Genomic DNA, 115,343 nt, shown 5'->3' with positions numbered 1-115,343 from the left:
AAGATTGTACAATAATCTGTAGCGGTACTGAATAAAATGCTGCAAATCCTATTAATATAATAGGATAAAACATATTAAATATTTTTTGATATAATATTATTTGCATTCCTAGAGCAACAATAATACTCGCAAATAAAGCAAATATAATCTGTCTTAAAGGATTTATTTTATCGGCAAGCAGACCTGAAAAAACAGCTGATATTCCATAGGTAGTAGTCAAAGCTATATTCATAAACCTTATTTCAGTATGATTTATACAAGCTATTTTTGTTAAAAAAACTCCTAAGAAAATTATCAAAAAATGATACACTCCTCCAATAGCACCGTTGATTAATAATGCTATTATAAAAAATAGTTTATTATCTTTTATAATTTGTTGTATCGTACTTTTTGAGGCAGGTTTATTTTTATAATATAAAAATTCACTACTTTCTTTAAAAAAATTTCTCATAAAAATAGCACATAAACCAAATATTGTCCCAATAAAGAAATTTAAACGCCATAAATACCAAATATTAGAATGAGTAGCATAATAATAAGCTATGGACGCAAGTAATGCACCTATTTGGCTACAACATGAAACGATTCCTAGATTTAAATTTTTCCGATGATCTCCTGTTTTTTCAGCTACATAAACCTTTATTCCATCAACTTCTCCAGCAAGACTTGCTAAAAAAAACATTCGACATAATGTGAGGATTACGGTAGCAAAAATACCTATTATCTCAAAGGAAGGAGTAATAGCAATTAATCCAGTAGAAATACTACTTATGAACATTGATATTTTAATAGATTTAATACGCCCATATTTATCTCCGATAAATCCAAAAATTAAAGATCCTAAAGGTCGTACTATAACAGCTGCACTAAAAATTGCAAAAAAAACGAGTAATTGTTTATCCTGATCTATACTAGGTAAGAAATTTTGCGCAAGTATATTAGCTGATAAACCGAATAAAGCATAATCATAATAGCGGATAATAGTTGTAAAAAATGCAACTAAAAAAGCTGAATTAGGCATATAATATTTTCTTTTTGTTACAACATCATATGATACTAACTCTTTAATCTGAGTAAAAGCAAATTAATTTAATATATTGTATAGTTGCCCAAATTTTATATTTGGTATATATTCAATGATTTAAATTGATGTTAGTTAAATATATGAAAATGACAAAATAAATATTCACGTAAAACATCGTGATCAATTACATATTTCTTCCGATAATACTGATACTTAATACAGCATTAACATTGATTAATCTAAAAAATAGATTAAAGAACTTAAGTAAAATCTAAAAATAAGATCTCATCTAATTTTATAATTAGAAGCAAACATTTTAATAATGAATATTATTCGGTTTCGTTGTAATATAACTTAACCATTCTTAAGTTTTTTTTGTAAAAATTCTCTTTACTGATTTTACTTAGTACCTTAATCATTAAATCAAATTTACAATACTAATAATTATTAGTATTGTAAGCTATGTTTAATTATACTACTCTCCCTGAATTTTGCTTGTCTATTTTTTTTCTTTGTACCTCCAGAACTTTTGAAAGTTCTTCTTTATGATTATCTCTTTCTTGAGGTATTTGTTTACTAATATCCTTCGCCGCTTTTTTTACAACATTTGGAATTGATTTAGGAAGTGGTAATGGTGGGGGATTAATATGAATATCATCCTTAGACATTGGCGACACAACTGATATAGTACTAACAGCTACAGAATTTTTTACTGGTTGATTTATTTGATATACAACTTCTGTTTTAATATTTTTATGTCCTTCTGCAATAGTGCTAATTCTTTCTAATTCTTGTTTAGCATTTCTAATATTATCATACTTGCTCTTTAAATCTTCCTTTAAATAATCATAAGTTGCCTTAATAGATGTTACTTCAGTTTCAAAGCTTGCAGTAATTTGAGCAGCTAATTCCAATGATTGTTCTGAAGGTTGTTTCCCGTCTTCACGTAAAGGCTGAATTATGATTTTAGACTTTTCACCTAAAAACCATCTTGAAAATATACTTGGTTTATATACTTGTATTTCTGCTTTACCGCATTGCTCATCCTGAATGATTACATTTCCTTTGTAACCGGTAAACTTATTAAGAAATGTTTTAGCATTTTTAAATTCTATCGTTAAATTATTATTTTGTAATTTAGGAAAGATGTTTTGAATATTTCTCTTTTCTTCTAAAAATTGATTTAATTGTTTAAAAACTTTATCATTTTGCGAACTTATATTATTTATCTGATAACCAGGACTACTATCAACAAAATTTAATTTAAAAGGTTTCGCCTCTATTTCGTCATATATCTTTTTTAAAAAATTATCATTAAAATTTTTATTTTCATTAGTACCTTTTAAATTATTCTTTAATTGCTCAAAGGTCATTTTTTTCGATTTTGCAATACTCGGATTATGTAAATCGGTATTAAGCATAATTGCTTGGTAAGCTAATATATATGCAGCATCTTTACTGTTTATGTCAATGTTTAAATTTTGTTCATAATAATGTGTTCCAAAACTTTCAACTAACCTATCGATTTTTTGAGCTTCGCCCGGTAATTTAAATGATTGTAAAAACCTACGTAAACTTTCTAAATAATCTTTGTCTTTAAAATCAAATTTCTTAGTAAAACTTTCTAATACTTTTTGATTATCAACCCCATCTGTACCAAGATAATCGCCTACAAATTCTAAATTCAAATTACTTTTTTCTTCATAAAAAAATTTAGCAGTTTCTTCTATAAAATCTTTATTATTATCAGCACACCATTTTTTAATTCTTGTGATTCCACTTTTTTGCTTATCATTAAACAGTTTAATTACTTCGTTTTTTAGTAATGAATCCATTTTACCTCCACAAATTAATTAAATATCTAGTAATTAAAGATCTTTTATAAACTTAACACAAGCAAAAATCGCTATTTAAATATTTTCTAGCTTTTACTGTGTCTTATAAGATTTTATTTGAAAAATATGATTTTGACAAATAATATCATTATAAATGACTAATTGATAAGATTTTTACAAAAATAATTATTATTAATTTTTTTAAAAACTCCAAATTTAGATTGGAAAAACATTATCGGTTAGAATTGATTTATAAATAATCGCTTACACTTCTTTTATAGCTTCAACACAAGCAAAAGTAGCTATTTTTAGTATTTCATTAGCTGTCGCTGTAGTTTGCAGTATTTGAACAGGTTTTTCAAAACCGTTTGTTATAGGACCTATAAAGCTATTTGATGAAAATTTTTGCAATAATTCAGTAGCAATCGCAGCTGAATTTAAACCTGGCATAATTAATACATTTGCAGATCCTGATAACCTGCAAAAGTTATATAATTTACGTAAATCATGGTCTAAAGCTACCTTAATAGACATCTCTCCATCATATTCAAAATCTACTTTCATATCGTTTAACTGTTTTTTATCTTTACTAAAATTATCAAGTATATTTACTGCTTCACGAATACGAGTTGTTTTTTCCTGAGAAGAATTACCGAACGTTGCAAAAGAAATAAGAGCGACACGAGGAGTGATACCCATATTTTTAGCAATCTCTGCAGTTTGTGTTGCTATTTGTGCAAGTTCTAAACTGTTTGGATACTCTGTAATACAATTATCGGCAATAATAATATTATGATCTTTAGCAATCATAATGGAATAGCCAAGAATTCTACGATTTTGTTTTGGGGAAATTACTTTCATAATATCTTCTAAACTATCTATATAACTTTTTGTAACACCTGTTAAAAGAGCATCACCATCACCACATGCTACCATACAAGCGGCAAAAATATTCTTATCAGTTTTAACAAGTTTGGCACAATCACGATATAAATAACCTTTTCTCTGAAGTCTTTTATATAAATAATCAGTATATTGCTCTAGCCTATCACTTAAAGCAGCGTTCATTATTTGAATTCCATCTAAGCTAATATCTTTACCTATCTTTTTTAATATAACCTCAATCCGTTCAACACGACCAATTATAATTGGATTTCCATATTTTTCGTCTCGCATCATCAGAGCAGCAGAAATTACTTCTTCTTCTTCTCCTTCAGCAAAAACAATCCGTTTAAGCGGTACATTATGAATTTTTTCAGCTAAGAAATTCATATAGTTAGCAGTAGGATTTAATCGACTACCTAATTGTTGCTTATATTTACCTATACTAAAATCTTTAACCCTAGCAACGCCAGTTTCTATTGCAGCAACAGCAACCGCTGCGGCTACTACAGTAATTAAACGAGGATCAAATGGTACTGGAATAATATATTCATTACCAAAAACCAGTTTACGACCTGAATAAGCTTTATACACCTCTTCCGGTACAGGTCTACGCGCTAAATCTGCAATAGCTCTTGCTGCAGCTATTTTCATTTCAGTATTAATGGTACTCGCTCTCACATCCAAAGCTCCTCTAAAAATATAAGGAAAACCCATCACATTGTTAATTTGATTATTATAATCAGATCGCCCTGTTGCTATAATCGCATCATCTCGCACAAATTTTATATCTTCCGGAGTAATTTCTGGATCAGGGTTAGCCATAGCAAAAATAATTGGTTTATGTGCCATTTGACTTATCATATCTTTAGTTACTGCACCTTTTACCGATAACCCTATAAAAACATCTGCATTATTTAAACTTTCCGTTAAAGTCCTAATCTTAGTATCACTTGCATAACGCTCTTTCCATTTATTCATACCACTTGTGCGACCTTTATAAATAACACCTTTAGTATCACATAAAATAATCTTTGATTTATCTACTCCAAGAGCAATTAATAAATCAATACAAGCAATAGCTGCTGCACCTGCGCCGTTAATTACAATTTTTAAATCCTCAAGCGTACGGTTAGTAAGATATGCAGCATTTATTAGCCCAGCAGCGGTAATAATCGCAGTGCCATGCTGATCGTCATGGAATACTGGTATATCCATTAAAGATTTTAATTTTTCTTCTATAAGAAAACATTCCGGAGCTTTAATATCTTCAAGATTAATACCACCGAAACTATAACTAAGATATTTTACTGCATTAATAAATTCTATAGGATCTTCGGTATTTATTTCCAAGTCAATTGCATCAATATCAGCAAATTTTTTAAATAATACAGCTTTACCTTCCATAACAGGTTTTGAAGCAGCTGCGCCTAAATTGCCAAGACCAAGTACTGCAGTACCGTTAGAGATTACTGCGACTAAATTACTACGAGATGTATATTTATATACAGCATCTAAATTTTTGGAAATTTCAAGGCATGGAGCAGCTACACCAGGAGAATAAGCAAGTGATAAATCTTGCTGAGTAACTAAAGACTTTGTTGCAGTAATAGCAATTTTACCAGGTTTATCTTTTTCATGATATTCAAGCGCTTCAGCATAATTTATTTTATTCATTTCATTCATTTTCAATTCCTGTTTTGTTTTTTGTTGTGTTATATATGACTGACAATATTATCTTCAATCTTTGTCATTAGGTACAGCAATCAAGCCATAGTATAACCTTGAAACCCCCTACCCCATCAAATACATAATAATTGATATAGTAATTACCGAAAAAAAAGTAGTAAATGTTATAATTGATGCCATAGAATCAGGATCACCATCAAGCTGACGAGATAAAACATAAGCAGTACTAGCACATGGAAGACAACTATATAATATTCCAACCGATCTATTTATCCCTTCAATTGACATTAACCATAATACTATTACGCTAACTAAAGGAAATGCAACTAATTTAATAAAGCTTGTAAGAACTACATTATGTAAAAGCTCTTGTCTAATAGTAAAATTAAGCCCTGCTCCAACATTTAACATACCAATAGCTAAAGCAGCATTAGAAAGACTATCTAAGGTTTTCTTAAGCCCTAAATATAATTCAAGATTTGAATAATTAAAAATGAACCCTACTAAACTTGCAATAATTAATGGATTACGTACAATTAATTTCATCATTAAAATAAAGCTAGTTCTAATAGTATTAGTAACTGATTTATTAGGGATATAATAAGCGAAAATCATTGCCGATAAAATGTTAGTAAAAATAATCATATAAGAGGAAATAACGGCAACAATAGAAAGTCCACTCGGGCCAAGCAAAGGGCTACTCACTCCAAAAAAAATGTAACTATTATAACGAATTGATCCTTGAAAAATAGAAGTAAATTGAACTTTATCAATATTACATTTTTTTTGATAAATTATAAGACCGAGTGATACAAGAATAGTAGATATAATAAGAGCAACTACTAGCTTAATTATAGATGTAACGCTTAAATCAGCAGTAGACACGTAATTAAAAAGCATTGCAGGGAATAGGATAAAATATGATAATTTTTCAATACCACGCCATACTTCTTCTGAAGTTAACCATTTATTTTTGATAATACTACCAAGTAGTGTAATTAAAAAAATAGGTAACGTACTACAAAAAATTTCATTCATGTGTTTGTTAATAGCTTTTACTGTGAATCCATAATTCATTCAGTCTTATTTTTTGCTAAATATTGTTGTCAAGCTACGGGATATAATTTTTCTTCAACTAACTTCTTTGTTGCTTCCACTCCATAAAGCTTGATAAAAGTCCCAAATCTTGGCCCTTCATTTTGCCCAAGTAATATTTGATATAGATCTTTGAAGTAATAACGCAGATTTTTATATCCTGCTTTCATTCCAATATCATACATTGCTTTCTGAATGTTTTCCTCTTCTGTTTGATCAGTTATATTAGATAACATATCTAATATATCATACAAAATAATCTTATGCTTTTCAGAAACAACTAAATATGACTTATGTATTTGAACGAAGTCATGATAATATCTTATAGCAAATTCTGCTAAATGGTCAAGATAAGTACTAGTATTTGGAGTCGCTTTAGGTTCATATTTAGTAATAAAACCCCAAAGTACTGATTTATCTGAAGGATTACATACAGCAGTAAGATTTAAAAGCAACGAATATGTAAGACCAAAAGTCTCAATTTTTGGAACATTCCCGTGATGAATATGATAAACGGGATTTGCAAAACGTGTTACCATATCCTCTTCCAAATGATATTTTTGATTCAAAGTAATATATTCATCAACATTTTTAGGAATTACATCAAAAAACAAACGCTTAGCTCTAGCTGGATTTTTATACATAAATAATGCTATACTTTCAACAGAAGCATATTTAAGCCAGTCATCAACACTAATACTATTACCTCTTGATTTAGAGATTTTTTCGCCGTTTTCATCTAAGAATAACTCATAACAGAATTGCACAGGTGGCTTACCTCCTAAGATTTGGCAAATCTTAGAATAAAGTCTACTATTTGCTAAATGGTCTTTACCGTACATTTCATAATCAACGTTAAGTGCAGCCCAACGCATACCAAAATCTGGCTTCCACTGTAATTTACAATGCCCTCCAGTTACCGGTACTTCTACATCATTACCGTCCTCGTCTTTATAAGATACTGTACCTGCTCTAGCATCCCACTTTTCTATAGGAACTTGCAACACTTTACCTGTTTTTGGGCAGATAGGCATAAAAGGTGCATAGGTAGTTTTCCGCTCCTCTCTAAAAGTAGGTAGCATTAGAGCCATTATCTCGTCATATTTCTCTAAAACTCTTATCAACATGTCATCAAACAGACCAGCTTTATAACAGTTAGTACTGCTATAAAATTCATACTGAAAACCGAATTTATCAAGAAATGTACAAAGCTTTGCATTCATATAATGCCCATAACTTTTACATTCACCGAATGGATCAGGTATAGATGTAAGAGGCATATCCATATATTGCGCTACCATTTCAGGATTTGGTATATTGCTAGGGACTTTACGAAGTCCATCCATATCATCAGAAAAGCAAATGAGTTTAGTCGGAATATCAGATAATTGTTCAAATGCTTTCTGTACCATCACAACACGAGCATTCTCAGCAAAAGTACCTATATGAGGTAAACCTGAAGGACCATACCCCGTTTCAAATAATACATAACCTTTTTCAGGAACTTTACCATTTAAGCTATCTAATATCTTCTTAGCTTCAATAAAAGGCCACGCATTTGACCTAATAGCATCTTTCCAAATTACTGACATTTATTTTTCTTGCACTTTAATTAATAATCAGTGACAATATACTAAATTTATTTATTTGTAAAATATCAAATTAAACTCCGTCATTGTCAGAAGCATTACATAATAATTAGATTAAGCAATCCAGTAAAAAATTCTATAAATCATAATTTATGTTTTATTTTTTAAATTGCAAGAACGCCGATGACTTAATTACTTCTTGTAATGACGGTTCGAGAAACCATACCAATAAGATATACATTACGCTCACAATAAAAATAAAAACATATGATACTTAACATTATAAACTACATTAAAAAAGACAGATATAAAGTTCTAAATTTAGTACTGATTATAATGTCTATAATAGCACTTTCTACAGCTTATATTGCTGAATATATATTCTATTATACACCATGCCCTTTATGCGTTTATGAAAGATTTCCATATTTAATGCTAATTAAAATTAGCTTAACTGCTTTAATTATCAGACAATTAAACAAATATACGCTCATATGTATACTCATAACTATCCTTAGCTCGTGCATATTATCAACCTATCATAGCTTTGTAGAAAGAGGAATAGTACAACCAAGCGCTCTTTGCTCTTCCATGATCCGTATTCCACAAGGTTTGTCTATACAACACATAAAACAGATGTTCTACTCACAGCCAATTACTTCATGTACAAAACCCGCAATCAAAATATTAGGTATTTCTATGACTGAGTATAATCTACTTTTAAATATTGCTCTTCTAATCTTTTTAGGCCTAATTTTGTTTTATCCAAGATCGAATAAATAGTTTTTTATACACAAAGTGCATTTGCTTAGATTATAAGAATATGTTGTTACTGTGTTAATATTTATCGCAAACAACTAATAATAATAAAATACTAAGATTGATTAGATGAAACTTATAGTGTTCCTACGATACTAATTTAGTATCTAAATAGGCAATATATATACAAAGATGATATAACTAAATATACTTAATCCATTAACATTTAAAAGTTAACTACTATAACACAAACACAAAATTAAATATTAATAATACTTAGCTCAACAAAATAAATACAATATTTTTTTAAAAAGAGATTTGATGTTGAAATAACAAACAAATAATACTAATACCTACGTGAAACTGTATGATAATTTTACATCGATACATAATATGGAATATAAAGATTATACTTTCTATGTATATGTTTATCCTGTCTAAAGGATAAAACATATTAGATTGTTTATATACAAATAACGTCAAAGAACTCTTAACTTAAGATAATGATACACTGAATTATGAAGCACATAATATAAAAAATGGAAAATGAAGAAAAACAACTCAAAACTACAATAGATGCTGAGTATTATGTACGTGTACCAATTTTATAAATAGTCAACACATAAATACAGAAGATAATAGTAAATTTCTAAGTAGAATCCGTAAATTCAGATATTAATTAAAAAATTAATTTAGCAAGATTATTACCAAATGAAATAGATGCAATTTTAATACATCAAAAAATCAATTTTTCAATCTATATATTGCAATCAAAAAATAGAAAATAAGATACTTAGATACTAAGTATAATCTTGCATAAGTCATTTCTTTTATTCACTTAACAATCATATTGTAACTGTAGAAGCAAATAATAACAGCAGTAATTCTAATACTGATACTAATACTAAGTTAAAGCAGATTGAGCATCAATCATTTGATATACTTTACTAGTGTACTATCACAAAATTCATAGTGAATTAAGAAAATTATAATTAAAACATAAATGCAAAATGTATAATTATACTATACGGTATGACAGTATCTTCTAACTTAGAAAAAGAATTCTTCTCTTCTTAAATAAAATCCAATGTAAGTTGATACATGAATACTACATTTATGTATCCCAAATTCAAATAGAAGAGTACAATTTACTGTGAATTTGACACCACTAAGTTACCACCCTGCGATCTTAGATGATAATATAGCTCTAAGTTCTCTTAAAGAAAAATTTTGTGGTTTTAGGTAGTCTAGCACTACCTTACCACTATCAAGTACTATAAGCCTTTTGCCATAATGTGCTGCCGCTTCCAAATTATGCGTAATCATAACGGCAGTTATCTTATGATGCTCTATAATCTCTGCTGTTTTTTTTATCACTTCCAAAGAAGCTTTCGGATCTAAATTAGCCGTATGCTCATCTAGAAATAATATTTTAGGTGGATGAGCTATACTAAGTGCAAGCAATATAACCTGCTTTTCTCCACCTGAGAATTTACCTAGTTGCTGCGAAAGTAAAGGTAAAAAGCGTTTAGGCGAACCTGTAAGCTCTAATACATCACTACTTGTTAACCGTTCATTACTATGGTATCTACTTTCCCAAAGCATAATATTTTCCTCAAGAGTTAACTCAGTAAATAGCCTATCTTCAAGCTTTTGTGTTATTGTAACAAGCATAAGTGCTTTGTGTTTTTGAGATATTTTATCAACTTTAACTTGATCTAAGAATACTTGTCCGCTTGTCGGTGTTAAATAACCGGCAAGTATTTTAGCTAAAGTAGATTTACCACTACCGTTATGACCTAATATTACCACAAACTCTTCTTGTGCAATATTTAAAGTAGTCTCGAAAATTATAGGATCACTTCTTTCACTAACTTTGAACTGTATTTTTTCTGCATATAAATAAGGTTTCATAAATCTTCTCTTTTTACAGAACTTAGAGAAATAAATAATACTATCCCTAATATAAGCTTAAGGTTTATGGGATCGACACCAATCCGTAGTAAAATACTAAGAGAAATAAAGTAAAATAATATACCTATAAAACAGGAAAACATCTCCTTAAAAGCGTTAAAATTATTAATATTACTTAAAAAAATCTGCCGCCCTATAATAATCGCACCTATACCTACTAGTGCAACACCATAACCCATATTAATATCCGCAAAACCATTTACTTGTGCAGACAAAGTACCGGTTAAAGCAGCAAGACCATTACTTATACTCAGCCCAAGCATACGGTACAGCTCAGCAGGTTTCCCTAAATCAATCAATAAATCTTTATTAAAACCAAAAGCACGTAGAAATAAACCAAGATTACCTTTTAATAAAATTAAAACAATAAATATAATAAAACAATTTATTATTATTAAAGGTACTAACCAATTTTCTAGATGTAATATAGATAGCAGAGTCGGCATACCAAGAATCGATATATTAGGACGCTGCATAATTTGTAAGTTAACAGAATAAAGCATGAAATTTGCAAGTATTCCTGCTATAAGTCCATTAATACGTTTATTCTTCTGCATAAAACTCACTATACTTCCATTAATTCCACCTGCTATTACGGCAAATATTAATGCGTAAAATAACCCAAAGTGGATAGTACGTGCAAATACAGCAGCTCCTAAGACATAAGTACCATCTACTGTAAGATCAGTAATTTTGAGAATACGATAACTTATATACATTCCTAAAATAAGCGGTAGCATTATTAAGGATTGTTCAAGAGCAGTAACTAAAATATTCATGTGACTACTCTGTAAATTCTTTATGTGTGAAGGGCAGTACAGATAAATTTTCTTTAGTAAGAATATCTTGTTTTACAAATGATTTAATATTAATAAATAGAGTAAAATCTTTCATATCACTAAATGGAATATCTTGCGGTGCTATTCCTTGTAAGATCTTTTTTGCCATTAAACCTGCTTCTATGCCTATTTGTTTCTCTTGTACTCCTACAGCAATAGTTGCACCATTAATTACCGAGCCTTCATCAGAGGCAATTATCGGGATACGGCGTACAAATGCTTCTTGTTTTAAAATATTAATACCACTGACTATTAGATGATCTTTCAAAATTATAAAACTCTGCGTATTTTTAGGTGCATTTTTGACAGCAATTGGCATATCATTTAAATTTTGTATCATTGCTGTGTACAGAGAAATATTGTTATTTTTAGCATATAATTTTAACATTTCTACTTCAGGTATGACCTTCTCGCTACTACTATAAATTAAAGTGATATTCTCTAAAAAAGCTAATTTACTAATAGTATCAGTTATTTTAATTTCATCATTAACACCTGTAACTAAAGGTAAGTTTTTACCATTAATTATAGCAGCTGCACAAACAATCGGTTTATTGATTATATGAGAAATAGCAGTTTGGCTAACTGTAGTACCGATTGGAATTATTAAATCAATATCCTGATCTTTTATTTGCTTAATAATTGCAAGCAATATATTAGAATCAGCATGAGCATTTTTAACTAAAATCTCTACATCTATATCTTTTAACGACTCTTTAATGCCTGATACTATTTTGTGCATTGAATCATGCTCAAGCGGTACAATTACTGCAACCTTTTTTTGATTTGCATAAACTAAAGTTGTGATCAATAAAACAAAAAGAAAAGAAAAGAATTTTTGAATTTGCAAAACATTAGAAATAAACATTTTAATATCCTGTTATAAATAATTTAATAAAAAATTATGCATATAGCAAAGCAAACAAATCAACGCAAAAATTATCTACGCCAACACAAATTTGTTATTAAACTATTAACCTTTAAAGATATCATAAATATTTTTAACTGAAGTAATATAAAGTAAGCACAACATCTTTCTTTGACCTAAAGCTAAATAGCCAAGAAAGAAATATCTAAGAGGCTATCTGTAAATAAATTTCAAAGCTATTGAAATTTTTGTTGTATGATTTTTAAAAATCCTACAAATGTAACTCAATAGTTCTTAAATTTGCAAAATATTTTCAGATAACTTCTTATTTTAAGAAAAGCACTATTTTAAGATAATGTCAATAAATAATAATAATTATCCTAAATAGGAGGACTTGTGTATACAAAATCTTGCAACACTTTATTCGTATTAAGATATTTTGCTATATAAATTCAATGTTTTGCGTACATGGAATGTACAATACGTTTCATTGTTATACAATAATACTACATCATTGAAGGAGTCTCATTTATTTATATATTTTACAAATGCATTATAAGTTGTGACGTAGTAATACACAGTTCAAAATTCTGATTTCAAGATTTTTAAAATCTTGTGATTGATTACTGCATTGCTTCTTACAATAACAATTGTTTAGATCTATAAATATACATACCACATAATGATAGTACTTAATACAGCAAAATTTGCAAAATGAAATAAAAATTCATACCTTAAACTATACATTATCTGTTTATTCCAGTATTGCTGTATATCGGTAATTACGAAGCACATCATGATATGCTTTTAGTACAACTTATAGGATGCTCTTCAGCTGTTAAATAAATAGATATCATAAATACCATAAACTACTTTCTGAGTTAGTTGACACATTTAGCAAATCCACTCCATAGCCATCTTAATTTAACATAAAATATTAACAGTACTATATATTTATCATTTTAATTTACGTACTCACTCTCTTGTTTTTTCAAAACCTATTACAGCTAATTCTTTTCTTGAATCCAGAAGCCATATAAAAATTTCCTTGTCAGGTTATAGTTACTTCACCACGACCTACTAAATCATGTTTTAAATCTTAATGTGTATACATCTTACTGCTACATCCTTAAGCAATCCTATTAATATCACTAATGACTCTTCAGTCAAATTATTTTTTGCATTATTAGTAAACAGACCAAATTTATTAATACATACTTCTCATGTCTCAATACTCTATCGTCATAAAAGACTTGATCTATTAATAATATTCTTTTCATCCTTATCAAAGATGTGATGTAATTAATACTACTCACTAGTAGCCCTTACTATTTTTGCTTACAAAAAAGTAATTATTACACAGTAGATTTTACAGTCTTTAGTCTGACTTTAATAAGTGTTAATGTTAATGAAATAATACTTTTAAATAACTATTATAGTGCAAAAATACAAGCTCTCATTCCTTAGTCTGTAATAATTCTTTATAATCATAAAGATATATCATTTTCATAATGTACACTTCTTCAACATTTCAGAAATTACTTTCTATTTCTTGACATAGATCTTCAATTTTATTATTAGGATTATTTGTAACTTTGCTTTTTCTTATTAAAACAATATTTAAAAAGCATAGAAACTTTTAAACAAATATTAATCTCCTTATAGGAATATTATTAAAACCTGCTGCATATCTATGACACTTGAAGAATGCTAATATACTAAATCTTGTCCTAATGCATTTTAGGCTAATATCTACAGTAAAGCGTAACGCAATCTGAGAATAATGTTTCATTAAATTATTTATTGAATAATAAACTTAAATTATTTTAAGTTTTTAATGAACTTTAAATGTTGAATATTACTTTAATCAAATAATTTTAATACTCAACCCCTTTAGTCATCAAAAATCAAAGATAATAAATAATGAATTAAAAGTATAAAAACAATTGGCAATAACATGGCAAAATTACCAAATTGCGAGAATATCGTAGGAGTGGTTAATTTTTGAGGAATTAGACCTTGTATATAATTTATTTCATTTAGATTTAGTTTTTTTACTATCCTACCAACAGGATCTACTATGGCGGAAATACCATTATTCGCGACTCTAATCATAGGTAAACCGTTCTCTACGGCTCTACTTCTACTAATATGAAAATGCTGATATGGACCGCTTGATTTACCATACCATGAATCATTTGTAATATTAATTATTACATCTGCTATTTCATTATTCGTCTGTACAAAATTAGGAAAAATAGATTCATAACAAATTAATGGTTTAATTTTAAGATGATATTTTTTAATATAAACAAGACCTCCATTTCCTTCTTTATAATCAATTAAACCGTGAGTTAATTTTTTAAATGGCAATATCTTTTTAAGCGGCATATACTCACCGAAAGGTACTAAATGTGATTTATGATATTCAAATAATTTATGATTATTTTTATCAAGAGCATACATAGCGGAATATAGTTCAAACTTATCACCGTGTTTTTTATTATCCGAGATACCTCCTGTTATCAGGATAGCATTTGTAGAATTTAGCATGTTTAATAATTCTAATTTAACTTGCGGTATATCATCCGGTACTACTAATGCTGCTTCAGACCAAATAATTAAATCTGTAGGCTCTAATTTTTCTGATAAATTAATATGTAGCATTAAATTATGCCAAAATTCTTCTTCATCCCATTTTGCAGTTTGAGGAATTGAAGGCTGAACTAATCGCACTTTTATATCAGTAAAATGTGTAGGGTTAGTACTTACTCTCATTGCTCCATAAATTACCATTACAGTTAATATTAGCATTGAACTCGCTAGTAATATTTTTAACTTAGTAAAATTTTTGCTAAATACAGGATAAGCAGATGTAGCAATATATATAACTATAAAACTAAGCCCATATATCCCTGTTATACTTAAAGGTTGTATTAAAATCTCTGAAAACGAAAAAGCATAACCTATTAAATTCCAAGGAAGACCAGTACAAATCCACGAACGTATCCATTCAAATAATACCCACAATAAACAGAATATCAATTGGTAATATTTATTATTTTTAGCAAAAAAACTAAGAGTACAATTTGTAGATATAAAGAATGCTAAAATTATAGGTAGACCAAATAAAGCAAAAGGAATCGCCCACCAAAAATCTGCGATATAAACACTAACGCCGATACTGATCCAATACATTCCACTTAAAAAGTGTCCAAAACCAAATAAATAACCAAATTTTGCAGCTGCTTGCCAATTTTGAGATTTTTGCACTATATAACATAGGTACGAGAATGTGAACAATGCTGGTATAAAAAAAGTCGGAGCAAAAACTAAACCGCTTAATATCCCTAGCAAGAAACATATGATTTTAGTTTTATACATTTTTATCGATTATTTGTTTACAAAATAATACATCATGCTATCATTTCAGCAAGTTTTAATATTAATGAGTAAATAAATGACTACAAGGTTACTACAAGGAAAAAAAGGTTTAATTACAGGTATTGCAAATAACATGTCAATATCATGGGCGATTGCACAGCTTGCCAAAAAACACGGAGCAGAATTATGGTTTACTTATCAATCAGAAGCACTCGAAAAACGAGTTAAACCGCTTGCTGAGGAAATAGGTTGTAATTTTATTAGTGAACTTGATGTAACGGATCAAAAATCAATTAGTAATTTATTTAATGATATAAAAGAAAAATGGAATAGTTTTGATTTTTTACTCCATGGTATGGCTTTCGCAAATAAAAATGAATTAAAAGGGCGTTATGTCGATACTAGCTTAGAAAATTTTTATAATTCTTTACATATATCATGTTACTCGCTTTTAGAACTCTCAAGGTCTGCAGAAACCTTAATGCATGACGGTGGTAGCATTTTAACATTAACGTACTACGGCGCTGAAAAAGTTATACCTAATTATAACATTATGGGAGTAGCAAAAGCAGCACTTGAGGCTAGTGTCAAATATCTAGCAAACGATATGGGAGAAAATAATATTAGAGTCAATGCTATTTCGGCAGGCCCTATCAAAACTTTAGCATCTAGTGCAATAAGCGATTTTAGTACTATGCTTAAATTTCACGCTTCAACTGCACCATTAAAACGTAATATTACTCAAGAAGATGTAGGAGGAGCAGCTGTATATTTATTTAGTGAATTATCTAAAGGTGTTACAGGCGAAATTCATTATGTAGATTGCGGTTATAATATTATAGGGAGTAGTAAATTATTGTAGAGAGTGCAATGATGCAATGTCTTTAAAAAACTTATTTGTGTACTAATAAATACACATTTTGCTGTTTAACAACTTAGTTAATCAAAACAATTGAAATTGTATAAAATAAAAATTATTTACTAAATTACTTTATCAACGTACTTTATAATTGCATGACAAAAATACAAACACTAAACCATAAAACAAAATTAACACAATCTATGATCTCTTTTTTTGAGATGTCCAGGTTTTGGAGCAATAGGTGGTTTTTTCGATTTTACCTGAACTTTTTGAGCTTCTGACGGTAATACTGGGTTATTTAATCTATTTAACTCTTTTGAGATTTGTTTTAACTTATCGTGTACTTCTATCTTTAAAGGAGTATGATAGCTTTTAATTTTATTATTGATTATTTGTGCTACCACCTTAATATTTTCTTTAGAAATGGAATATGATTTTATACCTATATGATTAACAAGCTTGGACCACAAAGTTTGTCCTTTATCTAATCCTTGATATATTACATCTACTAAATCATTTTTTTTGAATGTTAATACATAATCAGAAGCACCTTCTAATGATTTAGATAAATACTTTGTTATTTCATCTCGCCTCTTACCTTCAAGACTAATTTTTTTGTCTTGCTCAAATTTTAGCATTACTTTCTCAATTATTGAAGCTATCTCAATTTCTTTTCCTGCATGTACATTATTTTCTTTCACTTCCATATACAAATGTGTATAGGATCCTATTTTTGCATCTAATAATTGTTTAACATACTTACCATTAGGATCTTGTATTTCTCGCTCAATCTCAGCAGATTTTAAACCTAATTTTTTATATATATCTGATTCACGAAAAAGTGGAGCATATAATAAAAAATTAATACTTTGTGCTATTCTACTATCTATCGAATCTTTAGAATTTCTTTTAGAATAAAATTTTTCTTGTAAAACACGATAGTGATCTAATATTTCTGGTGTTATATCTTTTATATCAAGAGATTGTAATGATCCTGTATCTGAAAATCGTGCTTGCATACCTGAGCGTTTTGCTTCCAATAATAATATTTCTTGAAAAACTTTATTATTAGTGGTTCTACAAACGAAATTAGGATCGTTATCTGGCATTAACTCATCTGCATTTTGCATTATTGTTTGATTGAGCTGATGTAATTGCTCTTTATTAAGCTTTGTATCTAAAATATTTATAAAAGCTTCTCTTTGTTTCTGTTTACTTGCAGTGCTAAAAGCCTGCTGCATTTTTTTTAAAATACCAAAATCAAAATTTTCTTTACCTATTTCTTTGATAATTAAATTTGCTAAATTTTTTGTTTCATTATTCACTATTTCTTTTTTATTTTTTGTAGCCATATTTAGTATTAACCTCAATTATAATATTTATTATAATAAAAATAATAATGGTAGATTAAATTAATTTCTAGATATTTTTACTATGTTTAGTATCAAAACTTTAACACGCATCTCGAAAGTCATACTAGAACTCCACTATTACCCAAAATTTCTATTGATACTATTTCACAATCTGGTTGACTATGATTTACTAGTTCTAATATTGAAGATGCTAGATTGCTAATATAAGCACCTTTTACATCATTCAATATACAATTAAATACATAATTATCTACTTCATCACACTTATTAATATCATAGTATGGTTTAAATTTTTCTAATTCACTTACTTTTTTAAAACTCTCTGACTTAAATAATGCTTTTGCTACATCATGTTCTTCAATATATTTACTAACAAGTAAAAACATAATGCTTTGTGCTAAACTATTTTTAATGTAAAATTCTTTTAAACATTCAATAAAATTTTCAAAAAAACTTACTTCTTCAATTAATTGTTCAAAAGGAATTTTGAAATCAGGAAACAATTCTGTGTATAATTTTTTCTGCAATTCCTCTTTTGCAAAATTTTGCAAATAAAAATTATTTATTAATAACTTGTAAAGTTCAAGTATCTTGCTAGGGAAGTTAATTTTTAACGTCCATTCCTCATTAATTTCTACAGAAAAACTATTTCTTTTTGCCTCTGAATAAAATAATTTACGTAAAATATCTTCATTATCTACACGCAGAAAAAAAATTAAATCTTGAGAGTTCACTAAATCTGCTGCATGTTGCATTATTTTTTGGTTAAGTTCATGTAGTGAATCATTACATACCAACAATTGTAAATATTCAAGAAAAATTTCTTTATTTCCTTTTTTTAATTCTTTTAAATGATTTAAATCATCTAATGTAATTTTTTTTTGTAAAATATTGTTAATTATTCTAGTTATAAAGATTTTATCTTCATGCTCGACATTTTGCATTACAGTTAAATTAACGTCTCTTTCTAAGTTTTTGTGACTTAACTTAGTATAAATATTGAAATAGCCTGCCAACTCTTGCTCAGATCTAAGATATTTTTTAGTTGTACTAGGTTGACCAATACAAGAGAATATCATTTCTTTTAACTTCATACAATTTACTCACTTAAATTAAAATGGCACAATTATATTTAGTTCAAAAATATTAACAAGTATTTTTATGAAAAAATAAATTAATTTTTATTAAGAGGATGATGCAATAATGCTTGTTTTAAATGATTAGTGTGAAGATGAGTATATATTTGAGTTGTAGATATATCGGCATGACCAAGTAGCTCTTGAATAACTCTTAAGTCTGCTCCACCTTCAAGAAGATGGCTTGCAAAGCTATGGCGTAATATATGCGGCGAAACATTTTTAGGGTTAAGCCCAATATCAAGTGCAACAGATTTTAACAAAATAGCAAAGTTTTGTCTAGTCATATAACCAGCTACCGCTGATGAAGGAAATAAATAAATTAGATTTTTTGATTTAGCTTTATTAACAAAAATATCTCTAATTTTAAGGTATTTAGTAATACTAAGAACTGCTTGATCATTGATTACTATAACTCTTTCCTTATTACCTTTACCAAGTACCGAAAATATTTTTCTTACTATTCCTTTAGACGTGTTATTAGTTAGAATGTCAGCAAGCTTAAGACTTACAAGTTCTGAAACTCTAAGACCACTAGCATAAAGTAAATGAATCATCGCATTCAGCCGAATACCTTCTGGCGTATGATCTTTGGAGCAATATTCTAGTATTAATTTAATTTGATCTATAGACAATATTACAGGCAGTTTATTTTGATATTTAGGTAAATCTACGTTAAGAACTGGATTAAATGCAGTATGATTTTCACTAATTAAAAATGTATAATAGCTTTTTATAGTTGAAATTTTTCGATTTATAGACCGAGCATGTAAATTATTACTGGCTAGATACTCAATCCACTTCCTAATATTTCGCGTTGTAATATTTAATTCTGATATTTTTTGTTTAGTAAGATAATTGTGAAAATCCAATAGATCACGCTTATAGCTAAGTATAGAATTTTTTGATAATGCTCGCTCTGCTAAGAGCATTTCTAGGAATTGCTCAATAAACTCCATAAGTTGTATAAAATATTATATAATGTAGGAATGGAGGCCAGGGTCGGAATCGAACCGACGAATAGAGGATTTGCAGTCCACGGCATTACCACTTTGCTACCCAGCCTAATCAATACCACAACCCTACTGCATTCGAGTGAAAGCATAAATTCTACATAACGTTGGTATCACACAGATACTACAAAAATACATTACAAAAAACAACTACTTTTTACTATGCATATAATTCTTGCAAGATGATATTTAACAATTTATCCTAAAATTCATAAATTGACTAACTAAATCCAATATATAACATTTTTAATTGAAAATTCAATAATTACTTTAAAATACGTTTAATTGTTGGTTATTATATCTCGGTTTATATTCGTTTCCTATTTTTCTTATCAAATTCTTAAGTATAAACTAAGTAAAATAGAATTTAAAATTCTTTATTGTGAAGACTGTTACTAATGTAATACCGTTAATTAATTCAGTTTACTACGTATTTAAAAAAATTAAAGACTGGACATAGTTGTTAAGCTACGGTATGGCATAATACTGTAAATTATTATTGTCATTAATGGCCTATAGTATATAATACTGAAAATATATTTTGATCTATGAAACTATTACAAATTATTTTTATTATTACTATATACATTAATTTAAATATATTTGTATTAGCAGAAAATTTAGAATCAGTTGAAGATATTGAAAATGACGTATTTATTCCTCTTGATAAAAATCATCCTATTTTAAATCAAAAAGATAATATTTATAATGCTGAATTTAAGAATTATACCAACGGTAAAATTATTGCTCTAAATAAAATTACTGCTACTTCTGAGGAAATAGACTTGAAAACGGGGGAAGAAAAATATTTTGGTAATATAAAAATCAAATTACATAAATGTATAAAAAACCTTGATCCATATAATCAAGATAATTATTTGTTGATGACTATAACGGAATATAAGATTGATGAAGACCCAAGCCTACTCTTTCAAGGATGGATGGTTTCTTCAAGTATTTCACTTTCAACTTTTGAACATTCAATCTATGAAATTTTTGCTAAAGATTGTTTTTAGATGCAATATTTGATTTTAAGTTTAATATTTTTAATTCCAAGCCTTGGTATGCTTACAGGCTTATCGATTGCAGCTACTGTATTATTTTTTTTGCTTATTATTGTAATAACAGAACTTATATCATTCATACGAAAGCAAGAATTCAGTAAAAAATTTCTTATTAAATTGTATCCACGCTTTGGCTTTGATGATATATTTTGCGTCAAAAATAGAATAAAAACAGAACTATTATTCATTGCTTGGTGCTTTATCTCTTGTTTATTTACAATTCATCCTATTAATAGTCTAGTGACTTTCACTAAAGTGTTTGCACTTTTATTTCTTAGATTTGTTAATAATGTTGTTACTTTTCAAAATATACTATATCTTAAAAATTCGTTAATACTAGGCATTATCACCGCAATATTACTATTCTTCATCGAATATTCTTCTCATGGGTTTTTAACAAGAATGTTCAAAACTCATTTCGGCTTATATATGTTAGATCGTGGTTGTGCTTTACTTTCCATTACTACTTGGGTAGTAATTATCATTTTGTTCTCTAACGGTAAAAATATAAACGCCTTTATACTATATATAGTAGTGCTCTATTTATTAAGTATTTCCGACAGTTTAGCAAGTTTTGTAGGCTTCAGTATAGGCGGAATAATATTTATTTTAGCAAGACTGATAAAAAAGATATTTTTTAAATTAATTACAATAAGTTTAATTACCGGATCGTTACTATTTCCTATTATAGCTAAACAAATAGACCCACACAATTTATCTGAAAAATATTTAGCTACAAAACCTTCTGCTGCTCATCGTTTATTTATTTGGCATTTCGTTGCAAACAAAATCATCATAAAGCCGATCTTAGGCTATGGTTTTGCTTCTTCTAAATATATCAAAACCAGTGATAATGAAATGATTGATTATAGAGGTGAAAAATTGCATCCTTTACCGCTTCATCCTCATAATAATATATTACAAATTACTCTTGAACTTGGTATATTAGGATTAGCATTATTTTTATGCTTAGTGTATAAATACTTAAAAGAAATCGATAATATAAAGATTTCTAATTTTAGAGCAGCTTCATATTCATGTTTTATAAATTATTATATTATCGGTATGATTTCATATAATATTTGGCAAACATGGTGGATATTAAGCGGTATTTGGATACTAGTTTTAATGAAGTTACTAGTTAAACCTGATATTATCATTGATAATTAATGTTAATTGGTATAGATATAGATATAAGGCCAATTCTCAAATATCATAATGCGATTTGAACTCGTTATCTAATGGTGGTTCCTCTTAAACAAGAAGCTACGTGGTAACATTACATAATAAAAACATATGCTACAAAATTCAGAACTTTTACATGAATATTTACCAATTGCTATATTTTTTGGTATTGCAGTATTGGTTTCAGGTTTAATAATGATGTTACCAAACTTATTATCAACAAAGAAGTATAATAAAGATAAGTTAGAACCATATGAATGCGGATTTGCGCCTTTTAGCGATGCAAGATCAAAATTTGATATACGTTTCTACTTAGTTGCAATTTTATTTATTATATTTGATCTTGAAATTACCTTTTTAGTGCCTTGGGCTATTAGCCTTAATACAATAGGTAAAATAGGTTTTTTTTCGATGATGTTTTTCTTATTTGTGCTTATTATTGGGTTCATATATGAATGGACAAAAGGAGCTTTAGACTGGTAGTAATATGAAAAATGACTTTTATCAAGAAGATGAATTATTAAATAGTTGTCTTACTAATAGAGGATTTTTACTCAGTAAAATTGACGAAGTGATAAGCTGGGCAAGAGCTAATTCGTTATGGCCTATGACTTTTGGACTTGCTTGTTGTGCTGTTGAGATGATGCAAGCTGCAGCAAGTAGATATGATATGGATCGCTTCGGTATGTTATTTAGACCAAGTCCAAGACAGTCTGACCTGATGATAGTTGCAGGAACACTTACTAATAAAATGGCACCAGCGCTTCGTAAAGTATATGATCAGATGACTGAACCTAAATGGGTGCTTTCAATGGGTAGCTGTGCCAATGGCGGCGGCTATTACCACTTTTCATATTCGGTAGTACGTGGCTGTGATAGAATCGTACCAGTTGATGTATATGTACCAGGTTGTCCTCCTACCGCTGAAGCATTGATTTATGGACTTATGCAACTACAGAAAAAAATTAAACGCACTACAGGTTTTAAGTATGACTCTAGATGAATTAATTGACAAACTTGCAGCTAAATCTAGAATTTTAATAACGAAGGTCACAGTTAAAGATCATTTAGCTTATAAAATTGAGCCACATTTTTTATTGCCGTTTTTAAAAGCTTTAAAAGAATCGGAAGAATTACGTTTTACCGTCTTAACTGATTTATTTGGCGTCGATTTTCCAAAACGAGAAAAAAGATTTGAAATCGTATATAACTTATTAAGCCTAAAACTAAATAAAAACCTTATAATTAAAACAAATATATCTGAAAAAGAGAGCATCCCTTCAGCAATGAAGATATTGAGCGCTGCTTGTTGGTATGAGCTTGAAGTTTATGATATGTATGGTGTAAATTTCAATGGCAATAACGATAAAAGACGAATACTCACCGATTATGATTTTGAGGGGCATCCTTTGCGGAAGGATTTTCCATTAACAGGCTACACGCAAGTAAAATATGATAAGAAGCTAAAAAAAATAGCTTATGAACCAGTTAATTTAGATATAGAATATCGTGAGTTTGATTTTAGTTCTCACTGGCACAGCCCAAGTTACATTTTGCCAGGTGATGAGAAAGCTGAGAAGTAATACAATTATTTAGTATGGCACTTACTTGCATAAAGACCAAACAGTCATACCAAACAGTCATTATTAGTAAGTATATTATAACTTACGCAATCTACTGAGTGTCATAGCACGGCCTACATATAGCATTTAGAGAAAAATATCAATAATATTTATATTTTTAACTAAAATATGTGATGAAATATAAGTATAGAAATCGAGAAATCAACAATAAAAATACTATGACTAACAAAACTATAACTCTAAATCTTGGTCCACAACATCCAGCGACTCACGGTGTTTTAAGGTTAATCCTTGAAATGGATGGTGAGGTCGTTAACAATGCCGATCCTCATATTGGATTACTTCATCGTGGTACGGAAAAACTTATTGAACATAAAACATATTTACAAGCTATACCATATTTTGATCGACTTGATTATGTTTCACCAATGTGCCAAGAACATGCATTCGCTTTAGCAGTAGAATCATTACTAGAATGCAGCGTACCACGTAGAGCTCAATTTATAAGGGTGTTATTCTCAGAACTAACAAGGATCCTTAATCATACATTAAATATAGGAAGCCAAGCTTTAGATATTGGTGCTACTACTCCTTTATTATGGCTTTTTGAAGAGCGAGAAAAAATTATGGAATTTTATGAGCGTGTTTCTGGATCGCGTATGCATGCAAATTACTTTAGACCAGGCGGTGTTGCAGAAGATTTACCCGAAAAATTACTTGAGGATATAAATAAGTTTATAGAGCAGTTTCCTTCAAAACTTAACGATATTGAAAATCTCCTAAATGAAAATAGATTATGGAAACAACGTTTAGTAGATATAGGTGTTGTGTCTCAAAAAGATGCAATGGACTGGGGGTTTTCAGGACCAATGCTTCGAGGTTCAGGTATAGCTTGGGATTTACGCAAGTCAAACCCTTATGACGTCTACGATGAAATGGACTTTGAAGTACCAGTCGGCAAAAACGGTGATTGTTATGATAGATATTTAGTGCGCATACTTGAAATGTATGAATCTATTAAGATAATCAAACAATGTATAGCAAAAATGCCAAAAGGTCAAGTCAAAACTGATAATCCTAAATTAACACCACCAACAAGAGAAAAAATGAAAGAATCTATGGAAGCAATGATTCATCACTTTAAACTTTATACAGAAGGATATGATGTTCCAATCGGTGAGACATATAAAGCAGTAGAAGCTCCTAAAGGCGAGTTTGGTGTATATTTATACTCGCAAGGAGGTAATAAACCTTATAGATGTCGTATTAAAGCACCAGGCTTCGCTCATTTACAAGGACTAAATTTTATGTCTAAAGGCCATTTAATTTCAGATGTTATTACTATAATTGCAACGCTTGATATAGTATTTGGCGAAATAGATAGGTAAGATCACAATGTATAATTCAATTGATTTACTACAAGATGAAGAAGAAAACTTTTTAATAAATGAGTAAGAGCAAAACTATATTGTACTAAAAATATATGAATACCAAAACTACAAATTTTACATTTGCATTTGATAAAAAAAATTTAAATTTAGCAGAGACTATTATAAAAAAATATCCTCCGAATGGTAAAAGAAGTGCAATACTACCACTACTTGATCTAGCGCAACGTCAAAATGGCGGTTGGCTTCACATATCTGCTATCGAATATGTAGCAAATATGCTAGAAATGCCTTATATGCGTGCTTATGAAGTTGCAACATTTTATAGTATGTTTAATTTAAGCCCTGTAGGTAAATATCATATTCAAGTATGTACTACTACTCCATGCTGGCTACGTGGTAGTGATGATATCATGAAAATTTGTGAAAAGAAATTAGCCATAAAACACAAAGAAACTACTAAAGATCAAAAATTTACTTTAAGCGAAATAGAATGTTTGGGAGCATGTGTTAACGCACCTGTTGTACAAATTAATGATGATTATTATGAAGATCTAAATGAAGCAAAAATGGAAAAACTAATAGAGCAATACTTAAATGATTTATAAGAATAAATTGCAAAATGACTAAAATACTTTTATTGACAATAACCTTCTATAAATATTTTATTTCTCCGCTACTTGGTAATAATTGCATATTTTCCCCTACTTGCTCAGAATATGCTCAAGAAGCTATAATAACACATGGCATCATAAAAGGCTTATGGCTTACCTTTAGAAGAATAATCAAATGCCAACCATTTTGTATTGGTGGATATGATAATGTTCCAACATCTATTAAAAATTCTAAACAACCTACTAAAAAAATATGAATTATGTTTTAATCTTCAATATCAGAAAGCAATATTTATTAATTAAGTATCAGAATTTCTTAACGTTTATTATGGAATATAGAAATTATAAATAATATTGCCTATCCAAGAATTTGCAGTATATTTGAGCTAATATAGAAAAACTAAATCTACTTAATATATTACACATAGAATTCTTTTGATAAAAATATAGCGAAATATGACATGACTAACTTTAGTTATATCAAATCTCATAAAAAACTAAAGATTTTTTCAAAAACATGAATAAATTAATCCCATTACCTCGTGAATTTTTTGCACGAGATACTAATTTAGTAAGTACTGAGTTAATTGGTAAAGTGCTATATTTTCAAGGCACAACAGCTATCATTACTGAAACTGAAAGCTACATAGGGAATGATGATCCTGCATGTCATGCAGCACGAGGACGAACTAAAAGAACTGATGTAATGTTTGGTCCTGCAGGTTTTAGCTATGTCTATTTAATTTATGGAATGTATCATTGTTTAAATTTCGTTACTGAAGATGAAGGCTTCCCTGCTGCAACATTAATAAGAGGTGTATATGTTATTTCACATAATGATTTATATACCATCTATACTGCAAAAGTTAAAAGTCAAATAACTGATGAGAAGACACAGAGTATAATAATAAGTGAAGACAGACGAAGCACGAAATTTGACATACCAAATCTTGAAGAATCGAATCTATATCTCAATGGTCCAGGTAAATTATGTAAATATTTAGGCATTAATACCACGCATAATAAATGTGACCTGATAAATAACAAAGATTTTTTTGTCAGCGATATTGGTTTAAATCTCCCATACTCTACTACTAAACGTATCGGTATTACCAAAGGTACTGATAAATTATGGCGTTATATTGTTACTGATAACAAAAATGCTTTATTAAACATCAATATTTTATGAAATCAATTGAATTGTGATAAGAATATTAAACTAATAAGACGACTTTATAGACATTTAACACTTTTAGTTTAGGAGATTGAGATACACTTGATACTAATAAATCATCTGTTAGCTACAACTTTATCTATCTAACTTTGCATATGAATTATGCATAATATATGAGATGCTTCATTAATATGCAATTTCTTCGTTATCTGAATAGTATATAATTATCATACACTTGCTTTTTTAGCAGTAGTGATAGATGTATCACTTTACTAACATATTTAATATTATAATCTTTATTATATTCTCTTAATAACTCATTTTTAGATACACTATGCAACACTAACTCAAAAATATTTTTTATTCATCTAATGTACTCACTTATATTGTTTTAACGCACTACAACTTATCGTAACATCATCCTTCATAGAAATATTTTTATTAATACAAGCAGTTAGTAACGAGCCAATTAGTATGGTAAATATTTTTTCATAATGCATTCTCAAATATTAGTGTTGATAAACAATTTTCTTACAAGACTTATATAAATTAGTAAATCAAATATGTATCATGACATAATTTACTATGTCTTTATTTTTTGTTGATGCATTGCATCTAATAATAAATATTATTAATTAATTTCAATTCAATTTAACCATTCAATTAATGTACAAATAAGGTCTCATATTGATTTAGTGTTCAAAAACGTATAAAAGTACCAATATAATAGAAAACATTTAAAGTAACAGAAACTCAAAAGCACGATGAAAGCTTATATCAATAAAAGTTGATGCAGAAAATCATGATGATCAGATCAATAAAACATTGATAAGAATTATTATAGATAAAGTTAACTATATGATTACGGAATTAAGTATAATCAGAGTAATTATTCTTACGACGTAAGACAGTTTTTCCGTTATTGTGAAAACATGACGTAGTAATTGCCGAAGTAACCTCATACAATTAATTTACATAATGAAATTACAAACTACACTTCTGTCTCTTCTAAGATCACTGTAGAATCAGCAAGTTTAGTAATTTTCTCAATTTTTAATCGAGCTTCTTTTAATTTTTTTTCACAATAATTCTTAAGTAAAATACCCCTTTCAAAACTATTAACTGCTGTCTCTAGACTCTCTTGTCCATTATCTATTTTTTTAACAATTTCCTCAAGCTCTCTTAAAGCTTCTTCAAAGCTAATATTATCTTCTAAAGTTTTAGTATTACTCATGTATTTTTATTTTTTTAATGGTTATCTATAGTAAGTTTGTTGTAATGTGTTTGCGGTATAAGTATTTTTTTTAGCTCACTACTATCAAAAGTTTTCTTAGGCTCAAAAATACTCCCGTTCATTCTTATATTAAGCTGCGCTAAACTAGCTTTATCAGAATTTGTATGTAAGTTATTTAATTTAACAAGCTTTTCTGGAATATAAAATGATAAAACACTAGAAGAATCTATATCAAAATTATATATGTTAACTGCAAAAGAAGCTGCACCACTACTATATTGTGTTGCAAATTTTATGTTCTTTAAAAGAATAATACCTTTTTGTAATTCAATATCGCCGCTTATATCTTTAATATTGGTTCGCCCTGTGGTTATAGAACTATTTATATCGTTATCTAAATTTCGTACATTATAATCAGATGTATTAATTTTTTCTATAAAAGAATCAATTCCAAAATTATTAACATCTATATTGTTGATCACAAATTGCGATTTTGTAGTAAGGTTATATAGCTGACTTTTAAGGCTATTACCGTTAGTCCATAAACTACCACTTATACTTCCTTTCCCACCACTCCAAGTAAATATGTTATACATAAGAGCCGAAATTTTGTTTAAATCTACTGTATTTAAAGCATATACGAAATTGATAGAATAAGGTTCCAATAAAATATTACCACTACCTTGAAACTTACCACCTAATAATTCTGCTTCAATATTATTAAATTGTAATAGATTATTATGATTTGCTAAATAAAATTTAACATTTCTGAATATAAAATTATTTTGCGATAATGTTGATAATGTACCATAAAATTGCAATATAGCATTATTTAAACTATATTCATTTACTAATTTATTTCTTAAATTAAGCATTGAGCTCAATGAAAATGAATCAGTAGTTAAATAACCATCCTTAATTTCTACAGTCAAAGATGGCAATACACTTGAAGTGTCTAAATGCCATCTAGTCGATAAACAGCTATTAGCAGTTTTAAAATCTAAATTACTAATCTTGATAGTAGCAGGTAAGATTTTAGCAAGCAAATTCATTTTGTCAAATACATGATCATTATACTTAACGCTATCTATCAAAATATCTAAATTAGCTAAATAGCCTATTGTTCTAATAGGAATAAACTTACTCGGATAATCTAAAGATTGCATATCTTTAGTTAAATTCTGTGTAAATCTAATAATAGGCGAAATTATTGGATAGGACTTACCGCTTAAGTCAAGTGAAGATATATTAAGCGTAGCATCTACACGAGGTGTTTGAGCAATAAATTTACTAGAAAAATTTCCTGATAAATTTAAATTATCCGTTTTAAGTAATAAATTTTTAAAAAATAAATCTATTAAAGTAAGTTTTAAATCTGATGACAAGATAAAAGGTACAGATTCTTGAATGGTAAGATTGTTAAATCCTAAAATATTCAGTAATGAATTCATATCATTATGTTTTAAATATAACTTTCCATCGAACATACTTCTAACAGCATTCTGTGTTACATTACCTGTAAGCCTAAACTCTCCACCAGACTTAATATTACCTGAAAGTTCATTTATGTTTAACGTACCATTTGATAAATTAGCAGCAAAGACTATTTTTTCTAGCGCTTCATTATTACTTAAAATTATTTCGTTAATTGCAACATTTGCTTTAAGTAATTTATCCGCAAAAATAAATCTAATATTTGAACCAAAAGTATTAAATTTTACCACTGCGTTTGGTAAAATTAATGACCTTAGATCTATTTTAGGGAAATTTAGTTGCACATTAGTAGTAATATTAGTATTTTTAGCAATGTTAACAAAGCCATTACCTATAATCAAAGATGATTCTATAACTATGTCTTTTAGTTCTATTTCATCTTCATTATTTGCAATATTAAATTTAATGTTCACTGGCTCAGTTTGATTAAATTTATTTAAAAGATGCTTTAAATCTGGTAATATATTATACATTACAGATGCTAAATTTTTAATCTGATATTCACCTGTACCTCTAGTAAACTTAAAATCTTTATAAAGCTGTGATAACTTAGAGCCATAATCATTATTATCAACATTAAGTCTAAAATCTACTATATCATCACGTTTATTAATGGAACCTGAAATTCTACCTATATTGTTACTAGTAGTGTTAAATATGTAATGAGAGGATAAAGCATTTGCTTTTTTTAAAACACAATTATTAAAATTTAAGATAGAATAGTCTTGTTTATTAAAAATACTTAAATTCGTAATATGTAGATTGATATTTTGTAATTTATATTTAAAGAAATTCTTGATTAATTCTTCATGATTATAAATATTGAATACATTAGCATTTGCATAAAACTTAGCATCTAATATGTCTATTTTATTAATTTTAGGATTAAATTTTATAAGTGACCACAATGAAAAATGGATTTTAATCTGCTCTAGATCTAACTTTCCATCTTCCTTTATCGTATCAATACATAAATATGGTAAAGGGAATTTATGGATCTTTATTTTTCTAATATCTTCCCTTGCAATGCCGAAATGATTAATAAAATTATTAGTTACCAAATTATAGTTCATAAATGATAATACACTAAAAATTATAAATAATAATGCAAAACAAATTATAATTCCGACAACTATTTTTTTGATCATGTCTGTAAAAAGTTTTAAATAAATATATTATTATATATAATAATCAAAATTTAAAGGTAAATTAATGAATTCTTTAGAAAATTTAATTTTAATTGGTATAATCAAATCATGTCATGGAATTCAAGGTCATGTAATTTTAAGATCTTTTACCGAACCTGCTACAAAAATACTTGAAAGAAACCTAGTAAATGAGTCAGGAGCTGATATACGTATTAAGCTAATTAGTCAAAATGCCAAAGGAGAATTAATTTGTACATTTAATGACATAACTACTCGTAATGAGGCTGAAAATTTAAAAGGTTACAAAATATTTTGTTTAAGAACAAGTTTACCTGAATTAGAAGAAGATGAATTTTATATAGCTGATTTAAATCATTTACGAATATTAGATCAATATAATAAAGAAATAGGTAAAATTAAAAATATTCTTAACTTTGGTGCCGGTGATATAATTGAAATAGAATTTTTAGATAAAACAACTAAATTATTACCTTTTAATAAAGAATTTTTTCCTACTATAACTAAAGATTATGTGATTTTAAATTATCAAACAAAAGTGTAAGTACTTATTATTTTTGAAAAAAATTTGAATTTTTGTAAATAATACAAATAAATTGCGAGAAATATTCTTATTGTTGTATAACATTATAAAATACTAAAATAAGAAATTACTTCTATCTGTGTAGATTAATATTATATTACACAATAGCTTAATAATCTGAAAGTCAGATAATGCTTACTGTAACTTTTTATCTTAAGATTATAAAATATAAATAAATTTTGATATTAGACGGTAAATGCCTCTAAAAAACTCTCTAAGAATCACATAAATACATTCCCAATCATTTATACTGCTTTAGATACAATTGATATATAGCGCTACAATTATAAACTATATATGTATTTAAATATATGAATTTGAAAATTAAATTGCAGGAGAGATTGCTGTAAAAATTTGAATTTAAAAATAAGATGTGTTCTTGAATATTGTGCATATTTGGAAAAATCTTTTAATTGGCAATAAAAATGGAATACAAAATACTACATATATTAGTGTAAATCTGTTTACAGATAACCTCTTATAAAATATAATCAAAATAACCTATTAAAAGAAAGTGATTTCTATGCCTAAAGCTTTAAAATACTCGCTTATTATATTTATAACTATAATGTTATTATTAATAATAATTCCTTTTTTTATTCCTTTAAATAATTATAAAGGAGTAATAATAGATAAAGTTAAAGAGGCTACAAATAGAAATTTAACCATTAACGGCGATATAAAATTATCTTTACTACCAACTCCTGCAATATCACTATCAGACATTAAATTATCATCAATAAACGGTACAAAAGTACCTCATCTAGTCTCAGTTGAAGCTGTTAAAGCATCATTGAGAATTTTTCCTCTTTTTAGAGGAGCGATTGAAGTAGCTTTGATAGAATTGCAAAAACCTATTATACATCTAGAAGTTTTGGATAATGGACAAAAAAATTGGCAACTTTATACATCTAATAATAACAATACGATAAATAACAATGAAACTGTGCAATCTAATGATACTCAAACTGAATTAGAACTTCCTATTCTAATTAATCATTTTAAAATGATAGACGGTAAAGTAATATATATAGAAAAAAATAATGAGCAAATATTTAATAAAATTAACTTAGAAACTAACATTAAAAGCATTAAAGGTCCTATAGATTTTAATATAGCTTTAAACGCTTTGCAACAGCAAATTCATATAGATGGACATGTTCAAGAAATTGGCCAAATAATTCCATTAAGTACTAATATTAATCTTGTAGGTGCAAAAATTAAAATCGATGGAAAATTTGATAGTAAAAATAATTCTTTTATAGGTAACGTAAATGTTAAAGGTAATACTAAAACTTTAGGTATGCCTTCTGACTTAAATAATGATTACACATTAACTATGTCAATTAGTGCATATAATAAAAACATAAATATCAAGGATGCTAGACTTAATTATCCAAATATAGAATTACTAGCAAATGCCAATTATGGTATTGAGAATAATAATCTAGAATCAAATATCATTGTAAATCCAGGCAACATTATAACAAAGATTCAATCTAATTTAGATAAAACGAATATTCTGTTACATGCTGATAGTTTAAAACCTATATTTGATGCTTTAAAGCTAAAAACAGATAAATTATCACCTATTATTAGCAAAAAACTTATATTCACTGCTAATGTAATTAGAAAGCCTCAAGCAATAAAATTGCAAAATATTAATTTATCAGCTACAAATAGCCATATTACTGGAGAGATTGAGCTTAAGAATTTGATTGGAAATATCATTATATTACATAATCTAAAAATTAATAATTTTGAATCATTGATGTCTCTTATTGGGATAAATAATTTAAATAAAATTGGAATATTGGAGTTAAACGGTAGAGTACAAAAAATTAAAGATACGTTCAATATTAATAATAAAATATCTGCTTTTAATACCAACATATCTATTAAAGGCGATATTAATTTAGCAACTCAAAAACCTAATTTTAATCTTAAATTATACAGTCCATTAGTTAATTTTGATAAAATCCTTGCAAGTAACAGCACTATTAATACTTTAAATAAAACTAATAATCATTCTCATCACAATATAGATACTGATCAAAATAATTTTCCTTGGTCAAATAATCGTATTAATTTAGGATTTTTAAATGAAATTGAAGGTCAATTATCAGCAAATTTTGATAAAGTAACAAATAACTCATTAATAATAAATAATTTAAAAGCAAAATTAAGTATAATCGGCGGTAAGCTAAATATTAATTCAGTTAATGGAAACATTTATGGTGGTGAGTTAAATAGCACAGGTTATGTAAATTCAGGAAAAGAACAAGATGTTGCAATCAAAATCAATTTAAAAAATGCATATCTCAAAAGATTAACAGCACAATCTGGTAAAATAAAAATAATAGATGGGCTATTAAGCTTTAAAACTGATCTCACTTCTCACGGTAATAGCGTTTATACATATGTTAACAATCTAAATGGACAGTTTAATGTAAATAGTGATAACGGGGAAATAAGTGGGTTTGATTTAAACCAAATCGCAGATGCTATTGATAATGCTAAAAATATAGAAGGAGTATTAAGACTTATTAACAGTTCCTTGAGCGGCGGATCGACATCTTTTAAAAATTTAATTGTCAACGGGGATATAAAGCAAGGTAACCTAAATTTAAATAAATGTACTTTAGATGCTGCACCAATTACGGCAAGTGCACACGGACAGATTAACTTACCTCAATATACTATGAATATTAATACAAATATTAATATTACTGAGTTGCCTCCTATAACTGTGAAACTATATGGATCTATAAACAATATGCATTATAAACTAGATACTCATGCTATTCAAAATTATTTAGTTAAAAACGTCTTTAATAGTGTCATGAAAGATCTAAAAAATAGCCAGCAGAAACCTGAAAATATTATTAAAGATGCTTTAGGCCTGAGTAAAACAAAAGATACAGATGTAAAAAACGAAAGTAGCAATATCCAGAAAAGCAAGCAAGTAGATCCTGTAAACAAACTATTACACAAAGGATTAAAAAATTATTTGAAATAAATGCTCTAATCCTAAAAAGAGAAATATCACTATCAGGATCTAATACCAGATATTATAGTTCAACAAGTATGCTTCAGTAATTTTTTATTACTGTGTCAGTATAAGCATCATTACTAAATGAAATAGTACTACATTTTACTTTGATTTAGTACATAGTTTGCTTGCATATTATTTTGTTGTTTTTCCATTACAAATAGAACTTAAGCACACTTTCATATATGAAATTAGATTATAAATTTTTATTATAAGTTGTAATGGTATTTATAAATTCTTCTAGTTTTAACAAATTTTGATAAATTGTCTTTGTCTTCGTAACATAAAACTCTTAAAAATCGAGATCTTGTTACAACGCAAATAATTGTATCTTTAGTTATAATCTATGCTTTATTCATGACTATATTATTATAAGCTAAACTGCATAAAATAAATATTTAACCATATTGTTTTTACTATACTAATGTTGAATATTTTGAATGAGTTTATGAAAACTATAAATAAAATCACTTGTATAGAAATAAATTATTACGTGTTCAATTTTAACTTCCATAAAAGTAATCGAATATTATATTTCTCAGCAAATATATAGTGCTCGTTGTACATAAAAGTACGAATAATAAAACACAAATAAAATATTGAATATTTCAAAAAATCGCTTTGGTTATTTATTATCAGGTGTATCATAGAATCAAGAGAAGGTATTAATATAGGAATACTAGCCCAATTATACAGGCAATTATTAAATATATTCATGCACATTAGAGAAACAATAAATAAAATAATGCTCTAAGTTATAATTTGTTTCTTAGTACCTTTTAATGCATCATCGATATTTTACAGTGTTTATAATCATCATTATAAAATAAAGCAATAGCCAATGAATGTGGAGGAGTTCAAATAAAAATAATATAATCGACTCTAGAGATATTAGTATTGCTTACCGCTGCATAACATATTACAGCAATGGCCCAAGATACTCCAGCAATAGCGATATTTTATATCGAACGATACTTTAACCAAATAGTATAAATCAAATATAATATAAATAGTGAATTTAGTAGTAAAAAAGATACCAGTGTATTAAATACTGCGATAATCAAATCAAAAAATAAAGCATCATCAGGTGCTATAATACCCCTTACTATCAGTCTGATTTGAGTACGTTTCATTAATATGTCAATATCATATCACATATTCATTGCCCCTACACTACCTACTCCAAGAGAGCTATACATAGTAATAGCAATAAGAGGATTTATTGAATCAGGAGCAAGCCATATACCTACAAAACCAGTAAAAATCACAAGAAACATTACATGCGGTTTCATAAGTAAAATATAGTCTTTATAGTACTGTCTGAATTATTTTATTAAAATTGATGAGCGTTACTAAAGAACTAATATACAATATTTTTTAATTAAATATTTTAATTCAAAAATATTAGGTTAAAATCAATGATTGACTTTGATACAAGAAATGTATATATTTTTTTGTAATTAAAAAGTTAAGGATATTAACAGTGACAAAAATTGTTCGTTCTAAATATAAAGCTAGTAGAAGACTTGGGGTAAGTCTATGGGGTGATAGTAAAGATGCTTTCAATACACGAAATTATCGTCCTGGGCAACATGGGCAGAATACAATGATTAAAACCTCAGATTATGGTTTACATTTAAAAGCTAAACAAAGATTGAAATGCTACTACGGTCGTGTTACTGAAAAACAATTTAGAAATACTTTTGCACTTGCTCAAAGAATGCAAGGTAATACTGGTGAAAACTTTATTGGGTTACTTGAAAGCAGGCTTGATACTGTTGTTTATAGAATGAATATCGCACCTACGATTTTTGCTGCGAGGCAGTTAGTATCCCACGGACATATTAAATTAAACGGCAAAAAAGCCGATATAGCAAGCATAAGACTAAAGGAAGGTGATATTATAGAAATTAAAGAATCAATACAACAAATACCACTTATTCAAGAATCTATTGCAAAGCAAGGTCAAACAACACCAAAGTATTTATCATTTGATGTATCTTCATTAACAGGTAAATATTTAAGAGTTCCAGCTCTTTCTGACGTTCCATATCCTTTTGAAGCAGAAGTACACTTAGTAATTGAGTTATATTCTCGTTAATAATTTTAAAAGGTATATCTCATACAAAATAAAGATAAAGGTAGATTAGACGTCTAATCTCAAAACGGTAAATTTGATTTTGTTATTTTTTTCTAGATTAAAGCATCATATACAACTCCTAACAATTTATATTTGCGTCTAATAATTCTCACTCTGTGATCTAATGAATAGTGTAATTATAGGGTATATAATAGTATTTATAGATCATATGCGCTCTAACATAAAGAGTATTATCCGATATGCAGAACAATTCATTCGTATCATTCATAATTAGCATATCGATTGTTAATAAACGTATTCTTTTAGTATACTTGTTGATAAAATCGTAATAATTGACGAGTATTTTTAGAAACATTATCTTAATTCTTAACCATGTAACGTTGAAGCTACCATACTACAAATCGTTTCGTGTCAAAACTTGTCATAATTATTAAGAGATACAATGTCTTCTACAAACACTATAATTAATAGTAATATACTTACTCACAATTTTAAAATGACTTAAAATCCTATTCAATATGCAACACAATGGTTTTTCAGAAAAATCAATTAGATATTTCTGAAAAGAAAGAGGAAAATTAATGACAATACCTCTATCAAATATCTTTACTATTGATTCTGCACAATTTGTAGAAAATCAAGATGCTAAACCACTTAAAACTATGTTAAAGAAAATACTGTTTTACGATTACAATATATAGATATGATATTAAAGATAAATGTATAAAATCACTTTTACTACTATTTATAAAATCATAAATAAAGGGATTATATTTGAGAAAACCCTACTAATTAATTTTTGTCTTAGACCATGAATATTATTCTACACAAATCACTAATTGACAACTAGCTTAATTAAAGAGTTATATCACAAGTAAAAATTGCATAAAATATGACAGATTTTGTATAAACATTAATAGATCTATTACTAAACTTATAAGTTCTAATTATCTTCTAATTAATAAGCAAGAAGTATTGTAAATTAAGCTGATGGACTAATATCTTAAATGTAAACTATTTGCTTCAAGAGTTGAGTATTACTGATCCATACAATAGTATTTTGTAACATTTCTAAACATATCAACCACAATTATCACAATCAAAAAATAACATTTATTGATTACACACTAATACACTCTCTTGTGAAGTAATAATCTCAGGTCTTTATCAATCGCTGAAAGTAAAAAATTAACATATTATCTATGAAATGAGCTTCAGTAGATATTGATTACACTCTTAAGTAATAAAAAAAATTATGATATGATAATGGAATAAATGACTACAATCAATAAGTTTTCAGTAAATCTTAAAAATTTGTACATTGAAATAAACTTATGAGGCGCAAGAGATATTTTTGCCATGTTTACGATATTCTAATAAGAGTTTTTTAAAATTGCTTTATAGACTTCAAGATTTTTTCTGAGCATCAAATCAAGAGAAAAATTATCAATTACAGTATGCCGCGCGGCTTCTTGTATTTTCTTAGCAGAATCAGTACCTAAAATCGAGAAACAATAATCAATTTTCTGTGCTAACGCTTCAGCATTATTTGGTTCTACATGAAAACCAGTGATATTATTATTTATTGTTTCTACTGCTCCACCAAGATTAGTAGCAATAACAAGCTTCTTCATAGCCTGCCCTTCTATAATAGTACGTCCAAAAGCTTCAGGCTCGATTGAGGCAGAAACAATAATATCAGAAATCCCATATAGGCTTATTATATCAGAATCATTACCGAAAATTTGAATTTTATTTTGAAGTTTTAGAGTAGCTATAAGCTCTTTTACTCTATTAGTAAAATTGGGATGCCTAGATATATCACCGACCATTAAACAATAAAACTCTCTATGTTTTAACTTACTTAATGCTTCTACTAACACAAGATGTCCTTTCCAGCTAGTCATTCTAGAAGGCATTAATATTATAGGCACATTACTTGGTGCATCATATTTATCACTACATTTTTTAAGTTTTTCTGGCGTTAAATTTGCTGGATCAAAATAATCGCAATTTACTCCACGTTCAATTACTACTATTTTATCTTCATCAATTTTATAGTTTTGAAGCAAATACCGTTTTACAAAATTAGATACAGCGATCACTTTCTCACCTTTGAGCATTACACTATTATAATATTTTTTAAAACTATTTGGAATATTATAAACCCCATGAAAAGTAGTAAGAAATTTAGCATTTGTCCATTTTGTTGCTAGATACGAGCTCCATGCAGGAGCCCTTGATCTTGTATGGACTATATCAATATTATATTTTTTGATTATCTCTGCTATCAATTTTGCATTATTAACAATAATACAAGGATTTTTACTGCTACTATTCATTTCAATATGTAATATATCTTCCTTATCTAACTCTTTCACTAGAGTACCTCCTGATGAAATTATTATAGGAGTATGACCAAGAATTTTAAGATATTTTGCAACTTCTATAGTCCCTCGTTCAACTCCGCCCGAAACAAGAGCAGGAACTACTTGCAAAATAGTATATTTATTGTATCGTTTATGTGACTTTAATGCAGGCATTTAATTTCAATCTATTAAAATAATTATTCAAAATGCACAAGCTTTATAATAAAACACAAGACAAATTTATTGTCTATGATAATTATAGAATAATTAATACAAATATCCCATCTGTAATTTTTTTACACGGCTTGATGTCTAGTATGCAATCAACTAAGGCTATCTATTTAATAGATTATTGTAAAAAAAACAATTACAATTTTATTGTTTTTGATAATTTCGGTCATGGCAATGCATATGGACAATTTGAGGATCAAACAATTAGTGATTGGTTAGAAGGCGTTGCACTCATTTTAGACAAATTAATTGAGACCGAGGCAATATTAATAGGTTCTAGCATGGGAGGATGGCTAGCGCTTCTTGCGGCTTTAAGATTTCCTGATAAAATAAAATGCCTTATATGTGTAGCTCCTGCTCTAGATTTTACTGAAAATATTTGGCAAAATATATCATTAAATGATCAAAATAAAATGAAAAAAGAAGGAATAATAGAGGTCAGTAGTGAAAATTGCCAACATAAATATCCTATTAGCTATAAACTGATAGAAGACGCAAAAAAACATTTATTATTAAGAAAACAACAAATTGAGATAAATATACCTGTACATATCATTCATGGCATGTTAGATAAAAATGTACCTTATAATGTTTCAGTAAAACTATTAGAAAAAATCACTAGTAAACAAATAGTAATGAAGCTAATTAAAGATGGTAACCATAATTTGTCGCGAAAAGAAGATTTAAAAGTAATAGCAAATTCCTTAGAAGAAATGATAAGTAATATTAAATAAGAAATAAATATGTATTGCAAAATAAATAAAGTTTATGATTTTAAAGAAGTTATAAAAGCAATAGAACAAGCTGATAATACTAGCTTAGTGCTTTTTGACATTGATGAAGTAATTGTAATGGATAGTCATGAATCTAGGTTAACACATGATTATAGAAAAGAATTAATGGAGAATATTGAAACAAGACTTACTAGAAAAGAATGCGAATTATTACTTAGTATTATTCTTAAAGCAAAAAAAGCCAGATTAGTTAATTCAGATATTACAAAAATATTTGCTTTACTTAAAGCAGAAAATATTCCAGCAATGGGACTTACTAAACTTCCTACAGGTAAATTTGGAATAATTGAAGACATGATTGAATGGAGAATTCGTGAACTGACTAAATTAAAAATAAATTTTCAAGAATTTTCACCTTTAGCAGATGAGATAATAATAGAAGATTATAATGCTGGTTACGGTAAACCTACATTAAAAGATGGTATAATTTACACTGCAGAATGCGATAAAGGAATTGTGCTTGAGTACATATTAAATAAAACAAATTATTATCCACAATCAATAATATTTATCGATGATATAGAAGAAAATTTATTATCTTTACAAGAAATTTGTAATAAACTTAAAATTCACTATCAAGGATTTGAGTTTACTGGTTCTGCTATCATTCCTGAACCTAAACTTGATTCACAATTAGAAAAAATTAGATTTGAAATTCTAGAAAAAGAATATAAATGGTTAACAGATGAGGAGCTGAAAAAGCATACTTTATCCTCTAGTATCTAGTCCACAATATCCAACTCAAAATGTTAAAACAAAATACTCTTTTAATTGTTTTACTAGATTCTATCTTAAAGCTACTAAATTATACCTATTTATAATACATATGCATGTAAAACTTATTATTCCTATTATCTTATTTATGTCACTTTCTACTATTGCGAATAAAAAGGAAGAAGAAAAAATTATAGAAGTAAAAGTTACTAAAATACAAACTACAAAACTTTATGATATATTTAATGTTGTAGGACAATGTAAAAATGATAATAGCCGCGATTATTATGCTAATACTGCCGGAGTAGTGGAAAAAGTCTCTGCACAGCAAGGAAAAATAGTAAAAAAGGGAGATATATTACTTGTTATAGATCAAAACATAGCAGAAACTACTAAATCTAGAGCAGCAGCTTTATTAAATACAAAACAAGAAGATTATAATAGAAAAGAAGCTTTATTTGCTAAAAAATTTATCAGCAATGAGGCATATAAAATGTCAAAAAGTGCACTTGAAGATGCAAAATTTAATTATGCTAAATCTCTCAAAATATATAATGACATGATAATTACTGCACCATATTCTGGTAAAATAGGCATAATTAAGTATATGGTCGGTGATGAAGTAAAAATAGGAGACTATCTTTTTAGCATTACCGGGACAGAAAATACACAAAGTATTTTTATTGAATTACCAGAATCGTTAAGTGAAAAAGTTCATTGCAATACTGAAGTTTTAATAGCAGGAAAAATTAAAAGCACAATCGATACAGTATCACATTACTTATCAGAGTATGGTACTTTCACAGCTAAAATTATTTTACCTATTGGGACAAAAATTTTACATAATAGCTTTGTAGATGTTCAGCTGATAATTAACCCTCATCAAAATCTAACAATTCCTGAAAGTTGTATTCAACGAAATAATCAAGGTCATTTTATTTATAAAATAGTAGATGGTAACACAGTGAAACAAGTATATGTACAAATCGGCACACGTACAGAAGGACGGATTGAAATTACCGCTAATGATATTAAAGAAGGTGATTTAGTAGTTATCGAAGGTATGACTAAAATTAATGATGGCTCAAAAGTCAAAATATTTGATGAATAAAATAATACGATTTATTTACAGATCGCTTCTAAAAACTCTGATGCTGAATTTATAACTATTAAACTCTCATTATTATTTAGAAATCTTCTGACTGCTCTTACAATTGAGATAGGAGAATTTGGATCAAATGTCTCTATAGGGTTTGCAACATCTCTAACATAATCAAGTTCTGATGCAATAATAGGTATTTTATATACTGTAGCCTCAATTAAAGGTAAACCAAGTGATTCTGATTTTGATGGATAAATTACTACTGAAACTTGTGTATATAAATCTAATACTTCGTTAGACGATATTTCGCCTAAATTCACTATATCTAATTGATATGTTTGTATTTGCTCTAAAAGCTCAGGATATAATTCAGTATTTATAGTTAACGCAAGAGAAGGTTTTATACCTATACCAGCTAAAATTTTCCATGCTTTAAGTAAATTAAAATGATTTTTATGAGCCTCACCACTTGCAGGATAAAAAAAATCATATTTTTTAGTATGATTTAAATTTTTCCGAATAGTTTTAGGTGCAAAAGGTAGTACTGTAATATCAATATCTTTATCTAAAAACTCCTTAGCAATTCTGAGCATAGAATCAGTTTGTACTATATATCTTATATTATTAAATTTCAAACCTAAACGTAACCAAATCTTTTTTATTAAAATTAAAATTGAGTAGCGATTATTTTTCAACGGTTCTAATAAAAGTCTATTTTGTAAAAATACAATTACCTTACTTTTTATAGGGAATAATGGAGGTAATCCATGAAAGCATAACACAGTATCACTAATTTCACAATTTTTTCTTAATTGCCATTCTCCTAATAATCGTGATTTAATAAAAATTATATTTTTAAAGAAATTAGAGAAATTTAATTTATTTCTTACTTTTTCATCTAGATAAATATACTTACAATTATTAACAAAATCTTGAACGTTTAAAATCTCTTTTAATAAAACTAGTCCACCACCTGAGTTAATACTAGGACTATAAAATATAAAACTTTGCACTATTTTCGATTTTTCCTGATCCATGTATATATTTTTGTAATTGTTGTATTTATTCCATACTTTCTTAAAGAATATATTATTTCTTTAATTATAAAAGTACAAAATCCTCCAATAATTTTCTTGTCTGTCATAGCAAGCGCTAATTGATACGATTTTATGTAGCCATTTTTCTTAAAAAAAACAGCAATATCAGACAAAAACTGATGAGTTGAACCTTTTATCATAATCATTTCTTGCTTTGTTAATTTTTTTAAAAAACCTGACCATAAAGCCTCATATTCCTCTAATTGATTTAAAGCAGTATTAGTAGTTTGTGCATCGTGTACTCGAGACTTTATTAGAACTTCATGGTCAAAATAAACAGAAGATACTCGCAAAAATTTAAACCATAAATCGTAATCATGCGTATATTTTAAAGATTCATCAAATAAACCAATTTTTTTAAACAAAATACTAGGAATTAATAATGTACATCCATGAATTAAGCTATGTAAAAGTGGAAATAGTGAAATATCTAATTTTTCTTTTGAATATCTTTGATCTGGTTTCACAAAATATAAAGAATGTGATTTCTGATCAATTAACTCATAACCACAGTAAACAATAACATCCTTATTATCTAATTTATTTAATATATTGATTTGATGTTCAATTTTATTAGGGTAATATAAATCATCATGGCTAAGCCATGAAAAATATTCTCCTTTCATGTTTTTGATACCGTAATTTAAAGCTGAGCCGCACCCACCATTCTCTTTATAAAAATAACATATTTTATCACCATAGGATAATGCAATAGTTTCCGTTTTATCTTTAGAACCATCATTAACAACAATAATCTCAATATTTTTGTAGGTTTGTGCTAATGCACTATCTATAGCTTCACGCATATAATTAGCACCGTTATATACTGGAATAATAATTGAAACTAAGGGGGAATATGTATTTTGTTTCATCCAACTAACTTGCTAGAATTCGGAATTAATCTAATTAATATACTCACGAGTAAACTAACTATGAAAGTAATAAATGCTAAAGCTAAACTACCTATAACTGGATAATTGACATGATTAAATTTTGACAATTCTATTGCTATGTATTGCAACCTATCTAGTAACAAAACATGAATAAAATATATGCAAAAACAATTATCAGAAATACATTTCAATAGTTTCTGATAATAGACAGGAACATTAATTGTTTGTAATACTAGGAATATTCCTACAGATGCAATTATAACATTTGGGGTTAAATATACATATGCAGTTTCATCAGGTATAAAGGAATTGATATTTAATTTCCAAGTTACAATAAAAGTAAATATACTCCCTATTAAATATAAACTTAACCAACAATATGTAGGAAATTGTGATCCAATATTTTTCCGTATTAAATATGATCCTAAAATTGCATAACCAGAATATCTAAAAAAACTACCAATCTCCATGCAATCTACGATTGATAAGTAATAATAAGTATTAACAGTATTAAAACTAAGCCATAATATTAAGAAATAATAAGCAAATTTTGTATCTTTAAGCATTTCATTAACAATTAAAGCAAGGATTGGGAATAATAAATAAATGCCTAGCATATAATAAACAAATTCGAGGTGATACATTGCAGGTTTATGAATCATACTATTTAATACAGCAAAAATATTAAATTGTTCTCCTATATTATAGGAAACCCAATATTTATATAAAATACTCCAAAAGATTGATGGAATTAATAATCTTTGTACTTTATACCATAATTTTTCTATTGGCATAGTATTGTGAAGTGCTAAAGAGCCTGATAACAATATAAACAACGGCACAGCCACTCTACAAAAAGAATTTATAAAATTAGATATGATAAAATTGTTTGAAAAAGGTACAGAGGAATATTTGTAGAATGATAAAGCTATTGAATGAATTATTACTACCATAAAAATGGCTAAAGACTTAGTAAAATCTACCCAAACTATACGGTTATTATTTATTGTCATTAGCATTTCTATTTAAAAACTTAAAAAATGTTTCTTGCATACGCTCTAATATAAAATCTCGCAAAAAGCATTGTGAAGCATTTTTTGCAAATGTTTTATATGAAACTGCATCAATTATTGCTCTTTCAAGATCATATATTATTTTATCAGTAGAAAGAGAATTACACAAATATCCTGCATTATTTTCTGCTATATATTTGCTTGGAGAAGAATATTCAGGTGCATGACAAAAAACCGGCCTACCAGAAGCAAAATATGTAACTAATTTTGAAGGAAAACTCGTACTTGATTCTTTGTAAAATTCTTCAGAAAACCAATATGGCATATATAGGAGGTCAGACTCAGCAAGCAATCTAATAGTTTCTTCTTGAGAACGCCATCCTAAATATTCAAAATTAGCATGTAGTTGTGTAAATACTTGAAAACCTTGACCCATTACTCGAACTTTAATCTTTCTTCCTGCAATAATCCAGTTAACTTGATTAAGAGCATTAATAAGACTTAACCATTCTGATTGAGCATAAAACTGCCCTGCTATACTAATAATATATTCATATCTATTATGAGGTGACGTAGCTGGCATACGTGCTAATTCTTTTGATAATCCAGCGATTAATGGTATAGTAGGTGTATCATATTGCGTTTTATAACTCTCAGACATTGCCCATGAAGCAGTAGCACAACAAGTACTATGTTTTATTACTGCATCAAACTCTTTTAAAAGCCTTTTTTGAGTCAATCTGTCAATTTTATTAGCACGAAGCCACCACTCAAAAGGATCCCATATTTGAGTAAATAAAGACACTGATAACTTTTTGGCTAAAGGTCGTGTTAATCTAATTATAGTCTGTCCTTGTAATACTGACCATATCGCATCAACTTTATGCTCTTTAGCAAATTTTATTATTTTAGGGAGCAAAAAATATTTCACTGTTGCAGCGTTAAATAACTCAAAACCATAAGCAATTAAGCCTCCTATTTTTCCTTCTTTATATCTCATTGCAGCTTCAATAGGTTTAAATAATTTTAAATGAGGAATGTTGTTGAGTGTTTTTGGTATTTTAAATTCTAAAGCAGGATTTGCAACACTACATATCACAATTTCATCTAAAGGTAAAAATTCTACTAATGGATTCAATACTAACCCTGCAGTATAATTCTCACACGGTGGTATATCAGTTAACAGTAAAATTTTCATTTATTTAGAGTCTCTTTATAAATACTGACTAGATTCTTTATGTGTAGATCTTGACTATAATGTAATTCAGCTATTTCTCTACCCTTATTCCCTCTATCTAAACGTTCTTTAGGATTATCAATTAAATGTTTTATGGCATTTGATAAAGCATGACTATCACGCATTGGAACAGCAATACCAACATCAGGGGCAAAAGTTACATCAGGTAGTGAATTATCACCATCAAAAACTATCACTGGCTTACTACATGCCATTGCTTCTATTGCCATAACACCAAATGCTTCAGCGACAGATGGCATCAAGAAAATATCACACGCAGATAAAACATCACGAAGTAATATATCATCATTAGTCCAACCAAGTTCAATTATATCAAATTTTCCTCTAAACCGCTCTAGTGTATTATGTCTACCAACCGTTAAAAGACATATAGATTTTGTAGTTTCTAATTTTTCTAATGCTTCCATAATATATTGGTATCCTTTAAAATGAGTATCTTCAGAACGAAAACTTATTACTATTTTATCTTCACTAATATTGAAGCGTTTTCTTGCACTTACGGTAAAATTGGAAGAGAAAAATTCTAAATCTACACCAAAAGGTAAATGATAAATTTTAATTTCTTTATCATTAAACATTGGCGAGGAATATACCATATCTTTCATCCATTTTGATGCTATAATTATATCAAAATTAGCTTTCTCATAAGCCATACGTTTATAATTAAATAAAAATCTACTATTATCTTTTTTCATTGCAAACGGAGTGTTAAGATCTGGACAAATACCACAATCTTTTCTCCAACCCAAACAACCCATAGGATAGATACAACGTCCTGTCATTGCCCAAGGATCATGTAAGGTCCATATAGTTGGCTTTAAATCTGTAATCATTGATAAATCACTAATACTAAAGTAACCAGAATGTATAATATGAAGATGTATTAAATCCGCTTCTTGAAAAGCCGGCATTGTGATTATTTTTGGAACATTACGATATAATATAGACTGTAGAGATGCCTGATTTTCTATTAATTGTAGAATTTGGTTTATTTTTCTAGGAATTATACCTTCAAACGTTAAGACCTCAGGATCTTGAGTGTCCTTAGCCCATACTAAATGCTTTGATTCAATACCATATTTTTTTAAAATCTGTGTTATAGATAAACCATGAAATCTACGACCTGGTGATTCATAACCATTTATTTGTAATATTTTCATTTATAGACCTTATTAAACGCTATACATCTCATATTGCTCTGAATTTATTTAGCATTCGTCTTATTTTAGCGTAAATCTTTATAAAAATAGAGCAATTCTCATTACTAATTTTTAGTTCTTGTTCCTTAACTTTTATATATTCCTTAAGCCTTTCTAATTCTTCAGTATTTACAATTAACTGATCGGTTAGCTGGTCTATAGTAGATTTGAATAATTCTTGTAAGTTATTTATTTGCTCGTATAATTTATTTATATCTTTAAATTGTGAAGCAAAATTATTGATCTTTAATACATATTCTTGCGCTGCATTAATAGCAAAATTTATTTTTTCACTATCTACTATTTCTAAAATTTCTTTTAAAGAAGTAGTCGTACCTTTCTCAATTAATAGTTCTGTTGTGCGTTGACACATCCACAAACCGCATTTTAAACTACTTCTTACAATTTCACTGTTTATAACTTTTTCTTTAAAGTCAGGAAATGTAGCTTTTAAATTTTCTAAATGATTAGTAGAATTAAATAAAACCTTTTCTCCATATAAATCATTAAAATAATTTTCTGTATATACTATATTTTTTATTGCATAAAACCCTCCATAAGGAGTAGTAAGCAGTTCACCATTAGAATTATGAGTGTGTAATTCTTTGCATCCTATAATATTCCATCCAGGAAAATCTTCTGGATACCATCCAGATTTATGCTCTTGCCATACTCCTCCATGTAAATTCCAACCATCAATCTCATGTACTTCTTGTGGCATAAAACCCAAAGGGGTAAATATTATAATTTGCCTACGTGCTATACGTGTACATTTAATTAATATTTCTTTTCCAATTTCTTTAGGTATATGCTCTATAACATCTATTAAAAATATTGAGTCAATAGATTTATCGGGCAATGTACTAAGAGCAGATTTTGCGTCTAATGGAATTATTATTGAATTAGTTCCTGATAAATTCTTTTTTAATATTTCAGTATATTCTTTATATGGTTCTACACAAATCAGTAAATCAGGAATTATATATTGTTGCGGACGAATCCCACATCCAATATCTATAACACTATAAACAGGACTAATAAATTCTTTTATTTTAATATGTAAAATATCTTTCGAATACCATTCTTCAACTATTTTATCTGCTACTATCATTTAAACCATACTGTCCTGTTAATGTAATCAACATAACTTAAAACTATACGTAATATTTTCTTTGATACAACACTTGCTTCAGCATAATCCGACACAATATCTCGAAAGCATTTATTATTCTTGTGTTGTGCTGTAATGACTTTTACCGATTGCAGTATTCGTTCTGCTTTAAAACCAGACATAATGAGCGCTCCAGCATCCATTCCCTCAGGTCGCTCATGTGCTGCCCTAATATTTAAAGCAGGTAAATTAAGTATAGATGCTTCTTCGGTAAGAGTACCGCTATCAGACAAAATACAAAAAGCATTTATCTGAAGTTTGACATAATCTGTAAAACTAAAAGGTGGCAAAAACCTTATTTTATCTTCCAGACTCTGAAAACATTCTAAATCTTTTAGCCTTTTTTTAGTCCTTGGATGTGTTGAGAAGATTATAGGGAAATTATACTCTTGAATAAGAATTTGTAAACTACTTAATAATTCTTGGAGATTATCTTTGATGTCTACATTTTCTTCACGATGTGAGCTAACTAAGAAATATTGATTTGCTTTTAATAATAATTTTTCTAAAATATCTGATTTTAATATTTTATGCATGAAATGATTGAGCACTTCAGGCATATGCGAACCTGATTTGAAAATACGCTCAGGAGGCAAACCTTCAGAAATTAAATAACGTCTTGCATGTTCGGTTAACGTAATGTTAACATCACTAATATGATCAATGATTTTTCGATTTATTTCTTCCGGCACTCTTTGATCAAAACAACGATTTCCAGCTTCCATATGGAAAATTGGGATTTTACGACGTTTCGCGGCAATTGCTGATAAACAAGAATTAGTATCACCATAAAATAAAACGGCCTCGGGTTTTTCTTTTTCAAGTACCTCATCTACTTTTTCAATAACAATCCCGATAGACTTGGCAGTATTATCTGATGCTATTTCTAAGAAATAATCAGGTTTTCTAATCCCCATATCATCAAAAAAAACCTGATTTAACTCATATGCATAATTTTGACCTGTATGAACCAAGATATGATTAGTATATTTATCAAATTCTGAAATCACTAAACACATTTTAATAAGTTCAGGACGTGTACCAAGAATAGTCATGACCTTAAGCATTTTTTAATTCCTCTTGGACGTAATCAAGAGTTAATAATAACTCCTTTACTTCTTTTAAATTTAAACGTTTTGTATTATGTGAAGTGTAATCCTTTAAAAGAGCTACTTTCTTCTCACCTTCAACAAAATATTTTGCATAATTCAGATCACGTCCATCCATAGGAATACGGTAATACCCACCTAAATCATCGGCCTTCGCCATATCTTCTGATGATACTAATGATTCATAATGCTTCTCTCCATGACGGGTACCGATAAAACGTATTGCATTTTTACTACCAAATATTTCTTGTAATGCTTTTGCAAGCACTTCAATTGTACTTGCAGGAGATTTTTGTACAAAAATATCACCTTGACGACCATGTTCAAATGCATATAAAACTAAATCTACAGAATCTACAAGCGACATTAAAAAACGTGTCATTGATGGTTCTGTAATAGTCAATTCCTTACCTTGTTTTATTTGATGAATAAAAAGAGGAATAACAGAACCACGAGAAGCCATAACATTACCATATCTAGTGACACAAAGAATCGTCTCACCAGGAGAGCGCATACGTGCTTTTGCTATTGCTAACTTTTCCATTAATGCTTTAGATAAGCCCATGGCATTAATTGGATATACCGCCTTATCAGTACTAAGTACAATAACTTTTGTAACTTTGTTATTAATAGCAGCACTTAAAACATTTTCAGCACCTAAGACGTTAGTATTGATTGCTTCCATCGGATAAAATTCACAAGTTGGAACTTGTTTTAAAGCTGCAGCGTGAAATACATAATCTACACCATGCATCGCGTCATCAATACTTTGATAATTACGTACATCACCGATATAAAATTTAAGTTTTGAGTGATTTAAAGCAATACGCATATCTTCTTGCTTTTTTTCATCTCTACTGAAAATACGAATTTCTTTAATATCATTAATAATATTGGACTTAAGAAAACGAGAAAGCACCGCATTCCCAAATGAACCAGTACCTCCTGTAATCATTAAAGTTTTATCTACAAACATTATATATAAATACCTAATTTCACAATTAACTATTACCCAAACTCATACATGCGCTTTACAAGCTCGCGCCATTCAGGAGGCTTATATCCAGTTATAGAGTTAAAACGAGTAGAATCTAGTGAGCGCTCTACTATCAGCTCATCTGAAGGAATAATTTCAATTTCTTTATTATATATTTCTGCAACTAATTTTAACAAATCTAATTTATTAATAGGGTTGGATGCAACATGATAAAGTCCATGTAGTTCTGTATTCGGTAATACAAAATCTCTTATGATTCTTGCAAACTCTACAGTCGGGAATCCTGAATAAATAGCTTTTGCAAAACCTTTTACACAACCTTCTGTACTTAAAAACCAATTTATTAAACTTCTATTACTCGATAACTCATGACCTATAATAGAAGTACGTAAAGTGATAGCATGCGGATAATCTACTTCACCGAGAAATTTTGAACGACCATACAGATCATCACAATCAGGAAAATCACTCTCATTATAATTACCTCTTTTCCCTGAAAATACACAATCCGTACTAATATGGATTAATCTACTACCTATAAGTCCGCATAAATTTGCTAACCTATGAGGCAATAAACTATTTATCGGCAATACTTTTAACGGGTCATTTACATCAGCTAATTGTTTTACAAGTCCTATACAATTTATAACAACATCAGGATTTATTTTATTTAAAACCTCAACTAAAGAATCGTGGTTTGCAACATCTACATTTGTAATTAATTTATTTGTTAAATCTTTAGAAAAGTATAAAGTTGCTGCATTATTGCGAGCTGTTGCACAAACGTCAAATTTACTATCCTGAGTTAAAAACCTAAACATGCTGTTACCCAGCATACCTGTAACACCTAAAATTAATATTTTCATGGTTATATTATTTATTTTTATCGCACCCTTTCTATCATAAATAATATATCTTTACAATAAGGTTTTTTCTAAGGTTTTTTCATAGCTTGCAATATGTCACAATCTACTAATTAATTTATCCTTGCTACTTTTAGCACAAGTTTTAATCCTTTAAATAAATCACTTTATACTTTCCAGTATATTGCTCGATTTTGCTATATTTAAATAAAAATTGATACTGTCAAGTTCTAAAACATTATACTTAATTATTACTGATCGCATATTTAAAGTTAAAGATTTAACTTTTTATCTTATATTTTTAGTATTACTTTTATACTATAAGTATAAATAATACAATGATTATTGTGCTTTTATTTTTATTCTTTTCGATTAATTAATAAATTTATTTAAACTTTGGCAACAATTATTTGATAGTTGTGCTAATGAGCATTTTATTGACATATATACAATATAATAATGTACAAACAACACAGATACTGCATTTAAAAAAACATTTTATAAATCTACTTGACTAACTAAAAAGTAAGAATAATGCTTTTATTATAATATTAATAACAAAAAGAAAATTATCGCTTACTAAAACAATTACATGAGGCACTAGTAAAATCAGAAAACTTTACTTTTATTTCTTAAAGGGAAAATAATCTAAAAAACTGTTTTTGTAATATGACTTCACAACAACTGATTACTAAATTAAAGATAATACAATATAAATGCAATGTGTGATAATCAATTTGGTATGAAAAAGGGATACTAATTTTAAGTATCAAATAAAATGAATAGAGATATAGAATATATAGTGCTAATATATAATTTAGTATGTAGTAGTGATGCTTGGAAAATATCAAAAATAGCATTTCTAATTAATCTAAAATGACTTATAAGTTGTAGTCTATGACATGCAAACATTCTCAGTTCCATTCCTAACATTCATAATCGAACTCTATTGATACAACAATGTATATATTTCTTGTGCTAAAAAAATATAATTTAGGCTATTAACAAATTAATATCAGCAAATATTAAAGATTAAACCTCTTAATAGCATTAAGCACGATTTCAAGGATCATACTAGCAGCTACTGCGTCATCATTATTATTACGGTCCTTTCTTTTTATCCCGAATGATTTAAGAAAATTATTTGCAGATTTCGTAGTTAATCTTTCATCTTGTAAATATATAGGCAAGCTAACAGACTGTTTCAGTTTGTCAGCAAATTTCATTACTATATTTGTTTGTTTTGTTACTCCTCCGCTCATATCAATAGGAAGACCAATTACAATACCGCAAACTTGATATTTCTCTATTATATTAAGTAAGGAAGTAATAATGACCCTTTGGTTTAGCTCAGTAATAGTATTTAATGGCATAGCAATAGCAAGTGCTTGATCAGATAATGCTACTCCTATTTTTTTACTTCCGTAATCGATAGCGATAAGCGGCTCATTTGGTATTAAAAGTCTATAAAATTCTTGAAGATTTTTTATGATCATGTTAGTTATTAAATTTACTTATTTGTTTTATATTATATTTATATGCTAAAAAATATTTTAAAACATTTCGATACAAAATTAATTAAATTATCTTCGATTCTAGCCTTTCTTTATTGCTTGTTATTTAATACCGCAATATTGATTTATAAATTTGATTACTATAAAGCAACAATTTTTAAAGGAATATTAGAGTTATCAAAAGATTTTTGTTATATTTATATATTTGCTTTTATAGCATTTTTCGGTCTTAACGTACATAGATTCGTCTTAAAATTTGGCGCAGGGTTTTTATTTATAACATCTGCTATTGCTAGTTATTATATTTATTTCTTCAAAATCAATCCTACTAAACAAGTAATAGGGAGTTTTTTTTCAACGGATTTAAACGAAGTGTATGAATTAATAAGCATTAAATTAATAATATGGATAATTTTTTGCCTTTTTACTTGTTTTTATACACTGAGATCGTTTATCGCAAAAAATTCCAAATCATTTTTCACAACACTATTATCGGCTGCATGTTTACTTATTTTTATATATAACATTATTACTCCTTCATTTAAAATACTAAAAAATTATTTCCCAATTCAGTATTTACATAATAGCTACCTTAATTTTGCTACAATTTTTGGTGATATAAATTATGCAGATATTAGCAAACAATATCACTTTATAGATAACTCTGACCCTGATATTATAGGAGTTTTAGTTATAGGAGAATCAGCAAGATTTGACCATTTTGGTATTAACGGTTATAAAAGAGATACAACTCCATACTTAAATACTACTAAAAACATAATTTCTTTCAAAGCGGAATCTTCTTATAACCTTACATATCTTTCTGTACCGTCATTACTTTCACGTTATCCTGCAAATCAAATTGAAAATAGTAGGCTAGAGAACACTTTTTTATCAATTTTAACAAGACTTGGCTTTAATACTACTTGGATTGGTACTCAAACTTTAATGAGAAATTTTGCAAATTTTGACCTTAGTAATATCTATAATGATGTTAATTTTACTATAGTGCCAGGCGGATCTGCCTTATTTTCTTTAAATGATCATGATGAAAAAATATTGCCATTTACAAAAGAAATTATTACAAAATCAGGAAAACAATTTTTAGTATTGCATACGTCAGGAAGCCATTGGAATTATAACGCAAGATATCCAAAAAAATTTGAACATTTTACCCCGATCTGCCATATTAAAGTGAAAGGTGATGCAAGCGATTGTGATCAGCTGGCTTTAATGAACAGTTATGATAACTCAATTTTATACACTGATTTTTTGTTATCTAATATAATTGGATTACTAAAAGATAAAAATGCATTTTTATTATATGTGTCAGATCACGGCGAATCTCTTGGAGAAAATGGCTATTATGGTCATGGCGGTCCACTACTTTCAGAACAAATAACAGTCCCATTTATAGTTTGGGTATCAGATACTTTTAAAACAAAATACCCTGAATCGGTAGATGCAATTAAAAGTTATTCTAGTACCGAGATTAGTCATGATTATGTATTTCATTCAATCCTTGACTGTTTAAATATAAATTCGGATATCATAAATAAAAGCTTAAGTCTATGTAAATCTAGTTAAAAATTATTGAATTATTTTAAAATGTATATATAAATAAGGATTCAATATTTTCTACACTACTAATCATTTAGAATATTTACAAAATATTTTACTTAAAATACTAGAAATAATAACGTTTTTGAATTTATTATAGTATTTATTACAGGAAGATTTTAATAGTGTTGAACATAAAATAACAATAAATGTTCAATGTGAATAATATAAGTATTCTTGCTTTAATCAAAGTAATTTGAGATAATTTGTTTTATAAATAATACCATTTCACTTAAATCTTTTTGTTATATTAAAAATGATATATCAAGTAGAGTATAATAATATTCACTGATAGAGCATTATTTCAAATGAAACATAAAACGAAGTAGAACAAATATATACACTAGTAGGTAAAGATGCGTGTATAAGTAAAATTAAATCTAATAAAAAGGTATAAAATCATGGAATATGCATTATTAATTTTCAGTATTATAACAATTTTAGTGATAATACAAATGGTTAAAGTTGTACCTCAACAGCAAGCATGGGTCGTAGAAAAACTCGGGAAATTCGATAAAGTACTACAACCAGGTTTAAATTTCCTCATACCTATTATTCAAAGAGTCGCATACAAACATACTTTAAAAGAAGAAGCAATAGACGTGACTGCTCAAACTGCCATTTCAAATGACAATGTAACATTATCTATTGATGGTGTTTTATATGTTAAAATAATTGACCCAATGGCAGCGTCTTATGGAGTTAATAATCCTTACTATGCTATAACACAACTCGCTCAAACTACTATGCGTTCAGAAATTGGTAAACTCCCTTTAGATAGAACTTTCGAAGAACGTGATGCTTTAAATGTAGCAATTGTATCAGCGATTAATCAGGCTTCAATAAATTGGGGCATACAATGTATGCGTTATGAAATTAAAGATATTCAACCACCGCAAACCATATTAAAAGCTATGGAACTACAAGTAGCAGCTGAGCGTCAAAAAAGAGCTCAAATTTTAGAATCAGAAGGTAATAGGCAAGCAAAAATTAACCATGCAGAAGGCGAAAAAGCACAAATAGTACTTAATTCAGAGGCTTCTTATACCGATCAAGTTAATAGAGCAAAAGGTGAAGCTGAAGCAATAGGGTTGGTCGCTACCGCTACGGCAAATAGTATTGAAATTGTAGCAACTGCTATACAAAAAACTGGAGGTAGTGATGCAGTAGCTCTAAAAATAGCTGAGCAATATATTAATGCATTCGGGAATTTAGCTAAAGATACGAACACAGTAATTTTACCTACGAATCTTTCAGAACCTAGTAGTTTTGTAACCGGAGCATTAAGTATATTTAACCAATTAAAAGCCTCTTCAGATCAGAAAAGAGATAAGTAGAAATTTATAAAGATTTATTATTGTAATAATAATTAGTTTTATATATCATATCAGATTATTAATTAAGAAAAGGTTATAAATATGTCAGTATTTGTCGGAAAAACTGCTCCAGATTTTACAGCTAAAGCTATTATGCCTAATAATAATATAGACGATAAGTTTAAACTTAGCGATTATGCTGCGGGTGATAATGTAGTATTATTTTTTTATCCTTTAGATTTTACTTTTGTTTGTCCATCGGAAATTATAGCATTTCACAATAAGCTTGGTGAATTTACCGAAAGACGTACTAAAGTAATAGCTGTTAGCGTTGATTCGCATTTTAGCCATTTAGCATGGAAAAATACTCCACATAATAAAGGTGGACTTGGACAAATACAATTCCCTATGATATCCGATATAACAAAAGATATTTCTTCAAAATATAATGTACTTAATGAAGATGGTATTGCTTTGCGTGGAACTTTTCTAATCGATAAAGATTTTATAGTACGTCATATGCTAGTTAATGACTTACCTATTGGTCGTGATATTAATTATACATTAAAAGTGATTGATGCTTTAACTCATCATCAAAAACATGGAGAAGTTTGTCCTGCAGGCTGGCATAAAGGTGAAGAAGCGATTACTCCTTCACATGAAGGTATAGCACACTATTTAAGCTCACATGCTGAGAAATTATAGTAATATTACTGTATCATTAAAGTACAGCACTGCTATACCGTGACTTATTCACGATATGTTGCAAAATTTTTTGCACAAAATAACACAATACTAATTAAACAGTACTACCTAATGCTAAAAAATTATTTACAACAAATATTTAATATCTTATTAGGTAAAAAAGATGAGTTGTATAACTTCCTGGAATGTCATTAAATTATTTTGTGATGTAACAAATTTCATAAAAACTAAGTATTGTTCATTACGATACAAAGTTAAAAACAATTATTAGTAGAAGTGATAACAAAAAATCACATAAAAGTCATCGCATATAAGTTCCTAGGAATAATCAAAATTATTACTTATGATTCAGTACCAATATTAAGTTATAACGCTAATATAATATACAGCAATATGCACAATGCACACAAACCGCTTCTGCAAGCTGGATAAGCTTTACTTATAAAAGTACAAACAGTTTAATAAAAGAATAGTATACAACTATTTCAGCATTATTAACAGAAATAGATAGGAGAGTACATCAAACTACAATTTTTTACTATTAGAGTGATTACAAGTTATATTAATCATATATTACTAAGAAATAAAAATATTTAAAAATTTAGCAAAAAAAGGTTTAATATTATCTGAGTTACCTATAAGTATAAGGTCTACACCACTATTAGGAAATATTTTTTGTATCATAATAGTATAATCCAAATAAGGCTTGAAATGTGGTAGTATTGAAACAAGTTTAAAGCCTAGTTCATTAAAAAAATTTGCACTAGAATAAAATAATGAAATGAATATTTGTAGTTTTTATATTAAAAATAATACACGAATAAATTGATGAGGAATAGATCATATTTGATGCAATAGAATATTATCTAATTTACAGTAATGTAAAAATTTTATTTAAAAAGATTAAAAATCAGTATTTCGTTAAGCTGAAAACAGTAAATATAAAATATCTAAAGAACAGTTACAAAAGTAGTATACTACTACTATTTGAATTATTATCGGCAGCAATATTTTTAATGTTAAGAACATAAAACAGAATTACCATTGCCTATTATATACGGTATATTAAAATTAAAAGTAATGCATGATGACACAGATAATGTAATTAGTTTACAATAAATAGATGAAATTAGTAATAGTAGAATCACCAGCAAAGGCAAAAACAATAAATAAATATTTAGGCGATGAGTTTAAGGTTATTGCATCATTTGGTCATATTAGAGATTTACCATCTAAAAAAGGTTCGGTATTGCCTGATAAAAATTTTGCAATGGAATATGATATTTCAGATAAAGCCAGTAAATATGTAGATGCAATAGTTAAATATGCGAGAAAAGCCGAGGCAGTATATCTTGCAACTGATCCTGATCGTGAAGGCGAATCTATCTCATGGCATGTTGCAGAGGTAATAAAAGAAAAAAATAAGGTTGAATCAGATGATTTTTTTAAAAGAGTAGCATTTAATGAGATTACTAAAAAAGCAATTATTCATGCAGTTGAAAACCCTAGGAAACTAGATACTAACTTAGTCAATGCACAGCAAGCAAGAAGGGCTTTAGACTATTTAGTCGGATTTACCCTTTCACCTCTTTTATGGCGTAAATTACCTGGCTGTAAATCAGCAGGACGCGTACAGTCTGTAGCTCTGCGATTAATATGTGATCGAGAAGATGAAATAGAGCGTTTCAAAGCAGAAGAATATTGGGATATTAGCCTTAAAATGCAAAATAGTAATAACGAACTATTTACTGCTAAATTGACTCATGTAAACGATCAAAAGTTAAAAAAATTCTCAATTATTAATGAAAAAGAAGCCAAAGATTTAACACGGAAATTAAAGTTACAAAAATTTTATGTTGAAAAGATAGAAAAGAAACAACAAAAACGTCAACCACAACCGCCTTTTATTACTTCATCACTACAACAAGAAGCAGCAAGAAAACTAGGTTTTAGTGCTAAAAAGACGATGCAAATAGCACAAAAACTTTATGAAGGTGTTGATATAGGTAAAGAAACTATAGGACTGATTACTTATATGAGAACCGATGGCGTTACATTATCAAATGATGCAATAGCAGATATACGTAAGTTAATCGATAAAAATTATGGCAATAAATATTTACCAATTAACCCTAGAATTTATCAATCCAAAGTAAAAAATGCTCAAGAAGCTCATGAAGCAATAAGACCAACAAATATTACTTATACTCCTGATAATTTAAAACAAAAGCTAGAAAAAGATTATTATAAGCTTTATGAACTAATTTGGCAAAGAACTATAGCCTGCCAAATGGAAAATGTTATAATGGATTTAGTAATTGCAAATTTAGCTTCAGAAAATAAAGAATATTTAGCAAAAGCAAATGGGTCAATTATAGCATTTGATGGTTTTTATAAGGTTTATCGTGAAAGTCTAGATGATGAAGATGAAGAAGATAATAAAATGCTACCACCTTTAAAAGCACAAGAACATATTAAAACTAAAGAAGTTATTCCAAATAAGCATTTTACCGAGCCACCTCCAAGATATTCAGAAGCAAGTTTAGTCAAGAAACTTGAAGAGCTTGGTATCGGTCGTCCTTCAACTTATGCTAGTATTTTATCAGTTTTACAAGATCGAAAATATGTTACACTTGAGAAAAAACGTTTTATACCTGAAGAGCTTGGACGTTTAGTAACAGTATTTTTAGTTGGTTTTTTTAAAAAATATGTAGAATATGATTTTACTGCTGGTCTTGAAAATGAATTAGACGAAATAGCTGCAGGCAAACTTGAATGGAAAACTTCTTTAAATAATTTTTGGAGTGGTTTTAATAATAATATTGAATCGGTAAATGAACAAAAAATAACCGAAATTATTAACTATTTACAGAAAGCTCTTGATTATCATCTATTTGGTGAGAATAAAGAATCTAAAGTATGTCCATCATGCAAAACTGGTCAGCTTAGCTTAAAGCTTGGTAAATTTGGAGCATTTTTAGCATGTAGTAATTATCCTGAATGTACTTTTAAAAAATCTATTGTGAGCGGTAACGATAATAACGAGGATGAAGGCAATCTTTCAACTATTCTTAATGATAATAAAATTTTAGGTACTGATAAAGATGGAGTGGAAATATATCTTAAAACAGGACCTTATGGACCTTATATTCAGCTTGGCGAACAATGCGGCAAAGTAAAGCCAAAACGTACTCCTGTACCTACTAACTTAAAACAAAGTGAAATCACACTTGAAGTTGCATTAAAACTCCTAAGCTTACCACTGAAAATCGGTATTCATAAGGATAGCGGAGAGGAAATTATAATAGGATACAGTAAATTCGGCCCCTACATAAAATATATGTGTAAATTTATTTCGGTGCCAAAAAAATATGATTTTCTAAATTTAAACTTAGATGATGCAATTAAGCTAATTGAAAACAATAAAGCGAAATTAGAAAAGAAACATAGATCAATGGTTTAATGTTAAATCATTACTGTAGACCAAGATATATACTGTGCTACAAGATTTCGTGGTTAAGCAGCAACACAGGATAACAATTAATAAAATTAGTTATTTATGACAAAAGTTATAACACGCTTTGCTCCGTCACCAACCGGTATGTTACATGTTGGTAATATTAGGGTCGCATTACTTAACTGGTTATATGCAAAGAAGCATAATGGAAAATTTATTTTAAGATTTGATGATACGGATTTAGAACGTAGTAAACAAAAATATAAAAACGATATCGAGAGAGATTTAAAATTTTTAAATATTAATTGTGATCAAATATTTAATCAATTAAGTCGTGTAAGTAGATATAATGAAATTAAAAATCTATTAATAAATAAAAAAAGATTATATGCATGCTATGAGACTACAGAAGAATTAGAATTAAAACGTAAGTTTCGATTATCTAAAGGTTTACCGCCAATTTATGATAGAGCTAGCTTAAATCTCACTGAAAAACAAATACAAAAATATATAGAGCAGGGAAGAAAACCACATTATAGATTTTTTTTAAATGATGAACCAATTAGTTGGTATGATATGATCAAAGGGGATATTAAATATAATGGTAAAGCTTTAAGCGATCCAATAGTGATAAGAGCGGACGGTAGTATGACATATATGCTCTGCTCAGTTATTGATGATATTGATTATGACATTACTCATATTATTAGGGGTGAAGATCATGTTAGCAATACAGCGATTCAAATTCAGATGTTTGAAGCATTAAATAAGATCCCGCCAGTTTTTGCTCATTTGAGTTTAATAATAAATAAAGAGGAAAAAATTTCTAAGAGAGTTGGAGGGTTCGAAATCGCATATCTTAAAAATGAAGTAGGACTTGAAGCTATGACAATCACTAGCTTTTTCAGTTTACTTGGTTCATCGTTACATATCTTTCCTTATAAATCAATTGAGAAACTAGTAGCACAGTTTGAGATAAGTAGTTTCTCGAAGAGTCCAACTATCTATCAGCAGTATGATTTAGAAAGATTAAATCATAAATTATTAATAAGTTTAGATTATCATGAAGTAAAAGAACGTCTTAAAGAAATAAATGCAGATTATATTGACGAAAATTTTTGGTTATCTGTCAGGGCTAATTTGCAAAAATTAAGTGATATAAAAGACTGGTGGGATATTTGCTATCAAACTCCAAAGATAGGAAACCTAAATTTGGATAAAGAATATTTAAAGCAAGCATCAGAATTATTACCGTTAGGTAAAATTACTAAAGATAGCTGGAGCATTTGGACTAAAGAAATAACAAATGCAACAGGTAGAAAAGGTAAGGAACTATTTTTACCAATACGCCTTGCTTTAACCGGCAGAAAATCAGGACCTGAAATCGCAGGAATTTTACCTTTACTTAAGAGAGAAGAGATAATAAAACGATTAGTTGCCATTACTTGAGTGTAGTTATTCACCAAAACAATGAAAATACGAGTATTTTAAAAACTAAGCAATGTGCTCAAGTCACATAGTAATAGATGCAGTATTGATCCACACAACAATAACCTACACAAACTTTAGTAATGTTTTAAATAAAAATATTCTTAATGTTAGTGCTATAGTATAATATTACATCAATATAAGATAAACTATAACTAGGCTTTTACACACTAAAGATGCTGTAGTTAGTACTGATTTTAAACATTTGGTGCAGATCTGATATCATCTGATAATGAAATTACAATTGCTCCAAAAGTTAAAGCAACAATTAAAAACATATTAATTATTACTAAAGGAGATTTTGGTAAACATAGATATACAATTGATAATTAGCGATACCTAGCTCAGATATTAAGCACTTAAATAACATATAGGCTTATTCAATTCTTAATCACATTAGTGTCATGCTGCACTAATACAGTATCATATATAATCTACCACAACTTTGCTAACATTTTAAAAATTACCAGTGATACACTATCGAAATAACTCTATATTTTCTTTTATATTCCAGTATAATTTATTATCATGATTGAACAAATTGCGATTAAATCATAATTTAAATGTTAGGTTATATTTCATAAATTGTGCATTTGGTATTTTTATTAGCTTATAGCTTAAGTATCACATCTTTCAGAAAACACTTTATGCTTTGCAAGATTTAAAGTCATTCATATTAATACAATAATTATGCTCCCATTCGGAAAATATCAACACAACATACTTTAATACATAGAAGCACAAACATTCACTAATATATCGAATCCACGCTAAAAAGTTCAAGTACTAATAATGTGTGTGATTATATAAAATTAAGCAGTGCGTCTTTCATTGCGTAAGATATTTTTGATAAACTAAGTGTAATAGTTATAACCTAATTTATTCCTAAACAATCTAAAGATGCATCACGTTGACGTACCAATACATAACTGCAATATAAAATTGATCATTAGATTAATGCTTTAGCACATTTTGCTGCTATAATTATCTCCTCAATTTTCATCAACAGTTCTTTTTTATAGCAATCTTTATAATGTACTGATTAGAGACAGAATAATTTGTAAAACCACTAACTGTTTTAATACTTCAGCGATTACCGATTTGGAGTTTACTTAAATCAAAATTAGCACTATGTCATATTTGAGATTGATAAATCAGTCATAAATGCAAAGTTAAAAATTTCTTTATAATCATCAAATGTATATTGTTTGTTTCTAAAAATTATTTGCTTTTTATGTTCTTAATATAAGAAAATAAGCAAGAGAAGATAAGAAGTTTAGCAAGACCGCTTGGAATAAAAATTACAAAACCACTATAAATTGCCTGCTTTAAACCTATAATACTGGCAAGCCAGATAACACCGCATAGATAAAATATAATATGACCGATAATACAAATTATAGTAACGTTTACCCAATTCTCAGCCAACTTACCCTTTAAAACACTCATAACAGGAATTCCGATTAAAAATCCGAGGTAATAACCACCTGCTGCTCCTAAAAAGTAATTTATTCCGCTAGAAAATTGACAGAATACCGGCAAACCCATTATACCTATAAAAATAAAAGTCAAAATAGTGAGAAAACTAAGACGTGGACTATATGTAAAAGCGATAATACAAAGTATTACGCTATGCATTGTAATTGCTACAGGTTTTATAGGAATAGTGATTTGTGCTGAAGCAAAAATTGCAACTACTCCAATAACTATTTTCACAATATCTAGAATATAAGTATTTGTATTTAAATGTGCGACAAATCTATTCAGATACAATATTTTAAATAGAGAATTCATAATATACCTCATTATTTAGTTTAAAAGTTATTTGTAAATAATATATCAAAACAAATGCAAAAGAGATATTTTATAGCACAAGTCTATTATTCATAGTTAACTATTTTGTAAAAATTATAGTTTTTTGAATGCATTAGTCAATTCACACTATATGCTTGTTTATTATTTCAAATTATTATTTGCTATGCATTAATCCATACTATTGTGCATATTCAAGCGATATAATATATATGATTTGAATTCAGCAAATTGTAGATTAGATCCGTATACTTTGTTCAAATAACATGTCTAATATTATTCTTTTTGCAACAATCTGTTAAATCTTAAATATTTGTAACCATCATCAACAAATCTCACAAGACTACTTTTAACTCTTGCGAAAATTTTGATAAAGTATCGCTCTGTGAATGATTATGGATTATGAATATACCTTTATAAGTATTAACTGAATTATAAATTTCTAATTCTTCATTATCTAAAAATGCAATACAAAACGCTTTGAATTCTTTATACATATAATCTTAATAATAAAGCAATATTACTGTATTCATTTTTGAAGTGTAAGAAAGTCAATAACCTGGACTTACCAACTCGTAATTAATTAATATTACTTTTCATGCTAAACACATATTATTGATAGTTTAATTATTATTATAATTGATTTTATTGCCATTAATTATATTAATTATCAGAGTATAACAAGAAGATACGCTAAAGCATAGTGATTTAGGAAAAACAGTGAATATAAAGGCATATAGATACATATTAGTTTCAAAATATTTCACATTTATCAAATCTAATCCCGAGTTCTTCAGTTAAAAGAATCATCAACTCAAACCCTATTCTACTTTTCCATTTTCCTTGTTCATAAAAAAAATGATGAGGGCCACTAACTGGAGATGATAACCAAATTTCTTTAGATGCACTTTGTGTATTTATTACATATATACCATTCTCAGTATCAAGATTTAATATATCACCGTGTAAATCAACGTCTATAATCCCTTCTATATCTTGCTCTTCTATCTTATCTACTATATATACAATTGTAGTTTCGGCTAATTTACTAAATGCTGTATTATTCATATTTTTTTTTTGTGTTTTTAAGATCAATTGGAGTTTCAGGTACTTTAATTAAACTTTTACGGTAAATTTCAACAAATCTATTATGATCATTAAGATTATTAGAAAAATGATGCCCACCCTTACCATCAACTACAAAAAATAATGCATCCGTTTTAGCAGGTTTGACAACTGCTTCTAACGATTTCAACGATGGACAAGCAATTGGACCTGGTGGCAAACCTTTGATATAATAAGTATTATATGGTAGCTTTCGTAATAAATCTTTTTTTGTTAAAGCTCTTGCTAATTTAAATTTCCCTTCAGTCAAAGCATATATAGTAGTCGGATCGGCTTGTAACTTCATATTTTTCTTTAAACGATTAATAAATACTGCTGCTATAATAGGCTTTTCTGCATTTGAGCCAGCTTCTTTTTCAATTATTGAAGCAAGAGTTAAAACCTCAATTCTAGTTTTTAATGGGGAATCCGGTGCAAGATGTTTCATTACTTTATCTAAATTAATAGACATTAAATTTCTCATTTGATCAATGATCTGATCTTTTTGATCACCATAAGAAAAAAAATACGTTGAAGGCATTAAAAAACCTTCAGGTATTATACCTTTGATTGCTCCAAATAATCGACTTTCTTCATTAATTTTCTTGATCACATCACTAACTACTGTACCTTCTGGTACAACAATCTTGTGTATTATAGATTTACCGCTTGCTAATATTCTTAAAGTTTGTATAGGCGATATATTACGTGTAAACACATATTCACCGCTTTTAATAGGTCTTGTTATAGAATAAATTTTAGCGATTACCTTAAAAATTATCGGATATTTTATTACTTTATTAAAATAAAGTTTTGTAACTATTTGATTTACAGATAATTTAGGTTCAATAATTATTGTTTTATTTTGAGCAAGATTACCAGGCATCAAAACATAAAATATACTAAAATTTATTAAAGTCATCAATATAGTTATAGTTAAAGATATTATAACTAATGATAATTTGGTTTTTAATAAATTTTTTAACATAATAACTATTATTTTGTGACTTGGCAATATTGATCAAAATATCACGAAACATGATCTTTTTTAAAGTGCATAAAGTTATAGTGTTTACTAAAAAATCAATAATTTTTTAGTAATTACAATATTAAAACTAGATAACCAATGGACCAATAACGTAACTAACTATAACAATAATATGATACTATAAAATGAAAATTTAGAATTTTTATTACAAATCAAAAATATAAATCTTGATTCATAGTACATATTACTATCACGTCTTTAAATACTGATCTTATAATAAGAATTACATGAGATAACGATCCCGATCTACAACACTAACACAATAATGAAATATTAAAAGCTTCACAGTATACAGTCCCTGAGAACAATGAGGAATAAAAAATTCCAAGAAAAATTTAATAGAACAAATTAATATTAAGAAGAAAAATGACAATATATTTTATTTACTATATTCTCATTCAGAAAATATTATATTTATAGAACACTGATTCTAAGTATTAGGCTTGCACTTTTAACAAATTTATTTTAGGTTATAAAAACTCCTGTTTAATAATTTTTGCAGCAATATAAGAAGGTGATCGATCTGAAGCAAACCTTAATTTCTGTAAAATTTTTTGGCTTTCGACTACCTGATTATCTCTTTTTTGAGAATTTGATAATAATTCTTTTAGCTTATTACTAATAAGATTAGCTCTACAATTAAATTGGATAAATTCTGGAATTATTGCACTACCTGCCATAATATTGATTAATGATACATATTTTATTTTTATCAAAAACATAATAATAAAAAAGCTTATTATATTAACTTTATAAGCTACAACCATAGGAGTACCAGAAGCTGATATTTCTAAAGTATTAGTACCAGATTTTGCAAGAGCTAAATCAGATACCGCATAAGCTTTTAGTCTTTCACTTGATAAAAATAAATAATTAAATTGAACATTTTCTAAAAATGGTTTTATTATTGCTTCATGATCAGGATGCACAAGTGGAAATATTATTCTAAGATTTTTGTAATCTTTTGAAATTTTCTGAATAGCAGTAATAAAAATTGGTAAATGCCTCAAAATTTCTCCTTTTCTTGTTCCAAAAGTAACACATAAAATGCTCTCATTATCATCTATTTTAAACTCTTTACGCAAAGCTATTTTATCACGATAAAACTCCTGCTCAAGAATTGGATGGCCTATATATCTACAATCAAGGCCTACCTTAGTAAAATAAGGAGGTTCAAATGGTAATAAGGCAAATAAGCAATCATAAATTTTTGCGTAATCTACTGCTCTACCTGCTTTATATGCCCAAACTGACGGTGCAACAATATGAATTATTTTAAGATTTGGCAAAAATTTTCTGACACGCTTTGCTACACGATAAGTAAACCCTGGTGAATCTATAGTAATTAACAAATCAACTTTACTATTTATTATATTCTCTACAGTTTTATCAATTAATTTTTTAATCTTTAAAAGATGAGGTATGATTTCTATAAAACCAATGAAATTTATAGCAGTAATAGTAAATAAGCTTTTAAAGTTACCAGCCTCTTCCATATATTGACCTCCAATTCCGGTAAACTCTAATCCCTCATTACTTTTTAAGTTTTGAATTATATGCCCACCGATAAAATCTCCTGACATCTCACCGGCTATAAAGTAAATTTTTTTCATCAAAAGTTAGTTATTTAAAATAGGTTCTCAATTTCTGTTTTTAATCACTCTATTTCTTTGATAAATAATTCAGTAATCTGATATAATTAATCTTTTTTGCTATTTTTACAACTTTGCGTTCTTTTTTGCGCTTCTTAAGCAAAAACTATCATAATACTGTTGTTTATAGCTTAATCCTTGTTCTCCTCTAATACTTATTAGTAAAATAATTTTAAATAAAATCTAGTTTTTCAACTTTATTAACAATGCATTTCTTATCACATCATTAAATAACGGTATTCATTCCAGAAGTACATAATCAAATATTTCATCGTCGTTTCAAGAAAATTGCATAAAGTATTTTTATCTTAGAAATAAAAGTTAGCAAAAAATGCAATATCTTCTTTAATACACTATCCAGTAGTAACCTAAAACTGTTGTTAAAGCGCACTGGATATAGCAAAATTTTAGTTAATTTCTACGATTAGAAATCTTATACTCAGAAAAATCCTCTTTATTATTACAAATTCCAGGTAATGCAATTAAACCAAACATTAAACCAAACTTATATTATTAATATTTTAAAACCAAAGCTCATAGACAAAATATATCTTGATAAAGGACAGAAATGCAAAAAAACAAATCCACCTAGATCAATGATTTAAAATTAAACTATAGAACAAACTTAGCTAAGTCAAGATTGGTGATTATCTTTGATAATTGATTTTCTACAAATTTATCATCGATAATTATTTTTTTGACTTTCATTTCACTAGCTTCAAAGCTTATATCCTCAAGTAAATTCTCAAGTATAGTATGCAATCTTCTAGCCCCTATATCTTCTACCTCTAAATTAACAGTGATTGCATAATCAGCTATCTTCTCAATAGCAGAATCTGTAAATTCAAGGTGTACTTCTTCAGTACCTATCAATGCCGAATATTGCTTTATTAAACTAGTTTCAGGTTCAAGCAATATTTTGATCATATCATCTTTGGTGAGCAAATTTAATTCTACTCTAATTGGTAATCTTCCTTGTAACTCTGGTAATAAATCAGAAGGTTTAGCAATATGGAAAGCACCTGAAGCAATAAATAATATATGATCGGTTTTAACTGGCCCATATTTAGTATTAACCGTTGTACCTTCTATCAAAGGTAGCAAATCTCGTTGTACACCCTCTCGACTTACTTCGGCATTTTTGGCTCCTGAATTACTGGTTGAAGCTATTTTATCAATTTCGTCAATAAAAACTATACCGTCATTTTCAGCTAAATTTATAGCTTTCTGAATGATTTTTTCTTGGTCTATTAATTTTTCTGATTCCTCAGGTATAATAACAGTCATAGCATCTTTAATTAACATTTTTTTTGTTTTAGTCTTACTACTGCCAAGTGCTCGTCCAATCATGTCACCAAGGTTAAGAACACCCATAGATGCTCCAGGTATGCACGGTATTTCAAAACTTCCACCACCAACAGGTGTAGTATCAGCGACACTAATTTCAATTTCCGTATCATCAAGTTCACCATTTAAAACTTTTTCTTTAAATTTTTCTCTAGTCTCACTACTAGAAGTTTTACCTACTAAACTATCTAATATTCTCTCTATCGCTTTTTCACGAGCATTAATATCTACTGCTATTTTTGCTAAAGCTTTTTCAGTATTAACAGCTATTTCTACTAAATCACGAATTATTGATTCTACATCACGCCCAACGTATCCGACTTCAGTAAATTTAGTTGCTTCTATTTTGTAAAAAGGCGAATTAGTCAATTTTGCAAGGCGTCTTGCTATTTCTGTTTTTCCAACACCAGTTGAACCAATCATTAAAATATTTTTTGGTACTATTTCATTACGTAAATTTCCTTCAACTCTTTTACGACGATAACGATTTCTAAGTGCAATAGCCACAGCTTTTTTTGCCTTGTCTTGACCTACAATAAATCTGTTAAGTTCATTCACTATTTGAGAAGGGGTAAGCCCCATATTATCTTTTTTACAAGTAGTTTCAGTAGATTTCATACAACTTTTTCCATTATAATATTATGATTAGAAAATACACACAAATCTGCAGCTATATTCATAGATTTTAAAGCAATTTCCTCAGCAGTGAGATTATTCTCATAAGACATTAAAGCACGAGCTGCAGAAAGTGCGAATAAACCACCTGATCCTATTGCTGCAATATTATTTTCAGGCTCTATTACATCACCGTTACCGGTTAAAATTAATATATGACTACGATCGGCAACAATCATCATTGCTTCTAAACGTCTCAAATATTTATCGTTACGCCAATCTTTTGCAAGTTCAACTGCACTTCTAAGTAAATTCGAATTATATTGCTCTATTTTTATTTCAAGTTTTTCAAATAATGCAAGACCATCAGCAGTAGAACCTGCAAAACCGACAATAATTTTGTTATTTGCTATAGTACGCAGTTTTCGTGCTGTAGATTTGAGTACGGTATTACCATGAGATACTTGTCCATCTGCTGCTATAATTATTTCTTCATTCTTTTTTAAACAAAGTATTGTTGTGCCGTGTAAGGCTAAATTATCTGACATATATAAAATTTATTGATATTAAGTTGTTAATTAAGTACTATAACATAATATTTTATTCTAAAGTAGAATGATTATTATATGAAGATCAACTGCAAAAAGATTAGTAGTTCACATCAAGAGGAATACAACATATACGTAATATACGTGCAAGTACCAGAACTATTGTAGAACAACAATGCAAATTTTTGAAGTTCATCAAGCATACTTGACTAATTCAATTTAATTAATTATTGTCCCTTGAATTTTCAAGGCTTACACTTAAAATAATGAATATATACGTAATATACATTAACTCAACACAAAAAAATAATAATTTTATTATTCTTGAAGAAGGCTTTTCATGGATAGCTGCTCTTTTTAGTATATTTTGGGCATTATACCATAAAATGTGGGTAGTTGTTACTATTACTGTAATAGCGAATATAATCATTACGACAATTAATATAGTAGATTTAAAGTTTATATTTCAGATATTCTTAATATTAAGTTTTGGCTTTTTTGCTTCAGATATTAGAGAAAATTATTTAAATAGAAATAATTACCAACTAGAAGATATAATAATTGCTAACTCTAGAATTGAAGCTGAATTAAAATTTTTAGAACGTAGCATACTTAATTTGACAAAAAACGGATATGCCAATATAAAATAATCATTTTGTTAGGCAAAATTGATATGTTGTATATCTTAAAATAATGATTAGATTATAACGAATCATAATGCTGTTTGCAATTACCGTAAAACTACAGGATAAAAGAAATGTATAACAAAGAAAATGTATTTGCAAAAATTATCACCAAAAATCTTCCTGCAGAAATAATTTATGAAGACAAACAAATTTTAGCATTCAAAGATATAGAACCTATAGCACCTGTACATATTATTGTTATACCAAAAAACGAATACATAGACTATACCGATTTCATTTCTAAAGCTTCCATAGATGAAATAAAACATTTTTTTGCTAAAATTTCTGATATAGCAAATGAAGCTGGTTTAGCTAAAGCAGGCTACCGTTTAATAACTAATAAAGGTGAAAAATCAGGACAAACTATTTTTCATTTCCATTTTCATATAATTGGAGGCAAAAAACTCATCGGATTAATAAATAACAATGACTAAAAAATATAATATTGCAGTAATTGGAGCTACAGGGAATGTAGGACGTGAGACTCTCAATATTCTAGCTGAGCGTCATTTCCCCATTAATAAAATTTATGCTATAGCTTCCAATAACTCTCTAGGACGTGAAGTAAGATTTGGAGCAAAAATACTACATATTAACAGTCTAACAATTTTTAATTTTTATGATATCGATATTGCGTTTTTTTGTGCAGGTTCAAACGTTTCAAAAGAATTTATACCAAAAGCTACTGCTGATAATTGTATAGTTATCGACAAAACTTCGCTTTTTAGAACTGATAATCAAGTGCCATTAATTGTACCTGAGGCTAATTTATCAACACTTAAAGAATTTAATACTAAAAATATCATAGCTAACCCTAACTGTATAGTAATTCCACTTGTAGTAGCATTAAAACCACTAGATAATGAAATAAAGATTAAAAGAGTAGTTATATCTACTTATCAATCAGTATCAGGAGCTGGTAAAGCAGGAATGGACGAACTCTACGACCAAACAAAATCTAAATATGTTTTTAGAGAGAATAATCCTCAGAAATTTCCAAAACAGATTGCATTTAATCTATTTCCTCATATAGGAGATTTCAATAAAGACGGCTATACAACTGAAGAAACAAAAATTGCTTTTGAACTAAGCAAAATTATGGGCACTCACTTTAAAACTAGTGTTACTTCCGTACGAGTACCAGTATTTATAGGTCATGCTATATCAGTTAATATAGAATTTAGTAATAAAATTTATGCAAAAGATGTTGAAGAAATATTACAAGATGCAGATGGAATTGTTACAATTTCTAATAATAATGACCTTGCTTATATTTCACCGATTGAAGTAGTAGGCAAAGATGCAGTATATGTCTCACGCATTAGAAATGATTTAAGTAAAGAGAATACGATAAATTTATGGATCACATGCGATAACTTACGTAAAGGAGCAGCTTTAAACAGTGTCCAAATTGCTGAAGAGTTAATTAATAACTATTTATAATAAAAATATGGATAATAAAAAAAATTTAAATAAAAAAAATCCGCTAGTAATAGCATTAAGCGAATGTAAAACAGCGTTTTGGATAGTTTTTTGGTTTGCGTTTGTCATTAATTTACTAATGTTAATTACTCCTCTTTATTCACTACAAGTTCTTGATAGAGTACTTGGAAGCGGTAATCTACAAACATTATTATTTTTATCTATAATAATCGCATATATTTACTTTGTTTACGGATTATTACAAATTGCTCGTTCTTTTACACTTATAAAAGTAGGAGAATGGCTTGATAGAACAGTCGCTCCTGTAATTTTTGCTTCTTCAATTTCTGCAACTGCAACACGTGTTAACATTGGGTCTAGTCAATTATTACGTGATTTTCAAGCTGTCAAAACATTCCTAACAAGTACTGGGATTAATACTTTATTCGATGCACCGTGGAGCATTATCTATATTGCTGTTATTTTTTCAATTCATCCATATATTGGTTTTATTACCATTTTTGGCGCAATTATAATAGTCTCAACCGCCTTCTTTAATGCTGCAGCAACTAATAAGACGCTAGGTGAAGCTACAGAATTTTCGATAAAAGGTATGACACAAGCAGATATTGCAAACAGAAATGCAGAATCAATTGAGGCAATGGGGATGATGAAGAATGTTACAAAAAATTGGCATAAATTTAATATATTAGCACTTGATAAGCAATCAGTTGCCAGCTACCGTAACGGTGTTATTTCTAATTTTTCAAGATTTGTCCGCAATATAATGCAAATGGCTGTTACCGGAGTTGGTGCTTACATTGTCGTAAAATCTCACAGTGCAGATATGACACCAGGTAATATGATTATGAGTTCTATAATAGTTGGTAGAGCTCTTGCTCCTTTTGATAATGCTATTGAATTATGGAAAAGTATGAGCGGGGCGATTAAATCATACAAAAACATTAATAATTTATTTAATACTTACTCTTCTAGAGACGAAGCAATGCCAATTCCGAACGTTAATGGACATCTTACTGTTGAGAATGTTTATTATGCTCACCCTATACCAAAACATTTATCACAACCTATTGTACCAAAATATATATTAAAAGGTATTAGTTTTGTAGTACAACCTGGTGAAATTTTAGCAATTATCGGTCCTTCTGCTACAGGAAAATCAACTTTAGCTAAAATCATAGTTGGGGTATGGAAAGAATCATCAGGTTCCGTACGTTTAGATAGTGCTGAAATTTATCGTTGGAATAGAGAGGATTTTGGTAAACATGTAGGCTATCTTCCTCAAGGAATAGAACTTTTTAGTGGAAGTATTAAACAAAATATAGCTAGAATGGAAGAGAATGCTGATCCGCAAAAAGTTATTGAAGCCGCTAAAATAGCTGGAGCACATGAAATGATATTAAGATTCCAAGACGGTTATGATACTGATATCGGCCCTGCAGGCTCTAATCTATCAGGAGGACAAAGACAGCGTATTGGACTTGCTAGAGCTTTTTACGGTAATCCAAAATTAATAATTTTAGATGAACCTAACGCTAATTTAGATGAAGCAGGTGAAATTGCACTTGCAATGGCCTTAAAACAAGCAAAACTGAAAGGAATATCAGTTCTTGTAATTTCACATAGACCATCTGTATTATCAGTTGTTGATAAAATTCTAATATTACAGGATGGATCCATTGCAGTTTATGGGACAGCAGAAGAAATTCAAAAACATTTAAACACTTTCAAAAGCGATACAATTCATATTAAGAACTAATATTGTAATACTAAATATATATGCAATACGGTATACATTTTAAAAGACTAATAATATTTAGTATTTTCATTTTATGACAACCATGTACAAACAACATTTGTAGCACACAGTGGATTTTACAATCATGATATAGGATTGACATAGAAAACAATGCAAACAGACACTGAATAAATATAATAATGAATAAATATTATGCAGGATTTAAAACACAACAAACCTCAAATCACTCCAGAACAATTAAAACAATTATTATCCTTAAGAGAAAAGGGCTTAATCCTTAAATGTAACAACTCTAAACGTAATGCTTTAATAAATACTACATTAAAGAAAACTTCCGATGCTATAGAATTCTTATTACTAAAACTTGATAGGTTTATTAATTTTATTACCAAAAAAACTGATGAAAATCGTAATAACGTAGCCCAAGCTGCAAGGTCACCTATACTTTTTGGTATTTATGTTATTATCTTTTTAGTGTTAATAGGAGGATTATGGTCTGCGCTTGCTCCACTTGATAGCGGCGCTGTAGCTATCGGTATCGTAATACCAAGCACAAATAAAAAAACGATTCAACACAATGAAGGAGGCATAATCAATGCTATTTATGTTAAACAAGGTGATAAAGTTAGCGAAGGTGATAAATTAATAGAGCTTGAAGAAACTAGAATAAAAAGCGAACATGAAAATATTCTTAGTCAGTATCGTAATTTTTTAGCAACTGAAAATCGTTTAATTGCTGAACGTGATAATTTAGAACAAATCGCATTCTCTGATTTGCTAATACAGAATATGAATTTACCTGAAGTAGCTAAAATAATTCATACACAGGAAAATTTATTTAAATCTAGAAAAGAAATATATCTCTCAGAGAAAGATGCATTGAATCAAAATATCGCTCAACTTGAAAAAAAAATTGAAGGTTTAGAAGCAAAAAAAATTTCTGCCTCTAAAACTGCTGCAGTGTATCAAGATCGTTTAAAAGCTTTAAGAACGTTAAAAGAAAAAGGTTTTATACAAAAAGCGGCTTTATTAGAGCAAGAAGCAAAAGTTGCAGCTGCAAAAAGTGATGTTGCAACAACTGAAGCAGAAATAGCAGGAATACGCCATGCTATTACCGAAACTCAAATTAAAATTATAAATCACCAAAATAAATACACTGAACGTACTTTAACAGAGCTGCGTGAAGCTCAAATACAAACAGCATCTCTTAAAGAAAAATATAATTCTCTAACTGATTTACTTAATCGTGTAATAATCAGATCACCTGTTGACGGTATAGTCAATAATTTAAAATATCATACTATAGGTGGTGTTATAAGTCACGGACAACCTATTATGGAAATTTCACCAATTAATGATCCATTAATAATAGAAGCGAGAATATCTCAAAAAAACATTGACTCAGTACATGAAGGATTAATCGCAAAAATACGTTTTAGTGCATTTAAATCACGTACCACTCCAACATTTACTGGTAGAGTAGTCAGTATATCTCCTGATATAGTACACGATGAAAGACAACATCCTGGATACCAACAAGATAATTATTATGTTGCAAGGGTTGAAATTAATATGGAAGAATTTAATAAAGTTGCTAAAGTAAAAAATCTTGCATTACACCCTGGTATGCAAGCTGAAGTGCAAATCGTAACCGGCACTAGAACACTATTGAGATATTTACTTGATCCAGTTACAGATACTGCATTTAAAGCTTTCAGAGAAAAATAGATAATTTATCTTAGGTAAGATACCTTGACATAACCTAGATATTTTGTCACCATTTTTATTAAAAATGCTTGCTCCTTTATTGACTTTTAATATAAAAAGTATAGCTTATTCAATATTAGTTATGTATAAATGTTATGTTAGGCTACGAAAAAGAACAAAAAAGTTTAAACAAAGAACAAAAACAAGCTGTAGGATTACTGTCTATAGGGACATTTCTAGAGTATTTTGACCTTATGCTTTATGTACATATGGCAGTACTTTTGAATAATTTATTTTTCCCTGAATATGATCCCTTTACTTTTTCATTGCTTACTGCATTTTCTTTCTGTTCCACATATTTGCTTAGACCTATAGGAGCATTAATATTTGGGTATATCGGAGATCAATTTGGACGTAAGATTGTAGTTGTTTTAACTACTCTATTAATGGCTATTACTTGTGTAATTATAGGTAGTATGCCAACATATGCACAGATAGGTATAACAGCATCGTGGATTCTTACCATATGTCGTATAATTCAAGGTATGTCGGCAACTGCAGAAGCACGAGGTGCAGAGCTTTATTTAACTGAAAATTCATCTCCTCCTATACAATATCCATTAGTAACAATTATAACTGTATTTTCTGCAGTAGGCACTACAGTAGCACTGGGTATTGCATCAATTTTTACTAATCAAAATATTTATCAACATGAATCAAGTTGGCGTATAGCATTTTTCGTTGGAGCAACTATTGCATTTGTAGGGACTATTGCAAGAACAAGCTTAAAAGAAGCAGATGCATTTTCAAACAAAAGAAACAAATTAAAACTAAGACTTCAAGAAAATAATATTATGATTGAAGAAATTGATAAAGATATTCTAGATCAAAAAGTTCCCAATGCCACTTCCATTTGGTATTTTTTTATCCAGTGTGCTAGACCACCGTGTTTTTATTTCGTATATATATATTGCGGTGATATATTAAAAAGAGAATGCGGATTCACTCCTAATCAAATTATAAATCACAATTTTTGGGTATCTATAATAGATTTACTTGGTATTATAGGTCTTGCATTTATTAGTTATAAAATCCATCCTTTAAAAATTCTAAAAGTAAAATTATATCTATTCTTTACCTCCTTGATGTTTTTTCCTATAATGTTAAATTATAGCCCTAATCCTTTATATATTTTTATTTTTCAATGTTTAGCTGCATTATTTGTATTTGATCATGTACCAGCAGCACCTATATTTTATAAATATTTTCCAGTTTTTAAGAGATTTACATATACTAGTATGCTAAGTGCGATAGCAAAATTATTTACTTATATTATAACCTCATTTGGTTTAGTTTATATTACCAATTACCTAGGATATTGGGGATTATTTTTAATTTTTATTCCGGTAGGAATCACTTTCTTCATGGGAGTAACTTATTTTGAGCGAATGGAGAAGAATCGAAATTTATAATTTTATTAAAAGTAGCATTTATATTAAACTTTAAATTATTTTTATAACATTCAGCATATATAAGCTCTGAAACTGAAGGTATTTCAAGTATTTCACTTAATACTAAAAAACTTTTTAATGTTTCTTTAATTATTTTATGAGCTTTTTCAGGCGATTTTGCTTCTAAAGTTTGTAAATTATGTATTCTATCAAAAAGTTTTATCAAAGCAGTATCGTACCTTTTTTGTTTAATTAATAAAATAAGGCTTTTTGCACTACTTATTTTCCCACAAGGTTTAATTCTAGTTAAACCTTCTACATGTCTTGCGACTTCTTCATCAAAAATACTGCTAATCATGTCTTTCGTAAGTTCAGTATCTTCAATAGTGTCATGCAATAATGCGGCTTGTAGTATTCTAGAAGTAAAGAGTTTAGGAACTTCTTTTGCTACAAATTCCGCTACCATAATTGTTACTGCAATTGGATGAGAATAATAAGGATCACCAGATTGACGCATTTGCTTACCATGATATTTACGAGCATAATAAATACCTTTTTTAACTTCTCTAATATCAATAGGTTGTTTTACTTTGTTATTTAAAAATAGAAGTCTTTCGATCAATTTATCAGAATATTTACAGCTTTCAAAATTTTTGTCCCAATATTCTATATCTTTCATAAAATCTCCCAATTCTATATCTATTATTTTATTGGTTTTTTTATGATTAATTCCTGTTTGAAATCCAATTATCATTTAGTTAAAATCTCTATATTTAATATTTACTATTTTTAGTGCTAAACAATAACTATATATTAAAAATAGTTTTTTACAAAGATTTATATTTCACTCTTAATAATCAGATACATTTTGCTTATTCAAATAATCGTAATATCTTATAATTTGATCGTGATAAAAGACTTACATGAGACTATAGAGATAACAATTTTATTGCTACAAATTATGTATACTTACTGTGTTTTAGCTGAAGTTAAAAACCATTTAAATCTTAGATAACAAAACACTACAGTTTATTTCGCAGCTTTTACTTGTAAATGCTGTTTTTAAAATCTATAAACTATTTATACAGTGCAATTATATAAGAATTTCTATACCATATACTATGTATCTAAATTTTTATAACGTATTATTCTTAATAGTCTATTGTTATTTTGATAATAAGCGACAAGATATGTTGTTTGAATTAAGCTGTTCTCACCACAAACACAAATATAATAAATAATATTATTTACAGTTTTGAGGTATGCAATAAGTCTACAATTTACTTGGATCAAAAATAAAATTCATTTCTTTCCAATGATTAAAACGTGCTGGGTCAAGATTTTCTATAGGACTTGCTTGCCATACTGCTCTAATTGCATTATCTACCAAAGCTTCACAAATACTAGACTGAATATTAGGACAAATTTTTGCTATAACCCTTACTTGCTCAACGTTACCTGCTTTATCTAGAGTAATACTAATAATGATTTTTACCTTATTATTACCTCTAACTCCTGCTGGTACATTAATCCAATGTCTTTCAATCTGTCTTTTGATTAAAGATGTTTCACTATTTGAAAGAGGTAACATATCAGTATACACTCCTTTAGCTTCTTTTGGATTATCAACTTTTTTTAATCTTTGATACTTATTGGATTTTACATTATCTCCTTCCGAAGATTGCTCTAAATTCTTAAGTAAAGAGTCAAGCTCATCGGTTTTATGTTTTTTTTGCTTTACCTCTTTACGTATCTCTAACAATTTTTTGTTGTCTTTATTTACTTCAGGCCTTCTTACTTTCTGTCCCTGAGTTTTCCCCTCTTCTTTATTAAGCTTTGCTTGCGTTACTTCTCCTTTTTGCTCAAGTAATGTTCCTTTTACTTCTTTAGTATTTGATTCTTTTATAGGTGATTTTTCTTCTATTGTTTCAGTCTCACGCTCTTTAGCATTTTTTTCTTGAGATATTACTTGTGGTGCTTCTGTTGTTAACTTACTCTGCTCAGATTTTTTAGCGTCTTCATGTTCTATCGGATCTTCTTTTTGCTTTGTTTGGGTTATGATATTTGATCGATCACTCAGAGGAAATATCTCAAAAGAGATAATTTGCTCCTCTGGAAATTTTTTATTCAAAAGTGACGGCATACAAAACAGAACACAATAAAACAACATTAAGTGCAGAATAATAGAACAACTAAGGAAAAACGTAAAATGATCCTTAATTTGATTATTTTTCATTATTTTTAATATTTGAAATAAGCGCTACACGAGAAAAACCTGCAGAATGAATTTCAGCAATTACTTCTACTACCTTCCCATAAGAGACGTTTTTATCACCTCTTACAAAAATTCTAGCATCCTTGTTTCCTGTAGTAATATTTATAATCTTATCAGTTAAATGAGTTCTCTCTATAGGAGTTTCAAGTAGGTAAATTTTACCTTCATTATTGATAGTAACAACCAAAGGTTCATCCTGCCCTAAAATTGTGCTTGGATTTGTTTCAGGTAAATCAACATTTACCCCTGAAACCAACATTGGGGAAGTTACCATGAAAATAATTAACAGCACAAGCATTACATCAACGAGCGGTGTAACATTAATTTCACTCACTACAGTTTTTTTACTTTTTCTACTACTGCCAGCACACTTTATAGCCATTACATTTTCTCCTGATCAATTGCCTTAGAAAGTATAGAATTTAACTCACTAATAAAATCTTCAATCTTATTATTGATAAGAGTAATACGAGACATAAGATAGTTATAAAAAATTACTGCTGGAATAGCAACAAATAGACCTATAGCTGTTGCAAGCAATGCCTCAGCAATACCTGGTGCTACTACTGCAAGTGAAGTATTTTTAGACAATGCAATTGATTGGAAACTATGCATAATCCCCCAAACCGTACCGAATAACCCAACAAAAGGAGCACTTGAACCAACAGTTGCAAGGACATTTAAATACTTCTCGAGCTTTTCGATTTCCCTATTTTGAGCTAAATACATTGCACTCATAATACGCTCTTTATGATTATTTTTTAATGCCTCAGAAAAACCTTTAGTGTTTAGACTATTACATTCATCCATAGCTGAAACGAATATTAAAGCTAGCGGATTATTAACGGATTTTTTTATGCTTTCATATAGCTGTTCTAAAACACAGCCTGACCAAAACACATTTTCAAAACTCTGTATTCTTCGCTGCACTTGTGCTAAGCTAAATATTTTATGCAAAATAATAGACCAGGACCAAATAGATGCAATGAGCAACATCAACATAACAGATTTACCGATAAAATCGGAAGAGCCTATTAAAGACAAAATCGAGAAATGATCTTGCATAACAATTTCTAAGCGATCGTTAATATTAGTATCTGCACTCATTATATGTATATTCTTTAAATGATTCTAAAATTAAATATATATTTATATTTTACTTTTGTCATTATGTTATGTAAAAAATAATAAACTTATTATAGCTTTTGAACAATACTGCAATATAGTAATTCAAAAGTAATCATATATGTATTTAAAGTTTATGGTCGATCATATAGAGTCTGATGACTAGATTCTGTAAATAAATCACAGCATAGCAGAGGTTAAAATAAGTTAATGTAATACTTAAAACTTAATAATCATCACATTGCCATTAAAAATCAATAATATTTTTCCTATTTGTAAGAACGATCATTCTTAGACTGATGGATTTTACAAAGTAATTATCATGTGTTACCTAATATTACAATAAATCAGAGATTTTTATCACAACACTATATCAAGGTAATTTGTTGATGCAATAAAAAGCACAATATTGCTAACATCATTTTAAAAAGTAACTTACACCAGTTTATAGAAATGATACTCATCAAATGCTATTGCTAATAGTATTTTTATCGTTACAGATTGCTTTTTAAGCAAATCAATAATATTAATTAGTAACTCATAATTAACTTGAGTGAAATAAGATATTTTTTACTCGTAACTACATTAAATATGATGCTATTTTGCATTTATTAAAACTTTTAATAAATTAGATTTATCGATACTGTTTTGATGTTAACTCGCTCACCTTGTGATAATAAATAGAAACTAACTTTATGTAAAATATTTAACACTTTTAGTTATATGATAGATTTTAATTCTTTTTTTCTAAACTTCTTAATGCTTTAAATCTAAATAACTGACTAATTCTTAAAGATTCATTTATATCTTGTAATGCTCGTGTCTATAAACGCTTTTTTACAAAGTATTTTACATAGCACGCTTCAAACTAATCAATTCAAGAATACATATTACTTTTTGCTTTTCTATAAAACTGCACTCACTGAGCTTTTCTACACGTATATTATCTGATTGTCCTGCATAATAAAATTATTATAATTGCCATATATAATTTTTCCTCTATAATTCATATCCAAAATATCTATTTACAACATTATTTTACAAAAATAATCATGCTAATTTCCTTTCTTGAAAAGTTTTTTTTAAAGCATTTTAAAATAATACTAAAGACAATATATGCGATAATTCACAAGTGATTTCTCTGTGCATGAAGTATAGTTCTCTAGATCGTTAAATAAACATTTGAGTAAGTAATACGCGCAATTCATAACCTACGCATAATGCATGACAAGACTAATAATAATGTTGTTAGCGATTTTCCATAATATAAGCAAAAATTCAGCAATATAATCAGCATTATCGTATTGTACATACTCAAGCCGCGCCAATACCAATAGTAATCACTAAATACTTACCGATTTAATAATATTGCGTCTCTTGTCTGTAAAACTTTTCTTATTATGTGCTATTACACTATAATTTTAGTATTTTCATAAAAAATTACTGCAAACAAAATAGCTTTGGAATTTCTAGATATGTTAATACATCAAAAGCAGGATCTATTTAGTTAAGACGTTAAAAAAGTTGTTTACCTAATCAAATAGCTCTAAAGATACAAATTATTTGTTAATGTATACAATTTGGTAAATTTGCACTATAATGCATTACTATATTTTTTATTCATAGATACCTAATCATCATTGCAAAAAATTACAGACATTGCTAACACGGCTCATTTTATTCCTAAAGGCAGGCATGATATCGACACTTAAATTTATATTGCAGAGTATAACAATAAAAAATCTTATTACTTCAATAACTCAAGGACTTTTTCAAGATCGATGATATATTCTTTTTGGTTTTTTAGATCTTTAAATTTAAGGTTATTATTCATCTTTTCTTCATCACCTACAAAAATAATAAATTTTGCATCTTCATTAAGCACACGTTGTATTCTTTTAGCTATTTTACCTATTGGGTCTATAATAGAAATAATATTGTGTAAACGCAATTTATCTACAATATCTAAAGCATAGCAAATATTATTTTTGCCTATTGGTAATACAAATACCGGCTTTATTACAAATATATTATATTTTTTCATCAAAGCAATACGCTCGATACCAGCAGCAAAACCTATAGCATGCACATCATAATTACCCATAATTCGACTAAGCATGTCATAACGTCCCCCTGCAAGAATAGTAGCTTGACTCCCTAGCTTTTGCGTAGTAAACTCAAAAACAGTATGACAATAATAATCAAGCCCTCTAACTAAACGTGGATTTATGCTATATTTTATACCTAAAATATCAAGATATTTTAGCAACTCATCAAAATATTTTTTAGATTCATTAGTATGATAATCAGATAAAATCGGAGCATTAGCTATTATTTTTTGATCGATTTCACTTTTTGAATCAAGAATTCTCATAGGATTTTTATTTAATCTGATTTTACTTTCTCCCGATAATTTATCTTTAAAATCATTTAGATATTCTACTAACTTTTGTTGATAAACAATTCTTGATTCACTACATCCAAGAGAGTTAAGTTCTAATGTAGTATCTTCCTCTATTTCAAGTGCTTTAAGTATATCTACGGCTAACTTCAAAGTTTCGGCATCTGTAATAGCGCCTTTAGCTCCAAGATATTCATAATTCAGTTGATGAAATTGTCTTTGACGCCCTGCTTGCGGTCTATCATATCGGAAAACAGGACCGGTAGAGAAAAGCTTAAGAGGAAGTTTATGATGCAAACCATTTGAAATAAAACTTCTGATAATACCTGATGTAAATTCAGGTCGAAGAGCTATAGCATTATTACTTTTATCTACAAAACTATAGATTTCTTTACTGATTACATCAGAACTGTCACCCATACAACGGTTAAAGACTCGGGTATACTCGAGTATTGGTGTACTCATTTGCTTATAACCATACAATACTCCAACATCTCTTGCCTTATTAATTATATAATTGTGAACTTGATAATCATCTGGCAAAAGATCTTTCATTCCTCGAAGTGGTTGAAGATTGTCAATCATGTATTTCATTTTGTTGTGTTATGTGGATTACAAGAGTATAGTTATAATAAATATAGTTGATGTTTATTCTTTTTTCATAAAAAATGATCTTATAAGATATAATACAAATATTGTAATAAACCAATATATTAATACTCTACCTGATGTTAATAGGTTAAAGTTTCCTTTATATATTTCGTCACCATACATTTGTGTAAGTAATAAATAAATACAAGCTAATAAAATAAATGGTGCAATAATAAATACTATAGGACATTTAAATGATCTTTGAGCAGTTGGTAATTTTATCCTAAACATCATTACTATTATTGCTACAACAATATAATCAATAAGTGCGCCCATTGAAGTTAATTGTGTTATGATTTCAGTAGGACAAAAACCACCTAAAAATGCTGCAAGTGCAGAAAATATTATAATCGTAATATATGGGCTATCATATTTTGGGTGAAGCTTTGCAAAACTTTTAGGAAGTAAACCATCACGTGCGATAGCATAAAAAATACGAGAAGTACCGTAAATATTCATCATCAACACAGTCATCATACCACAAACAGCTCCTGTTGAAACAATTGCTGAACCAATTTTACTATTATTAATAGTTAAGGCATAAGCAAGTGGACGATCATTATTTAATTGATCAAAAGGAGCTATACCAGTAACTAATCCTGACATTATAACATATACTAAAGTAGTTAAGATTAACGATCCTATAATACCGATTAATATATCCCGCTTTGGATTTTTACATTCTTCAGCTGCAGTGGCAATTGTTCCAAAACCTGTAAAAGCGAGAAATAAAATAGAAGAACCCATTACAACACTACCGAAACCAAATGGCATAAAATTACTCCAATTAGTAGCATCAAAATGCGGAGCAGATGCCAAAACAAAAGCAAATATTGCTGCCATTTTTATAAAAACCAAAATAGCATTTATTTTTTTACTATCTTTGGTTCCTAAAAATAAAATAAATCCAATGAATGCCGAAATTAAAAAGGCAGGTAAATTTATTACCCCACCATTTGAAGGTACAGTAGTTAATACTTTTGGTAAATATATTCCTCCAGCCTCTAATATGCCTTGTACATAGCCAGACCAACCAGCTGCTACTATGCCAGCAGATACTCCAAGCTCTAATATTATAACGCTACCTATCATCCAAGCAAAGACTTCACCAAATGCAACGTAAGAATAAGTGTAAATACTTCCAGAAGTTGGTAGCATTGCAGCAAGTTCAGTATAAACAAGTGCTACAAAGATACACGTAATACCGGCAATCATATAAGATATCATCACTGCCGGACCTGAAAACTTAGCTGCAATTATACCAGTCACAACGAATACACCAGTACCGATCATAGCACCAAGACCTAATAATATTAAATCAAATGCTCCAAGTGTCTTACTAAGACCACTTGAACTACCTATCTCTTTTACTGATTCAAAACTTTTTTTCCTTAAAAAACTCATTAGTTTCTCCTGTTTTAGTGAGTAATATCTCATTCTCGTATATGCTAAAATTCCTTATCAAGCAATACAAATAGAATAAGCTTGAACTTGATATCATTGCCAAGCTATGCTGTGTCAATTTGACTTAATCTATCTTATATTTCTAGTAATCCACCCTCCGCCTAATACTCTTTCACCTGCATAAATAACGCATGCTTGCCCCGGCGCAACAGCTTTTTCTGCAGATAAAAATTGTACTTTAATTTTATCATTACAAAGTTTACTGATTTCAGCGTGGCATGGCGGTCTCGTTGAGCGAATTTTCACATCTACTGCTAACTTTTCATTATCTTTAATCTCATCAGCAAGCCAATTTACATCTTTAATAATAAATTCATGTACATGTAATGCAGACTCCTGTCCTACATATACTATATTATTACTAGGATCAATCTTTACCACATATAAAGGTTCATTATAAGCTATACCAAGTCCTCGACGTTGTCCTATAGTATAATTAATTATACCACTATGCTCACCTAACTCAAACCCATTTATGTGAACAATCTTACCACTTGTGCTTGCTTCAGGACGTATTTTATTTATTACAGTCTTATAATTTCCATCAGGTACAAAACAAATATCTTGACTATCAGGTTTATCTGCTACATCAAGTCCAAATTTACTAGCAAGCTTGCGTGTTTCATACTTAGTAAACCCACCGAGAGGAAAGATTAAATATTCAAGTTGCTCTCTAGTTATAGTAAATAAAAAATAACTTTGATCTTTTGCTGCATCAAGTCCTGTATGCAATTCTGCGCCATTATAACCGTTTATTTTGCGTACATAATGACCGGTAGCAAGTTTATCTGCTCCAAGTTCCTTAGCAGTGTTAATTAGATCTCTGAATTTCACTAACTTATTACATTGCACACATGGCAGTGGTGTTTCACCGTGTAAATAGCTATTGACAAAATTATCTATAACCGACTCTTTAAATTTGTTCTCATAATCAAGTACGTAATGAGGAATACCTAACTTATTTGCTACCATTTTAGCATCGTAAATATCCTTACCAGCACAACAGGCATTTTTTTTACCTACTGCAATACCGTAATCATATAACTGTAAGGTAATACCTATAACATGATGTCCCTGCTCATGCAACATTGCTGCAACTGCTGAACTATCAACACCACCTGACATTGCAACAACTATAGTAGCCATAAATTAATTATATCAACCTTAAACTAACACTAAAAATTATACTAAATTATACTAAATTTATAATTAAATTACAATACTATCTCTTAATATATTAAAATGCTATAATCACGTTATTTAATAATTATCAATTTGTCGTAATATACTTTCACCACGTCGCTTGACTACGATATGACACTGCGTGCATTTACTACACACAACAATACATGTAGCGTTTAAAAATGAAAATTATATGTTATTTAAAATATTCTACAAAACGATTATAGTTTATTTCGTACTTATTATCTTAGAATACGCACATCAAGGTTTTATTAATGACCTATCATTACAAAAAGTAGATTTATATATTCAACATTCTATAAAAGAACCTATTTATTTAGTATCATATGCAGATGGCCCAGAATATGTTTATCGTAATCAAAATACTACAACTCATTATGCAATTAATAAAGGTATAGATTTCATATTTAATTATAAGAAAAAGTATATAAATCAATTATTTATAACTAAACATCAAGAAATTTTTAATGAGCCTGTAGGAGCTGGATTATGGCTATGGAAACCTTATATTATACTTGAAACAATGAAAAGTGCTCCAGAAGGAGCTATTATAATATATTTAGATTCAGCTTTTGTCATTAATAAGCATATCAGGAATTTAACGAATCTTTTAGGCGATAATGATGTATTATTGGTACATGATCGCAATCGTAAAAACGGTAGTTTTATTAAAGGTGAAACTTTTGCTTTAATGGAGTGTCTTACTGATGAATGTAGAAATGACAATCATATTTGGAGCGCAGTTATTATTGTGCGTAATACTGAGCTTTCTCGTGTTTTTATAGAAAAATGGCTCAAAAGTTGCGAAGATATTAGAATTCTTTCAGGTAAAAATTATAATATTTATCCTAATTACGCTGAATATAAATGGCATCATTACGACCAATCAGTACTTAGCATTATATATCACAAAAATCCACAATCAGTTAAAGTAATAGAGTATGATGAAATAACTGATGTTTTATCTTGGTTCCACCGTAAATATTCAAATAGCTCACCATCAAAACCTTGGTATAGCATATACGGTATAAATCCTATAATTAATTTTAATACTAACGGCAAAGTTTTACCTTCTACCGCTCTTATAAATACTCCACCGATTGTGAGACTACGTAAATGGATTCTCAAACATCAATAATTTGCTTTAAGTGAACAACTCTTGAAAAACACTCTATTCTCATAACATGTGTAATCTCACTGTATTCTAGTTATAATTCTCTTATTTAAAAAAACTATAAGATAAAGTGATTAACTTTAATGTTTTTTATTTCAGGATCACGCTCAAAATCATTATCTTATATAAAATGTAACAGGCATAAATTTTGCCCCAGTGTTTGATAATTGTTCTTCAAAATAAAAACAATAGAATTTTTTTCCTTCTTTATTTGGAGTATCGTTATTGCTTAGATTTTCCGTTTCATATAACATTACTGTATTCTGTCATAAGACAATTTGGACTCTTTTCTGCCTTGGGATCAAACGCCAAAATAGTTTTTATCAACATTATAGCATCAAACTCAATAATTATAGACTTAAGAATATACAACTAACTGTTTCTGTAGTACCACCATAACAAGTAACTTTACAAAATAAGTTATAACTAAGGGGCGTATGCAAAACTCAATAACACCATACTTATCATTAATCCAAGCAATGGAAAGACTAAATTTTATTGGATTTTTTAGACATTATTTGATTTTATTTAAAAATTTTATAGAAAAAGTTTATTTTAGATCATATATGTGTTAGTATAAACAAAAATAGTTTTTTAGGTTATTATGACTAATAATATTAATGCATTAGCAATTTCCAGTGAATCAGGATTTTATAGCTATTTACAAAAAATCAATAAAATACCTTCACTGACGCAAGAAGAAGAATTTTTATTGGCTAAATCCTATTTAGAGGAAAATGATTTACAAGCTGCACATAAATTAGTAACGAGCCATCTTAAACTTGTTGCAAAAATTGCAAGCGGCTACAAAACTTACGGTCTTCCTATTACCGAATTGGTTTCAGAAGGTAATATAGGATTAATGCAGGCAGTAAAAAAATTCAATCCAGAACTTGGTTTCCGACTATCAACATATGCGATGTGGTGGATTAAAGCATCTATACAAGAATATATATTAAAATCTTGGTCATTAGTAAAGATGGGAACAACAGCAGCACAAAAAAAATTATTTTTTAGTCTTAATAAAGTTAAGCATAAAATTACTAATTTATACTCAAGAGCTATTACTACCGATGATTTTGCACAAATAGCAGATGAATTAGGCGTTTCAGTGCATGAAGTATCAGAGATGAATACTAGAATTTCAGGTCCTGATTTGTCGTTAAATAACTCTATAAATAGTGATGATGTAGAATCAGGCGAATTAATAGAACTATTACCGGAAACACGTCCTACGCCTGAAGCAATGGCGATTAATAAGCAAAATTATACAAGTAAAAGGAAATTACTATCAAATGCTATGCAGATTTTAAATGATAGGGAACTGCGTATTTTAAAAGATCGTAAATTAACAGACACTCCTAAAACTCTAGATATTTTAAGCAGTGAATATAATATTTCGAAGGAACGTATTAGACAAATAGAAAATACAGCTTTTGAAAAAATAAAAAAGTTTATTTTAAATAATAATAGAGAAATTGCTTAAACCTTATTGTATTTTCATCACTCTCAAAGCAGAAATTCATGATAAAAATTTTCACGCTACCACAGATACGACAATTATACAGCACTATAGCCTAAACACAGACAAAAGTCAAAAAATACCTAACAATAGGAAATGATATTAGTTCAGAACATCTGACCATTCAGGATCAGATGCACCTGCCGGTGTTATAACTTCTCTTTCATTATGACCAGTCAAATCAATTGTAAAAATTTTATTTTTTCCAGGAGCCTTAGCTCTAGATGGCCAACCTTTAGAAAACATAATAACTCGTCCGTTAGGCGACCAACAAGGACTCTCAACTAAATATCCACTTGTTATGATTCTTTCACTATTCTCATGATCTTGTGGATAAGCTTTCATAATGCCAATATTAAAGATTTTCTCTCCATCGTGCCTAGTAATCTTAGTAAATGCTATATAATCGCCTCTAGGCGACCAGCTGGGAGATGCATAAGAACCACCACCAAAACTAATACGTCGCACATCACTTCCATCCGAATTCATGATATATAATTGAGGTACACCGTTTTTATCTGAATTATATACAATTTTTTTACCATCTGGTGAATAACTAGGCGATGTATTAATACCGAATCCATCAGTTAATTTATTAAGCTGTTTAGTAGCAAGATCAATTTCATAAATATGAGTTGAGCCATTTTTAGCTATAGACATCACAGCTTTTTTACCGTCCGGTGAGAATCTAGGCGCAAAAGATATACCAACAAAATCACCCACTACACTTTCTTTACCGGTTTTTAAATCTTTTTCATAAACTAGTGCTCTGCTTTTAGTAGCATATGAAACATAAAAAATTTTATCAGCTGAATGAGCAAATCTTGGCGTTAAAACTAATGATTTCCCATTAGTAAGGTATTTATTGTTAGCACCATCATAATCCATCAAAGCAATTCGTTTTATTTTTGGTAACGCAGTACTTTCTGATACATATACTATTTTGGTATCAAAATAACCAGGATCACCTGTGATTTTTTCATAAATTTTATCAGCAATTTTATGTGCAGCTCTTCTCCATAATTTGGTCGGCACTTCAAAAAGTGCACCAATAAGTTGCTTTTCAAGGAACGTATCCCATAATATAAAGCTAATTTTAAGTTTACCGCTTTCTAGTGTTTGCACTTCACCATTTACTAAAAGACTAGCATTAATTTGACGCCATGCAGCAAAAAGTGGTTTATAATTGATCCCTGTCTGCTCTTCTATAAAAGATGCAGAAGAAATAGGACGGAATAATCCAGAAATCTTTAAATCATTAGAGATTACTTTAACAACAGCGTTACCTACTAAATCATTATTAGAACTATCAGCATTAAATTTATTTACTGCTATAGGTGTAGGATCAACTCGACCATGCTCAATATTTATTGTTTCAAGTGCATAACCGGTTAAACTAAATAATGTTAGAATAAAATATACAATATTTCTCACTTAAAATACTCCTTTGTGTCAAATTACGTTATAATTGTTTTTATGTCACGCCACAAAATGTATTTGTGTGTTATGAAGATCAATTTAAAAATAGAACGAGTATTTAAGCTGAGTTGCATAACGTCTACTTAAATATGTGAGCACGCGAGTCAAGGTCTTATCAAGTATCAACTACCTAAAAATTTTTACTAACTCCTCCCATTCTCTTTTATTCATACCACTAGTTTCATGGATCACTTTTTCACCTTGTATCATTCTTTTAATGACCTCTAAACCTTTGCGTGAAATATTCGCTCCTTGCAAACGATACTCTTCAAAAGCTTCATAAGTAAAAGGCACCCAAGCTTTTACTATATCAAGAATCTTTCCTGCATAAACTCTAATTTCATATTGTGCCTTAGAATCAGTACGTAATCTTAAAAAATGAAGCAAATTATGTAAATTAATCTTCCAATACCATTCCGTATAATAATTTAAAGTTAAATTCATACGAGCAAGCTCTCTTGCTATACCTGCAACATTCTCGTCTATAATATTTCCATCTTCATCAGCATTCATCAGCTCCTTATAATGCATGTAGCACCGCCTAGCATCTTCTTCTAAAATTGCTAGAACCTTTTCAGATACTTTTTTCGGTAAACTATCTCCTGCCCTACATTGTTTATTTATGGCAGATTGGGAAGCAATATCGGTAGGTTCAGGTAAATAAAATTCATTACCTAAAATAGAATACCTTGCTGAATATTCGTTAACGCTAGCAGTTCTATGCCTAATCCACTGCCGCGCAATGAATATAGGAAGTTTAATGTGAAATTTAATGTCACACATCTCAAAAGGGGTTGTATGATAATGACGCAGCAAGTAATTTATTAAGCCTTTATCTTGGTTTAACTGCTTAGTACCCTTACCGTAAGAAACACGAGCTGCCTGTACTATAGAACTATCATCACCCATATAATCGATTACCCTAATAAAACCATGATCTAAAACTTTTATAGTCTCATATAACATTGCTTCAAGTGCCGGCACTGTTACTCTTTTTGTCGTATTGTGCATTCTATCCTCTATATTCTTTAATATCAGGTATTACCACGTGGCTTAACCACGTTTAATATTCTATAGTATTAATTGTTTTTAAGATGCCATGTACAAGATACTGCATAACATTTTATAACAAATCACTATACAGTTTCGTTTTTGCAACCATAATTTTTCTAATTGGTATCGTAGTGGAATACATATTCTAAACTAACGGCAATAAATTTTTATTCATTTCTTTTGCATTTGCAATACACTACACAATAGTTGTTTCACAGCGAAGCAAAAACTACTTGGCGATTAAAACAACATTTCCTACAATAACTCTCGCAATATCTCATATTTTTTAACACTAATATTAGAATATTCTCAACTATTATTTTACTGTTAATAATTTCTGTTATAAATTTTTTCTACAATACACTTCTAACTTAGTATCATTTAGTTTGATCGCATTTTTCGATAAATCAATAATATTATTGCATAAGATCTACACAAAATAGAATTTTTCATACTTTGATATCTCAATTACATTAAGGTATTATTTTTATATAATCTTATTCTTTACTTAACAGAAATTATTCTCCTTAAAGGAAATATACGCTCTGCACCTTATACTTTAATTGTAATGCATATTGCTATATTTCTTCTCATTACTAATAACAATTTAGAGATATGCTATCTTTGATAAGAAGAATAAAATTTGTCATTTAAAATTCTATATATTTGTTTGGATCAATAGCTATTTTGTTTTTACGCATCGCAAAATATAACTGATGTTCGACGTGTCCAATAATACTACCTTTAGCAATTTTATCACCTTTTTTAAGTAATAAATCATCTAAATGAGCATATGCTACTTCTAAATCGTTTGCATCTAATTTAACTATTACTAAATTACCGAATTGCTTATTATAGCCTGAATATATCACTGTTCCTGCAGCAATTGATTTTACTGCACTATATTCTTGAACAGCAATATCTATCCCTTGACTTTTACCAACTTTAAAATCATTAATAATTACCCCATGTAATGGTGTTACAAAGTTTAATTGTTCTATCATTGCTTCATCTTCATTCCTATACATAGACATCTCAATATAGTCATAATCATCTTCTATAATTTTTGCCTTTCGCTCTTCAAGTTTATCACTAACTTTTCCTGATATAGAAGTATCTTCGATATTTCTTTGAACTATCATTCCCGGATCGTAATCTAGTTCTGTCAAATAATTATTTTCAGTTACATCTCCAACTTTATAATCGATTGGTGCAGGTGACTGATCGACACACGAAACTAAACAAAAACATACAACTACAATTAGTACAACAGTATATTTCATATATTCAATAAAATCATTATTACTTGATATAATACAACTCTTAGAAGTGCTCCGTAAAAATAAATAAAGAATAAATACATTAATAATTAAAAAGCTTTAATATAGGAAAAATTAATAAGATGTGTAAAAACTTATAATTATAACACAAAAAAAAATATTAACTTTAAAATTTATTTACAGATAAGCCATTAAATAGTATATAATTTTTATTATAATTTTCCATCAAAAAATTAACTATGAAAACTTATAATATCGTCATAGCTAGTGATCACTCAGGTTATGAGCTTAAGTCTAAAATTATAAATTATTTAGAGCAAAAATGTCTAAATATTTATGACTGTGGAACGCAGGACACACAAACTGTTGATTATCCAGATTATGCTAAAAAAGTAGTAGATATTATTATTGAAAAAGCAGCTCCTATTGGGATTTTAATTAGTGATACTGGAATAGGTATGTCTATAGCTGCCAATCGTAGCTCCGAAATAAGAGCAGCTTTATGTAATGATATATTAACTGCTGAAAATGCTAAAGCTCATAATGATGCTAATATCTTGATACTCGGCGCAAAAAGTGTAGATAACAAAATAGTATTTAATATTATAGATAAGTTTTTAACCACTAAATTTGAAGGTGGTAGACATAGCACACGATTATCAAAGATAAAGTAGCTTCAGTAATAAATAGACTTCTTTATTACGACATCATTGCGTGGATATAAAAAATCATTCAGAATCATTCCGTTACTTGCGATATCAAGAAAAACAATTTAAAACTAATATTAATTATAATTATTGAATTATATAATCAATTGGCAGGAGTACCATTATGAAAGCAGTCTACAAAATACAGCATAGAAAATACAGCATAGATATAAATAAAATAACATATGACCTTGTGTAATATGAATCTTTACGAGTTTAGACAAAAATATAATTACGATGTTGCAACAAAAATGATGCAACAATATCTAGACATTAAATTTGCTCATTTAGATTGTTTGCTACTATTTAGAATGGGTGATTTTTATGAACTATTCTATGAAGATGCAATCTTAGCAAGTAATATACTTGGCATAGCTTTAACAAAAAGAGGTAAAAACTGCGAAGAAGAAATACCAATGTGTGGTGTGCCTTATCATGCACTTGAGCATTACTTAACTAAGCTAATTACAGAAAATTATAAAGTTGCTATTTGCGATCAGCTTGAAACCCCTGAAGAAGCAAAAAAGAGAGGTGGCTATAAAGCAGTAGTCACAAGAGATGTTACACGTATTATAACTCCAGGAACTATAATTGAAGAGAACTTAATTAGTGCAGCAGAACCTAATTATTTAACAAGTCTCGTAATGACAAAAAATAAAAAAACGGCTAGCATTTGTTACGTTGATCTTTCTACTTCTAAAATTTTTATAGTTAATGTACCAGAAACAGAAATTCTGAATGAACTAGCGCGTTTAAAATCTCGTGAAATTCTGCTGAGCGAAAACCTAAAGTCTTCTAACCTTGCTGATAGTATTTTAAAACAATTTAATTGTCGTATTACCTATCAGGTCGATAGTTTTTTTGCAATTAATAAATGTGAAAAAATCATTTTAGATTTTTATAAAATAAGAGATATTAAAGGCATAGGTGAGATATCTAGTAGTCAAATTTGTGCCATAGGCAGTATTTTAGAATATTTATCATTAACTCAAAAACAGAATATTCCTAATTTACCAATCCCTAAAATTATCAATTTTCATAGCTATATGACTATTGATTTCTCTACTAGACGTAACCTTGAAATTGTAACAAATATACAAGGAAACTTACACGGAAGTGTACTAAATACACTAAATCATACAGTGACTAAACAAGGTGGACGTTTACTATATCATTTTCTTTCAAGTCCTTTAACTAATATTGCTAAAATAAATCGTCGTTTAAATATTACCGAGTTCTTTTATTCTAACTTAGGAATAGTTACAAGAATTAGAGAACTTCTTAAAAACACTAGTGATATAGAACGTTGCTTAACACGTATCACGATGAATAGAAGTTCTGGTCGTGACCTACTGAGTATTAAATATACTTTAGAAACGGCAAAGATAATTAATGGATTATTTTCTGAATCTCATAGTCTAAATTTACCTAATTTTATCGGGAAAATTATTAAACCTCTATCAGGTGATGCAGAATTATATAATTTAATAGACATGAGTATAAGAGAAGATGCACCGAATAATTTAAATGATGGTGGTATAATTAAACATGAATTTCATCCAAAAGTAGCGCAACTAAATGACTTAATTAATAACGGGAAATTACATGTTGAAAAGCTAAAAGATCAATACCGCAAAGAAACAGGCATAGACAGTTTAAAAATATCCCATAATAATGTTCTAGGGCTTTTTATTGATATTACCGCTAAAAATGTCAATAAAATTCTTGATCCTAAATTTATTCATCGTCAAACAACTGTCAATAGCGTACGTTATACTACATACGAATTACAAAATCTTGAAAATGAATTAGTGAATGCTCAAACCTTAGTAATAAGCTTAGAAAAAGAATTATATACAGACATTTGTAGGAAAGTAATCGAAAAATCTTCCTATTTAAGAATACTCGCAAACTCCTTAAGTGGGCTTGATGTATTTTGTAATTTTGCTTATATTGCTGATGAATATAATTATACTAAACCTGAATTTACAAATGACTTAAGCTTTGATATAGTTAAAGGACGACATCCAGTAGTAGAAGCAGCTTTACTAAAGACTAGTAAAAGTTTTGTATATAATGACTGTCATTTATCAGAAGCAGAGCGTATTTGCTTAATTACCGGTCCTAATATGGCAGGCAAAAGTACTTATCTGCGTCAAAACGCTATCATTACAATCATTGCTCAAATAGGTTCTTTTGTGCCTGCTAAAAGCGCTAAAATAGGTGTAGTTGATAAAATATTTAGCCGAATAGGTGCTGCAGATGATTTAATTAAAGGACAATCAACATTCATGGCAGAAATGCTTGAAACTTCAGCCATTCTTGCTCAATCTACAAAAAACTCACTCATTATCCTTGATGAAGTTGGCAGGGGCACTTCTACTTATGATGGAGTATCTATAGCATGGTCAGTACTTGAATATATTCATGATAAACTGAAATGTCGTTGTTTATTTGCAACACATTATCATGAGCTAACAGTTATGAAGAATTTTCTTCCTGCTTTACAAAACTATACTATCGCCATTGAAGAGTCAGGTAAAGATATTCTGTTTTTGCATAATATTATATTAGGTACTTCCAATAAATCTTACGGTCTTCACGTTGCTGCTTTAGCAGGACTACCTACAAGTGTCATAAATAGAGCTGCACAGATTTTACTAAAATTTGAGAAAATTTCTATAAGCAAAGGAAAAAATATTGTATCAACGGCATCAAATAACTTGAGTTTATTCAATTTTGAACCTCAGAAACATATATCTAATAGTAAGCTAGATGAAGAGTTTAAAACTATCGACCCTGATAAAATTTCTCCTAAAGAAGCGCTTGAGTTGATTTATAAGTTTAAAAAATTGGTTTAATCCAAATTATCATGTGACGGATACAGAATCGTAAGGACAACATAATTTTTATTATATTATATTACTTACTTCATTGTCCAATATTGCGTCTTTTTACAATAATGATTTAGCGTATACAAAAAATATAATCCATTTCCAACCAATATTTACTACATGCAAAAAAATGAGGATTAGCAAAATTTACTTTACCGTAAGTCACTTCTTGTCCGTCACAATCTAAAATATTACCGCCGCTAGCTTTAATTAATGCATGACCTGCAGCTATATCCCACTCCATAGTTTGACCAAATTTGGGATATATATCAGCTTCACCTTCAGCAATTAAACATAATTTAATTGAACTACTTATTGTATTTATTTTACCGAATGAATAACTCCTTAAAAATTCTTTAGTAGCTTTATTTGAATTATAAAAACCTACTACAGCATTAGGCTCTTTATGTTTAGGTGCATGCTTCACAAATATTTCTTGAGAATTCTGTTCGATTTTTAATCGACCGTTTACATCAGTATAATACAGCTTTGCTGTTTCAGGATGATATATCAAACCGATAGTCGGAAAACCATTTTCAATCAGGCCTATATTTACCGTATATGTATTTTTACCATCTACATAGCTCCGTGTCCCATCAATAGGATCGATTAACCAAAAAGTATCACTGTTTAATATAGGTAGTGGCTGCTCTTCACATACTATTGCTATTTGAGATGTTAAGCTTTGTAAAGTCTGATAAATTATTTTACTAATTTCCTGATCTGCATTCGTGACCACAGAACCATCTGATTTAGTATCAATCAATATTCCTGTTTTTTTGATATCTAGTGCAACCTTACCAGTATTAATAATTAAATCTTTTAAAGCATTAATTAAATTGTCATTCATAATTATTTATTTAACATCTTTGCAGCCGTATCATCTTCTAACCACTGACCAGTATTTAAAAACGTAGATTGCTGAAACTCAGCAATTTGATTATCAGGTGATCCAGGCAACATTTGCCATCCAAAATATTCAATTCCATAATATCCTATATCAACCATACTTAAATAAGAGTCTATATTTTCTAAATCTTTTTTATTATTTGCAAAAATTACTATTTTTTTAGGTGGTATTGGTATAATGTTTAAGAACTCTATAAGAGTGTTAACTTTATTTAAATTACCGGTAAATATTATACCTAAATAAAAAATAGGAGCTTCAGCATCACTTGGATTAAATCTAAATACCTCTTTATCATTAACTTTACGAGTAAAATTAATATTGAGTCCATAAAGTATGGTATATAACCATCCTTCATAATTCTCAATTAAATTACATGGAGCTGTTATTTCTTGAAGACCTAATACTGTTGCACCTTGATTTTTCATCTTATTAATTAAATCTACCCATTGAGATTCAACAAGCATCATTTGACGCTGCACTATCAATTTTGCAATAGTTTTATTAACTGATGCGTTATGCGCTGCAAGACTATATAAATATTTCGTGAAATTAATATAAGCATTATCTTGATATCGAAATAATTTAGATTTAGGTGTGATGATAGTATTATCTATATTTATCAATACCAATGTATCTGCATCTACCTGTGGTAATAAATTTTGTATTGTTACCGAGTCTACAGAATAAGTAGGAATAATTTGACTATAACCTGCATATGCAATAACTAAGCAAAGTAAACTCAATAAAACTTTATTTATGCGTTTCATAAGAATTTTTACTTTTCGCATTATTATTCTTTAAAGGTGGATTATTTCTTTTGAGCTTATTTATTTGAGGTATTAAATCATTAATCATTTTAGTATAATATACAATATCTTTATGCGCTGAAATAGTTTTATTATTATAATGGTAACCAATAAATAATATATTAGAACTATGATTATTAAGCTGAAATTCCATAGAACGTATCAACTCTCTATTACTACTAATCAGTATAAAGCATTTTGGTATAAAATTAATTTGAATAAGAAAATTGAGTATCACTTGTGCGACTGATATATTATTACTAGTCAATATACCCTTATAAAATACTGGATAAGTATTAGCAAAACTATCTAAATTATTAAAAATAATATAATTATTGTTTGGAAAACTCTTTGAAAAATCAATATAAAAATTTTTTTTTAAATAATCAGCAAACCATATTTCAAATTTAGGAATATTATTAAAATTACCAGTAAACCCATTATTTACTGCTATTATTGGGATTTGACTATTACTAATTTCATTTACAAAACTTGGAAAATCAGATTCTTGTAATTCTTTTTTATAACTATCATTAGTTAAAATCAATTGTGCTATATAAATAATTTTAGAATTTTTATTAATTTGACTGAAAAGAGGAGCTAGCTCAAGATACCTACGCTGATCAATATATTCACCAATAGGTATACCAAAAGGCTTAAATAAAAACTTATCTAGAACCGTTACTACTAATAAATCCTGCGGTAGATAATTTTTATTATAATTTACTTTGAAATCTTGTGTTATTTTACTTAAACTATCCACTTCTATAATTTCTGCTTTCACTAAAGAAGTAACAATTAATAGTGGAATAAATAAAAATTTTCTAAACATGTACGATGTCCATTTTTAAAGATAAAATGTCACAAAATTTCTTAACCACATAGTACATAAGCTTTAAATCCACATTGTTACACTTGTTATACTATAAGTGTTATCATACTACAATACTAATATCAATGCATATTAAATTATTATAAATATATTCATAAGTTTTCTGTATAAAAACATCAAAATAAATATCTTGAGAGAATTATGTTTACACATTTACAAATTTACAATAGCCATACTATTTTATTCACACTTACCATACCATTACCTTTTATATTCAAAATACTACCAATTTATCCTGTACTAAGTACCTAAGTAGAGCTCAATCAATTAAGTCATTTACATTTGAAATGTGCTGTTAGTTAATTTAAAATCTATATCTCATATTATATAATTTAAATTACCTTTAATTAATCTTTTAATTACGACATTAATTATAGTTAAAGTTAATGGTAAATACTTATAAATGCATTTAAATGCTAATAACCTCTAAGCTGATCAATGTTTTACTATACTCTCTATTACACCACAATACTAACTCAACATTAATATTACTCTCTCATTAGTCTTCGTAGTATTCATTCTGATATACAATCAGATATTTGTTGACTTGATTAGATTTTTTTTAACATTATTTTAATTAATAATTACTTAGGATGTTAAATGAGATATTAGAAATATTGATCAAAATTATCTATTATAATTCTATCTTTTTATATATTTTTGAATTTTTAGCACTTGTATGACTGTGATATAATTGATTTATCTATACCGTTAAATACACTAGTTTATTTAAGTGTTTAGTATCTATTATATTATTTTCATTGTGCGATGCAGAATAATTCGTACCAAAAAGAATAAAAACTACTATAAGATAATACAAATTATTTTCGCTAATATTTTATTCGCATAATAAGCGATGGCAGATCTAGACCACAACTATTTTTTGTTTAAAGTAGGTATTAGCTTTGCTTACTGAATAAGATAACCGTTACTATACTTTTACTATGAATGTAATGGGAGTTCTTAACATATTTTGTAATAATGCTGTGTAAATCTATAGAGAGAAAGATTGCAAATGAGATAACTAGTAATGCTAATCTACACTATGATAGTTTAAAAAATCATACTTTCTAAGTACCTTTAGCTATAGGATAAACCATATTGCCTTTGTTACTTTTATATTGATAAGTAACTAAATTTTTACGTAGCAAGAGCCATTGAGAAATAAATCGTTTTAGATAAAAGACTAGAGTTAATAAAATATATCTATTATCGCATAATAATTTGCTTGAAATTAGTAACTTTGTCAGGACTCGTTTTGTTAGTAAATAATGTGCTTATAGTCTCTACGGTTTTACTGTTAAGTACTTTGGACCAAGCAAATCTTACAACTCACAAATAAATCTAAATACTAGAATATTTGTTCGATAAATATTAAGGATGACTCTTATTATTTACAATGTAGTTGTGTCCAATAAATTGTGAACATTATTATTTCACACTTTTTACAATAATTTTGGACTATATATCCTAATATATATAATTATTAAATCTTTAGAGTAACAATAGAATGCTGTACAGACTGTAAAATGCACTCAAGCTCAACTCGTGACTTGACCACGTTATACAAACAATAACTAATCACTAAAATTATAACTAATATTTTTTCTAGCAGAACTTATATCTTTTAAACGTTCACAAACTTTATCAAAAACTTGTTTAGGTAAGATATTTGAAGCATTAATTTGTAAAAATTTATCATCTTTCAATTTAATTGAAAAAGAAGGTTCTTGAAATTCTGGTCCATCAATTTCTCTCGCAATTTTTATATAATATCCAATTATATGACTGTTATAATAATCACTTTTACTAATCATTTTCTTAGCTATTTTATTAATCTGCATATCAGTTTTAGCAGTATAAGTAACTGTAAGAGCAATGCCTAGCATTAAACGCTGCCTTTGACTAAAAGGAATATCAGAAGATAATATAAATTCTGAAACAAAATTTGCTCTGAGCGTTTTATCAATATTTTTATTATATTGTGCTAGCATTATCGCGAGTTCAATAATAATAAGAGTCGTGGCATCAGAATTAATTAAAAGATATTGTAGTGCTTCAATATATTTTTCAATCTTACATATATTTTTATCAAAATTTACTAATCTTTTTACCCTTTCATAAATGATATCTTTTTCTGTTTCATGATACGGCAATGAGTCAAATCGCACTCCTTCTTTTAAACCGTAATTCGAGATAATAATTTTTTCTGGTGAAAAGACCTTAAGCATAGCTTTTATTACTAAAACTGCATTATAATTTATAGCTTTTTGCTCGTAATAACTAAGCTTTAATTTATCAATTTGCGATAATTTTTCTAAATATAATTCAAACTCTACACGATTTATTTCAAAATTATGTAAATTTTTAAGAGGATAATTTATAGACTCCATGTATATACGACTCATTAGACGTAATGCACCACCAATTAAATATAAATTAGGATAATGTGCAACTCCAAATTCCTCCTCTAGCATTTTAGTAATCAACCCAACATCACCAACATTGCTATTAGTAATAATTTTTGTACCGAGCGGCAATGATTTTAATTTACCAACTTTTTTATTACAAATATGTGCAAGCTCAAGACTACCTCCACCAAGATCAGCTACAATACCGAAAGCATCACTAATACCGGAAATCAATCCGGCAGCAGTTAAATAAGCTTCACGTTCACCTGAAATAATTTCAATATCAATATTGAATCGCTTTTTAATTATAGTTTTGAATTCATCTGCTTTAGGATGCCCTCTCAGTATAGCGGTTGCAACACATTTAATATTAGTAACAGATAGTTTGGTAAAAACATGTATAAGATACTGTATAGATAAATATGTTTGATGTTTTACATCTAAATTATCTAAATTAAGTAAGTTTGTAAGATAATTTCTAAATTTATAATTAAAAATTTCCGGTGCTCCAAGCTCATCACTCTCATAAACTACAGCTCTTAAAGCATTTGAACCGATATCAATAATAGCTGAACGCATTTGGGATCTTACTCATTATTTTCGATAGCAGTTGTTGTTTCAGTCTCTTTAGAAGCATCACTATTATTTGACACATGATTAAAGGGTACTTGAGTAGGTACAAAAGTCGGCGGTAATAATCTACTAGTAAAAAACTTATCTTCGTAATACTTAATTTTACGAGATTTTATAGGCGGGAAGGATTCAATTAAAACAATTTGCTCATCTCGCGGTAACTGTATTACTTCTTGAGGTAAAAGTAAAGCTCTTTGAACTTGAGATACATTTTGGGTTCTAGTAGAAATATTAAGGTCAAAAAATAAAGGTTTACTAAATGACCTTTGTTCTACAGTCTTATTACCAACAAGCTGCGATATTAAATTTGCAGTTTCATAGTTATTAGCAGCAAAGGTAATGCGATATGTGGAATTAGATAAGAAAGAATTCATACCGGCGTCCTCATATGTTCCTTTTAATTGCTGCGTATCTTGGATAATCAAAAATAACCGAACTCTATAACCTCTAAAATAAGCGATACCAGCTTTAAAAGTATCCATCTTTCCAAGAGTCGGGAACTCATCAAGTAAGAACATTACTCCATATGGTTCCTCCTTTAAATCAGGCATTTTACGGCTTAAAAATTCTGTAGCCTGCTGATAAAATACCTGCATTAATTTTTGCAAACGCTGTATATTATCAGGTGTTAATCCTACATACACTGTTGTTTTAACTTTTTTAAATTCTTGTATATTGAAGTCAGAAGATGCAGTAGCAGAATCAATAAGTGGATTTGCCCATAATTCAAGTGATGAATTCATTGTAGATATTACACCGGAACGCTCTTTATCAGCTTTTTGCAAAAATGCAGCAATATTCATATATGCAACAGGATGTATTACACCACCAAGCGTATCAAGTACAACGGCTAGATTATAAACTACATCGTCACTTCTCATTGTACGTACTACTTCACCGAAAGATTTAGTTTTAGTAGGATCAGCTATTAAATATAAAGTTACGCCTAAGAATAAACTACGTGCTTCATTGTTCCAAAAATCCTTTTCTGGCATTATAAGATTCGAAATTTTCTGTACATCATCAACCATTTGCCCAGGCTTAGTACTAACCCAATCAATCGGATTATAACAATGTGTAATACCATCTGGATTAGAAGGTTCCCAAACAAAAACTTTTTGCCCTTGTTTCTCACGCCAACCACTAGTCAAATTGTGATTTTCAAGCTTTATATCATGTACTACTACTGAATCAGTCCAAAATAAAAGGTTAGGTATTACAAAACCAACACCTTTACCTGAACCGGTAGGTGCGAATAATAAAGCATGCTGAAACCCATCTGCAACAAAATATCCACCAGCATCAACACCTATTAACATGCCTTTTTTTGATCTAAGACCAGCAGCTTCTATATCAGACTGATTAGCCCAACTAGCGTCACCATATACTTTTTCAGGCTGCTCAAAAAATTGTAATGATTTTATTCTTTGAAAATTTTTAATATAAAATATTATAACAATAATAGCAGGACCAAGAAGAGATATAATTAGCTTCAATTTCAAATAATTATAATCGGCAATTTTTAATTGCCGCCAAACATTAATAAGCCAGTAAGCCCACTTATAAGTAATATTTATAGCATTGATGTCTGCACCTAAAGCTCCGATCTCATTAGTAAAAATTGCAATAAACACACCACTGATCCAAATGGTGCAAAAAATAACAACCGGATGAATTATAGCATGACCGAATATATTCCTAGTAACTTTAAGTATCTTATGCCATTCCATAAATTAATATTCCTGATTTTGTTTCTTGATTTCATTCCTTACTCACTCTACTGTAATTACAGAGTAAGCGGGAAGTCAAAAAAAGTAAAATTATCTGAGTTTTATTTTCAGTATATTTAAACTTTTTTTATTATTTTACTGCATTCGCAATTATGCAGATAATATTGCTACTTAATATTGATACATATAGCATACAAAACTGTAGACAATTTTTAATTTAATAAAGAGCAATACGAAATATACGACTACACCATACATACTATAGTACGATAAGGATTAAATAACACAATACAACAACGCAAATTTTGCAAATTAAACTAACCTATAACATAGATTCAGAATTCTTATTTTTTTTGTAGTACACTTCTGAAACATATCTTTTCCCACCACTAGCACGTTTTAACTGCACAACAATATCTACAACACTTAAAATATACTTCTTTACTTCTTCAGGTGGCATACCAAGATCTGCTTGCATAACCATAAGCTTTAACTGTTCAATAGCCATAGCAGGACTATCAGCATGCAATGTTGATATTGAACCTGGATGACCTGTATTAATAGCACGCAAAAAACTAAAAGCTTCCTTACCTCGAAGCTCACCGACGATAATTCTATCCGGTCTTAAACGCAAACATGCCTCTATTAAATCTTGTGTAGTAACATTTGCACGCCCCTGCCCACCTTTAGAAGCAAGTAAATGTACTCTGTTAGGATGACTTGATAGTACAACTTCACGAGCATCTTCTACAGTAATTAATCTTTCTACTGCAGGTATTTCAGTAAGTGCGGCATTAGTAAAAGTAGTTTTACCAGTTGAAGTCCCACCACTAATTATGATATTTTTTTTTGAAATAACTGCATACCTAATAAATTCTTTAATTTTTTTTTCAGCTAAAAAATTATTTAAAATATCTGCATCTTCATCTACTAAACTCTCTGTTGCAGTGTTATCAAATGCTCCCATTTGAGCATATTCATCTAAAGTTAAATTCATACCACTAGGCTTTCTTATAGAATAAATGATTTGTCCTATCTCACACGCAGGAGGAAAGACTATTTGGATACGGTAGCCATTTGGCAAAGTTGCTGAAAGGAGCGGTTTTTCTTCCGAAATCATCTGTTCTGTAGATTGAGCAACTAAACGCCCTAATGCAAGTAGATGTTCGCTATCCAGTTCTGGTATTTGCTTAGAATATATATCTCCTCTTTTTTCAACCCATGCTTCTCCAGGCTTATTAACCATAATTTCATTAATACCATCTTCAGCAAATAAATTTTTAAAAGGTAGTAAAAATGTCTCTAAGGCTGCAAATTCTTCATTCATTTCATTACCTTCGATTTTAATAAAACGGTTCTTGGAAATTTATAATCCTTATTAACATATATTCTAATCGGTGTACCTTGATTAACCGTTGTCGTAGGCTTAAAATGCTGTTGAGTTATCATATTTTGTACAACATTAGTCACATCAGTAAAAGCTTGCGTAGAAGCTTGTTGTGCTTGTGTAGGAGTCGAGGCAATAGATGTAGTAGTAAGCAAATTTGAAGCTGCTGTATTAACTGCCTGTACTAATGTTTGAAGTCTCTGTTCAGAAGTATTGGCTGAAGAAGCATTTTGTGCTGTCGCACATGCTTGAGTCATAGTAGTATAAGCAATAGAAGTTTTATCAGTAATAGCAGCAAGTATATTAGTACAAATTGTAACTATCCTAGTATTTACATCAATAGCAGTATTAGACGAAATAGTTTGAGCTATATTTAATATTTGTGTTGCTGTAGCACTGTTGGTAGCCGCTGCTTGTGAATCTATAGGAGGTGGGACTAACTTATCTAGGATTTTAGCAAGACCTATATTAAAGCCAGATTGTAATACGGCATTTGCAAATTGTTCCTTATATTTATTATCAACCCTCCCCTGTAATCCAGGTCTACCCAAATTATCAACTGCAGGTGAGTCAAATTCTATGGTATAACCATTAGTTAAATCGACTCGATCCCATATGATAGAAACCCTACCGTAACTATCTGATGAAGTTGAAGTTGCATATTTACCGAATATTTTTGACCCTTTTGGTATTAATATCACTTTACCTTTTTCAGAAAATACGTCTCTACTAATAATTGCCCTTATTTCACCACCGAGATCACTATTTATTCCTGTCTCAAGCACTGCATCGATTAACTTACCGCGTCCAAGCAACAAAAACATATCACCACGATCTTTAAATGTCACCGCTTCTGTAATTTGTTCTGGTGTTTTTTTAGGCTCTACACCACCCACTAACACTATAGCTGATTTCCGTTTTGCTTCACGGCGTTGCTTCTCTGCATCACTCTCAACTAACGTTGATGAGGTCGTAGGTAACGACACCGGTGGCAATTGAAGTGTCTGCTCTTTATTCCCTTCTATAGAAATCGGAGGTAAAACAGGCGGAACTTCTACTACTGGCGGAGGAGGAGGCGGTGGTTGAAGCACTGTTGGCCTCTCAAGTTTAGGTGGATCTGGTAACTTTGGGATCTCTGGAATAATATCATTAACATCCGTAACAGGCGTTACAATATTACTCGGTATCTTAGTCTCAGGTATTTCTTCTTTTCTCATGTCAAAAAAAAGAGTATAAAAGATATATATAAGAATAGCACAAATTACCACTACTATTGCAATATTCTTATTAAAACTAACCGAAACTTTAGATAATTCCCTTTGTACCTCAGGTAAGTCTGTACCTGATAAAGAATCGGTATTATTATTGTTATTTTGCTCTGCAACCATATCTAAATTATTTTAGTTAAAGTGTTTTAGATTTAAAATTGTTATACTATGATTAAATTTACTGTATGGCCACCGTACACTACTAAAACCTTGCCATGTAATTACTATTTTTCTTAGGATAGTAAAATTTAATTACATATACTAAATCTCTTTCATTACCTATCATAAGTTCAGTAGAAGCGATATCAAATTCATATGTTCTTTTATTAGTTATAATCGTCATATTTGTACGAATATCTTTCTCAAGAGGCTTAATAAATAACCTATTTGCCAGAGGGGTTATTTTCCAAGCATAAGCATCCCCAAGAATTATATTTTGAATTTCTTCATTTTTAGCAAATTCTATATGCGATTGAAAGCCAAAATGCAAAACTAATAAATAAACTTCATTTGGATTATATATATAAGTTCTGATCCTATTATCTTTAGTTAAAGATAAATCATCTACATAATTATTACTAATACTATTAAATGAATCATCTACAACCGGACATGCACGTTGTGCTGTAAAACCACTTAATAATAGAAAAGCTAAAAAATAAAATCTAACTATTGTCATCGTCTACCCTATATCCGTTAACTTGAAACCCTACGGGATTTATGTCAAGTTCTGAATCTGTTAATTGCATAGGCACATAATCATAACTTACTACCGCGATTTTATTATAAACTAATTGGCTTCCTGATGTTTCATTTACAGAAAATCTAACTATGTATTTATCTTCTGCGATTTTAGACCATGACTTTATTACTAAAAATGTAGTATTATCTGCTTTATATTTTAAAGTAGGATCAAAATCTTTATTTCTTATATAGCCAAGATAATTATAATAAACAGCACTTGTTGAAAATAATCTGACTGTCGTACGAGCTATCGTTGCAAAATCAACTGGATTATATGTTTCACGTGCTGTTATATATTTCTTTATAAAATATCTTGTAAGAGACTCATCTACAGTTAACGTCGATGATGAAATAGGTTCTACAACCGCAGCACGTCCAGTATTACTATTAAGCTGGATCACAAAAGGATCAAACTGTTTAGACTTTACTACAAATGCTATGACCAAAGTTGATATAACCATAAAAATGGTTAGTAGTATTATTAATATGATCAGCAAATTTCTCTGAACAATTAATTTATCAGATCGCTCTTCATACCAATTCTGACTAATTTTTAAAGGATTAGTTGATTTAATACTTTCATGATTTTGTTTACCTCCTGAACCACTTTGCGTGTTATTACTTGATTTAAAGAAGCCAAATATATTATTCATATTCAAAGGTATTTTTATTATTACATTGTTATTGTATCAAATTATTACTTTTATACTATATTTAGTGCATTAATAGGTCTTCTGATACAAGGATTTACGCTTAAATTTGAATTATCATCTATATCGGCAGAAACGCACGGACTTTTAATTTCATAAGGAGCCGAAGGTGTGCATGATAACAATTGAGCGATCATAATGAATACTAATAGAAACTTTAATGATTTTAACATTCTAATTATACATGATTAAATTATCTTGTGACTATTTTAAAATTACCTTACTATAAAATAGTTCACAAGCATTTTTTGAAAAATCTATTTATAAATAGAAAAAAATATTAAAAAGATTGTAAATTGTTATACTCTGTAATAAATAACGAGTTAGTTATAAGAAGTGAAAAGTGGTAACGATGCATATACTAATACGTTGCTACCTACGATCTTATAAGTACACTGTAGTCAAATTGCATGAGTATAACATCATAACTATCATCAGGAGTTGAGATTATATAATGTTATTATAATATTTTAATTTTAAAGTTAAACAATATTTGGTATTGTAGCAACAATATAAAGTTATTTTTTAACTGAAATAACATTAAATTAACAAATTATAATCATAATATAATAATTATGATAGAGTGAAAACAGAATAAATTAGATTTTAATCTAGTCATTATGGACCAATTAACAAATGCAATAAAAGAATATATAAAATCCGGTGAATATTTTATTGATGCGAGAAAATGGTATAATTTTAAGTATATCTTACCGTTAAGTCATAGAAGTTTTCTACTCTTAACATGCACAATTTTTACATTATTATTAACATTAATTGGTGTAAATATCAACATATTGTTACCAATACAGAAAAAGGTAGGTTATTTAATAAAAGATGATTCAGAAAAACAAGCTACCATTACTAATACTAAATATTCAACATTAGCAAATCCTTATATTTCTGTTGCAAATATTATGCTTCAGAATTATGTAAAACAACGAGAAAAATACAATTATGATACATTAAAAGAACAATTCACTTTTATTAAAAATGCTTCTACGAGTATTGTTTATATGCAATTTGCTAATTTTATGAATATTGATAACTCATTATCACCTGTCATACGATATCAAAAGCTATATAGACGCTCAATTAATATAATATCAATTAACAATATCAATAATAACGAGGCAACTGTTACTTTTGAATCATTGGCACAAAATAATACTGGTGAAATCTTAGAAAATATGCTATGGGAAGCAAAAATTGGATTTATAATGGATTCTATCAGTACAAGTACATTACACAATATGCCGTTCCATTTTATAGTTACTAGTTACAAGCTAAAATTATTAAGAAATAAAAATCAGCAATAATATGAAGCCACTAATAATATTTTGTACTTTTATAATACTGACATTAGATGTATTTGCTCTTACTATGTCACGACCTCTAGGTCGAGACCCACGTCTAAGGGTTATGATTTATAACCCTGATGATGTTTTCAAATTCACAGGATATTATGGGTATCAAGCAAGTATAGAACTAGCAAAAGAGGAAGAAATAGTCAGTATTTCTATGGGAGATACTACATCATGGCAAATAGTACCTGCTGGTCATAGAATTTTTATTAAACCTATGGAACCAGATGCTACTACTAATATGACTTTAATTACTAATAAACGGACTTACTTCTTTGAACTATATGCAGCGGAAACTCTTGATATACGTGATCCTGAAATGGTGTTTAACGTAAAGTTTCTTTATCCGGATGACGAAAATGACAATATGAGCGGTCATATGCAAACTTTTTCTACAGCTCTAGCAAGCCCTGATCTTACTCATCCTGAAAAATATAATTTTAATTACTATATTAGCGGAAGTGAAGAAATAGCTCCTATTAAGATCTTTGACGATGGAGAATTTACTTATCTACAATTTAGAGATAAAAACGCCGAAATTTCTGGTATTTTTGCTGTAGACGATTCACTGCGAGAATCTTTAGTAAATTATCGTCTTGCTCAAGATAATCCTAACATGATCATCCTTGAACAAGTTTTCCCTAAGCTTGCTATACGTAAAGGTAAAAAAGTAACATGCGTATTTAATCATTCTTTCAAAGCATACTAATATCCAAAATATCATGAAGGATTTTATTAGAATACTAAACAAGTTTAGTATTAAATATTTTTAACTAGATTGCAATATCGGCACTAAAACATCTTATCAAAATAACAACTTAATTTTATGCATCTTCTAATATACTTTTTGACTTTGATCTTATTCACGAGCGGCTTATTCATAATGCTTACAAGCCATAATTATATTCATAAAATTATAGGACTTGGAATATTTCAAAGTCCAGTATTACTATTTTTTTTAAGTATTGGGAAAATTAAAACAGGCGGTGTACCTATTTTACAAGATGGCATCAATACTTATACTAGCCCTTTACCTCATGTATTAATACTAACTGCTATAGTAGTTGGATTCGCTACTCTTAGCGTAGCTTTAAGTTTAATATATCAAATATATAAACATTATGGTACAGTATCAGCAAATGAAGTTAATGTTGATAAATAAGATTGCATCGTTGTATGGATATTGAGTCATTATTGCAAGCAAAATTACGTAGTAATTCAACTTAGCAATGCAGTAAAAAATGATGATATACAGAATTTTGAATTTTTTAGATTGCTACGTCACTTACTAATAATAAGGCATTATTGCGTAGACCAATAAAATCTACTGTATAGAATTATAGTTTGACCAACAGCACCCATAAAAACAACCAATAATTTAGTATTGTTAACTCAATCCAGCGATCACATCATAGGATATAAAGAGTTGAGATTGTGCTATGTAACAATCTGTGTAATTAAGATCAAGGACAAACTGATATGATTCTAACCAAACATTTTCCTATCATACAAATATTATTCCCTTTATTTGGCGCTTTACTCTCAATAATATCTTTCCGCTTTATTATATTTGCACGAGTAATTACTATTATTTGCATTTTATCTAGCCTTTTAGTCAGTATTTATGGATATAACATTATACAAAACACCGAGCTATCCTATACTATAGGAGGCTGGACTTCAAATATAGGGATAGAATATCATCTAAATCCATTAAACCAAGCTACTACTATTTATCTTAACTTGGTTTTATTATTTTTTTTAGTTTGTTGTCATAAGATTACTAATCGTACAATCTTACAATATATCAACAATAATAGAAAATCTCTGTTTTACGGTATATTATTATTCGCTCATACCGGCTATTTAGGAATGATTAGCACTAATGATTTCTTTAATTTATATGTGTTTATAGAAATGTCAGCACTTAGTAGCTATGTGTTGATCGCATCAGGTAATAATCCAAAATCTTTAGTCGGAGCTTTTGATTACTTGATAATGGGTAGTATTGGTGCGACTTTTATTCTTATAGCGATAGGATTCTTACTGAGCATTACTGGTAGCTTAAATATGTATGATATTGCAGCTTATTTAAAAGAATACACTAAACCACGCATAATTACTATAGTTATAGGGTTTTTCTTAATAGGATCTATTTTAAAAACAGCTTTTTTCCCTATGCATTTTTGGATGATAAGAGCTTATAATAATACTGCTTCAATCATTTTAGTATATTTAGCAGGAATTTCTACTATCATAGGAATATATATAATATATAAATTTACTTATATCATTATAGGCTACGAGACAATAAAAACAGCTATTACAAATTTTATAAGGCCTATTGCTTTAGCATCTCTTATTATAGCTCCATACTTTGCATATCAAGCAAAAGACTTCAAAAATATTATAATTTATTCATGTTTCACTCAAATAGGTTATATATTCCTATTATACAGCACTAAAAACTGCATAATAATGCTACCCAGTTTATTACTTATAGATAGTATAAATAAAATGTCTCTTTTCTTAATAGCTGCTTATAATGAAAGCTATAAAAAAGCGCCTAACAAAATTTTAACTATAATTATTATTATTTGCAGTTGCGGTTTACCTATCAGCCCGTTATTTTTTATTAAAATAAATATTCTTGAAATATTATTAGCGCAAAGTCTACTATTAGATTTTGTGATCATTTTACTTAGCTCAGTAGTATCGTTATTTTACCATTATAAGATGATATTATTGTCACTCACACAAAAATATGCATAAAATTGAACGTGTGTTTAGATAACAACATCTACAAAATTCGAATTAATTATCATGATCATGCAATTTAGTACAACAAATCTCTTAATATTATCTACCTTATTAGTAGGTGCATTAAATTTAACTAGTCCGTATGCTACTAAAAAAGATAGTTTTATACGTAATTTTTTACTTATTACTATCGCTATTTTTTTCTACGGTAATATTTTAATTATAGATTTTTTGTTTTTAAAAGGTATAAGAGCAGAATTTGAATTTAATATATTCGGTAATTACTCTATAGGATTTCATCTTGAACCTTTAGGACTGATATTCTTAAGCTTAATAGGTTTTTTATGGATTTGTGCTTTACTTTACACCCCTAAATATCTTGCTATTAATAATATAGAACATTCTTCAAGATTCTTATTTTTTTTTAACTTAACTATTCTAATAGGAATTTTAATTGCTTTATCTAGTAATTTATTAACTATGTTTATTTGCTATGAGCTTCTAACTATTTCTACAGCCTTCCTAATAGGACATACTAGAAACAATATAGTACTGAGCGGGTTATATAAATATCTAAAGATTCTAATGATTTCTGCTATGTTATTATTTTTACCGGCAGTGATAATTATTTATACTAAAACTGGTAACGGAAATTTTGAAAGTTGCAGCATAGTAAATTACTTTACTAAAAAGCAATCAATTATTTTATTATTAATGTTTATCTTCGGTATTGCTAAAACTGCGATTTTCCCTGTACATTCATGGCTTCCAGCTGCAATGGTCGCGCATTACCCAGTCAGCAGTTTACTTCACGCAGTAATAGTTGTTAAAACTGGACTATTTTGTATTTATAAAATCCTATTATATATATTTGGTTTATCATATTTACAAATTATATTTGCCGAGTTTAATTGGTTAATTTTTATACCGATAGTGAGCATATTTTACAGTTCAATTAAAGCACTAAGGACAGATAACATCAAAAAAATACTTGCATACTCTACTATGAATCAACTAAGTCTTGCCTTACTGAGCGCTTTCATGTTAACACCTAAGGCACTTGGAGCTGCAATCCTACATTTAGTGTCACATTCTTTTACAAAAATCTGCTTATTTTATAGTATGGGGAGTATTTACAGCGTAAAAAAAACTGATCAAGTACAGAATTTACATGGTATATACAAAGAATTGCCTTTAATTGCTCTTATTATATCTATCTCTTCATTATCATTAATAGGCATACCTATCTTTAGCGGATTTATTAGCAAATTCTCTATATTACTTGCCGCAAGCGAACAGAATCAAATTATCGTTATGATTGTCGTAATAGCTAGTAGTATATTCTCAAGCATTTACCTTCTCAAAATTCTAAGTGCTATATATAAACCTTCTGCATTAGAATATAGCGTCACAAAACCACTTCCATATTCTATACATATCAGTATAATCATTTGTGCTTTAGCTATAACATTATTTTATTTTATTCAAATCCTAATCAGAGAATTTATATATATTACATAATATATATACATTATAGCATATTTTATATATAATTTTTATGTATAAGCGATGCTCAATATAGTATAAATTATTAAAGCAACAGGATTTTTACGATCTTTTTTAGATATATTATGAATAAAGTGTACTACAAAGGTTAGAGCACACAGTAATACGAATTACGCATATAAAAACAAAATTTTTAATATCGACAAACATTTTAAAAGCACTTGGCTAACATGATCAATGATTAGATCATAAATATAGGACAATTTACGCAAGATCAAGATATTGATGATATAAAACACAGTACTTAAATAAATATTCAATAGTTTTATAGCAAAAAATGTGATTAATAAGTGCTAAAACAATACTTAATAGTTTAATTCTGAATCAGGATATATTACATATTTTATTGAAAAAATTATTAATTGGAGTGATAGAGCAGATAATACGAGTAGTCTTATAAAATTTTTAGCTTTTAGAATATGTAAAAACTTTTTTCATGTGCTATTATGAATAGAAGAAGCATATATATTGAAAGTAAGTCACTATTGGTACTCATGATTTATTCCAAATGCAATAGTTCACAACTATCATCTATTAACTTTAAATGTAAAAGATTTTAAAAAGATTTCGAAACTAGAAGTATAAACAACTTCGCTAAAAAATTAAAATGTTTATTCAAAATACAAAATTTACATTTCCTTTTACTAATTTCAATCTTATATTTGATTTTAATCCACAAAATCAGCTAATAGCGCTATCGTTTATAATTATTACTACTATTTTAAATCTTTATACAATTTCCAAAAAAAGAAAATTAGAATGCTTGATAGGTAGTTTATACTGTTTATCATCTATTGTATGTGTATTTGCAGCTGATTTTATTTCCATGATAATTTCAATTGAATTCATGACGATTTTTACATGCATAATTATTTTTTGTGAACAATTAAAGATACAACCGCTACGTCAATATTTCATTACTCATTTATTCAGTAGTGGGTTAATTTTAATTGGGATGACTCTGCAAATCACAACAATAAGTAACACAGCTTTTATTTCTTTAACAGAATCAGTAAATCATTTCAAGTTACCATCAATATTGATACTGACCGGTTGTTTGATTAATGCCGCGACTATTTTTGTAAACGGATGGGTAGTTAATTGCTATCCTGCAGCTTCAAGTAGCGGTGTAGTATATTTAATTAGTTTTACTACTAAAGTTAGTTTAATAATCATTTTAAAATTATTTAGTGGTCTTGAGATATTAAAACTTTTTGGAATATCAATGATGATTTACGGGTTAGTATTGTCTCTAATTGAAAAAAATCTTAAACGATTGATATGTTACCTCACTATATCACAGCTTGGTTTTATATTAGCTGCTATTAGCATAAATACTCCCAACATAGCTTATCTTATTACAAGCTTTATATTCATGCACATATTATATAACGGATTATTTGCTTTATATTTTACTTATATAGAAGATGAATATGGTATTAAAAATTATCAAGATCTTCATAAGAGTTCAATTAACCTTAATTTGTTAATTGGATTTGTTATTAGTATATTAATATATATCTCTATATTGCCTATGCGTTCTTCTTATATTAAAAATGCAATAGCTAATATTTTAAATGAGGAAAATATAATGCTATTTTTCAAGATAATAACTTGTACTGTATTATTTGAGTTGTTGTTAGAGAGTTTACACTTATTATACCGTCGTGCCTCAAGGATATGCAATACAAATATTAAACCATTTAGTATTATAGAATATTTTCTAAATAACGCGCTCAAGACACGGCATGATATAATAACGATACTGTACCTGCATTGCTGTATCATAACTTTATTCTTATGTTTACTCTATCCTATTCAAATATCACACAATACTAATTCTAACCAACTAATTATCATTACAATTTCACTATTATTAGCTTTAATATTTA

General features: G+C 28.6%; 89 protein-coding genes, 1 tRNA gene and 2 pseudogenes (2 of these 92 only partly in view). 38 read left to right on the top strand and 54 right to left on the bottom strand.

Features of this window, described 5'->3' with window-relative positions; all coding sequences use genetic code 11:
- From RT_RS01805 to RT_RS01785, 5 genes are all read right to left on the bottom strand, one after another.
- Positions 1-1,021, bottom strand: partial view of an MFS transporter gene (locus tag RT_RS01805; protein ID WP_011190826.1) — the 5' portion only. The gene continues 200 nt to the left of window position 1, outside the view; 1,021 of the gene's 1,221 nt are visible here — the first part of the coding sequence; its start codon is at positions 1,019-1,021; its stop codon lies off the left edge, out of view.
- A 473-nt stretch (positions 1,022-1,494) separates the two neighbouring features.
- On the bottom strand, positions 1,495-2,859 hold the full coding sequence (gene ralF, locus RT_RS01800) for a T4SS guanine nucleotide exchange effector RalF (protein WP_011190825.1): 1,365 nt from the start codon (positions 2,857-2,859) through the stop codon (positions 1,495-1,497).
- A 264-nt stretch (positions 2,860-3,123) separates the two neighbouring features.
- On the bottom strand, positions 3,124-5,427 hold the full coding sequence (locus tag RT_RS01795) for an NADP-dependent malic enzyme (protein ID WP_011190824.1): 2,304 nt from the start codon (positions 5,425-5,427) through the stop codon (positions 3,124-3,126).
- A gap of 108 nt (positions 5,428-5,535) precedes the next feature.
- The gene (locus tag RT_RS01790) at positions 5,536-6,468 is read right to left on the bottom strand and encodes an AEC family transporter (RefSeq protein WP_014419428.1); all 933 of its coding nucleotides are present in this window, start codon (positions 6,466-6,468) and stop codon (positions 5,536-5,538) included.
- Positions 6,469-6,536: 68 nt separating this feature from the next.
- Positions 6,537-8,117 carry a lysine--tRNA ligase gene (locus RT_RS01785; RefSeq protein ID WP_011190822.1) on the bottom strand — a complete coding sequence of 527 codons (1,581 nt, stop codon included), beginning with the start codon at positions 8,115-8,117 and terminating at the stop codon, positions 6,537-6,539.
- Positions 8,118-8,381: 264 nt separating this feature from the next.
- Between RT_RS01785 and RT_RS04390 the strand changes: the two genes are divergently transcribed.
- The gene (locus tag RT_RS04390; protein WP_011190821.1) at positions 8,382-8,897 is read left to right on the top strand and encodes a disulfide bond formation protein B; all 516 of its coding nucleotides are present in this window, start codon (positions 8,382-8,384) and stop codon (positions 8,895-8,897) included.
- A gap of 1,149 nt (positions 8,898-10,046) precedes the next feature.
- Here RT_RS04390 and RT_RS01780 read toward each other — a convergent pair.
- The 4 genes from RT_RS01780 to lnt all read right to left on the bottom strand — a co-directional run bounded on the left by RT_RS01780 (position 10,047) and on the right by lnt (position 15,938).
- A complete protein-coding gene (locus RT_RS01780) occupies positions 10,047-10,787 on the bottom strand; it encodes an ATP-binding cassette domain-containing protein (protein WP_011190820.1) in 741 nt (246 codons plus the stop codon).
- The gene (locus RT_RS01775) at positions 10,784-11,626 is read right to left on the bottom strand and encodes an ABC transporter permease (protein ID WP_011190819.1); all 843 of its coding nucleotides are present in this window, start codon (positions 11,624-11,626) and stop codon (positions 10,784-10,786) included. Before RT_RS01775 ends, RT_RS01780 begins: the two co-directional genes overlap by 4 nt.
- 4 nt (positions 11,627-11,630) lie before the next feature.
- The gene (locus RT_RS01770; RefSeq protein WP_011190818.1) at positions 11,631-12,554 is read right to left on the bottom strand and encodes an ABC transporter substrate binding protein; all 924 of its coding nucleotides are present in this window, start codon (positions 12,552-12,554) and stop codon (positions 11,631-11,633) included.
- Between the two features lie 1,893 nt (positions 12,555-14,447).
- Positions 14,448-15,938, bottom strand: a complete 1,491-nt coding sequence (lnt, locus tag RT_RS01765) for an apolipoprotein N-acyltransferase (protein WP_011190817.1) — start codon at positions 15,936-15,938, stop codon at positions 14,448-14,450.
- Positions 15,939-16,014: 76 nt separating this feature from the next.
- On the opposite strand from lnt, the gene fabI reads away from it, so the two are divergent.
- Positions 16,015-16,800 carry an enoyl-ACP reductase FabI gene (gene fabI, locus RT_RS01760; protein ID WP_011190816.1) on the top strand — a complete coding sequence of 262 codons (786 nt, stop codon included), beginning with the start codon at positions 16,015-16,017 and terminating at the stop codon, positions 16,798-16,800.
- Positions 16,801-16,988: 188 nt separating this feature from the next.
- Here fabI and RT_RS01755 read toward each other — a convergent pair whose 3' ends face one another.
- The 4 genes from RT_RS01755 to RT_RS01740 all read right to left on the bottom strand — a co-directional run bounded on the left by RT_RS01755 (position 16,989) and on the right by RT_RS01740 (position 20,374).
- Entirely contained in the window at positions 16,989-18,152 is a 1,164-nt protein-coding gene (locus tag RT_RS01755; RefSeq protein ID WP_011190815.1) for a DUF5410 domain-containing protein, read from the bottom strand.
- 119 nt (positions 18,153-18,271) lie between these two features.
- Positions 18,272-19,267 carry a DUF5410 family protein gene (locus tag RT_RS01750; RefSeq protein ID WP_011190814.1) on the bottom strand — a complete coding sequence of 332 codons (996 nt, stop codon included), beginning with the start codon at positions 19,265-19,267 and terminating at the stop codon, positions 18,272-18,274.
- An 80-nt stretch (positions 19,268-19,347) separates the two neighbouring features.
- Positions 19,348-20,268, bottom strand: coding sequence for a site-specific tyrosine recombinase XerD (locus tag RT_RS01745; protein WP_011190813.1), 921 nt, complete (start codon positions 20,266-20,268; stop codon positions 19,348-19,350).
- A gap of 31 nt (positions 20,269-20,299) precedes the next feature.
- Positions 20,300-20,374 (bottom strand) — tRNA-Cys (locus tag RT_RS01740).
- 496 nt (positions 20,375-20,870) lie between these two features.
- Between RT_RS01740 and RT_RS01735 the strand changes: the two genes are divergently transcribed.
- The 9 genes from RT_RS01735 (at position 20,871) to RT_RS01695 (ending at position 27,345) form a co-directional block, all read left to right on the top strand.
- A complete protein-coding gene (locus RT_RS01735; protein ID WP_011190812.1) occupies positions 20,871-21,338 on the top strand; it encodes a DUF2155 domain-containing protein in 468 nt (155 codons plus the stop codon).
- Positions 21,339-22,556, top strand: a complete 1,218-nt coding sequence (locus RT_RS01730; protein WP_011190811.1) for an O-antigen ligase family protein — start codon at positions 21,339-21,341, stop codon at positions 22,554-22,556.
- A gap of 126 nt (positions 22,557-22,682) precedes the next feature.
- On the top strand, positions 22,683-23,054 hold the full coding sequence (locus tag RT_RS01725; RefSeq protein ID WP_011190810.1) for an NADH-quinone oxidoreductase subunit A: 372 nt from the start codon (positions 22,683-22,685) through the stop codon (positions 23,052-23,054).
- Between the two features lie 4 nt (positions 23,055-23,058).
- Positions 23,059-23,574, top strand: coding sequence for a NuoB/complex I 20 kDa subunit family protein (locus tag RT_RS01720; protein ID WP_011190809.1), 516 nt, complete (start codon positions 23,059-23,061; stop codon positions 23,572-23,574).
- Complete coding sequence (locus tag RT_RS01715; protein ID WP_011190808.1) at positions 23,561-24,154, top strand: NADH-quinone oxidoreductase subunit C; 594 nt, start codon at positions 23,561-23,563, stop codon at positions 24,152-24,154. The genes RT_RS01720 and RT_RS01715 overlap by 14 nt, the downstream gene beginning before the upstream one ends.
- Before the next feature lie 218 nt (positions 24,155-24,372).
- Complete coding sequence (gene nuoD / locus RT_RS01710; protein ID WP_014419426.1) at positions 24,373-25,542, top strand: NADH dehydrogenase (quinone) subunit D; 1,170 nt, start codon at positions 24,373-24,375, stop codon at positions 25,540-25,542.
- Between the two features lie 95 nt (positions 25,543-25,637).
- Positions 25,638-26,150 (top strand): NADH-quinone oxidoreductase subunit NuoE, encoded by a 513-nt coding sequence (gene nuoE, locus RT_RS01705; protein WP_011190806.1) that lies wholly within the window; start codon positions 25,638-25,640, stop codon positions 26,148-26,150.
- 14 nt (positions 26,151-26,164) lie between these two features.
- Positions 26,165-26,413 carry a membrane protein insertion efficiency factor YidD gene (yidD, locus tag RT_RS01700; RefSeq protein WP_011190805.1) on the top strand — a complete coding sequence of 83 codons (249 nt, stop codon included), beginning with the start codon at positions 26,165-26,167 and terminating at the stop codon, positions 26,411-26,413.
- Positions 26,414-26,673: 260 nt separating this feature from the next.
- Positions 26,674-27,345, top strand: a complete 672-nt coding sequence (locus tag RT_RS01695) for a DNA-3-methyladenine glycosylase (protein WP_011190804.1) — start codon at positions 26,674-26,676, stop codon at positions 27,343-27,345.
- A gap of 976 nt (positions 27,346-28,321) precedes the next feature.
- On the opposite strand, the gene RT_RS01690 is transcribed toward RT_RS01695, so the two are convergent.
- Both RT_RS01690 and RT_RS01685 read right to left on the bottom strand, forming a co-directional pair.
- Entirely contained in the window at positions 28,322-28,564 is a 243-nt protein-coding gene (locus tag RT_RS01690; RefSeq protein ID WP_011190803.1) for an exodeoxyribonuclease VII small subunit, read from the bottom strand.
- A 14-nt stretch (positions 28,565-28,578) separates the two neighbouring features.
- On the bottom strand, positions 28,579-31,206 hold the full coding sequence (locus tag RT_RS01685; RefSeq protein ID WP_011190802.1) for an AsmA family protein: 2,628 nt from the start codon (positions 31,204-31,206) through the stop codon (positions 28,579-28,581).
- A 64-nt stretch (positions 31,207-31,270) separates the two neighbouring features.
- Here RT_RS01685 and rimM point away from each other — a divergent pair, with 64 nt between their 5' ends.
- Positions 31,271-31,768: a ribosome maturation factor RimM gene (gene rimM / locus RT_RS01680; protein ID WP_011190801.1), complete on the top strand. Its 498-nt coding sequence runs from the start codon at positions 31,271-31,273 to the stop codon at positions 31,766-31,768.
- A 562-nt stretch (positions 31,769-32,330) separates the two neighbouring features.
- Positions 32,331-34,826 (top strand): AsmA family protein, encoded by a 2,496-nt coding sequence (locus RT_RS01675; RefSeq protein ID WP_011190800.1) that lies wholly within the window; start codon positions 32,331-32,333, stop codon positions 34,824-34,826.
- Between the two features lie 536 nt (positions 34,827-35,362).
- Here the strand turns inward: RT_RS01675 and RT_RS04585 are convergent.
- Positions 35,363-36,224, bottom strand: a pseudogene (locus RT_RS04585) (UbiA family prenyltransferase).
- Between the two features lie 118 nt (positions 36,225-36,342).
- Between RT_RS04585 and rpsD the strand changes: the two are divergent.
- The gene (gene rpsD, locus RT_RS01665) at positions 36,343-36,960 is read left to right on the top strand and encodes a 30S ribosomal protein S4 (RefSeq protein ID WP_011190799.1); all 618 of its coding nucleotides are present in this window, start codon (positions 36,343-36,345) and stop codon (positions 36,958-36,960) included.
- Positions 36,961-38,333: 1,373 nt separating this feature from the next.
- Here the strand turns inward: rpsD and RT_RS01660 are convergent.
- The gene (locus tag RT_RS01660; RefSeq protein ID WP_011190798.1) at positions 38,334-39,503 is read right to left on the bottom strand and encodes a glycosyltransferase family 4 protein; all 1,170 of its coding nucleotides are present in this window, start codon (positions 39,501-39,503) and stop codon (positions 38,334-38,336) included.
- Positions 39,504-39,535: 32 nt separating this feature from the next.
- Between RT_RS01660 and RT_RS01655 the strand changes: the two genes are divergently transcribed.
- From RT_RS01655 to RT_RS01645, 3 genes are all read left to right on the top strand, one after another.
- Positions 39,536-40,294, top strand: coding sequence for an alpha/beta hydrolase (locus tag RT_RS01655; protein WP_011190797.1), 759 nt, complete (start codon positions 39,536-39,538; stop codon positions 40,292-40,294).
- Between the two features lie 9 nt (positions 40,295-40,303).
- Positions 40,304-41,080 (top strand): DUF2608 domain-containing protein, encoded by a 777-nt coding sequence (locus tag RT_RS01650; protein WP_011190796.1) that lies wholly within the window; start codon positions 40,304-40,306, stop codon positions 41,078-41,080.
- 100 nt (positions 41,081-41,180) lie between these two features.
- The gene (locus tag RT_RS01645) at positions 41,181-42,179 is read left to right on the top strand and encodes an efflux RND transporter periplasmic adaptor subunit (RefSeq protein ID WP_011190795.1); all 999 of its coding nucleotides are present in this window, start codon (positions 41,181-41,183) and stop codon (positions 42,177-42,179) included.
- Positions 42,180-42,190: 11 nt separating this feature from the next.
- On the opposite strand, the gene RT_RS01640 is transcribed toward RT_RS01645, so the two are convergent.
- The 10 genes from RT_RS01640 to ruvX form a co-directional block, all read right to left on the bottom strand.
- Positions 42,191-43,207: a glycosyltransferase gene (locus RT_RS01640; protein WP_011190794.1), complete on the bottom strand. Its 1,017-nt coding sequence runs from the start codon at positions 43,205-43,207 to the stop codon at positions 42,191-42,193.
- Entirely contained in the window at positions 43,183-44,139 is a 957-nt protein-coding gene (locus RT_RS01635; protein WP_011190793.1) for a glycosyltransferase, read from the bottom strand. Before RT_RS01635 ends, RT_RS01640 begins: the two co-directional genes overlap by 25 nt.
- The gene (locus tag RT_RS01630) at positions 44,136-45,179 is read right to left on the bottom strand and encodes an acyltransferase (protein WP_122036765.1); all 1,044 of its coding nucleotides are present in this window, start codon (positions 45,177-45,179) and stop codon (positions 44,136-44,138) included. Before RT_RS01630 ends, RT_RS01635 begins: the two co-directional genes overlap by 4 nt.
- Positions 45,160-46,371: a glycosyltransferase family 1 protein gene (locus tag RT_RS01625; protein ID WP_011190791.1), complete on the bottom strand. Its 1,212-nt coding sequence runs from the start codon at positions 46,369-46,371 to the stop codon at positions 45,160-45,162. The genes RT_RS01630 and RT_RS01625 overlap by 20 nt, the downstream gene beginning before the upstream one ends.
- Positions 46,368-47,591 carry a glycosyltransferase family 4 protein gene (locus RT_RS01620; RefSeq protein ID WP_011190790.1) on the bottom strand — a complete coding sequence of 408 codons (1,224 nt, stop codon included), beginning with the start codon at positions 47,589-47,591 and terminating at the stop codon, positions 46,368-46,370. Before RT_RS01620 ends, RT_RS01625 begins: the two co-directional genes overlap by 4 nt.
- Before the next feature lie 28 nt (positions 47,592-47,619).
- On the bottom strand, positions 47,620-48,741 hold the full coding sequence (locus RT_RS01615; RefSeq protein WP_011190789.1) for a hypothetical protein: 1,122 nt from the start codon (positions 48,739-48,741) through the stop codon (positions 47,620-47,622).
- The gene (gene wecB / locus RT_RS01610) at positions 48,738-49,868 is read right to left on the bottom strand and encodes a non-hydrolyzing UDP-N-acetylglucosamine 2-epimerase (RefSeq protein ID WP_011190788.1); all 1,131 of its coding nucleotides are present in this window, start codon (positions 49,866-49,868) and stop codon (positions 48,738-48,740) included. Before wecB ends, RT_RS01615 begins: the two co-directional genes overlap by 4 nt.
- On the bottom strand, positions 49,861-50,886 hold the full coding sequence (gene capD / locus RT_RS01605) for a UDP-glucose 4-epimerase (RefSeq protein ID WP_011190787.1): 1,026 nt from the start codon (positions 50,884-50,886) through the stop codon (positions 49,861-49,863). The genes wecB and capD overlap by 8 nt, the downstream gene beginning before the upstream one ends.
- Before the next feature lie 32 nt (positions 50,887-50,918).
- The gene (locus RT_RS01600; RefSeq protein ID WP_011190786.1) at positions 50,919-51,773 is read right to left on the bottom strand and encodes a dTDP-4-dehydrorhamnose reductase family protein; all 855 of its coding nucleotides are present in this window, start codon (positions 51,771-51,773) and stop codon (positions 50,919-50,921) included.
- 1,022 nt (positions 51,774-52,795) lie between these two features.
- A complete protein-coding gene (ruvX, locus tag RT_RS01595; protein ID WP_011190785.1) occupies positions 52,796-53,266 on the bottom strand; it encodes a Holliday junction resolvase RuvX in 471 nt (156 codons plus the stop codon).
- 42 nt (positions 53,267-53,308) lie between these two features.
- Between ruvX and RT_RS01590 the strand changes: the two genes are divergently transcribed.
- From RT_RS01590 to gltX, 5 genes are all read left to right on the top strand, one after another.
- On the top strand, positions 53,309-54,871 hold the full coding sequence (locus RT_RS01590) for a phosphoethanolamine transferase (RefSeq protein WP_011190784.1): 1,563 nt from the start codon (positions 53,309-53,311) through the stop codon (positions 54,869-54,871).
- Between the two features lie 434 nt (positions 54,872-55,305).
- On the top strand, positions 55,306-56,241 hold the full coding sequence (locus tag RT_RS01585; protein ID WP_011190783.1) for an SPFH domain-containing protein: 936 nt from the start codon (positions 55,306-55,308) through the stop codon (positions 56,239-56,241).
- A gap of 81 nt (positions 56,242-56,322) precedes the next feature.
- Complete coding sequence (locus RT_RS01580) at positions 56,323-56,925, top strand: peroxiredoxin (protein ID WP_011190782.1); 603 nt, start codon at positions 56,323-56,325, stop codon at positions 56,923-56,925.
- Between the two features lie 1,123 nt (positions 56,926-58,048).
- Positions 58,049-60,388 (top strand): type I DNA topoisomerase, encoded by a 2,340-nt coding sequence (gene topA, locus RT_RS01575; protein WP_011190781.1) that lies wholly within the window; start codon positions 58,049-58,051, stop codon positions 60,386-60,388.
- 96 nt (positions 60,389-60,484) lie between these two features.
- The gene (gltX, locus tag RT_RS01570; RefSeq protein WP_011190780.1) at positions 60,485-61,831 is read left to right on the top strand and encodes a glutamate--tRNA ligase; all 1,347 of its coding nucleotides are present in this window, start codon (positions 60,485-60,487) and stop codon (positions 61,829-61,831) included.
- Positions 61,832-63,091: 1,260 nt separating this feature from the next.
- Here the strand turns inward: gltX and RT_RS01565 are convergent.
- The 6 genes from RT_RS01565 to hslV form a co-directional block, all read right to left on the bottom strand.
- Positions 63,092-63,676 (bottom strand): biotin transporter BioY, encoded by a 585-nt coding sequence (locus RT_RS01565; RefSeq protein WP_122036764.1) that lies wholly within the window; start codon positions 63,674-63,676, stop codon positions 63,092-63,094.
- 759 nt (positions 63,677-64,435) lie between these two features.
- Positions 64,436-64,750: an iron donor protein CyaY gene (gene cyaY / locus RT_RS01560; RefSeq protein ID WP_044286864.1), complete on the bottom strand. Its 315-nt coding sequence runs from the start codon at positions 64,748-64,750 to the stop codon at positions 64,436-64,438.
- Positions 64,743-65,774 (bottom strand): endolytic transglycosylase MltG, encoded by a 1,032-nt coding sequence (gene mltG / locus RT_RS01555; RefSeq protein WP_011190776.1) that lies wholly within the window; start codon positions 65,772-65,774, stop codon positions 64,743-64,745. The genes cyaY and mltG overlap by 8 nt, the downstream gene beginning before the upstream one ends.
- A 530-nt stretch (positions 65,775-66,304) precedes the next feature.
- The gene (gene lpxB / locus RT_RS01550) at positions 66,305-67,447 is read right to left on the bottom strand and encodes a lipid-A-disaccharide synthase (protein ID WP_011190775.1); all 1,143 of its coding nucleotides are present in this window, start codon (positions 67,445-67,447) and stop codon (positions 66,305-66,307) included.
- Positions 67,448-68,098: 651 nt separating this feature from the next.
- Positions 68,099-69,451: an ATP-dependent protease ATPase subunit HslU gene (hslU, locus tag RT_RS01545; RefSeq protein WP_011190774.1), complete on the bottom strand. Its 1,353-nt coding sequence runs from the start codon at positions 69,449-69,451 to the stop codon at positions 68,099-68,101.
- Positions 69,448-69,996 carry an ATP-dependent protease subunit HslV gene (gene hslV, locus RT_RS01540; protein ID WP_011190773.1) on the bottom strand — a complete coding sequence of 183 codons (549 nt, stop codon included), beginning with the start codon at positions 69,994-69,996 and terminating at the stop codon, positions 69,448-69,450. Before hslV ends, hslU begins: the two co-directional genes overlap by 4 nt.
- 266 nt (positions 69,997-70,262) lie before the next feature.
- Here hslV and RT_RS01535 point away from each other — a divergent pair, with 266 nt between their 5' ends.
- The 6 genes from RT_RS01535 (at position 70,263) to RT_RS01510 (ending at position 77,063) form a co-directional block, all read left to right on the top strand.
- Positions 70,263-70,646: a DUF2628 domain-containing protein gene (locus RT_RS01535; RefSeq protein ID WP_011190772.1), complete on the top strand. Its 384-nt coding sequence runs from the start codon at positions 70,263-70,265 to the stop codon at positions 70,644-70,646.
- 107 nt (positions 70,647-70,753) lie between these two features.
- Positions 70,754-71,116 carry an HIT domain-containing protein gene (locus RT_RS01530; protein ID WP_011190771.1) on the top strand — a complete coding sequence of 121 codons (363 nt, stop codon included), beginning with the start codon at positions 70,754-70,756 and terminating at the stop codon, positions 71,114-71,116.
- Complete coding sequence (gene asd / locus RT_RS01525; RefSeq protein WP_011190770.1) at positions 71,109-72,125, top strand: aspartate-semialdehyde dehydrogenase; 1,017 nt, start codon at positions 71,109-71,111, stop codon at positions 72,123-72,125. Before RT_RS01530 ends, asd begins: the two co-directional genes overlap by 8 nt.
- A gap of 7 nt (positions 72,126-72,132) precedes the next feature.
- On the top strand, positions 72,133-73,884 hold the full coding sequence (locus tag RT_RS01520) for a type I secretion system permease/ATPase (protein ID WP_011190769.1): 1,752 nt from the start codon (positions 72,133-72,135) through the stop codon (positions 73,882-73,884).
- A 192-nt stretch (positions 73,885-74,076) separates the two neighbouring features.
- On the top strand, positions 74,077-75,612 hold the full coding sequence (locus RT_RS01515) for an HlyD family type I secretion periplasmic adaptor subunit (protein WP_011190768.1): 1,536 nt from the start codon (positions 74,077-74,079) through the stop codon (positions 75,610-75,612).
- A gap of 134 nt (positions 75,613-75,746) precedes the next feature.
- Positions 75,747-77,063 carry an MFS transporter gene (locus RT_RS01510; protein ID WP_011190767.1) on the top strand — a complete coding sequence of 439 codons (1,317 nt, stop codon included), beginning with the start codon at positions 75,747-75,749 and terminating at the stop codon, positions 77,061-77,063.
- On the opposite strand, the gene RT_RS01505 is transcribed toward RT_RS01510, so the two are convergent.
- The 7 genes from RT_RS01505 to mnmA form a co-directional block, all read right to left on the bottom strand.
- Positions 77,014-77,721, bottom strand: coding sequence for an HD domain-containing protein (locus tag RT_RS01505; RefSeq protein WP_011190766.1), 708 nt, complete (start codon positions 77,719-77,721; stop codon positions 77,014-77,016). The two genes, RT_RS01510 and RT_RS01505, sit on opposite strands and share 50 nt — an antisense overlap.
- Before the next feature lie 594 nt (positions 77,722-78,315).
- Positions 78,316-79,278 (bottom strand): energy transducer TonB, encoded by a 963-nt coding sequence (locus RT_RS04520; protein ID WP_011190765.1) that lies wholly within the window; start codon positions 79,276-79,278, stop codon positions 78,316-78,318.
- Positions 79,268-79,699, bottom strand: a complete 432-nt coding sequence (gene tolR / locus RT_RS01495) for a protein TolR (RefSeq protein WP_011190764.1) — start codon at positions 79,697-79,699, stop codon at positions 79,268-79,270. Before tolR ends, RT_RS04520 begins: the two co-directional genes overlap by 11 nt.
- Positions 79,699-80,424, bottom strand: coding sequence for a protein TolQ (tolQ, locus tag RT_RS01490; RefSeq protein ID WP_011190763.1), 726 nt, complete (start codon positions 80,422-80,424; stop codon positions 79,699-79,701). The genes tolR and tolQ overlap by 1 nt, the downstream gene beginning before the upstream one ends.
- Before the next feature lie 1,765 nt (positions 80,425-82,189).
- Positions 82,190-83,428 carry a histidine--tRNA ligase gene (gene hisS / locus RT_RS01485; protein WP_011190762.1) on the bottom strand — a complete coding sequence of 413 codons (1,239 nt, stop codon included), beginning with the start codon at positions 83,426-83,428 and terminating at the stop codon, positions 82,190-82,192.
- A 63-nt stretch (positions 83,429-83,491) separates the two neighbouring features.
- Positions 83,492-84,898, bottom strand: a complete 1,407-nt coding sequence (locus tag RT_RS01480; protein ID WP_011190761.1) for an amino acid permease — start codon at positions 84,896-84,898, stop codon at positions 83,492-83,494.
- Positions 84,899-85,027: 129 nt separating this feature from the next.
- Complete coding sequence (gene mnmA / locus RT_RS01475; RefSeq protein WP_011190760.1) at positions 85,028-86,104, bottom strand: tRNA 2-thiouridine(34) synthase MnmA; 1,077 nt, start codon at positions 86,102-86,104, stop codon at positions 85,028-85,030.
- A gap of 229 nt (positions 86,105-86,333) precedes the next feature.
- Here mnmA and RT_RS01470 point away from each other — a divergent pair, with 229 nt between their 5' ends.
- Positions 86,334-87,299, top strand: a complete 966-nt coding sequence (locus tag RT_RS01470) for a hypothetical protein (RefSeq protein ID WP_011190759.1) — start codon at positions 86,334-86,336, stop codon at positions 87,297-87,299.
- An 81-nt stretch (positions 87,300-87,380) separates the two neighbouring features.
- On the opposite strand, the pseudogene RT_RS04580 reads toward RT_RS01470, so the two are convergent.
- Positions 87,381-87,850: pseudogene (locus RT_RS04580) on the bottom strand (cytochrome c oxidase assembly protein).
- A gap of 89 nt (positions 87,851-87,939) precedes the next feature.
- On the opposite strand from RT_RS04580, the gene rpoH reads away from it, so the two are divergent.
- Complete coding sequence (gene rpoH, locus RT_RS01460) at positions 87,940-88,821, top strand: RNA polymerase sigma factor RpoH (protein ID WP_011190758.1); 882 nt, start codon at positions 87,940-87,942, stop codon at positions 88,819-88,821.
- Between the two features lie 138 nt (positions 88,822-88,959).
- Here the strand turns inward: rpoH and tolB are convergent, their stop codons facing one another.
- From tolB to RT_RS01445, 3 genes are all read right to left on the bottom strand, one after another.
- Complete coding sequence (gene tolB, locus RT_RS01455) at positions 88,960-90,291, bottom strand: Tol-Pal system beta propeller repeat protein TolB (RefSeq protein WP_011190757.1); 1,332 nt, start codon at positions 90,289-90,291, stop codon at positions 88,960-88,962.
- Positions 90,292-90,462: 171 nt separating this feature from the next.
- Positions 90,463-91,347, bottom strand: a complete 885-nt coding sequence (gene thyX / locus RT_RS01450) for an FAD-dependent thymidylate synthase (RefSeq protein ID WP_011190756.1) — start codon at positions 91,345-91,347, stop codon at positions 90,463-90,465.
- A 692-nt stretch (positions 91,348-92,039) separates the two neighbouring features.
- Entirely contained in the window at positions 92,040-92,672 is a 633-nt protein-coding gene (locus RT_RS01445; protein WP_011190755.1) for a murein hydrolase activator EnvC family protein, read from the bottom strand.
- Positions 92,673-92,908: 236 nt separating this feature from the next.
- Here RT_RS01445 and rpiB point away from each other — a divergent pair, with 236 nt between their 5' ends.
- Both rpiB and mutS read left to right on the top strand, forming a co-directional pair.
- Positions 92,909-93,343, top strand: coding sequence for a ribose 5-phosphate isomerase B (gene rpiB / locus RT_RS01440; RefSeq protein ID WP_004597385.1), 435 nt, complete (start codon positions 92,909-92,911; stop codon positions 93,341-93,343).
- A gap of 233 nt (positions 93,344-93,576) precedes the next feature.
- Positions 93,577-96,237: a DNA mismatch repair protein MutS gene (gene mutS, locus RT_RS01435; protein ID WP_014419422.1), complete on the top strand. Its 2,661-nt coding sequence runs from the start codon at positions 93,577-93,579 to the stop codon at positions 96,235-96,237.
- Positions 96,238-96,343: 106 nt separating this feature from the next.
- Here the strand turns inward: mutS and RT_RS01430 are convergent, their stop codons facing one another.
- The 10 genes from RT_RS01430 to RT_RS04385 all read right to left on the bottom strand — a co-directional run bounded on the left by RT_RS01430 (position 96,344) and on the right by RT_RS04385 (position 107,934).
- A complete protein-coding gene (locus RT_RS01430) occupies positions 96,344-97,120 on the bottom strand; it encodes a 3'(2'),5'-bisphosphate nucleotidase CysQ (protein ID WP_011190753.1) in 777 nt (258 codons plus the stop codon).
- 2 nt (positions 97,121-97,122) lie between these two features.
- Positions 97,123-97,968 carry a DUF2608 domain-containing protein gene (locus tag RT_RS01425; protein ID WP_014419421.1) on the bottom strand — a complete coding sequence of 282 codons (846 nt, stop codon included), beginning with the start codon at positions 97,966-97,968 and terminating at the stop codon, positions 97,123-97,125.
- A complete protein-coding gene (locus RT_RS01420) occupies positions 97,931-98,818 on the bottom strand; it encodes a DUF2608 domain-containing protein (RefSeq protein ID WP_011190751.1) in 888 nt (295 codons plus the stop codon). The genes RT_RS01425 and RT_RS01420 overlap by 38 nt, the downstream gene beginning before the upstream one ends.
- 1,637 nt (positions 98,819-100,455) lie before the next feature.
- The gene (locus RT_RS01415; RefSeq protein ID WP_011190750.1) at positions 100,456-101,868 is read right to left on the bottom strand and encodes a Ppx/GppA phosphatase family protein; all 1,413 of its coding nucleotides are present in this window, start codon (positions 101,866-101,868) and stop codon (positions 100,456-100,458) included.
- 8 nt (positions 101,869-101,876) lie between these two features.
- Complete coding sequence (locus RT_RS01410; RefSeq protein ID WP_011190749.1) at positions 101,877-103,652, bottom strand: type IV secretory system conjugative DNA transfer family protein; 1,776 nt, start codon at positions 103,650-103,652, stop codon at positions 101,877-101,879.
- 322 nt (positions 103,653-103,974) lie between these two features.
- Entirely contained in the window at positions 103,975-104,979 is a 1,005-nt protein-coding gene (gene virB11 / locus RT_RS01405) for a P-type DNA transfer ATPase VirB11 (protein ID WP_011190748.1), read from the bottom strand.
- Positions 104,976-106,427 carry a TrbI/VirB10 family protein gene (locus RT_RS01400; protein WP_011190747.1) on the bottom strand — a complete coding sequence of 484 codons (1,452 nt, stop codon included), beginning with the start codon at positions 106,425-106,427 and terminating at the stop codon, positions 104,976-104,978. Before RT_RS01400 ends, virB11 begins: the two co-directional genes overlap by 4 nt.
- Before the next feature lie 82 nt (positions 106,428-106,509).
- Positions 106,510-106,986, bottom strand: a complete 477-nt coding sequence (locus RT_RS01395) for a TrbG/VirB9 family P-type conjugative transfer protein (protein ID WP_011190746.1) — start codon at positions 106,984-106,986, stop codon at positions 106,510-106,512.
- Positions 106,973-107,704, bottom strand: coding sequence for a virB8 family protein (locus RT_RS01390; protein ID WP_011190745.1), 732 nt, complete (start codon positions 107,702-107,704; stop codon positions 106,973-106,975). The genes RT_RS01395 and RT_RS01390 overlap by 14 nt, the downstream gene beginning before the upstream one ends.
- A gap of 50 nt (positions 107,705-107,754) precedes the next feature.
- Positions 107,755-107,934, bottom strand: coding sequence for a DUF2706 domain-containing protein (locus tag RT_RS04385; RefSeq protein WP_011190744.1), 180 nt, complete (start codon positions 107,932-107,934; stop codon positions 107,755-107,757).
- A gap of 447 nt (positions 107,935-108,381) precedes the next feature.
- Here RT_RS04385 and RT_RS01385 point away from each other — a divergent pair, with 447 nt between their 5' ends.
- The 6 genes from RT_RS01385 to RT_RS01360 all read left to right on the top strand — a co-directional run.
- Complete coding sequence (locus RT_RS01385) at positions 108,382-109,080, top strand: virB8 family protein (RefSeq protein ID WP_011190743.1); 699 nt, start codon at positions 108,382-108,384, stop codon at positions 109,078-109,080.
- A 1-nt stretch (position 109,081) separates the two neighbouring features.
- Positions 109,082-109,834 (top strand): P-type conjugative transfer protein VirB9, encoded by a 753-nt coding sequence (gene virB9, locus RT_RS01380; RefSeq protein WP_011190742.1) that lies wholly within the window; start codon positions 109,082-109,084, stop codon positions 109,832-109,834.
- 117 nt (positions 109,835-109,951) lie between these two features.
- On the top strand, positions 109,952-110,287 hold the full coding sequence (locus tag RT_RS01375) for a Na+/H+ antiporter subunit C (RefSeq protein WP_011190741.1): 336 nt from the start codon (positions 109,952-109,954) through the stop codon (positions 110,285-110,287).
- Positions 110,288-110,604: 317 nt separating this feature from the next.
- Positions 110,605-111,897, top strand: coding sequence for a proton-conducting transporter membrane subunit (locus RT_RS01370; RefSeq protein WP_011190740.1), 1,293 nt, complete (start codon positions 110,605-110,607; stop codon positions 111,895-111,897).
- Positions 111,898-111,948: 51 nt separating this feature from the next.
- Entirely contained in the window at positions 111,949-113,406 is a 1,458-nt protein-coding gene (locus tag RT_RS01365; protein ID WP_011190739.1) for a proton-conducting transporter membrane subunit, read from the top strand.
- Positions 113,407-114,058: 652 nt separating this feature from the next.
- On the top strand, positions 114,059-115,343 hold the 5' portion of the coding sequence (locus RT_RS01360; protein WP_011190738.1) for a proton-conducting transporter membrane subunit. The gene runs 257 nt beyond the window's last position; the window shows 1,285 of its 1,542 coding nt (coding positions 1-1,285); it begins with the start codon at positions 114,059-114,061; the stop codon falls past the right edge of the window.

The sequence above is a fragment of the Rickettsia typhi str. Wilmington genome, assembly GCF_000008045.1.
Lineage (GTDB): Bacteria > Pseudomonadota > Alphaproteobacteria > Rickettsiales > Rickettsiaceae > Rickettsia > Rickettsia typhi.
Note: the sequence above shows the minus strand (reverse complement) of the source record. Positions and strands in the feature narration are given on the sequence as shown.

Coding starts and splice junctions, on each gene's coding strand:
- ralF (WP_011190825.1), bottom strand. CDS start 2,859: ATGGATTCATTACTAAAAAACGAAGTAATTAAACTGTTTAATGATAAG.
- RT_RS01795 (WP_011190824.1), bottom strand. CDS start 5,427: ATGAATGAAATGAATAAAATAAATTATGCTGAAGCGCTTGAATATCAT.
- RT_RS01790 (WP_014419428.1), bottom strand. CDS start 6,468: ATGAATGAAATTTTTTGTAGTACGTTACCTATTTTTTTAATTACACTA.
- RT_RS01785 (WP_011190822.1), bottom strand. CDS start 8,117: ATGTCAGTAATTTGGAAAGATGCTATTAGGTCAAATGCGTGGCCTTTT.
- RT_RS04390 (WP_011190821.1), top strand. CDS start 8,382: ATGATACTTAACATTATAAACTACATTAAAAAAGACAGATATAAAGTT.
- RT_RS01780 (WP_011190820.1), bottom strand. CDS start 10,787: ATGAAACCTTATTTATATGCAGAAAAAATACAGTTCAAAGTTAGTGAA.
- RT_RS01775 (WP_011190819.1), bottom strand. CDS start 11,626: ATGAATATTTTAGTTACTGCTCTTGAACAATCCTTAATAATGCTACCG.
- RT_RS01770 (WP_011190818.1), bottom strand. CDS start 12,554: ATGTTTATTTCTAATGTTTTGCAAATTCAAAAATTCTTTTCTTTTCTT.
- lnt (WP_011190817.1), bottom strand. CDS start 15,938: ATGTATAAAACTAAAATCATATGTTTCTTGCTAGGGATATTAAGCGGT.
- fabI (WP_011190816.1), top strand. CDS start 16,015: ATGACTACAAGGTTACTACAAGGAAAAAAAGGTTTAATTACAGGTATT.
- RT_RS01755 (WP_011190815.1), bottom strand. CDS start 18,152: ATGGCTACAAAAAATAAAAAAGAAATAGTGAATAATGAAACAAAAAAT.
- RT_RS01750 (WP_011190814.1), bottom strand. CDS start 19,267: ATGAAGTTAAAAGAAATGATATTCTCTTGTATTGGTCAACCTAGTACA.
- RT_RS01745 (WP_011190813.1), bottom strand. CDS start 20,268: ATGGAGTTTATTGAGCAATTCCTAGAAATGCTCTTAGCAGAGCGAGCA.
- RT_RS01735 (WP_011190812.1), top strand. CDS start 20,871: ATGAAACTATTACAAATTATTTTTATTATTACTATATACATTAATTTA.
- RT_RS01730 (WP_011190811.1), top strand. CDS start 21,339: ATGCAATATTTGATTTTAAGTTTAATATTTTTAATTCCAAGCCTTGGT.
- RT_RS01725 (WP_011190810.1), top strand. CDS start 22,683: ATGCTACAAAATTCAGAACTTTTACATGAATATTTACCAATTGCTATA.
- RT_RS01720 (WP_011190809.1), top strand. CDS start 23,059: ATGAAAAATGACTTTTATCAAGAAGATGAATTATTAAATAGTTGTCTT.
- RT_RS01715 (WP_011190808.1), top strand. CDS start 23,561: ATGACTCTAGATGAATTAATTGACAAACTTGCAGCTAAATCTAGAATT.
- nuoD (WP_014419426.1), top strand. CDS start 24,373: ATGACTAACAAAACTATAACTCTAAATCTTGGTCCACAACATCCAGCG.
- nuoE (WP_011190806.1), top strand. CDS start 25,638: ATGAATACCAAAACTACAAATTTTACATTTGCATTTGATAAAAAAAAT.
- yidD (WP_011190805.1), top strand. CDS start 26,165: ATGACTAAAATACTTTTATTGACAATAACCTTCTATAAATATTTTATT.
- RT_RS01695 (WP_011190804.1), top strand. CDS start 26,674: ATGAATAAATTAATCCCATTACCTCGTGAATTTTTTGCACGAGATACT.
- RT_RS01690 (WP_011190803.1), bottom strand. CDS start 28,564: ATGAGTAATACTAAAACTTTAGAAGATAATATTAGCTTTGAAGAAGCT.
- RT_RS01685 (WP_011190802.1), bottom strand. CDS start 31,206: ATGATCAAAAAAATAGTTGTCGGAATTATAATTTGTTTTGCATTATTA.
- rimM (WP_011190801.1), top strand. CDS start 31,271: ATGAATTCTTTAGAAAATTTAATTTTAATTGGTATAATCAAATCATGT.
- RT_RS01675 (WP_011190800.1), top strand. CDS start 32,331: ATGCCTAAAGCTTTAAAATACTCGCTTATTATATTTATAACTATAATG.
- RT_RS01660 (WP_011190798.1), bottom strand. CDS start 39,503: ATGCCTGCATTAAAGTCACATAAACGATACAATAAATATACTATTTTG.
- RT_RS01655 (WP_011190797.1), top strand. CDS start 39,536: ATGCACAAGCTTTATAATAAAACACAAGACAAATTTATTGTCTATGAT.
- RT_RS01650 (WP_011190796.1), top strand. CDS start 40,304: ATGTATTGCAAAATAAATAAAGTTTATGATTTTAAAGAAGTTATAAAA.
- RT_RS01645 (WP_011190795.1), top strand. CDS start 41,181: ATGCATGTAAAACTTATTATTCCTATTATCTTATTTATGTCACTTTCT.
- RT_RS01640 (WP_011190794.1), bottom strand. CDS start 43,207: ATGGATCAGGAAAAATCGAAAATAGTGCAAAGTTTTATATTTTATAGT.
- RT_RS01635 (WP_011190793.1), bottom strand. CDS start 44,139: ATGAAACAAAATACATATTCCCCCTTAGTTTCAATTATTATTCCAGTA.
- RT_RS01630 (WP_122036765.1), bottom strand. CDS start 45,179: ATGCTAATGACAATAAATAATAACCGTATAGTTTGGGTAGATTTTACT.
- RT_RS01625 (WP_011190791.1), bottom strand. CDS start 46,371: ATGAAAATTTTACTGTTAACTGATATACCACCGTGTGAGAATTATACT.
- RT_RS01620 (WP_011190790.1), bottom strand. CDS start 47,591: ATGAAAATATTACAAATAAATGGTTATGAATCACCAGGTCGTAGATTT.
- RT_RS01615 (WP_011190789.1), bottom strand. CDS start 48,741: ATGATAGTAGCAGATAAAATAGTTGAAGAATGGTATTCGAAAGATATT.
- wecB (WP_011190788.1), bottom strand. CDS start 49,868: ATGCTTAAGGTCATGACTATTCTTGGTACACGTCCTGAACTTATTAAA.
- capD (WP_011190787.1), bottom strand. CDS start 50,886: ATGTTTGTAGATAAAACTTTAATGATTACAGGAGGTACTGGTTCATTT.
- RT_RS01600 (WP_011190786.1), bottom strand. CDS start 51,773: ATGAAAATATTAATTTTAGGTGTTACAGGTATGCTGGGTAACAGCATG.
- ruvX (WP_011190785.1), bottom strand. CDS start 53,266: ATGATCATAAAAAATCTTCAAGAATTTTATAGACTTTTAATACCAAAT.
- RT_RS01590 (WP_011190784.1), top strand. CDS start 53,309: ATGCTAAAAAATATTTTAAAACATTTCGATACAAAATTAATTAAATTA.
- RT_RS01585 (WP_011190783.1), top strand. CDS start 55,306: ATGGAATATGCATTATTAATTTTCAGTATTATAACAATTTTAGTGATA.
- RT_RS01580 (WP_011190782.1), top strand. CDS start 56,323: ATGTCAGTATTTGTCGGAAAAACTGCTCCAGATTTTACAGCTAAAGCT.
- topA (WP_011190781.1), top strand. CDS start 58,049: ATGAAATTAGTAATAGTAGAATCACCAGCAAAGGCAAAAACAATAAAT.
- gltX (WP_011190780.1), top strand. CDS start 60,485: ATGACAAAAGTTATAACACGCTTTGCTCCGTCACCAACCGGTATGTTA.
- RT_RS01565 (WP_122036764.1), bottom strand. CDS start 63,676: ATGAGGTATATTATGAATTCTCTATTTAAAATATTGTATCTGAATAGA.
- cyaY (WP_044286864.1), bottom strand. CDS start 64,750: ATGAATAATACAGCATTTAGTAAATTAGCCGAAACTACAATTGTATAT.
- mltG (WP_011190776.1), bottom strand. CDS start 65,774: ATGTTAAAAAATTTATTAAAAACCAAATTATCATTAGTTATAATATCT.
- lpxB (WP_011190775.1), bottom strand. CDS start 67,447: ATGAAAAAAATTTACTTTATAGCCGGTGAGATGTCAGGAGATTTTATC.
- hslU (WP_011190774.1), bottom strand. CDS start 69,451: ATGAAATCTACTGAAACTACTTGTAAAAAAGATAATATGGGGCTTACC.
- hslV (WP_011190773.1), bottom strand. CDS start 69,996: ATGTCAGATAATTTAGCCTTACACGGCACAACAATACTTTGTTTAAAA.
- RT_RS01535 (WP_011190772.1), top strand. CDS start 70,263: ATGAATATATACGTAATATACATTAACTCAACACAAAAAAATAATAAT.
- RT_RS01530 (WP_011190771.1), top strand. CDS start 70,754: ATGTATAACAAAGAAAATGTATTTGCAAAAATTATCACCAAAAATCTT.
- asd (WP_011190770.1), top strand. CDS start 71,109: ATGACTAAAAAATATAATATTGCAGTAATTGGAGCTACAGGGAATGTA.
- RT_RS01520 (WP_011190769.1), top strand. CDS start 72,133: ATGGATAATAAAAAAAATTTAAATAAAAAAAATCCGCTAGTAATAGCA.
- RT_RS01515 (WP_011190768.1), top strand. CDS start 74,077: ATGCAGGATTTAAAACACAACAAACCTCAAATCACTCCAGAACAATTA.
- RT_RS01510 (WP_011190767.1), top strand. CDS start 75,747: ATGTTAGGCTACGAAAAAGAACAAAAAAGTTTAAACAAAGAACAAAAA.
- RT_RS01505 (WP_011190766.1), bottom strand. CDS start 77,721: ATGAAAGATATAGAATATTGGGACAAAAATTTTGAAAGCTGTAAATAT.
- RT_RS04520 (WP_011190765.1), bottom strand. CDS start 79,278: ATGAAAAATAATCAAATTAAGGATCATTTTACGTTTTTCCTTAGTTGT.
- tolR (WP_011190764.1), bottom strand. CDS start 79,699: ATGGCTATAAAGTGTGCTGGCAGTAGTAGAAAAAGTAAAAAAACTGTA.
- tolQ (WP_011190763.1), bottom strand. CDS start 80,424: ATGAGTGCAGATACTAATATTAACGATCGCTTAGAAATTGTTATGCAA.
- hisS (WP_011190762.1), bottom strand. CDS start 83,428: ATGATTGACAATCTTCAACCACTTCGAGGAATGAAAGATCTTTTGCCA.
- RT_RS01480 (WP_011190761.1), bottom strand. CDS start 84,898: ATGAGTTTTTTAAGGAAAAAAAGTTTTGAATCAGTAAAAGAGATAGGT.
- mnmA (WP_011190760.1), bottom strand. CDS start 86,104: ATGGCTACTATAGTTGTTGCAATGTCAGGTGGTGTTGATAGTTCAGCA.
- RT_RS01470 (WP_011190759.1), top strand. CDS start 86,334: ATGTTATTTAAAATATTCTACAAAACGATTATAGTTTATTTCGTACTT.
- rpoH (WP_011190758.1), top strand. CDS start 87,940: ATGACTAATAATATTAATGCATTAGCAATTTCCAGTGAATCAGGATTT.
- thyX (WP_011190756.1), bottom strand. CDS start 91,347: ATGCACAATACGACAAAAAGAGTAACAGTGCCGGCACTTGAAGCAATG.
- RT_RS01445 (WP_011190755.1), bottom strand. CDS start 92,672: ATGAAATATACTGTTGTACTAATTGTAGTTGTATGTTTTTGTTTAGTT.
- rpiB (WP_004597385.1), top strand. CDS start 92,909: ATGAAAACTTATAATATCGTCATAGCTAGTGATCACTCAGGTTATGAG.
- mutS (WP_014419422.1), top strand. CDS start 93,577: ATGAATCTTTACGAGTTTAGACAAAAATATAATTACGATGTTGCAACA.
- RT_RS01430 (WP_011190753.1), bottom strand. CDS start 97,120: ATGAATGACAATTTAATTAATGCTTTAAAAGATTTAATTATTAATACT.
- RT_RS01425 (WP_014419421.1), bottom strand. CDS start 97,968: ATGCGAAAAGTAAAAATTCTTATGAAACGCATAAATAAAGTTTTATTG.
- RT_RS01420 (WP_011190751.1), bottom strand. CDS start 98,818: ATGTTTAGAAAATTTTTATTTATTCCACTATTAATTGTTACTTCTTTA.
- RT_RS01415 (WP_011190750.1), bottom strand. CDS start 101,868: ATGCGTTCAGCTATTATTGATATCGGTTCAAATGCTTTAAGAGCTGTA.
- RT_RS01410 (WP_011190749.1), bottom strand. CDS start 103,652: ATGGAATGGCATAAGATACTTAAAGTTACTAGGAATATATTCGGTCAT.
- virB11 (WP_011190748.1), bottom strand. CDS start 104,979: ATGAATGAAGAATTTGCAGCCTTAGAGACATTTTTACTACCTTTTAAA.
- RT_RS01400 (WP_011190747.1), bottom strand. CDS start 106,427: ATGGTTGCAGAGCAAAATAACAATAATAATACCGATTCTTTATCAGGT.
- RT_RS01395 (WP_011190746.1), bottom strand. CDS start 106,986: ATGACAATAGTTAGATTTTATTTTTTAGCTTTTCTATTATTAAGTGGT.
- RT_RS01390 (WP_011190745.1), bottom strand. CDS start 107,704: ATGAATAATATATTTGGCTTCTTTAAATCAAGTAATAACACGCAAAGT.
- RT_RS04385 (WP_011190744.1), bottom strand. CDS start 107,934: ATGTTAAAATCATTAAAGTTTCTATTAGTATTCATTATGATCGCTCAA.
- RT_RS01385 (WP_011190743.1), top strand. CDS start 108,382: ATGGACCAATTAACAAATGCAATAAAAGAATATATAAAATCCGGTGAA.
- virB9 (WP_011190742.1), top strand. CDS start 109,082: ATGAAGCCACTAATAATATTTTGTACTTTTATAATACTGACATTAGAT.
- RT_RS01375 (WP_011190741.1), top strand. CDS start 109,952: ATGCATCTTCTAATATACTTTTTGACTTTGATCTTATTCACGAGCGGC.
- RT_RS01370 (WP_011190740.1), top strand. CDS start 110,605: ATGATTCTAACCAAACATTTTCCTATCATACAAATATTATTCCCTTTA.
- RT_RS01365 (WP_011190739.1), top strand. CDS start 111,949: ATGATCATGCAATTTAGTACAACAAATCTCTTAATATTATCTACCTTA.